Source organism: Cryobacterium sp. Y62, assembly GCF_002929785.1.
Taxonomy (GTDB): Bacteria; Actinomycetota; Actinomycetes; order Actinomycetales; family Microbacteriaceae; genus Cryobacterium.
Window position 1 is genome coordinate 1 of the sequence record NZ_PJJK01000116.1, and the last position, 112,932, is coordinate 112,932.

General features: G+C 62.4%; 118 protein-coding genes, 1 tRNA gene and 2 pseudogenes. 33 read left to right on the forward strand and 88 right to left on the reverse strand.

All coding sequences use genetic code 11. From position 1 onward, the window contains the following. The first annotated feature begins 96 nt into the window (after nt 1–96). Nucleotides 97–513, forward strand: a complete 417-nt coding sequence (locus CXY71_RS14910; protein ID WP_255412642.1) for an ABC transporter permease — start codon at nt 97–99, stop codon at nt 511–513. Beyond that, nucleotides 510–1,562, forward strand: a complete 1,053-nt coding sequence (locus CXY71_RS14915; protein WP_104136973.1) for an ABC transporter ATP-binding protein — start codon at nt 510–512, stop codon at nt 1,560–1,562. The genes CXY71_RS14910 and CXY71_RS14915 overlap by 4 nt, the downstream gene beginning before the upstream one ends. Nucleotides 1,563–1,598: 36 nt before the next feature. Here the strand turns inward: CXY71_RS14915 and CXY71_RS14920 are convergent, their stop codons facing one another. Beyond that, entirely contained in the window at nt 1,599–2,003 is a 405-nt protein-coding gene (locus CXY71_RS14920) for a MerR family transcriptional regulator (protein WP_104136976.1), read from the reverse strand. A 54-nt stretch (nt 2,004–2,057) separates the two neighbouring features. Here CXY71_RS14920 and CXY71_RS14925 point away from each other — a divergent pair, with 54 nt between their 5' ends. Both CXY71_RS14925 and CXY71_RS14930 read left to right on the forward strand, forming a co-directional pair. Next, nucleotides 2,058–2,357 (forward strand): thioredoxin family protein, encoded by a 300-nt coding sequence (locus CXY71_RS14925; protein ID WP_104136979.1) that lies wholly within the window; start codon nt 2,058–2,060, stop codon nt 2,355–2,357. Next, a complete protein-coding gene (locus CXY71_RS14930; protein WP_104136982.1) occupies nt 2,354–3,715 on the forward strand; it encodes an NAD(P)/FAD-dependent oxidoreductase in 1,362 nt (453 codons plus the stop codon). Before CXY71_RS14925 ends, CXY71_RS14930 begins: the two co-directional genes overlap by 4 nt. A 31-nt stretch (nt 3,716–3,746) precedes the next feature. Here the strand turns inward: CXY71_RS14930 and CXY71_RS14935 are convergent, their stop codons facing one another. After that, nucleotides 3,747–5,219 carry a hypothetical protein gene (locus CXY71_RS14935; protein WP_199184324.1) on the reverse strand — a complete coding sequence of 491 codons (1,473 nt, stop codon included), beginning with the start codon at nt 5,217–5,219 and terminating at the stop codon, nt 3,747–3,749. A 25-nt stretch (nt 5,220–5,244) separates the two neighbouring features. Next, the gene (locus tag CXY71_RS14940; RefSeq protein WP_104136985.1) at nt 5,245–5,805 is read right to left on the reverse strand and encodes a TetR/AcrR family transcriptional regulator; all 561 of its coding nucleotides are present in this window, start codon (nt 5,803–5,805) and stop codon (nt 5,245–5,247) included. A gap of 71 nt (nt 5,806–5,876) precedes the next feature. Here CXY71_RS14940 and CXY71_RS14945 point away from each other — a divergent pair, with 71 nt between their 5' ends. The 3 genes from CXY71_RS14945 (at nt 5,877) to CXY71_RS22140 (ending at nt 6,915) form a co-directional block, all read left to right on the forward strand. After that, complete coding sequence (locus CXY71_RS14945) at nt 5,877–6,233, forward strand: DsrE family protein (protein ID WP_104136987.1); 357 nt, start codon at nt 5,877–5,879, stop codon at nt 6,231–6,233. A gap of 34 nt (nt 6,234–6,267) precedes the next feature. After that, entirely contained in the window at nt 6,268–6,561 is a 294-nt protein-coding gene (locus CXY71_RS14950; RefSeq protein WP_104136990.1) for a putative quinol monooxygenase, read from the forward strand. A 144-nt stretch (nt 6,562–6,705) separates the two neighbouring features. After that, entirely contained in the window at nt 6,706–6,915 is a 210-nt protein-coding gene (locus tag CXY71_RS22140) for a DUF427 domain-containing protein (RefSeq protein WP_233204659.1), read from the forward strand. A 220-nt stretch (nt 6,916–7,135) separates the two neighbouring features. On the opposite strand, the gene CXY71_RS20745 is transcribed toward CXY71_RS22140, so the two are convergent. The 20 genes and pseudogenes from CXY71_RS20745 to CXY71_RS15055 form a co-directional block, all read right to left on the reverse strand. Continuing rightward, nucleotides 7,136–7,747: a DUF1684 domain-containing protein gene (locus tag CXY71_RS20745; protein WP_146072845.1), complete on the reverse strand. Its 612-nt coding sequence runs from the start codon at nt 7,745–7,747 to the stop codon at nt 7,136–7,138. Nucleotides 7,748–7,799: 52 nt separating this feature from the next. Next, nucleotides 7,800–8,465 (reverse strand): annotated as a pseudogene (locus tag CXY71_RS14965) (flavodoxin family protein). A gap of 50 nt (nt 8,466–8,515) precedes the next feature. After that, nucleotides 8,516–9,187 carry an isochorismatase family protein gene (locus CXY71_RS14970; RefSeq protein WP_104136993.1) on the reverse strand — a complete coding sequence of 224 codons (672 nt, stop codon included), beginning with the start codon at nt 9,185–9,187 and terminating at the stop codon, nt 8,516–8,518. A gap of 568 nt (nt 9,188–9,755) precedes the next feature. Further along, complete coding sequence (locus CXY71_RS14975) at nt 9,756–10,355, reverse strand: TetR/AcrR family transcriptional regulator (protein ID WP_158253114.1); 600 nt, start codon at nt 10,353–10,355, stop codon at nt 9,756–9,758. Nucleotides 10,356–10,473: 118 nt separating this feature from the next. Further along, complete coding sequence (locus CXY71_RS14980) at nt 10,474–11,250, reverse strand: enoyl-CoA hydratase-related protein (RefSeq protein WP_104136999.1); 777 nt, start codon at nt 11,248–11,250, stop codon at nt 10,474–10,476. Next, on the reverse strand, nt 11,247–12,125 hold the full coding sequence (locus CXY71_RS14985) for an acyl-CoA thioesterase II (protein ID WP_233204661.1): 879 nt from the start codon (nt 12,123–12,125) through the stop codon (nt 11,247–11,249). The genes CXY71_RS14980 and CXY71_RS14985 overlap by 4 nt, the downstream gene beginning before the upstream one ends. Before the next feature lie 8 nt (nt 12,126–12,133). Beyond that, nucleotides 12,134–12,877, reverse strand: a complete 744-nt coding sequence (gene fabG / locus CXY71_RS14990; RefSeq protein ID WP_104137004.1) for a 3-oxoacyl-ACP reductase FabG — start codon at nt 12,875–12,877, stop codon at nt 12,134–12,136. A 58-nt stretch (nt 12,878–12,935) separates the two neighbouring features. Next, complete coding sequence (locus CXY71_RS14995; RefSeq protein ID WP_104137007.1) at nt 12,936–13,388, reverse strand: MaoC family dehydratase; 453 nt, start codon at nt 13,386–13,388, stop codon at nt 12,936–12,938. Between the two features lies 1 nt (nt 13,389). Continuing rightward, on the reverse strand, nt 13,390–14,847 hold the full coding sequence (locus CXY71_RS15000) for a class I adenylate-forming enzyme family protein (RefSeq protein ID WP_158253116.1): 1,458 nt from the start codon (nt 14,845–14,847) through the stop codon (nt 13,390–13,392). Beyond that, entirely contained in the window at nt 14,844–15,773 is a 930-nt protein-coding gene (locus CXY71_RS15005; protein WP_158253117.1) for an enoyl-CoA hydratase-related protein, read from the reverse strand. The genes CXY71_RS15000 and CXY71_RS15005 overlap by 4 nt, the downstream gene beginning before the upstream one ends. After that, nucleotides 15,658–16,440, reverse strand: a complete 783-nt coding sequence (locus CXY71_RS15010) for an enoyl-CoA hydratase/isomerase family protein (protein WP_104137016.1) — start codon at nt 16,438–16,440, stop codon at nt 15,658–15,660. Before CXY71_RS15010 ends, CXY71_RS15005 begins: the two co-directional genes overlap by 116 nt. Further along, complete coding sequence (locus tag CXY71_RS15015) at nt 16,437–17,270, reverse strand: acyl-CoA dehydrogenase family protein (RefSeq protein WP_104137019.1); 834 nt, start codon at nt 17,268–17,270, stop codon at nt 16,437–16,439. Before CXY71_RS15015 ends, CXY71_RS15010 begins: the two co-directional genes overlap by 4 nt. A gap of 2 nt (nt 17,271–17,272) precedes the next feature. Further along, nucleotides 17,273–18,397 carry an acyl-CoA dehydrogenase family protein gene (locus tag CXY71_RS15020; RefSeq protein WP_104137022.1) on the reverse strand — a complete coding sequence of 375 codons (1,125 nt, stop codon included), beginning with the start codon at nt 18,395–18,397 and terminating at the stop codon, nt 17,273–17,275. A 56-nt stretch (nt 18,398–18,453) separates the two neighbouring features. Beyond that, nucleotides 18,454–19,044 (reverse strand): TetR/AcrR family transcriptional regulator, encoded by a 591-nt coding sequence (locus tag CXY71_RS15025; RefSeq protein WP_104137025.1) that lies wholly within the window; start codon nt 19,042–19,044, stop codon nt 18,454–18,456. Nucleotides 19,045–19,052: 8 nt separating this feature from the next. Next, nucleotides 19,053–19,769, reverse strand: coding sequence for an ABC transporter ATP-binding protein (locus CXY71_RS15030; protein WP_104137028.1), 717 nt, complete (start codon nt 19,767–19,769; stop codon nt 19,053–19,055). Beyond that, nucleotides 19,766–20,524: an ABC transporter ATP-binding protein gene (locus CXY71_RS15035; RefSeq protein ID WP_104137036.1), complete on the reverse strand. Its 759-nt coding sequence runs from the start codon at nt 20,522–20,524 to the stop codon at nt 19,766–19,768. The genes CXY71_RS15030 and CXY71_RS15035 overlap by 4 nt, the downstream gene beginning before the upstream one ends. After that, nucleotides 20,521–21,423: a branched-chain amino acid ABC transporter permease gene (locus CXY71_RS15040; RefSeq protein WP_233204662.1), complete on the reverse strand. Its 903-nt coding sequence runs from the start codon at nt 21,421–21,423 to the stop codon at nt 20,521–20,523. Before CXY71_RS15040 ends, CXY71_RS15035 begins: the two co-directional genes overlap by 4 nt. A gap of 119 nt (nt 21,424–21,542) precedes the next feature. Then, entirely contained in the window at nt 21,543–22,424 is an 882-nt protein-coding gene (locus CXY71_RS15045; RefSeq protein WP_158253119.1) for a branched-chain amino acid ABC transporter permease, read from the reverse strand. Between the two features lie 2 nt (nt 22,425–22,426). After that, nucleotides 22,427–23,653: an ABC transporter substrate-binding protein gene (locus tag CXY71_RS15050; RefSeq protein ID WP_104137045.1), complete on the reverse strand. Its 1,227-nt coding sequence runs from the start codon at nt 23,651–23,653 to the stop codon at nt 22,427–22,429. A 33-nt stretch (nt 23,654–23,686) separates the two neighbouring features. Next, nucleotides 23,687–24,619 carry a cyclase family protein gene (locus CXY71_RS15055; protein ID WP_104137048.1) on the reverse strand — a complete coding sequence of 311 codons (933 nt, stop codon included), beginning with the start codon at nt 24,617–24,619 and terminating at the stop codon, nt 23,687–23,689. Nucleotides 24,620–24,758: 139 nt separating this feature from the next. On the opposite strand from CXY71_RS15055, the gene CXY71_RS15060 reads away from it, so the two are divergent. The 4 genes from CXY71_RS15060 to CXY71_RS15075 are packed head-to-tail and all read left to right on the forward strand — an operon-like array spanning nt 24,759 to nt 28,473. Beyond that, nucleotides 24,759–25,730: a nitronate monooxygenase family protein gene (locus CXY71_RS15060; protein WP_104137052.1), complete on the forward strand. Its 972-nt coding sequence runs from the start codon at nt 24,759–24,761 to the stop codon at nt 25,728–25,730. 35 nt (nt 25,731–25,765) lie between these two features. Next, a complete protein-coding gene (locus CXY71_RS15065) occupies nt 25,766–26,530 on the forward strand; it encodes an electron transfer flavoprotein subunit beta/FixA family protein (protein ID WP_104137056.1) in 765 nt (254 codons plus the stop codon). Nucleotides 26,531–26,539: 9 nt separating this feature from the next. Beyond that, a complete protein-coding gene (locus CXY71_RS15070; RefSeq protein ID WP_104137059.1) occupies nt 26,540–27,517 on the forward strand; it encodes an electron transfer flavoprotein subunit alpha/FixB family protein in 978 nt (325 codons plus the stop codon). Further along, a complete protein-coding gene (locus CXY71_RS15075; RefSeq protein WP_104137062.1) occupies nt 27,514–28,473 on the forward strand; it encodes a cytochrome b/b6 domain-containing protein in 960 nt (319 codons plus the stop codon). The genes CXY71_RS15070 and CXY71_RS15075 overlap by 4 nt, the downstream gene beginning before the upstream one ends. A 125-nt stretch (nt 28,474–28,598) precedes the next feature. On the opposite strand, the gene CXY71_RS15080 is transcribed toward CXY71_RS15075, so the two are convergent. The 5 genes from CXY71_RS15080 to CXY71_RS15100 form a co-directional block, all read right to left on the reverse strand. After that, complete coding sequence (locus tag CXY71_RS15080) at nt 28,599–28,991, reverse strand: hypothetical protein (RefSeq protein WP_104137064.1); 393 nt, start codon at nt 28,989–28,991, stop codon at nt 28,599–28,601. A 114-nt stretch (nt 28,992–29,105) separates the two neighbouring features. Then, nucleotides 29,106–29,300, reverse strand: coding sequence for an AlpA family transcriptional regulator (locus CXY71_RS15085; RefSeq protein WP_104137068.1), 195 nt, complete (start codon nt 29,298–29,300; stop codon nt 29,106–29,108). A 196-nt stretch (nt 29,301–29,496) separates the two neighbouring features. Then, nucleotides 29,497–29,568: transfer RNA gene (locus CXY71_RS15090), tRNA-Gln, on the reverse strand. Between the two features lie 97 nt (nt 29,569–29,665). Beyond that, nucleotides 29,666–31,189 carry a glutamate--tRNA ligase gene (gltX, locus tag CXY71_RS15095; protein WP_104137071.1) on the reverse strand — a complete coding sequence of 508 codons (1,524 nt, stop codon included), beginning with the start codon at nt 31,187–31,189 and terminating at the stop codon, nt 29,666–29,668. Between the two features lie 122 nt (nt 31,190–31,311). Further along, nucleotides 31,312–32,301 carry a LysR family transcriptional regulator gene (locus tag CXY71_RS15100; protein ID WP_104137447.1) on the reverse strand — a complete coding sequence of 330 codons (990 nt, stop codon included), beginning with the start codon at nt 32,299–32,301 and terminating at the stop codon, nt 31,312–31,314. 82 nt (nt 32,302–32,383) lie between these two features. Here CXY71_RS15100 and CXY71_RS15105 point away from each other — a divergent pair, with 82 nt between their 5' ends. Then, nucleotides 32,384–33,493 (forward strand): aminotransferase class V-fold PLP-dependent enzyme, encoded by a 1,110-nt coding sequence (locus CXY71_RS15105; RefSeq protein ID WP_104137074.1) that lies wholly within the window; start codon nt 32,384–32,386, stop codon nt 33,491–33,493. Between the two features lie 45 nt (nt 33,494–33,538). On the opposite strand, the gene CXY71_RS15110 is transcribed toward CXY71_RS15105, so the two are convergent. Both CXY71_RS15110 and CXY71_RS15115 read right to left on the reverse strand, forming a co-directional pair. Beyond that, complete coding sequence (locus CXY71_RS15110) at nt 33,539–34,246, reverse strand: type 1 glutamine amidotransferase domain-containing protein (RefSeq protein ID WP_104137077.1); 708 nt, start codon at nt 34,244–34,246, stop codon at nt 33,539–33,541. A 52-nt stretch (nt 34,247–34,298) separates the two neighbouring features. Then, the gene (locus tag CXY71_RS15115; protein WP_104137080.1) at nt 34,299–35,333 is read right to left on the reverse strand and encodes an NADP-dependent oxidoreductase; all 1,035 of its coding nucleotides are present in this window, start codon (nt 35,331–35,333) and stop codon (nt 34,299–34,301) included. A 112-nt stretch (nt 35,334–35,445) separates the two neighbouring features. On the opposite strand from CXY71_RS15115, the gene CXY71_RS15120 reads away from it, so the two are divergent. After that, entirely contained in the window at nt 35,446–36,051 is a 606-nt protein-coding gene (locus tag CXY71_RS15120; RefSeq protein WP_104137083.1) for a TetR/AcrR family transcriptional regulator, read from the forward strand. A 15-nt stretch (nt 36,052–36,066) separates the two neighbouring features. On the opposite strand, the gene CXY71_RS15125 is transcribed toward CXY71_RS15120, so the two are convergent. Genes CXY71_RS15125 through CXY71_RS15135 form a run of 3 tightly spaced genes read right to left on the reverse strand, consistent with a single transcriptional unit; the run spans nt 36,067 to nt 38,993 of the window. Beyond that, on the reverse strand, nt 36,067–36,798 hold the full coding sequence (locus tag CXY71_RS15125; RefSeq protein ID WP_368665893.1) for a fumarylacetoacetate hydrolase family protein: 732 nt from the start codon (nt 36,796–36,798) through the stop codon (nt 36,067–36,069). 24 nt (nt 36,799–36,822) lie between these two features. Beyond that, entirely contained in the window at nt 36,823–37,926 is a 1,104-nt protein-coding gene (locus CXY71_RS15130) for a branched-chain amino acid aminotransferase (RefSeq protein WP_104137089.1), read from the reverse strand. Continuing rightward, nucleotides 37,923–38,993, reverse strand: coding sequence for a 3-isopropylmalate dehydrogenase (locus tag CXY71_RS15135; RefSeq protein WP_104137092.1), 1,071 nt, complete (start codon nt 38,991–38,993; stop codon nt 37,923–37,925). The genes CXY71_RS15130 and CXY71_RS15135 overlap by 4 nt, the downstream gene beginning before the upstream one ends. Nucleotides 38,994–39,103: 110 nt before the next feature. Between CXY71_RS15135 and CXY71_RS15140 the strand changes: the two genes are divergently transcribed. Beyond that, complete coding sequence (locus tag CXY71_RS15140; RefSeq protein ID WP_104137450.1) at nt 39,104–39,355, forward strand: DUF6458 family protein; 252 nt, start codon at nt 39,104–39,106, stop codon at nt 39,353–39,355. A 70-nt stretch (nt 39,356–39,425) separates the two neighbouring features. Here CXY71_RS15140 and CXY71_RS15145 read toward each other — a convergent pair whose 3' ends face one another. After that, nucleotides 39,426–40,931: an MFS transporter gene (locus tag CXY71_RS15145; protein ID WP_233198425.1), complete on the reverse strand. Its 1,506-nt coding sequence runs from the start codon at nt 40,929–40,931 to the stop codon at nt 39,426–39,428. A gap of 340 nt (nt 40,932–41,271) precedes the next feature. On the opposite strand from CXY71_RS15145, the gene CXY71_RS22395 reads away from it, so the two are divergent. Next, nucleotides 41,272–41,835: a TetR/AcrR family transcriptional regulator gene (locus tag CXY71_RS22395; protein ID WP_146072846.1), complete on the forward strand. Its 564-nt coding sequence runs from the start codon at nt 41,272–41,274 to the stop codon at nt 41,833–41,835. A 175-nt stretch (nt 41,836–42,010) separates the two neighbouring features. Here the strand turns inward: CXY71_RS22395 and serA are convergent, their stop codons facing one another. Continuing rightward, the gene (serA, locus tag CXY71_RS15155) at nt 42,011–43,603 is read right to left on the reverse strand and encodes a phosphoglycerate dehydrogenase (RefSeq protein ID WP_104137098.1); all 1,593 of its coding nucleotides are present in this window, start codon (nt 43,601–43,603) and stop codon (nt 42,011–42,013) included. A gap of 86 nt (nt 43,604–43,689) precedes the next feature. On the opposite strand from serA, the gene CXY71_RS15160 reads away from it, so the two are divergent. After that, entirely contained in the window at nt 43,690–44,085 is a 396-nt protein-coding gene (locus CXY71_RS15160) for a DoxX family membrane protein (RefSeq protein ID WP_104137101.1), read from the forward strand. Here the strand turns inward: CXY71_RS15160 and CXY71_RS15165 are convergent, their stop codons facing one another. The 12 genes and pseudogenes from CXY71_RS15165 to CXY71_RS15220 all read right to left on the reverse strand — a co-directional run bounded on the left by CXY71_RS15165 (nt 44,086) and on the right by CXY71_RS15220 (nt 60,435). Further along, entirely contained in the window at nt 44,086–44,460 is a 375-nt protein-coding gene (locus tag CXY71_RS15165) for a hypothetical protein (protein ID WP_104137104.1), read from the reverse strand. Next, nucleotides 44,457–45,020, reverse strand: a complete 564-nt coding sequence (locus tag CXY71_RS15170; RefSeq protein WP_104137107.1) for a DNA polymerase III subunit gamma/tau — start codon at nt 45,018–45,020, stop codon at nt 44,457–44,459. Before CXY71_RS15170 ends, CXY71_RS15165 begins: the two co-directional genes overlap by 4 nt. Before the next feature lie 29 nt (nt 45,021–45,049). Continuing rightward, the gene (locus CXY71_RS15175) at nt 45,050–46,345 is read right to left on the reverse strand and encodes an Nramp family divalent metal transporter (protein ID WP_104137456.1); all 1,296 of its coding nucleotides are present in this window, start codon (nt 46,343–46,345) and stop codon (nt 45,050–45,052) included. A 155-nt stretch (nt 46,346–46,500) separates the two neighbouring features. Continuing rightward, nucleotides 46,501–47,190 carry a DUF998 domain-containing protein gene (locus CXY71_RS15180; protein ID WP_104137110.1) on the reverse strand — a complete coding sequence of 230 codons (690 nt, stop codon included), beginning with the start codon at nt 47,188–47,190 and terminating at the stop codon, nt 46,501–46,503. 84 nt (nt 47,191–47,274) lie between these two features. Further along, nucleotides 47,275–48,303 (reverse strand): ketol-acid reductoisomerase, encoded by a 1,029-nt coding sequence (ilvC, locus tag CXY71_RS15185; protein ID WP_104137113.1) that lies wholly within the window; start codon nt 48,301–48,303, stop codon nt 47,275–47,277. Nucleotides 48,304–48,334: 31 nt separating this feature from the next. Continuing rightward, nucleotides 48,335–48,844, reverse strand: a complete 510-nt coding sequence (gene ilvN, locus CXY71_RS15190; RefSeq protein ID WP_104137116.1) for an acetolactate synthase small subunit — start codon at nt 48,842–48,844, stop codon at nt 48,335–48,337. 2 nt (nt 48,845–48,846) lie between these two features. After that, nucleotides 48,847–50,640, reverse strand: a complete 1,794-nt coding sequence (locus CXY71_RS15195; RefSeq protein ID WP_104137119.1) for an acetolactate synthase large subunit — start codon at nt 50,638–50,640, stop codon at nt 48,847–48,849. Nucleotides 50,641–50,707: 67 nt separating this feature from the next. Beyond that, nucleotides 50,708–52,402 (reverse strand): dihydroxy-acid dehydratase, encoded by a 1,695-nt coding sequence (gene ilvD / locus CXY71_RS15200; RefSeq protein ID WP_104137122.1) that lies wholly within the window; start codon nt 52,400–52,402, stop codon nt 50,708–50,710. A 47-nt stretch (nt 52,403–52,449) separates the two neighbouring features. Beyond that, a pseudogene (locus CXY71_RS15205) lies at nt 52,450–54,639 on the reverse strand (bifunctional alpha,alpha-trehalose-phosphate synthase (UDP-forming)/trehalose-phosphatase); the annotation flags it as partial. Between the two features lie 303 nt (nt 54,640–54,942). Then, nucleotides 54,943–56,871, reverse strand: coding sequence for a YhgE/Pip family protein (locus CXY71_RS15210; RefSeq protein ID WP_104137129.1), 1,929 nt, complete (start codon nt 56,869–56,871; stop codon nt 54,943–54,945). Beyond that, nucleotides 56,868–59,780, reverse strand: coding sequence for an MMPL family transporter (locus CXY71_RS15215; RefSeq protein ID WP_104178324.1), 2,913 nt, complete (start codon nt 59,778–59,780; stop codon nt 56,868–56,870). The genes CXY71_RS15210 and CXY71_RS15215 overlap by 4 nt, the downstream gene beginning before the upstream one ends. A gap of 28 nt (nt 59,781–59,808) precedes the next feature. Then, nucleotides 59,809–60,435, reverse strand: a complete 627-nt coding sequence (locus CXY71_RS15220; RefSeq protein WP_233198412.1) for a TetR/AcrR family transcriptional regulator — start codon at nt 60,433–60,435, stop codon at nt 59,809–59,811. Nucleotides 60,436–60,559: 124 nt separating this feature from the next. Here CXY71_RS15220 and CXY71_RS15225 point away from each other — a divergent pair, with 124 nt between their 5' ends. From CXY71_RS15225 to CXY71_RS15260, 8 genes are all read left to right on the forward strand, one after another. Then, nucleotides 60,560–60,748: a hypothetical protein gene (locus tag CXY71_RS15225; RefSeq protein WP_092449289.1), complete on the forward strand. Its 189-nt coding sequence runs from the start codon at nt 60,560–60,562 to the stop codon at nt 60,746–60,748. Nucleotides 60,749–60,847: 99 nt separating this feature from the next. Further along, nucleotides 60,848–61,336, forward strand: coding sequence for a hypothetical protein (locus CXY71_RS15230; protein ID WP_146072847.1), 489 nt, complete (start codon nt 60,848–60,850; stop codon nt 61,334–61,336). Between the two features lie 46 nt (nt 61,337–61,382). Beyond that, nucleotides 61,383–63,182, forward strand: a complete 1,800-nt coding sequence (locus CXY71_RS15235; protein WP_104137134.1) for a glycoside hydrolase family 15 protein — start codon at nt 61,383–61,385, stop codon at nt 63,180–63,182. A gap of 89 nt (nt 63,183–63,271) precedes the next feature. Next, on the forward strand, nt 63,272–63,880 hold the full coding sequence (locus CXY71_RS15240) for a biotin transporter BioY (RefSeq protein WP_104137137.1): 609 nt from the start codon (nt 63,272–63,274) through the stop codon (nt 63,878–63,880). Continuing rightward, nucleotides 63,877–64,557 carry an energy-coupling factor ABC transporter ATP-binding protein gene (locus CXY71_RS15245; protein WP_104137139.1) on the forward strand — a complete coding sequence of 227 codons (681 nt, stop codon included), beginning with the start codon at nt 63,877–63,879 and terminating at the stop codon, nt 64,555–64,557. Before CXY71_RS15240 ends, CXY71_RS15245 begins: the two co-directional genes overlap by 4 nt. Nucleotides 64,558–64,567: 10 nt before the next feature. Beyond that, nucleotides 64,568–65,161: an energy-coupling factor transporter transmembrane protein EcfT gene (locus CXY71_RS15250; protein WP_104137142.1), complete on the forward strand. Its 594-nt coding sequence runs from the start codon at nt 64,568–64,570 to the stop codon at nt 65,159–65,161. Between the two features lie 120 nt (nt 65,162–65,281). Continuing rightward, the gene (locus tag CXY71_RS15255; RefSeq protein ID WP_104137145.1) at nt 65,282–66,277 is read left to right on the forward strand and encodes an FKBP-type peptidyl-prolyl cis-trans isomerase; all 996 of its coding nucleotides are present in this window, start codon (nt 65,282–65,284) and stop codon (nt 66,275–66,277) included. A gap of 294 nt (nt 66,278–66,571) precedes the next feature. Then, a complete protein-coding gene (locus CXY71_RS15260) occupies nt 66,572–66,898 on the forward strand; it encodes a DUF1801 domain-containing protein (protein WP_104137148.1) in 327 nt (108 codons plus the stop codon). 22 nt (nt 66,899–66,920) lie between these two features. On the opposite strand, the gene CXY71_RS15265 is transcribed toward CXY71_RS15260, so the two are convergent. The 5 genes from CXY71_RS15265 to CXY71_RS15285 form a co-directional block, all read right to left on the reverse strand. Then, entirely contained in the window at nt 66,921–69,143 is a 2,223-nt protein-coding gene (locus tag CXY71_RS15265; protein ID WP_104137151.1) for an alpha-galactosidase, read from the reverse strand. Between the two features lie 13 nt (nt 69,144–69,156). Next, complete coding sequence (locus tag CXY71_RS15270) at nt 69,157–70,488, reverse strand: extracellular solute-binding protein (RefSeq protein WP_104137154.1); 1,332 nt, start codon at nt 70,486–70,488, stop codon at nt 69,157–69,159. A 76-nt stretch (nt 70,489–70,564) separates the two neighbouring features. After that, nucleotides 70,565–71,473, reverse strand: a complete 909-nt coding sequence (locus CXY71_RS15275; protein WP_199184326.1) for a carbohydrate ABC transporter permease — start codon at nt 71,471–71,473, stop codon at nt 70,565–70,567. After that, nucleotides 71,470–72,423: a carbohydrate ABC transporter permease gene (locus tag CXY71_RS15280; protein WP_104137157.1), complete on the reverse strand. Its 954-nt coding sequence runs from the start codon at nt 72,421–72,423 to the stop codon at nt 71,470–71,472. The genes CXY71_RS15275 and CXY71_RS15280 overlap by 4 nt, the downstream gene beginning before the upstream one ends. After that, nucleotides 72,420–74,450: a beta-galactosidase gene (locus tag CXY71_RS15285; protein WP_104137160.1), complete on the reverse strand. Its 2,031-nt coding sequence runs from the start codon at nt 74,448–74,450 to the stop codon at nt 72,420–72,422. Before CXY71_RS15285 ends, CXY71_RS15280 begins: the two co-directional genes overlap by 4 nt. Before the next feature lie 179 nt (nt 74,451–74,629). Between CXY71_RS15285 and CXY71_RS15290 the strand changes: the two genes are divergently transcribed. Both CXY71_RS15290 and CXY71_RS22155 read left to right on the forward strand, forming a co-directional pair. Further along, a complete protein-coding gene (locus tag CXY71_RS15290; RefSeq protein ID WP_104137465.1) occupies nt 74,630–75,652 on the forward strand; it encodes a LacI family DNA-binding transcriptional regulator in 1,023 nt (340 codons plus the stop codon). 30 nt (nt 75,653–75,682) lie between these two features. Then, nucleotides 75,683–75,868 (forward strand): hypothetical protein, encoded by a 186-nt coding sequence (locus tag CXY71_RS22155; protein ID WP_104137163.1) that lies wholly within the window; start codon nt 75,683–75,685, stop codon nt 75,866–75,868. On the opposite strand, the gene CXY71_RS15300 is transcribed toward CXY71_RS22155, so the two are convergent. The 4 genes from CXY71_RS15300 to CXY71_RS15315 form a co-directional block, all read right to left on the reverse strand. Beyond that, entirely contained in the window at nt 75,869–76,765 is an 897-nt protein-coding gene (locus CXY71_RS15300) for a glycine betaine ABC transporter substrate-binding protein (RefSeq protein WP_104137166.1), read from the reverse strand. A 136-nt stretch (nt 76,766–76,901) separates the two neighbouring features. Further along, nucleotides 76,902–77,825 carry a proline/glycine betaine ABC transporter permease gene (locus CXY71_RS15305; RefSeq protein WP_104137169.1) on the reverse strand — a complete coding sequence of 308 codons (924 nt, stop codon included), beginning with the start codon at nt 77,823–77,825 and terminating at the stop codon, nt 76,902–76,904. Further along, entirely contained in the window at nt 77,822–79,117 is a 1,296-nt protein-coding gene (locus CXY71_RS15310; protein ID WP_233204663.1) for a glycine betaine/L-proline ABC transporter ATP-binding protein, read from the reverse strand. Before CXY71_RS15310 ends, CXY71_RS15305 begins: the two co-directional genes overlap by 4 nt. Before the next feature lie 356 nt (nt 79,118–79,473). Continuing rightward, a complete protein-coding gene (locus CXY71_RS15315; RefSeq protein ID WP_104137172.1) occupies nt 79,474–80,871 on the reverse strand; it encodes a cation:dicarboxylase symporter family transporter in 1,398 nt (465 codons plus the stop codon). 136 nt (nt 80,872–81,007) lie between these two features. Between CXY71_RS15315 and CXY71_RS15320 the strand changes: the two genes are divergently transcribed. Both CXY71_RS15320 and CXY71_RS15325 read left to right on the forward strand, forming a co-directional pair. After that, entirely contained in the window at nt 81,008–82,720 is a 1,713-nt protein-coding gene (locus CXY71_RS15320; RefSeq protein ID WP_104137176.1) for a sensor histidine kinase, read from the forward strand. Beyond that, nucleotides 82,713–83,423, forward strand: a complete 711-nt coding sequence (locus CXY71_RS15325) for a response regulator (protein ID WP_104137179.1) — start codon at nt 82,713–82,715, stop codon at nt 83,421–83,423. The genes CXY71_RS15320 and CXY71_RS15325 overlap by 8 nt, the downstream gene beginning before the upstream one ends. On the opposite strand, the gene CXY71_RS15330 is transcribed toward CXY71_RS15325, so the two are convergent. Both CXY71_RS15330 and CXY71_RS15335 read right to left on the reverse strand, forming a co-directional pair. Further along, nucleotides 83,420–84,205: an enoyl-CoA hydratase gene (locus CXY71_RS15330; protein WP_104137470.1), complete on the reverse strand. Its 786-nt coding sequence runs from the start codon at nt 84,203–84,205 to the stop codon at nt 83,420–83,422. The genes CXY71_RS15325 and CXY71_RS15330 overlap by 4 nt on opposite strands. An 8-nt stretch (nt 84,206–84,213) precedes the next feature. Next, entirely contained in the window at nt 84,214–85,464 is a 1,251-nt protein-coding gene (locus tag CXY71_RS15335) for an enoyl-CoA hydratase/isomerase family protein (protein WP_233204664.1), read from the reverse strand. A 431-nt stretch (nt 85,465–85,895) separates the two neighbouring features. On the opposite strand from CXY71_RS15335, the gene CXY71_RS15340 reads away from it, so the two are divergent. Both CXY71_RS15340 and CXY71_RS15345 read left to right on the forward strand, forming a co-directional pair. Further along, complete coding sequence (locus tag CXY71_RS15340; RefSeq protein ID WP_104137185.1) at nt 85,896–86,225, forward strand: hypothetical protein; 330 nt, start codon at nt 85,896–85,898, stop codon at nt 86,223–86,225. Between the two features lie 132 nt (nt 86,226–86,357). Beyond that, complete coding sequence (locus CXY71_RS15345; RefSeq protein ID WP_104137188.1) at nt 86,358–86,546, forward strand: hypothetical protein; 189 nt, start codon at nt 86,358–86,360, stop codon at nt 86,544–86,546. A gap of 261 nt (nt 86,547–86,807) precedes the next feature. Here the strand turns inward: CXY71_RS15345 and CXY71_RS15350 are convergent, their stop codons facing one another. Beyond that, on the reverse strand, nt 86,808–86,999 hold the full coding sequence (locus CXY71_RS15350) for a hypothetical protein (protein ID WP_104137191.1): 192 nt from the start codon (nt 86,997–86,999) through the stop codon (nt 86,808–86,810). Nucleotides 87,000–87,463: 464 nt separating this feature from the next. On the opposite strand from CXY71_RS15350, the gene CXY71_RS15355 reads away from it, so the two are divergent. Continuing rightward, nucleotides 87,464–87,967 (forward strand): PH domain-containing protein, encoded by a 504-nt coding sequence (locus CXY71_RS15355; RefSeq protein ID WP_104137194.1) that lies wholly within the window; start codon nt 87,464–87,466, stop codon nt 87,965–87,967. 110 nt (nt 87,968–88,077) lie between these two features. On the opposite strand, the gene CXY71_RS21185 is transcribed toward CXY71_RS15355, so the two are convergent. The 10 genes from CXY71_RS21185 to CXY71_RS15400 form a co-directional block, all read right to left on the reverse strand. Next, complete coding sequence (locus CXY71_RS21185) at nt 88,078–88,227, reverse strand: hypothetical protein (protein WP_158253121.1); 150 nt, start codon at nt 88,225–88,227, stop codon at nt 88,078–88,080. Between the two features lie 58 nt (nt 88,228–88,285). Then, nucleotides 88,286–88,789, reverse strand: a complete 504-nt coding sequence (locus tag CXY71_RS15360) for a hypothetical protein (protein WP_104137197.1) — start codon at nt 88,787–88,789, stop codon at nt 88,286–88,288. Continuing rightward, entirely contained in the window at nt 88,789–89,382 is a 594-nt protein-coding gene (locus CXY71_RS15365; protein WP_158253122.1) for a Panacea domain-containing protein, read from the reverse strand. The genes CXY71_RS15360 and CXY71_RS15365 overlap by 1 nt, the downstream gene beginning before the upstream one ends. Nucleotides 89,383–89,621: 239 nt before the next feature. Next, complete coding sequence (locus tag CXY71_RS15370) at nt 89,622–89,921, reverse strand: hypothetical protein (RefSeq protein ID WP_104137204.1); 300 nt, start codon at nt 89,919–89,921, stop codon at nt 89,622–89,624. Nucleotides 89,922–89,930: 9 nt separating this feature from the next. Beyond that, on the reverse strand, nt 89,931–90,323 hold the full coding sequence (locus tag CXY71_RS15375) for a hypothetical protein (RefSeq protein WP_104137207.1): 393 nt from the start codon (nt 90,321–90,323) through the stop codon (nt 89,931–89,933). 32 nt (nt 90,324–90,355) lie between these two features. Next, nucleotides 90,356–91,303, reverse strand: coding sequence for an N-acetylmuramoyl-L-alanine amidase (locus CXY71_RS15380; protein WP_104137210.1), 948 nt, complete (start codon nt 91,301–91,303; stop codon nt 90,356–90,358). Nucleotides 91,304–91,391: 88 nt separating this feature from the next. After that, nucleotides 91,392–92,651 (reverse strand): tail fiber protein, encoded by a 1,260-nt coding sequence (locus tag CXY71_RS15385; RefSeq protein ID WP_104137213.1) that lies wholly within the window; start codon nt 92,649–92,651, stop codon nt 91,392–91,394. Then, on the reverse strand, nt 92,648–93,790 hold the full coding sequence (locus CXY71_RS15390) for a hypothetical protein (protein WP_146072848.1): 1,143 nt from the start codon (nt 93,788–93,790) through the stop codon (nt 92,648–92,650). The genes CXY71_RS15385 and CXY71_RS15390 overlap by 4 nt, the downstream gene beginning before the upstream one ends. A gap of 38 nt (nt 93,791–93,828) precedes the next feature. Continuing rightward, the gene (locus CXY71_RS15395; protein WP_146072849.1) at nt 93,829–96,084 is read right to left on the reverse strand and encodes a hypothetical protein; all 2,256 of its coding nucleotides are present in this window, start codon (nt 96,082–96,084) and stop codon (nt 93,829–93,831) included. Continuing rightward, nucleotides 96,084–98,084 (reverse strand): tape measure protein, encoded by a 2,001-nt coding sequence (locus CXY71_RS15400; protein ID WP_104137222.1) that lies wholly within the window; start codon nt 98,082–98,084, stop codon nt 96,084–96,086. Before CXY71_RS15400 ends, CXY71_RS15395 begins: the two co-directional genes overlap by 1 nt. A gap of 95 nt (nt 98,085–98,179) precedes the next feature. Here CXY71_RS15400 and CXY71_RS21190 point away from each other — a divergent pair, with 95 nt between their 5' ends. Further along, nucleotides 98,180–98,356, forward strand: a complete 177-nt coding sequence (locus CXY71_RS21190) for a hypothetical protein (protein ID WP_158253123.1) — start codon at nt 98,180–98,182, stop codon at nt 98,354–98,356. After that, nucleotides 98,353–98,820: a hypothetical protein gene (locus tag CXY71_RS15405; protein ID WP_104137226.1), complete on the forward strand. Its 468-nt coding sequence runs from the start codon at nt 98,353–98,355 to the stop codon at nt 98,818–98,820. Before CXY71_RS21190 ends, CXY71_RS15405 begins: the two co-directional genes overlap by 4 nt. Here the strand turns inward: CXY71_RS15405 and CXY71_RS15410 are convergent. From CXY71_RS15410 to CXY71_RS15505, 19 genes are all read right to left on the reverse strand, one after another. Next, nucleotides 98,817–99,176 (reverse strand): hypothetical protein, encoded by a 360-nt coding sequence (locus tag CXY71_RS15410; RefSeq protein WP_146072850.1) that lies wholly within the window; start codon nt 99,174–99,176, stop codon nt 98,817–98,819. The two genes, CXY71_RS15405 and CXY71_RS15410, sit on opposite strands and share 4 nt — an antisense overlap. A 17-nt stretch (nt 99,177–99,193) precedes the next feature. Further along, nucleotides 99,194–99,526, reverse strand: coding sequence for a hypothetical protein (locus CXY71_RS15415; protein ID WP_104137232.1), 333 nt, complete (start codon nt 99,524–99,526; stop codon nt 99,194–99,196). Between the two features lie 85 nt (nt 99,527–99,611). Next, nucleotides 99,612–100,442, reverse strand: coding sequence for a hypothetical protein (locus CXY71_RS15420; protein WP_104137235.1), 831 nt, complete (start codon nt 100,440–100,442; stop codon nt 99,612–99,614). 74 nt (nt 100,443–100,516) lie between these two features. After that, nucleotides 100,517–100,879: a hypothetical protein gene (locus CXY71_RS15425; RefSeq protein ID WP_104137238.1), complete on the reverse strand. Its 363-nt coding sequence runs from the start codon at nt 100,877–100,879 to the stop codon at nt 100,517–100,519. Nucleotides 100,880–101,120: 241 nt separating this feature from the next. Beyond that, nucleotides 101,121–101,435, reverse strand: coding sequence for a hypothetical protein (locus CXY71_RS15435; protein ID WP_104137244.1), 315 nt, complete (start codon nt 101,433–101,435; stop codon nt 101,121–101,123). 7 nt (nt 101,436–101,442) lie between these two features. Beyond that, nucleotides 101,443–101,910 (reverse strand): Gp19/Gp15/Gp42 family protein, encoded by a 468-nt coding sequence (locus CXY71_RS15440; RefSeq protein WP_104137473.1) that lies wholly within the window; start codon nt 101,908–101,910, stop codon nt 101,443–101,445. 65 nt (nt 101,911–101,975) lie between these two features. After that, nucleotides 101,976–103,193 carry a phage major capsid protein gene (locus CXY71_RS15445; protein ID WP_104137246.1) on the reverse strand — a complete coding sequence of 406 codons (1,218 nt, stop codon included), beginning with the start codon at nt 103,191–103,193 and terminating at the stop codon, nt 101,976–101,978. 12 nt (nt 103,194–103,205) lie between these two features. After that, nucleotides 103,206–103,733 (reverse strand): hypothetical protein, encoded by a 528-nt coding sequence (locus CXY71_RS15450; protein WP_104137248.1) that lies wholly within the window; start codon nt 103,731–103,733, stop codon nt 103,206–103,208. 95 nt (nt 103,734–103,828) lie between these two features. Continuing rightward, complete coding sequence (locus CXY71_RS15455) at nt 103,829–104,629, reverse strand: hypothetical protein (protein ID WP_104137250.1); 801 nt, start codon at nt 104,627–104,629, stop codon at nt 103,829–103,831. Continuing rightward, on the reverse strand, nt 104,562–105,986 hold the full coding sequence (locus CXY71_RS15460; RefSeq protein WP_104137252.1) for a phage portal protein: 1,425 nt from the start codon (nt 105,984–105,986) through the stop codon (nt 104,562–104,564). The genes CXY71_RS15455 and CXY71_RS15460 overlap by 68 nt, the downstream gene beginning before the upstream one ends. Next, complete coding sequence (locus CXY71_RS15465; RefSeq protein ID WP_158253124.1) at nt 105,983–107,524, reverse strand: terminase; 1,542 nt, start codon at nt 107,522–107,524, stop codon at nt 105,983–105,985. The genes CXY71_RS15460 and CXY71_RS15465 overlap by 4 nt, the downstream gene beginning before the upstream one ends. Beyond that, the gene (locus CXY71_RS21510; protein WP_199184327.1) at nt 107,478–107,774 is read right to left on the reverse strand and encodes a hypothetical protein; all 297 of its coding nucleotides are present in this window, start codon (nt 107,772–107,774) and stop codon (nt 107,478–107,480) included. Before CXY71_RS21510 ends, CXY71_RS15465 begins: the two co-directional genes overlap by 47 nt. A 762-nt stretch (nt 107,775–108,536) precedes the next feature. Further along, a complete protein-coding gene (locus CXY71_RS21195; protein WP_233204665.1) occupies nt 108,537–108,692 on the reverse strand; it encodes a hypothetical protein in 156 nt (51 codons plus the stop codon). A gap of 5 nt (nt 108,693–108,697) precedes the next feature. Next, nucleotides 108,698–108,931, reverse strand: coding sequence for a hypothetical protein (locus CXY71_RS15480; RefSeq protein WP_104137258.1), 234 nt, complete (start codon nt 108,929–108,931; stop codon nt 108,698–108,700). A gap of 235 nt (nt 108,932–109,166) precedes the next feature. Beyond that, on the reverse strand, nt 109,167–109,427 hold the full coding sequence (locus tag CXY71_RS15485; protein ID WP_104137260.1) for a hypothetical protein: 261 nt from the start codon (nt 109,425–109,427) through the stop codon (nt 109,167–109,169). A gap of 419 nt (nt 109,428–109,846) precedes the next feature. Continuing rightward, nucleotides 109,847–110,491 carry a hypothetical protein gene (locus CXY71_RS15490; protein WP_158253126.1) on the reverse strand — a complete coding sequence of 215 codons (645 nt, stop codon included), beginning with the start codon at nt 110,489–110,491 and terminating at the stop codon, nt 109,847–109,849. A 53-nt stretch (nt 110,492–110,544) separates the two neighbouring features. After that, on the reverse strand, nt 110,545–110,751 hold the full coding sequence (locus tag CXY71_RS20750; RefSeq protein WP_146072851.1) for a hypothetical protein: 207 nt from the start codon (nt 110,749–110,751) through the stop codon (nt 110,545–110,547). A 431-nt stretch (nt 110,752–111,182) separates the two neighbouring features. After that, a complete protein-coding gene (locus CXY71_RS15495) occupies nt 111,183–111,485 on the reverse strand; it encodes a hypothetical protein (RefSeq protein ID WP_104137266.1) in 303 nt (100 codons plus the stop codon). Nucleotides 111,486–112,063: 578 nt separating this feature from the next. Then, on the reverse strand, nt 112,064–112,921 hold the full coding sequence (locus tag CXY71_RS15505) for a DNA adenine methylase (protein WP_104137272.1): 858 nt from the start codon (nt 112,919–112,921) through the stop codon (nt 112,064–112,066). Nucleotides 112,922–112,932 lie beyond the last annotated feature (11 nt).

Below are 112,932 nucleotides of genomic sequence, written 5' to 3' on the forward strand. Positions count from 1 at the left end.
ATTCGCCATGCTGCGAGACGGCACCCTCTACGAAACTGAACACCAACTCGCTGCTTGACAAAAACATAGGGGCACCCCCCCCCGAAGGCCGGCCTGGTGCTGGTCGTGATGGCGATCCCGTACACGACCTTCACGATGCGGGTCGCGTATGCCGCCCACGACATCCGTTACGAGGAAGAGGCCCGTACGCTGGGGGCCTCCCGCTGGAGCGTTCTTTGGCGGGTGCACGTGCCTCTGGTCGCACCGGCCCTGGCCCGCGCGGCGTTCCTCGCCTTCCTCGTCGGCTGGAGCGACTACGTGGTCACGGTCGTGGTCGGCGGGGGCGAGATCGTGACGTTGCCGCTCGTGACCGAGGCGCTGGCCGCGGGCCTCGACAACGATGCGGCGGTCGCGATCCTGTCGCTGTCGGCCATCGTCCCGCCCCTGCCCCTGCTCACCCTGGTCGGATTCGCGGGCCCCCGGCCCCACGGCACGACCAACCTGCCCACCCCCGATGTTGGAGAACCAGAATGAGTGCCGATGTGTCCCTCCGCGAGGTGTCCAAGTCCTTCGGAGCCGCCCAGACCCCGGCTCTGATCGGGGTCACCCTCGACGTCCCTGCCGGCTCGTGCACGGCGATCCTCGGTCCGAGTGGGTCCGGCAAGAGCACCATCCTGCGGTTGATCGCCGGGCTGGAGCAGGTCAGCGCCGGCAGTGTGCTCGTCAACGGGGCCGATGTCGCCGGGGTCCCCGCGGAGAAACGTGGAATCGGCCTGGTCTTCCAACGCCCGCTGCTGTTCCCGCACCTGAACGTGCTCGACAATGTCGCCTTCTCCCGGAGGGTGAAGGGTGCAACCCGCGCCGAATCCCGGCGCCACGCCGGGCACTACCTCGACCTGGTGCAGCTGGGCGACTTCGGCGCCCGGTCGGTGCAGGCGCTGTCGGGCGGACAGGAGCAGCGCGTGGCCATTGCCCGCGCCCTCGCCGCGGCACCCGGCGTGCTGCCGCTGGATGAGCCGTTCAGCACCCTCGATCCGGCGCTGCGGGAGGACATGCACCAGCTGCTCGAGGACATCCGTCGCGCGCTATCCCCCACGATCATCCTGGTCACCCACGACCGTGACGAGGCCGCTGCGGTCGCCGACCGGATCGCCGTCGTCCAGGGCGGCGAGCTGCTCCAGCACGACTCCGTGGACCGCCTCTACAACCGCCCGGCCTCTATTCGCGTGTCCCGGTTGATGGGCGGACTCGACGAAATCACGGGCACCGTGCAGGGAAGCGTCCATGTGTCGCCGCTCGGTCGCGTCCCTATCTCGCCGGGCACGCCCGACGGTCCCGGAGTGCTCGTGATCTGCCATGAGGCGATCAAGGTCTCCCCGTGCACCGAGGAGACGGCGCCATCGACCGGGGTGATCGGGCGCGTCACTCGGGTGCGCCGATTCGGGCCCCGGAGGATGGTCAGCGTTACATTCGACGACGCACTCGTGCTGCAGGCCGCGCTGCCGCCGGGTGACGCGGTGCGCGACGGATGCCGCGTAGCGCTCGCTTTACCTCTCTCCGCGGTCTCTGTCGTGCCCGTGTGAAGTAAGGGGCCCGAGTGAATCCGCTGCCTGGGCTGCCTAGGACTGACCGTGGGCGATGATGTGGCAGACACTGCCGACATCGCAGTCGGCCGGGTTGAGGTCCTTGCTGGCGCTGAGGAGGTGGTGCAGCTCCGTCTCAAGGAGCACGAGTTCTTCTTGCCGCCGGTGCACGTCTTCAAGCTTGGTGGCGAGGAGAGTTGAGACGTGGTCACAAGGCACATGACCCGCATGCCGGACGGTGATGATGCTGCCAATTTCGGCCAGCGTCAGGGCGGCCGTCTGGGCGGAACGGATGAACTTCAGGCGAGAAAGCGCCGCTTCGTCGTACTGGCGGTAGCCGTTCCGATCACGCGCGGCGCGGGACAACAGGCCGCGGCGTTCGTAGAACCGAATGGTTTGGGCGGTCACGCCGCTCGCAATAGCGAGGTCCCTAATTTGCATACTTCCATTTCACCACTTGACCTTGCAGCGCGGTGCAATGCTTACCGTGAAGGCATGGATATTTCATTGCAGTACTTCGACGGTTGCCCGAACTGGACGATCGCGGCCGAGCGGCTCGCGGTGATCGCAGCAGAACGCCCCGGCGTCATCGTGAGCCGGCAGCTGGTCGAGAGCCCGGAGGACGCGGAGGCGATCGGATTCCGGGGGTCGCCGAGCATCCTGGTCGACGGACGGGACCTCTTTCCGGACCCATCGGCCGCGGTGGGACTCGCCTGCCGCATTTATGCCACCCCCTCCGGGTTCGCCGGCGCCCCGACGCTGGCACAACTGCGCGAAGCGATCAGCGCAGCATGAGCGGCACGAGCGAGGAATACGACCTGTTCGTCATCGGCGCCGGAATGGCCGGCACCACGGCTGCCAACCGGTGCGCCGCACAGGGGTGGCGTACGGGCATCGTCGATGCCCTGCCCTACGGGGGCACGTGTGCGCTACGCGGGTGCGATCCGAAGAAGATCCTCCGCCGTGGCGCGGAAGTAATCGATGATGCTCACCTGATGCAGGGCAAGGGCATCAGCAAGAACGAGCTCACGCTGGACTGGCCGGCACTCATGCGCCACAAGCGGGGCTTCACCGATGGTGTGCCCCGCGGCATGGAAGACGAACTCGTGCGAAACGGCGTGACAACCTTTCACGGCACCGCCCGATTCACGGGACCCCATCAGCTCGAGCTCGACGGGGTACAGCACCAGGCGAAGCGGTTCCTGATCGCCACCGGCGCTCGGCCGCGCCCGCTCACATTCCCCGGCCACGAACACCTGATCGACAGCACCGACTTTCTCAACCTCGATGCGCTGCCCGGACGGATCGTGTTCGTCGGCGGCGGGTTCGTCTCTTTCGAGTTCGCGCACATCGCGGCCCGAGCGGGTGTGGACTGCGTCATCATCGATCACGGCGACCGCCCGCTGCGCGCGTTCGACCCCGACCTCGTCGACCTGGTCGTGCGCCGGAGTGAGCAAGCAGGGATCCGTGTACGCCGCACCAGCTCGGTCATCGGCGTAACACGCACGGCAGCGGGGCTCCAGGTGGCGGTGGAGCAGTCCGGCGTCACGATGATGATCGATACCGACCTGGTGGTGCACGGTGCCGGCCGGGTCCCCGACCTCGACGGCCTGAATCTTGCTGCTGCGGACATTGCCTGGGGCCCGCGAGGTATCGACGTTTTTGGGCACCTGCAAAGCCGGAGTAATCCGTCGGTCTTCGCCGCCGGCGACGCGGCCGACACCCGCGGAGCGCGCCTCACCCCCGTGGCAGTGTTCGAGGGCAAGGTGGCAGCATCCAACATGCTTAAGGGCACCACAACCGTGCCCGACTACACCGGCGTGCCCACTACCGTCTTCACGATCCCGGAGCTGAACCGCGTCGGCATGCTCGAGCACGAAGCGCACCGCGACGGCCGCGACGTGACAGTCCGCTACAACGACACCAGCGGTTGGTACGCCAATTACCGAGTCGGCGAGAGAACCGCGGCAACGAAGGTCATCATCGATACGGCTACCGATCAGATCCTCGGAGCACACCTGCTCGGCCCAGGCTACGCGGAACTGATCAACACCTTCGGCCTCGCCATCAAGCTCGGCCTGACCACTCGACAGTTGAAATCGGTGACCGCAACCTACCCCTCGGTCGGATCCGACCTCGGCTCCATGCTCTGACCCAAAGTGCCCGTGAACACCGGCGACGCGGTCACGCCTGTGTTGTTGTGCGAGCCCGCGTCTGCCGCACCTTGGTGAGGCCGCTCGGCCGGGCCACGACGCTCCGTGCCGCGCCGATCAGGGGTAGCAGCTTCCGCAGGCCGATGTTCTCGATCGGGTCGAGCACCGAGTGCTGCACGCAGGCCGGCACCAGCCGGTCATCGCCCGGGTGGCTCATCGCGTACATGCAGGCGCCGAGGCGTTCCTGCGTTTCGATGGTTTTCGCATCCGTTCCGGTGATGCCGCTCTGCATCAGCTCCCAGGCCGGCGCCACGTCGGACGCGTCCATGAAGCTGTGCACCACGAAGGTCTTGAAGCCGAGCCTCTTGGCCCGGGCAGCCCGCAGAATGCCGCGGACACCGCCGGCCCGGCCGATTACCCGCCACAGCAGCCCCACCAACGGAGGAACGTCGCCGGGGTGGACGGCGAGGGCGCGGATGATCTTGACGGTGAGGATGCGCACGGGTACGTCGCCGAAGATCATGCCGCCGAAGTGGTCGAGGAAACGGTCCCGGGCGGCGAGGTCCTTGGGCTCAGCGGGGTCGAGCAGCGGCGCGAACACGCCCCCGGCCCGCAGGCCGACCGTGGTTCGATTGCAGCGCGGGTCACCGAATTGAGTGGCCTGCCAAGGCAACTTCTGCCCGGCCCCCTCCTCGATGCGCTCCCAGACCGTGTCGACGGTGACGTCGTCAAAGTCTTCCTTCCAGCGACGGTCATCCCCAATGAACGCCGCTGGCTGGAACGACATCATGTCGTAGGGCATCTCCAGCACATCGCGGGTGACCGAGCTAACCTGGTCCACGTTGGACGGTGTGACCGTCATGTTGTGCGCAAGGTAGGAGCTCACCCCGTGGTCTCGTTTGAGATCGATGAACATCCGGGCGAATTTTTCGCGGAATGGATTCAGCTCCACCTCCGTACGCGGCCGCACCGCGTCGCGTCGGCCACGCATCAGAGAATCGAAGTGCGCGGCGAACGAGACCTTCGTGAATCGGGCATTGCCTTGCTCGTCCAGCACGACGTCGAGCAGGTACTGGTAGTCGAAATCTCCGTGGGTCATCGACATCGGTTCCCGGCCGTTCCCGCGCATGGCCAGCAGTGCCGCCGCATGGTCGGCCGCGGGCAGCAGGCTGACCTCGCCGCCGATGAGCTGTGCGTGCGCGCGGGGGCCGCGGATACGACGGAGGTACTCCATCTGCTCGGTGACCCGGGCGACGGTGTGGTTGCCGTCGATGCGCACCTTGTTGGCATCCGCTGCGTGGTAACACGGCGAGCAGGTCAGGTCGCATTTGAGGAAGACTCCGTGGGTACCCTCACAGCCGATCGCTGATCGGCCAAGGAGTTGGTTGGGCGTCTTCGCGTGCTCGGGCAGTTCCTTCCAGCGTTTGTCGAGCGCTACCCGGGAGAGAGGGTAAACCGGGCGGGTATCCAGTTCGAACGCCCGCAGCGCAGTTGTAATCTTCATTGATTCTCTTCCTCGTGTGCGTCTTCTATACGAATTCTTGTGCCATGGTGCTGGCTTGGCGCACCAGGCCAGCGTCGCGGCCCACCTTCGCCGCCGTAATGGCCGCGTCGTAGAGCAAAAAGAGGCGAGATGCCAGGGTGGAGGTCGGGTCCTTCCCGGCAAAGGCAGCGAGGTGGCCGCGAACGACCTCACGGTAGCGTTCCGCTACCCGGCGCACATTGACGCATTCAGGAAGCTCGATCACCGCGTTGGTGAACAGGCAGCCGTGAAAGGTGTGAGCTTCGACCGAGAGCGCCAGCGCTGTCAACAGGGCAGCTACCCGCTCCTGGCGCGCGCTGAACGGATCATCGAGGGAGCGCGAGTGCTGCACCCAGCCATCGAGTTCCTGTTCCAGATAAGCCACGACGAGCGCTTCCTTGCTCGCGAAATTGTTGTACAGGCTGGCCTTCGCTACACCCGCATCGCGAACGACGAGGTCGATTCCCGTCGCGTTGATGCCGCGTTCGTGGAACAGGCGACTCGCGGACGCCAGCAGACGCTCCCTGGCACTGGGCTCCGGCGCCAGGGTTTGGGTCGTGGATTCCATGATTGGACAATACCAGACAGATCGGTATAGTAAGCAGTGGTCAGATCGGTCTACCTAGGAGGTACATGTTTATGTCTGAACTCAAAATTGCCGTCGTCATCTACGAGCCCATCGGCTCCGACACCTCACGCGTCTACCGCGGTCTCAAGACCGCCCTCGAATTCAAGCAGGCCGGCGACGAAGTCGTCGTGGTCTTCGACGGCTCCGGCGTCGAATCCCTGGCCGCCATCTCGGACCCCAAACACAAGATGAACCCCCTCGCCGTCGCGCTTCAGGACAACATCCTGGGTGCCTGCGGTTTCTGCGTCACCTCCCACGGCGTCTCCGACTCGATCAAGACCGGTGGATGGCCGCTGCTCACGGACTACAAGGGCGAAGCGAGCACACGCAGCCTGGTCGTTCAGGGCTACCAGATCCTGAGCTTCTAAACGGCACACCAAACCCCACCTGATCGGAGCACCCATGGCACTCACCGTCCTTCTCGACCTTCACCTGAAAGCAGAGGCCCCCACCAATGCACCGGATATGCTGAGAGACATCCTCACCGGCACCCGAGCATTTGACGGATGCCTGGGTGTCGACGTCCTGGTCGATGCCGAAGATCCCTCTCACCTGATTCTGCTGGAACGGTGGGCCTCTGCCGAAGCCGACGCGGCATACCGTGCCTGGCGCGCCGGCGCGGGTGCGACCGAACTCGGCTCACTCCTCGCCAGCGCCCCCCAGGTCTCGCAGTTCGAGATCGCCAGCGACATCTAAATCAGACCATACGGCGCAGAGCTGAGGGCAGAACCTCGGTTCTGCGCCGTTGTGTGTCCCAGATTACGTTACCGGCGCCTGCAGCTCGCCTACGGTTGGTGCAGGTGCGGGTCCAGCCCGCACCCTACGAGCAGGGAGCAGCCCATGTACCAAGCAGTCTGGAATAACGTCGTGCTGGCGGAGTCGGAGGAGACCGTCCGGGTTGAGGGCAATCACTACTTCCCGCCGGAATCGTTGAACTCCGCGTACTTCGCCGATGCATCCCTGACATCCCAGTGCCCGTGGAAAGGTACCGCGAAGTATTACACGCTGTCGGTCGACGGGCCGAAGAACGCCAATGCCGCCTGGTACTAACCCCACCCGACGCCGGCGGCCGAGAACATTCGCGGCCACGTCGCGTTCGGGAACGGCGTGCGGGTCGTGCAGGTGCAAGCAGACGGCGCTCCCCGGGAGAATCCGTTGGTAGCTCTGTGACACCGGATCATGAACCGAACATGACGCAGCGACCGACCCAGCAAGCGGATGCTCCGCAACCGGGAGCACTGGGCGCCGCAGGCGGAACCCGTGCTCACTCTCACACCACCCGACGCGCGTCGCTCGAGGCGGTCGCGGTATCGGCGAAGACGATCAATATGCTCGGGCCGTCCTCGAACGCCACGAGACGATGCTCCTCACCGTGGCGGGTGAAGCTGACCTCTCCCGGCACGGTCTTCTCCCGAGTCTTCCCGCGCTCCTCGAGGTGAGCGATGCTGACCTCTTCCATGCCGACGCGCGGAGTGAAGTTCGCCTCCACGACCCAGGTCGGGTCATAAGGGAAGACCTCGATGGCGCCGAAGTCACGGATACCCTCCGAGTCGGCATCCCAGACCCGCAGGGCATATTCGCCCTCCTCGCTCGCGATGACGGTTCCCGTCACGGTGTCGCTGAAACGGAGGCGGGACGGGCTCACGGAGTCCATGCCGGTCACGACCGCGTCGCCGTCGACGAGTTCACCATCGACGACGATCCCGTCTGCGGCGGACGCCGTGACCCGCAACCCTGACAACCCGGCCGCGTTCTCCATCATCTGGTAGAGGTTGGGCCCTACCTCGTTGATCGCGACGCGGTCGACCTCCCGCATCTGCTCGGTCGTGATTGCGGGGACCAGGAGTCCTGTAGTGGTGCGGAATTCAGTCACAGCCGACATCCGTCCCTTCATTGCACCATCCGTCAGTGAGGCGTCAAGTGTGTGATCAGCGCTATTCCGGGTTGGCGTCGAAGCCGAAACGTTCTCCGTCGTTCCAGGCCTGCCGGAGATTTCCGTTGGCGGGGATGCCTCCCGCGTCCTTGAGCATTCGGGCCGTGTGCAGCAGGTTCCAGGTCATAAACGTGGTATCGCGGTTGGTGAAGTCGTTTTCGGGTCCGCCTGATCCGGGATCGAGGTAGCTCGGCCCCGGTCAAACCCCACCGATCCAGCCATCGTCAGCGGCCAGGGGGGATGCTGTAGCCAATGTGCTGGAGGCTGTAGAGGATGGACATGGCCGCGTGCTTGACGCCATCCTCATTGTCCGTGAGGAGTGCGCCGGCGGCCATCCCGTAATAGACACGTATTGACCCTTCTCGTTGAAGAGCCCGCTCATGGCGTAGAGGCGCTCGATGAGCTGCCGAGTGATCGACGAATTATCGCCGAGCCAGAGCGGTCCGTCGATGACGAGAATGTCAGCGGCATCAACGAGTGGCCACACCTCGTCGGGCCAGGTGTCGTCGGTCTACCCGTGTTCACGCATGTCCGGGTACACGCCGGTGACGATGTCGTGGTCGATGAATCGGACGGTGTCCACGGCCACGCCCTGGGACCGCATGAGCGCGATGCTCTTGTCCATCAGCCCCTGGGTGTGGCTGAGGTCCGGGCTCCTCTTCAGCATGCAGTTAATGAAGAGCGCTCTCAGATCGCCGTAGGCGGAGATTTCACCACTCACAGTTCTCCCAAGGACGCGGAGGACCCGAGCATGCTCACGGCCTCTTCGGTCGAAAGCACCATCCCAGCGATGTAGTTGAAGTTCGTCAGGGCCGCCGCATACCCGTCGCCGAGTTCAGGGTGCTGCGCAGCGGCGGTCGCGTCGGCAACGACGGCCACGTCAAATCCCTGTTCCAGAAGTTCACGCAGGTGGCTCTCGACGCACAAGTTCGCCGACATACCGGCGAGCAAAACCTTGCTGATTCCGCGTTTTCGCAGTTGGAGCACCAAGTCGTTCTGCTCCGGCCCGTAGACCTTGTGCGGGCTGCACACGACCGTCTTGCCGTCATCAAGGAAAGGCTTGAAGCGTTCCAGCCAGTCAGCACCCGAGCCCACGAACCCGTCCAGGTCCAAAGGACCGGGCCGATCGAACATGCCGATTTCGTGCATCATCTTTTCTAAGGTTCCACCGAATTCCCATAAATGATCGTGAGGGAAATAGTAGTGGGGCGAGACGAACACTTGATAGCCGGACGTTTTGGCGCTCACGAGCAACTGCTCTATGTGCTCAACGGTCTTGTTTTTCTTGACGCTCTCCCCTACCAGTTCCCAAGTGACACCATCGGGGCTGAGAAAATCGTTCTGCGGATCCGTCAGCACGAGTGCTGTGGTGGACGTAGCGAAAAGCATGGTGCCTCCTAATTACGGTTCACCGGTGTGCGGCCACACACCGGTAGCCTCAAAGCGTACGCGCAGCGATTTGGCGAAGTCAGTAATTCAGAACACACAACGTCGAAGTCAGGGCCCCGCAACCGTTCGATGAGGCCCGCATCACCGACGTCTTGACTTTGTGCAGACAGTCGTCGACTCGAAAGGTCACGGGATCGACTACGGACGGGGCCACCGCCGCCACTCCCTAGGAAAGTCGTTCGTGAGGAACTGGGGAGATGTAGTGCGAGATCACAAACCATCAAGCGCTACTCGCCAGGTATCTCACATGACGACCCATGCGTCGATACGGTGGTCCGGTTCGAGTCTGGCGCCACTCTTCGAGGGGCAGAATCCCGCGGAATTCCGCGGATGCCATGCACGATAGTGCACGCGCTGTACGAAGATATACCGGTAGATTCTGGTCACATTGCGGGGTTTCTGGTTACGGGAAAAATCCCCACGGTGCATGCTTAGGCGGTCTAACGCGATACGTGCATTTGCAGGGGATCAAACGCCGATTGCGGACGTGCTGGACGATGTAACTCGATCAGGCGCTGATGGCGCTCCGAGTCAGGGCCACCAGCGTCTCTGAAATTTGTACGGCGTCCGGGCCTGGTGATGATCGATTGGGCCAGAAACGAACGTTATTGACCGTGCCCATCACGAACCGAGCGATTAGTCGCACGTCTTGATCCGCGCGGATCTGACCATCGTCCTGTCCCTTTTGAATGAGATTTTGGATGTGAATTTCGAACTCTCGGCCCAGTTGGTTAGCCCGCTCGAGTCGTTTGCCCGTCAGGTGGCGTCGGTCCGTGAAGAATATATTGGCCCGTTGGACGTTTGCGAGGTACCACAGGCTGGATTCGCGCAGATATTCCAGTAGCTCGTCGAGAGGCGATAGCCCTTGCTGTGAAATACGTTTGTCGATGGCCAAGACTTGCTCATGCGATTCGTTCAGGATGCGCATGAGGAGTTCTTCTTTAGAGCTGAAGTAGTGATACAGGCTGCCCTTCAGAATGCCCAAACGGGTGGCGATCTCTTGCATCGACGTTCCTGCATATCCACGTTCGGACATGACCTCAATCACGATCGCCATGATTTCTGCGTCGCGGGCGTATCGCTCACCTTTATGGTCAAACTTTGTCACTTCAGCACTCATCTGTTTTTTTGGCGTAGCGGGTTCGCGATAACGTCGCGGTCCACCGAGACTAGACGCTGCACGCTGCGCAGAACAAGTTGCTGATGACGCTTGCCCGCAGACCTCCTCAGCGCCCTCTAAATACGGGAGGCCTGCCTTGGACGAATGCATTTATCCCCTCCTGAGCATCCCAAGTTTCAAATACGACGGCTGCTTCTGCATCGGCTAGAGCAATGGCATTTGCATGAGTCGGTGTCAAGATCCGTGCCGCCCTCGCCAAACGCTTTGTCGCCCGAACGGCGAGCGGCCCGTTGCCGGCAATACGCTCCGCCATCGCGAATGCAGCGGTCAGTACATTGCCGGCTGTGACAACGGAGTGCACCAGTCCTCGGGAGTGCATCTCGCTGGCATCGGCCAGGCGACCGGTGAGGAGTAGCTCCATTGCAACCTTTTCCGGCAGTTGTTGCGCCAATCGGTACACTCCACCGCCAGCTGCGAAGAGCCCCCGCGATACCTCAGGCAGCCCGAACCGAGCAGTGGAGGAGGCGAGGACGACATCGCACGCGAGTGCAATCTCGAATCCTCCCCCGACGGCATCACCGTTGACGGCCGCGACGAGCGGCTTCTCCATAGTGCGCGATGTCAGACCCGCAAATCCCCATTCCGGATGGCGCGTAGCCGCAATGGATTCGCCCGCACCGACCGCCTTCATGTCGAGCCCCGCGCAGAATGCACGCCCGGCACCTGTGATGATGCCCACACGCAGGTCACTTGATTCCTCGAGATACTGCAGCGCGCCACCCAATTCTCGGGCTACGTCCGAGTTGACGGCGTTCAGAACCTGTGGGCGATTGAGCGTCATGACGAGTAGGCTGCCGCGGCGTTCAGTGAGGACTACAGTCATTTTGCTGCCCGCGTCGTCTCGAGTCGAATCAGACCCTCCTGTGCGACGGATGCAAGCAATTTCCCGCCGCGATCGTAGATTCTTCCCGTGACGAGACCGCGCTCTCCGCCTGCCCACGGACTTGACTGGATGTAGAGCAGCCAGTCTTCCATGTTCCCGTGCGCATGCCACCACACGGCATGGTCGAGACTGGCAATAGACAGGCCCGGGGTCGCGAAGGTAAGTCCATGACCGTAGACGATGGACTCCAGGACCGTGAAATCGGTGGACAGCGCGAGTACTGCCGGAACGAGGCTGTGCGAATGCGCACCCATTTGCGTTCGCGATCGGATCCAGACGGCTTGCCCGGGCGGGCTCCCCTGTGCTGTGGGGTACAACGCCGGAGGGATTCGCCGGATTTCTACCGCGGATCGATGCCCGGGATGCGGAGAGTCGGTCGGCACGTCAAGAAGTCGCTTATCCGGTGGCAGCGAGTCCGGGTCGGGGTAGCCGCCGCGGTCGACTTGATGGGTGAGTCCGGCGTGGGCCTCGTGAAACGACATGGTCGCGGTTAGGAGCACTCGATCATCCTGAAACGCACGAACCGACCGCACTGAGAACGACCGCCCGTCCCTGACGCTGTCAACCTCATAGGTCACTGGGCGGGAGGCATCGCCCTTGCGGAGAAAGTAGGCGTGAAGCGAATGAGCGTGCCGCTCGGAATACAGTGTTGTCGTTGCCGTCGCTGCAGTTACAGCCTGCCCGATGAGTTGGCCGCCGAAGATGCGCCCAAACGGACCGGAGACAAGATCTCCAACGAACCGATCTCCCCCCTCCACCCTGGCAACTCGAACCATCTCATACAGATTCACGACGGCCGCAGTGTCAGTCACCATTGACCCCATCAGATGTTACGCCCACCAGCGATTTCGATCGAGATCCCGGTCAGGTAACTCGACATGTCGCTGGCGAGAAACAGGGCGACCTGCGCAACTTCTTCAGGGGTGCCGAATCGTCCCAAAGGGACGTCCGCCAGGCGTGCGCTCCTCACCTCGTCAGTCAGCTTCTGCGTCATCGCGGTCTCGATGATGCCGGGCTGCAGAGCATTGACACGCACGCCGGCGAAACCCACCTCTTTCGCGGCAGCCTTGGTCAGCCCAATAATCCCCGCCTTCGCCGCACTGTAATTCGTTTGACCGGGGTTGCCGACTTTTCCCGAGATCGACGACATGTTGATGATCGACCCACCGGTTCCCTGCTCTCGCATAACGGATGCTGCCGCCCGCGTGCCGAGCCACGTCCCCTTCAAGTGCACATCGATCACGAGAGAAAAGTCGTCCAGGCTCATCTTGCGCATCGTCAGGTCACGGGTGATGCCCGCGTTGTTCACCATGATGTCGACGCTTCCAAAAGCTGACGTCGCTGCGGCAAGCAGCCGGTCCATGTGTACTCCGGATACGACGTTGCATTCCACACCCAGGGTTCGCTCATCGCCGCCGAGTCGCGCGGCGGCGGCGGCAGCAGCGGCACCGTCGATGTCGCCGAGCACGACGTTGGCCCCCTCGGCGAGGAAAGCGTGTGCGATCGCATATCCGAGCCCTTGCGCTGCCCCTGTGATTACCGCGGTTCGACCATCAAGAAGTGGCATCCTTGTACTTCCTTTCATTTCTGCCTGTGCGTGCGACGGGTACGAGCAAATTCGGGGCTCAGCTGATCAGGAGTGACACCGTGTCGGCGACGCATCCCGGTGCCGAAGAGCCTTCGATCTCGACGGTATTGCGCACAATGACGCGGAGTCCTTCGGGCGTGAGTTCCACCGAAGTGAGTGCAGCGCGCGCGCGAATACGAGATCCTGCGCGGACCGGTGCGGGGAACCGCACGCGCTCTAGTCCGTAGTTCACCTTCATCGTAAAACCCGCGAACACGTAGGCATCGCTGACCAACAGCGGAATCAGCGACAGAGTCAAATATCCATGGGCGATTGTGCTGCCGTAGGGTCCTGTAAGTGCCCGTGCAGCATCGACATGGATCCACTGGTGGTCATGGGTCACTGCCGCGAAGGCATCGATCTCCGATTGGTAGATGTCGTGCCATGACCCCAGGCCCAATTCTTCTCCGAGAGCGGCTTCGATTTCAGAGACTCCCGTAAGCTGCCGCACGCTAGTTGTGTATTCCTGCTGCGACTATCTCACGTAGGTCGAGCTTGCGAATCTTGCCCGTGGGTGTCTTCGGCATCACTTCCACGATGTGGAGGGCGGCCGGGATTTTGAACGCGGCCGTTTGGGGGCGCATCCACTCGATGAGGTCCTGCGAGTGTGGAGAGTGGCCGTTGCGCAGCACAACAAATGCCACCGGGACTTCGCCGAGGTCCGCCTCTGGGGCACCGACCACAGCGACCTCCAGGACGGCCTCGTGAGACGACAGAAGACGCTCGATTTCTCCCGGATAGATGTTCTGCCCGCCGCGAATGATCAGTTCGCGCTTGCGATCGACGATTCTCAGGCGGTCGCCATCGAACGCTCCGATGTCACCGGTGTGTAGCCATCCGTCCACGACAGGACGTTCTTCCGTGGTTCCGACGTAGGCGGAGAACACGGATTCACCACCAATCAAAATCTCACCTCGCCCGTCCAGTTGGTCGGAAGGGGCGAGTCTCACCGAAACACCCGGCACTATCCGCCCAGCCGAGAGGAAGTCTCCATTGTTGGAGTGTTTTGTGCCGACCCGATTCTGCGAGGCGATGGCCGTGCCCTCGGTAAGGCCGTAACCGAAGAAGACGAATGCCTGGGGAAAAACTTCCCACGCATCGAAGGCGATCTGCGCGGGACTGGCCGCAGCACCGATTCCAACCGTGATCGGGCGGTCATACACGACACCCTCTTTGTAGAGACGCGTGAGCATTGTCGGTACTAGTGGCAGAAAGGTGGGCTGTGAGTCAGCGAAGGCGCGGCGCATATTTTCCGGAGAGAAGCGTCGTAAGAGGCGCACCGTCGCCCCGGTCATGGCCATCATGTTGACCCCTTGGTTGAGGGCGTACGTGTTGAAGATTGGAAGGGTCAGAAGTATGACGTCGTGGTTGCCGACTCCGACCCACCGGTACGTTGGGTCGTAGTTGGCGATCAGGTTTCGAATGGTCAGTTGCACGCCCTTGGGCCGTCCGGTTGATCCCGACGTCTGTAGTAGCAGTGCCGGTTCGTCAATGTCGAGCGTTGCCATGTCCGGAACGTTCGCGCTGAGATGAAGATTGTGGAATTCTCCGTCAATAACGTAACTGCTTGCCGCGGCGGCGCTCACCTCAATGGGCGTGTCACTGACCAGCACCGTTATTCCGAGATGGGTGATCGAGTCGAGGACTTCGTTCTGGTGCAGAGCTCGATTCAGGGGAACGACCACTCCTCCCAAATAAAACGTTGCGTACTGGTAGATGACAAAATTGGGGGTGCTGTCGATGTACAGGCCGACACGCGTTCCCGTGGAAATCTGGTTGACGAGCGCCGCCGCGGCGCTCAGTATGGCATCACGGAGTTCGGCGAAAGTGTAGGAGTTGTCATCCGTGATGATGGCTGGCTTGTCGCCCTGGGAAAATGCCCAGTCGAAGAGGGGAATGGCCCGATTCATGATGGGTCCTGGTTGAACCAGCCAATGGCACCTTTCAGACCAAGTTCTTTCACTTTGTCGGTCATCACGTGCGTCGCCGGGGAGGTGTGAGCGATTGCATCCCATTCAGCGCCCATCAGAACTGATTCTCGAAATCCTTGCTGGTCGAGAAAGCGGTTCAATGCGAGTTTTTTGAGGCGCAACAAGTCGAGCGGCATCTTTGCAATCTTTGCCGCCAGTGCGTCGGCCTTTTCGAGTGCAGTGCCGGCTGGCACGGCGTGATTGGCCCAGCCCAGGGCTGCAGCTTCTGATCCCGTCAGGCTGCTACCGGCAATGAACGAGAGCTCTTTGGCCTTTTTCGGGCCGATGAGCCACGCTGTGGTCGGGCTCAACAGTCCCCCTCCGAGTGGGATGGCCGGCCAACCGAGCGTGGCATCCTCGCTGACCACCGTGATGTCTGTGCACACGGCGAGCATCGTGGCTCCGCCCATGCAATATCCCTCGATAGCTGAGATAACCGGTTTCGGAATATCCCATACCGCCAGCCACCGTTCGATGTTACGACGTAGCGATGCCCAGTCGGCGTAAGGGCTGAGCCCAGCTGCGGCTTCGGAGTACCCGTTACCCGGGTCAACATCAAAGCCAACACTGAAGTTGTTTCCAGCGCCGGAGACCACGATCACCGACACTGCATTGTCTGCCCCGAGAGCTGCGATCGTTGCCGAAAATTCTTCAAGCAGCTGATCATTCATGGCGTTCAGCTTTTTCGGCCGATCGAGCATCACGTGTGCGATACGTCCGTCGACTGTTGTTGTCACTAGTTGTGTCACGTCATTCGCCTTTGAATTCGATTGTGTCGAGGTCGCCTTTGTTGAGAAAGACGTCCACGGCGCTTTTGTGGTCGGTAGTGGCCGCGAGCACGGCTTGTGCCAGCGACTCTCGGTCAAGGGCATCGGCGAGCGTGCCCTCGTGCGCACGATTTGCAAGCAGCTTGGTGAGCCCCAGCGCAATCGGGGCCTTGCGTGCCAATGCGCTGCAGTAACTGACGGCTTCGTCGTCGAAGTTGCCGCTGAGCACCTCGGCCACGAAGCCGAGTTCAACGCCATCACTGGCCGAGAACCGGAGACCGGTCATCAGGGCCGCCTTGGCGCGATGCGGCCCAATTGCCTGGCCGAGCAGATATGTTCCGCCCATATCGGGGGCGAGACCCATCCGCACAAATGATTGCTGGAACCAAGTCGTGGGAGCCGCCAGGATAATGTCTGAGACGAGCGCAAGGTTGAATCCTGCTCCGGATGCGAGTCCGTTTACTGCGGCCACAACGGGCTTTTGGAGATGAGCAATTCCCTCGGTGATTTGTCTGCCGAATGTGAGCACATCGTTTGTCTCGGTAGGGCTTCGCGTGCCCATTCCGCGCACGTCACCGCCAGCGCAGAAGGCGCGTCCTGTTCCAGTAATCAGCACGACGCGTGTTGTGCGATCCACGGCCGCTGCACGGAGGGCATCTACCATTTGGCCCTTCACCTCATCATCGAGGGCGTTAAGCGTGTCGGCTCCATTCAGCCGGAGACGGAGGACGCCCGCGGCAGGGCGATCGACGTCGAGTGTCGTCACTGGTCTTCACCGAGAACGGACCGCAACTCGATGATCTGATTGAGGTAGTGATGCAGTCCCACTTCCCAGGTGAAGCCCACACCACCGTGCACCTGAATTCCGAGTTCGATGGAAGTTCGGGCGAGGGCGAATCCTTGGCGCGCCCAAGCTGCCGAACGCTCGGGTTCGTGGGCCGCGGCGATGGCTGCAGTCCAGGCCTGCTCGCGGGCGATGTGTGCGTTGGCGAGGTGGTGCCTCACAGCTTGGAATCCCTTAATCGGTTGCCCAAACTGTTCCCGAGTGGTGGACCAGGCGATGGATGCGTCGAGGACGGCGTCGGCGCATCCCACCGCGACGGCCAGAAAAGCGGCGCGGAGCTCGCTGAGGTGTTCATCAGACAATGCCATCGTGCCGACCGGCAGTAGGGCGATGGGCGAGACGAGGGAGAAGGCTTCGACAGCGGTTGGCGATGACGCGATAATGCCACCGTTTCCGTCTACGACAATGACACCTTCGGAATAGTACGGGGCGACGACCTGAGCGCCGCGGCGCAATGCGAGGACGATGCCAGACTCAAGCTGGCCCTCGTCGAGTTTAAACCATCGGCCAGCCAACAGGGTTGAAACGATCGGGGTCGAATATGGGAACCGACCCGACACGCGAGCAACTTCGAGAATGTCGCGCAATTCCACTTTATTCTCGGGATCGCTAGAGATGGATCCCCAGCCGCCATCAGAGAGAATCGACCAGAGGTGTGCATTGGGTTCGGCGGGTGATCCTCGCCCACTGTCCAGGATTTCACGGACGCTTGAAGCGGCCATGGTGCCAATTTCTTGAACTATTGTCGACATGGTTACCTCGATACTTTCAGAACACGGTCGGTGATGATGTTGCGTTGAATCTCGTTGGTTCCGGAGTAGATCGACATTGCCTTTGAGGCGAGATAGTGGTGGCGCCAGTAGTCTCGGTGTTCCGGGCATCCGCTGTCCACGCCCAATCGCGTCGAGTCTTGGATGAGTTCGCTCCATTGCACTTTAAGAATCGATCCCGCGGTGAACCAATCGAGCTCTGCGGCCTTCTCCTCAGTAGTCCGGAGAATTTGCCATCGCAGCAACTCGCACCGGTCACGAAGCCGGGGGGCGTCAAGTCCCTCATGACGAGCGCAGCAGCGGTTCAGCAGGTCAATTTGGGCCGTCGACTCTACGAGCCGCGTCGCGGCCTCCGTTGTACCCCGTTCATTGCTCAGCACGGTCATGGCTATGCCCCACCCCTCGTGTTCGGGGCCAACGAGATCTTCATCGGCCACGAACACGTCGGTAAAGAACACCTCACTGAATTCTTCCTCCCCGCTGATCTGGCGGATTGGGCGCACATCAACGCCATCCTGCTCCATGTCTAGGAGGAGAAAGCTGAGGTTGTGGTGGCGTCCTAGCTCGGTCGAGCTCCTGGCGAGCATCAGACAGCGCTTCGCGTATTGGGCAAAGCTGGTCCAAGTCTTCTGACCATTAACCAGGTAGCCGCCGTCGACTTTTCGAGCCGTTGTGCGCACCGAAGCCAGGTCAGATCCTGCACCAGGTTCGGAAAAGCCTTGGCACCAGATTTCGCTGGCGTCGAGAATGCGCGGTAAATATTTGACTTTTTGTGCTTCGGTACCGGCAACGATAATCGTGGGGCCCGCGAGCACCCGCCCGATCCTCCCGAATCCATCGGGGGCATTCGCTCGAGAGGATTCTTCGTAGTAGATGAGCTCTTCAATTGGACCGAAGCCGCGTCCGCCGTATTCGGCGGGCCAGGCCAGTCCGGCATATCCCCCCTCGTGGAGGGCCGCGTCCCACTCACGCTGAGCTTGCTGCACTTCATCCGGGGTGAGAGCGGCCCGGTCGGTGCGCCATTTCGTTGGCAGGGCTTCGTGAACCCAAGTACTGACGTCCTCTCGAAATTTCGCTGCGGCCGGGTCGTCGAATCGTGTGATGGTCATGCGCTGTCGTGCTCCTTAGATTCTGGATACAAGGCTGGGATAGGTGACTGGCTGCGCTAGGCGGTCAGCACCGGCGGGGTGCGCGACACCATCTGTACGGCAAGTGCGCCATAGAGTTCGCCGACCTCAGTGGCACCGAGGCGGCCGTCTGCGCGCCACCAGTTGGTCACGGAGTCGCCCATGCCGAGGATCGCATAGGTGGTTGGAGTGACATCCAATTCACGAAACTCCCCAGAGGCAATTCCTTCTCGGAGGATGTCTTTGAAGACGTGTTCGTATGCTTTGAGCATCAGGAGCAGGGAGGTGCGCGTATCACTGTCGAAATGAACGAGGCTGTCGCGAAAGAAGACAACGACACTCCTTGAGCTCAGGTAATGCAGGACGTGTGCCTGCATTGCCGCTTTCAGCCGTGCAGGTGGTGTTGGTGCCGCCGAAGCAACCGCGGCGACAACTGAACTGTGCAGTTCCGCAGTTCCGGCTCGCACGAGCTTTTCAACGAGTGCCTGCTTCGACGATGTGTAGTTGTAGATGCTTTGCACCTCGATCCCGACGTTTTTTGCAATCTGTCGTAGGGTCATCGCCGTGTAGCCCCACTCATTGAAAAGGACTCGGGCCGATTCGAAGATGCGGCTTTCTGTGTCGTTCATAGGAGTACTCACAACTTTTCTCCAACGGAAAGGTGTCTGTCGATAAGGTCGGGTCTACCGATGAGTTCATCAGACGTTCCGTTCCAAACCGCCTGGCCGGTTTCCAGTATGTAAACGCGGTCGGCGAGTTCAGTTACAAAGCAAAAGTTTTGCTCAGTAATCAGAACGCCCAAGTCGAACAAGTCGGGCAGCCGGGCTATCGACGCTTGCAATTGTTCGACGATCAGCGGGGCGAGCCCTTCTGTGGGTTCATCGAGCAGGAGAAAATCGGGTGCACCCATCAGTGCCCGGGCAATAGTGACGGCCTGTTGTTCACCACCGCTGAGTTCAAACCCGCGGCGTTTAAGCAACGTCTCGACGAGTGGAATATTTGCCAGAACACGGTCGAGCTGATCCTTCGACGCCCGTTTGGATTTGGCCAGATCGAGGTTTTCGGCCACGCTGAGCGCCGCGAAGATTCGGCGGTTGTCCGGGACCCACGCGACCCCACTTCGCGCGACCTTAAAGGTCGATGCTTTGCGGATGGATTTTCCTCCCGCCGTTACCTCGCCGGTCGAACTCAGCTCGGTGCTGTTGATGATCGCCTTCAATAGAGTGGTCTTACCTGCTCCATTTCTGCCGAGAAGACCAACAGTCTCGCCCTTTCGAAGGGTGATCGATACGTCTGTCAGTGCCACGGCGAGTCCGTACGACGCTGAAAGAGAGGTCACGACCAGCTCAGTCATTGTTTGTCCCCTTCGTAGGAATTGCCTAGGTAGATTTCGCGCGTCAGAGGGTCATCTCGAATAGCCGATGGGTTCCCTTCGAGAGCGATGCGCCCGTTAGCCATGAGCACGACCCGATCGGCCAAGGCAAAGACAACCTCCATATCGTGCGCGGTGATGATAATCGTCAGGTCGGGTCGAGACTCCCGGAGTCCTTTGAGTAGGCGGATGGTTCGTGGAATATCTTCTGCCCCCATACCTGCTGTTGGTTCGTCAAGCAGTAGAACGGCCGGATTTTGTGTGAGCGCCATGGCAATTTCAAGGCTCTTGCGGTCCCCGTGCGAGAGCGTGTTGGACGGCTGGTGCCGAAGCTCGTCCAGGCCGACCGCCCTTAGAGCTGTGCGAATACCCTCGTCGGAGCGAGGCGTGCGCGACACCGGATTTCGATATTTGGATTGATGGGCATCACGGGCGATCACCAAGTTTTGCTCTACGGTCTTTGCGAGAAAGTATCGCGCAACTTGAAATGTCCGTGCGACGCCAAGGTGGGATAGTCTTTGCGCTCCCGCCCGGGTGGCGTCTTTCCCGAAGAGCGATATTGACCCCTTGGTTGCTCGGTGTTCTCCCGCCATCACACCAAAGAGCGTGGTCTTACCCGCACCGTTGGGACCGATAATGGCCACGGTTTGACCTGCAGCGATCGACAGCGACACGTCTTGCACGACGGGAGGACCGCCGTAGTTCTTATGAACGTTATGCAACTCAAGAACGTTCATTGTCTACTCCGTGATCTCATCAGGAGGTCGCGCAGTCGCGCGAAGACTCCAAGCACGCCACTGGGAAACAGCATCACAACAGCGAGCAAAATGATGCCGAGTACGAGGGTTCCGTGTGTGGAATTGCCGAATACTAGCGCGTTTATGAATTGAAAAAGGATGGCACCCAACGCCGGTCCCCAGAAACCCATCATTCCCCCGAGCAACGCCATGATGATGATCTGGCCGCTGAAAGTGAACGACAGGGTGCTGGGTGTGACGATGGATCCCTGTTGGGCGAATAGCCCGCCGGCTAGTCCTGCCACTCCGCCAGCCAGTGCGAAGGCCGCGAGCCGGAGCGACTTCACGGGGATTCCGATGGCTGCGGCTTTGACCGCGTCGTCACGAATGGCGTTGAGGCTTTCCCCGAATGGTGACAGGTGAACGCGGCGAAGTACACCCATGACGATCGCGACGACGATGATTGAATACCACCAGAACGAGACGGGAGGCGTGAGGTCGATGCCGAAGACGTCACCGCGTGGGATACTGTAAATTCCGTTGTCGCCTTGCAAAACCGGTACACGGAAGGTGAGAAGATAGGCGATCTGGCCAACGATCATCGTAAGCATGGCGAATTCCACCTTGGCGAGGCGCTGCCCGATCAAGCCGATCAGCACAGCCGCGATCACCGCGATCAAGGCAGACATCCCGAGGAATGCGAGTGGTCCCCAAGCCTGTTCCTTTAGGAGTGCCGTGGCGTAGGCTCCGATCCCGAAAAAGGCCGCGTGACCGAAGGTATATATGCCGGTCCAGCCAAACAACACGCCGAGGCTTGTAGCGAGCAGTGCGTAGATCACGGCGATACCCAGCACGTACTGCATGTTTGGTGGCATCACGAAATATGCCGCAGTTGTCACTAATAGGAAGATGAGCGGCTCGTAGATAGGCCGAAGATCGAACCGCGAACGCGACGACGCCGTTACGAAAGGCGGACCTGCGTTGATGGGGGGCGCTGGATTGCGCACGGATACACTCATCAGGCCCTCCCCAACTTGGCGCTGCCGAGAAGTCCACGAGGCCGCACCAGCAGAATGACGGCCACCAGGATGTAGAACGTGAATCCGGTTAGGTAGGTAGCGTAGGCGACCGCGAAAGCCTCGGAGACACCAACTAGGAGTGCCGCCACGAGGGAACCGGTCACCGATCCAAGACCGCCAATTATGACGATGGCGAAGCTTTGCAAAATAAACGCATGCCCGAGACTGGGCGAAACGGAGACATTCGGCGCGATCAACGCGCCGGCGAGCCCGGCCAGGGCGGAACCCAGGCCAAACACGAGCAGCATGACTCGTTTGGTGTTGAGCCCCACAGCCTCACCCATCACCTGGTCCTGAGCGATCGCCCGAACTGACCGCCCGAAGGTGCTCTTATTGATGAGTAGGAAAAGCCCGATCGCGACTACCGCACCGACAAAGACCAGCAAGATGTCGTAAAGCGGAATTGTCGTGCCCAGGATCTGTGTACTGCCCGACAAAATTTCGGGCTTGTTGATCGCGCGAGATGAATTGCCCCAGATCCCCTCTGCCGCCCCCTCCACAATCAATAGGATCGCGAAGGTGGCGAGCAACATAGTGATGTGATCTCGTCGATACAGATGGCGCACCACTGTGGTTTCCGTCAACATTCCCACTGCAGCGACGACGGCCGCTCCCGCGAGGACGGCAATGATGAACGTGGGTACCGTAGGTACCGTGGACCCGATGATTGTGGTTGCCAACAGTGCACCGACGACGAAAAAAGAGCCGTGAGCGAAGTTGAGTACTCCAATAACTCCATAGATCAGAGTTAGCCCACTCGCCACAAGAAAGAGCGGTACTCCATAGGCGACGCCGCTGATTAGCGTCGATAACAGAGTCAAGTTCAGTCCTCGTCTCGAGGGACGACAACCGTTTCCAGCACCTTGACGCCTTCCTCCGCGGAGGTGTCACCAACGGTGTTGGTTATGACAACGGGAGGGTTCGCCTGGTGGGTCGTTGCGTCCATGGTCAGCTCTCCGCCGGGAGTATTGAACTTCAGCCCGGCGAGGGCTTCGAGAATTGCGGCGGTGTCAGTTGTTCCAGCCTTTTCAATCGCTGCTTTCATCGCAAGAACGCCGACGTATGCGTCGTAGCTCCAGTCAACAGGCATTTTGCCGGTCTTCGCCTTGAAATCGTCGACAAACTGAGTGTTCTCGTCATTATCAAAGGCTGCGTAGTTGTAGTCGTAGGAGTTCCACACATTCGGCGCCAGGCCGTTTAGCGTGCGTGCAATTGGGTAATAGCCCCCGGGGTTCACGATGACGGCGAACTTCGAGGAGAGGTCGTAGGAGGCTGCCTGTTGCAGGAAGCTGCCCGTGCCCGAGCTGAATGTGCCGAGGTAGAGCGCGCTTTTCTCCGGGTCAGTTGCGCCATTAACAAGTTGCTGTACCTGCAGTCCGAAGTTTTGCTCGCCGATGGGAACGAATGTCTCGCTCTGCACATTTAGGTCCACGCCGTCGTCCTGAAGGTCACCCTGGAACAGCGACCACTGAGTTGTGCCGGTGACGTAGTCATATCCGAAGGCCGAGTAGTCAGTCGCTTCAGGAAATTTCTCGGCAATGGTTTGCGCGAGTGGACCGATCAGCGCTGAGTCATTGTTCGACGTGCGAAAAAAGTTTGGATATGGCGCGGCTTCTCCGTTTTGCCCGGTGAGCCCATCGTTCGTGCACCCCGTCCCGACGAGTGCGACATCCATGCTGGTGAGCTGCGGTGCCAGCGCGAGACAACCAGCGCTGGAGAGCATGCCGACGATGAGGTTCACGCCGCTGTTGGAGAGATTGCGAACCGCTGCCGTCGATGTCTCCGGGGTCGTCTGCTCGTCCGCGTTGGCAAGCTTCACCTGTCGACCGAGGATTCCGCCAGCGGCATTTATCTGTTCGATGGCCACCTCGGCGCCGGCGACCTGGTTTTCACCGATTTCGGCGAGCGGACCGGTTTGCGGCCCGACCACGCCGATCGAGATCGGCTCGGTACTTTCGCTTCCGGCGGGGGTCTGAGAGCAAGCCGCCAGAACGCCAACCGTGCTGAAGACAAGTGCCAGTGCAGCCGTACGTTGTGCAAAATTCTTCATTGAATTTTCCTTCGCTTGGTGATGGTGAACCGGTTAGAAAATCGCGAGCGCGTTTCCAGGTGAACCGGCGGCACCGTGGAGGTTGAGTGGTGCTGCCGTGAAAAGAAAATTGAACCGTTGCGCCTGTGCGCACTCGACGGAGAGTGCTTCGAGATCGAACAACTCCGCAATTGGGATTCCGAGTAGCGGCAGAAGTCTCCGGTGAAGTGATCCGATCGCGGGATCGCCGGGAACCGGCTCTACGGCGGGCAGATCCGTCACGACGGCCGCAACATGCCAGTTCCAGAGAAGTCGCGCCGTAGCTTCGCCGGCGTGAAGCCCGGGAATCTGCGTTACAGGAACTGCACCCGGTCCCCGGCGCGAGTACTTTGCGGGCCAGCCTGTTCGGATGACCAAGATGTCACCCTGCTTAATCCGAACGCCTTGCGCAGCAACGACCTCTTGCAGCAGGGACGCATCGATAATGAATTGCTCGTCGACCGGAATCTCCGACGCACCCGCGGCAATCAGATAGGCCTCAACGTCGAGGAGAACGCCACGGCCAACGATGCCGCGTTCCGCCCAGGTATCTATGCCGAGCCATGTTTCGGCTGGGTCCTCCTGCGCTTCGACTCCCCCGAAATATCCAAATTCGCGAGCACGTACGTGATAAAAGCCGTCCCACTGACTGGATCCTTGTGGGAAATAGTTGTCGACGCGGTCGTCTCGGGTGTTGCGATCGGCGTCGAACTGCACGTGGTTCATCGGCTCTCGTCCGAAGAGAGGGGGGTTCGGTTGATCTGCCGGCAGACTGAGCGGCACCACAACGCCCGAGACTACCGCGTGCGCGGCATTCGCAACGATTTCTGGGGTGAGAAAGTTCAGGGTACCGAACTGATCACCGGGCCCAAAAAACGCCCACGAATGCGGCAAACCCAATTTTGGGATGAGCGGCAGCTCGTCATATTGAGGAACGACTTTATTCATGTTCACGATCCACAGTATTGACTGACAACCGTTCGTTAGTCAATACTGGGGACAGAAATAGTTGGTTGTTCAAAGTGGACGGGACTCCATCACCTCTCGTCAGTCACGTCTTACCCCCCCGGTCGAAGGAGACTTCCCTGTGCTGAACACACGATTTACCACCGAATTCGGCATAACCGCGCCGATCATGCAGGGCGGGATGCAATGGATCGGCAATGCCGAACTTGCCGCTGCAGTCTCAAATGCCGGAGGGCTCGGCACGATAACGGCGCTCACTTTCCCTACCCCAGACGCCCTCGCCGAGCAGATCTTGCGGTGCAAGGAGCTCACAGACAAGCCGTTCGCTGTGAATCTCACGACCCTTCCGTCAATTTCCCCACCCCCTTACGAGCAATATCAAGCAGTTATCATCGACCTCGGTGTGCCGGTAGTCGAGACGTCCGGCTCAAACCCCGACGGGTTCGTGGACACGTATCACGCAGCAGGAATCAAAATCGTACATAAAGCCACCAGCATCCGCCACGCAGTGAAGGCCCAATCTGCTGGCGTCGATGCGATTGCCATGATCGGCTTCGAAGCCGCCGGGCATCCGGGCGAACTGGACATTCCGCTATTTGTACTCCTCGCAGCGGCCGCTCGCGCCATCACCATTCCACTTCTGGCGGCTGGCGGGATTGGAAATGGTGCGGGCCTCGCCGCTGCACTGGCTCTTGGCGCAGATGGTGTGCTTATGGCCACCCGCTTCATGGCCACCGCGGAAGCACCGATTCATCAACGGGTCAAAGACGAACTGGTGGCGCGCGACGAGCTTCAAACCAAACTCATTTTCCGCCAGCTTCGCAACACTGCGCGGGTGTCGGCGAACGCTGTCTCTGACGAAGTAGTCGCCATCCTTGACGCCGGAGGTGAATTCGGTGATGTTCGGGAACTTGTCGCTGGGCGACGCGGGAGAACCGTGTACGAAACCGGCGATCTTGAGGCCGGAATTTGGTGGGCCGGTCTCTCCCAAACTCTTATCGACAACGTGCCGACGTGTTCCGAGCTCATTGCCCGCATGGTAAACGAGGCCGAAGACATCATCATGACAAAACTTGTGCCAAGTATCGCGTAAGTACGTCGAATCCGAACCCAAATACAGGAGGATCAATGAAGATTATCGTTCTTGTCAAGCAGGTACCTGATACCTACGGTGACCGCCAACTCGATGAAACCACGCGACGGATCGAACGCACGGGCGTCGACCTTGTCATTGACGAAATTACAGAGCGCGCCATCGAAGTTGCGCTGACTGAGAAGGATGCTCACGATGCCGAGGTCGTGCTGATGTCGATGGGTCCGGCATCCGCTGCTGAGATGTTGCGCAAAGGTTTAACAATCGGTGCCGACTCGGCCATTCACATCGTCGACGACGCCTTGGTGGGGTCGGACATGTTGCGGACCTCAGCCGTGCTCGCAGCCGCGCTGCGGCGGGAGGGATTCGATCTGATCATTTGCGGGAACGAATCGACCGATGGCCGCGGCGGATCGATGGCGGCGATGCTTGCAGAACAACTCGATGTTCCCCACGCCACTTACCTCAATACTGTTGAAATCAGCATCTCTGCGGTCGCTGGGGAACGCGCAGGAGAGCATGGGACGCGATTTGTGCGCGCCCTGCTCCCGGCGGTTATCTCTGTCACGGAACACAATGCGGAGGCGCGCTTCGCGTCGTTCAAAGGACTGATGCGTGCCAAGAAGAAGCCGATACACAGTGTGCATTTGAGCGATCTCGCGATGAATGAGCCCTTTTCTCGCTCGGTGGTGCGGTCGATAACACAGCGTCCCGCTCGTGCAGCGGGTCGAAAGATTGTCGATGACGGCGCGGCTGCAACCGAACTCGTCGAATTCCTTACGTCGTCCCACCTCATTTAGGAGAATCTCATGACAACCTCTCTTGCACTCGTTGTCCTTGTTGATGAGCAACGCGTGGAAGCGTCCGCTGCCGCTCTTCTCACCGCCGCTGCCCGTCTGGGCACTCCCGTCGCCGTTGTTGTGACTCCCGGCTCATTGAGCGAGACGGCCATCACGGCGCTCTGCGAGGCCGGCGCCGCCCGGGTATTGCATTTCTCGACGCTTGATGCCACGACTCACTTGATCACGCCCCTGGTCGATGCGCTAGCCGCGGCGGTCTCTGCCACCGACCCGATCGCCATTGTGATGGAGCACACCATCGACGGTCGCGAGGTCGCTGGCAGGCTAGCCGTGCGACTCGGCGTAGGACTTGTAACGGATGCCGTAGACGTGCGAAATGAAGAACGCCAGCCGGTCGCGACTACCTCCGTATTGGGTGGTTCGTATTTGGTGGACTCCGTTATCGAGAACGGTCCCCTGATCGTCACCGTTCGGCCCGGGGCGATCGAACCCTCCAAGCAGTCGGCTTCAACCGCCGCGGACGTCAGCTCCCAGTCACTTGAATCGTCTGCCGTGCCCGGCACCATCATCGAATCGGTCTCGGTAACCCGTGTGACATCGAATCGGCCGGAACTTCGGGGAGCGACCCGGATCGTCTCGGGTGGACGCGGCCTGCAATCGCAGGACAAATTCGTCCTCGTCGAGCAACTCGCGGACGCCCTCGGCGCGGCGGTCGGCGCGTCACGCGCGGCCGTCGATGCGGGCTATGTTCTGCAAGTCTCTCAGGTCGGCCAAACGGGCGTCACGGTCTCGCCTCAGCTGTATGTGGCGCTCGGCATCTCCGGTGCCATTCAGCATCGAGCCGGCATGCAAACCGCTTCGACAATCGTGGCTATTAACACGGATACCGACGCCCCCATCTTCGACATCGCCGACTTCGGCATCGTCGGTGACGTGTTCACCGTCGTGCCACAGCTAATCAAACAGCTCGAAACGCGTCACCAATGAGCCAGAAGGCAACGGCGACTGCCACGCCCGCAAAACAACCCGCCGCCTTCCGCGGCAGTGCTTGGTTTAAACTCGTCTGGATCGTGCCAGTTGCCATCCTGCTTGTACTTGTCATTGTTGTCGGAGCACAATTATTCCGTGCGACGGAATCAGGCCTGAATTTTCTGACCACCTATCCCGGTGAAGCACACCTGCCGGAATGGGCACCGGTGGGTTTTCCCGCATGGCTCGCTTGGCAGCACGGGATCAACGCGCTTCTCATGGTCTTCGTCATCAAATCGGGTTGGCAAATTCGCACGACTCAGCGGCCGGCGTTGTATTTCACCCGAAATAACAAGGGGATTGTCCGCACCAAACGAGCGCCCAAAAAGATCAGCATAAATCTGTGGCTGCACATCGCCACGGACACATTGTGGGTGCTTAACGGCATCGTGTTTTATGTGCTCATCTTCGTCACTGCACAATGGACCCGTATCGTCCCAATCTCGTGGGACGTCATGCCCAACGCTATTTCGGCGGGTATCCAATATGCCTCACTTAATTGGCCGACTGAAGATGGCTGGGTGAACTACAATTCCCTGCAGCTGCTTACATATTTTGCAATCGTCTTTATCGTGGCGCCCTTATCAATCATTACGGGACTTCGCATGTCCCCGTCGTGGCCATCGAACACGACCAGGCTGAACAAGGCCTTCCCAATTGAAGCAGCCCGGGCCATGCACTTTCCCCTTATGTTGGCATTCACAGGCTTCATCGTCTTACATATCGCACTCGTCCTAGCGACGGGGGCCCTGAGAAACCTCAACCACATGTACGCCGCGAACGATGCGACAAACTGGCTGGGATTCTGGATCTTCGTAGCATCTGTCGTGGTAATGGCGGGCGCTTGGTTGGCGCTCAGGCCCATGACCCTGCGCGTGATCGCATCAACAATGGGGAATGTTACACGAAATTAACGCAAGTGTTCCTTGGTGAAGTCAGATCAATCGAACTGGATCGTGATCGTTCAGGTAGACGCCCGCGCCTTCCCCGAACTCGGCACAGCAGCTGGGGCTTGGACCCGGACAAGTCTCTGCACCAGCTATCTGACCGGCCCCCGTTGAATCTGTACATCCACCATGCCCAGATGATCGGGCGTGAATATCGCAATCCGTAGCCGTGCGATACGTGCCACCGTCCGCACATCCTCGACCGTCAGATTTCTCGTAGGCATGTACTCGATGACCTCCTGTACGGCGAGCTGCACGACCAATGACTCGACAAGCTCGTCCGGCTTTCCCCGGCGCCCCCGAGCCCGGTTCTCCATCTCCACGTGGACGCTAAACCGCGCACGATTGCGGTGCACGTGCGCCACGAAGCCCTTCAACAGTCCCTCGAAATGTTGAAGACGTTCTATGCGCCGGACCTCGGCCTTCGTACTTCGCACGGCCGCGGCGGCGATAGCGATAGCGTCGTCACGGGTGTTGGCCGTCACAAGGAGACGGTGCAGGCCCCGCTGTCGTCACGGCTGGTGCCGCGGCCGCGGTATCGGCCGCTCGCCAACTGTTGCACGTCGATTGAGCCCACTTCACCGGCTGCGATCTGCGGCCTAACCATGGCGGTGTTCGTGAACCCAGATGAGCACGTCCTGCACGTCGTAACGCACGAGTCGGCCGAGCTTGATATAGGGCGGCCCGGTCTGCATCAGGCGCCAGTCCTCGAGCGTGCGCTCAGGCATCCTGAGAAGTTCCGCGAGTTCACGCTGGGTGAGAAACGTGGGAGTGATTTGCGTCGTCGCGTCCATACGCAATAGGTGCGCCAGGGAGCTCGTGAGCGGCCCGACCGAGCCGGGACAAGCCCGTATCGGGCCGGGCACAACAACGCCCAAACAATCCCCGAGGGGGTTTTTGGTGTAGTTTACGGTAATTCGGCCTGTTTCGGGCCTGTCGGTCAGGGTGGGCTATAAGTGATTTCGCCGCGGAATCCTGCGCCTGCTAGTGCTGGGGTACCTGGACTCGAACCAAGAACAAATGAACCAGAATCATCCGTGTTGCCAATTACACCATACCCCAATGCCTAATCCGAAGATCGGGCCGAGTAGTAGCCTAGCCCACTCGGGCCGGAGAGGCCAAACCGAGGTGTACCCCGGCGAGTCTCTCCGGCGCGGGACTACTTGGAAGCGGTGACCACGAGTGCCCGATCGAGGCGATCCAGCGTTTCGGTCTGTCCAAGGATCTCCATCGATTCAAACAGCGGTGGCGAGATCTTGCGGCCCGACAGCGCTACGCGCAGCGGTCCGAAGGCCACGCGCGGCTTGAGTCCCAATCCTTCGACGAGCGTCTCGGCGAGCAGCGTGTGCACGCGGTCGGTGTTCCATTCCGCTGCGGGAATACTTTCCAGCGCGGTGCGAGCCGCGCCGAGGATGTCGGCGGCGTTCTGCGGGAGCGAGGCGAGGGCATCCGCTTCGAGAATCAGGTCGGCACTGGTCAGGAAGAGAAAGCCGAGCATTGTGGGCGCTTCGCCGAGCAGAGCGATACGCTCCTGGATCAGCGGCGCGCCCTGGGCGAGTAGGGCCAGGTCGGCCGCGCTCGGGGTCTCGCCGAGCACACCGGTGGTCACCAAGTAGGGAACCAAGCGGGCGGCGAAGTCATCCGCTTCGAGCCGGCGAATCTGGTCGCCGTTAATCGACTCGGCCTTCTTCAGATCGAATCGGGCCGGATTCGGGTTGACGTTGACGACGTCGAACGCGGCCGTGAACTCGTCGATCGAGAACACGTCGCGGTCGTGGGAAAGCGACCAACCGAGCAGGGCCAGGTAGTTGAGCAGGCCCTCCCGAATGAATCCGCGGTCGCGGTGCAGGAACAGGTTCGCATCGGCGTCGCGTTTGGAGAGCTTCTTGTTCTTGTCGCCCATAACGTAGGGCAGGTGGCCGAAGCGCGGCACGAAGGTGGTCACGCCGATGTCGATGAGTGCGTGGTATAACGCGATTTGGCGCGGGGTCGACGAGAGCAGGTCCTCGCCGCGCAGCACGTGGGTGACGCCCATGAGCGCGTCATCGACCGGGTTAACGAAGGGGTAGAGCGGATGCCCGTTGGGGCGCACGACCACAAAGTCGCTGAACGAACCGGCCGGGAAGGTGATCTCGCCGCGCACGAGGTCGTCGAAGGAGAGTTCAGTGTCTGGCACCCGCAGGCGCAGGGCCGGGGACCGGCCCTCGGCTCGGTAGGCGGCATTCTGCTCCGCGGTGAGGTCGCGTTCGAAGTTGTCGTAGCCCATTTTCGGATCGCGGCCGAGGCTCACGTTGCGGGCCTCGATCTCTTCCCCGGTGACGAAGCTCTCGTAGATGTGGCCGCTGGTCTTGAGCTGCTCGATCACGCCGCGGTAGATGTCGTAGCGCTCGGACTGGCGGTACGGCGCCTGGGGTCCGCCGACGTCGACGCCTTCGTCCCAGTCGAGTCCCAGCCAGCGCATGGCTTCGACGAGCTGCAGAAAGCTTTCTTCACTGTCGCGGGCGGCGTCGGTGTCTTCGATGCGGAAGATCATCTTGCCGCCGGTGTGCCGGGCATAGGCCCAGTTGAACATGGCGGTGCGGACGAGGCCGACGTGCGGCGTTCCGGTCGGCGACGGGCAGAACCGAACGCGAACGTCGGTTCCGGTGGCGGTAGAAAACGGGTGCGCAGTGGTATCAGACATTACTCATGATTCTAGTTGCGCAAGCCCCCCGGCCGTCTTTCCGGGCCCGGGCCCGGAAAATGGGCCATAATCCATCGTGGGCCCGGTTCCGTAAGGTGGGCCCGTGATCGGGTAGGCGCGGCCTATCGGACCCGAGCGATGGCAGCGAGCGCGCGCAGCGCGGCGGCCAGCGCCGGCACCCGCTCAGCACCGGCGCTCGTCACGGCGTGCAGGGTGCGATGGTCCCGCCCGGTCGTGGCACGAATGACAACACCCGCGCGGTTGCCGACCGACTCGATCGCGAGCGCCGGCAGCAACGCTACGCCGATGCCAGCCTCGACCAGTCCGAACACCGCGGCGACATTGTCGGTCCCGTAGGAGAGGCGCGGGGCGAATCCACGACGATCACAGAGATCAAGCAGGTGGCCGCGGCAGCGCGGGCAGCCGGCCACCCAATTCTCGTCGTCGAGATCGCCCAGGTCCACTGCGCCGGGTGCAATGGCACTGCGATCAGTGGCACTGCGGTCGACGTCCCCGCGCGCAGCGCCGGCCAGCGGATGCCCGACCGGTAGCACCAGCATCATCTCGTCTCGCCGCAGGGTCGCCACCCGCAACCCCTGCGCACTCTTCCGGTGCGGATCCACCCGGTCCCCCGGGTAACTGAACGTGATGGCCAGGTCGGCGCTATTCTGGCGCACGGCGGCGACGGCCTCGGGCGGTTCGGCCTCGAGATAGGTAATGCTGATCTGGCCATGCTGGTCTTTCATGCGCGCCAAGAGACTGGGCACGAGGGTAGCGGATGCCGACGGGAACGCCACGAGACGCACCAGCCCGGAGCGCAGCCCCTGCAGCTCGGCGATCTCCCCCGCTGCAGCGTCGAGCGCGGTGGCAACGGTGACGGCGTGCCTGGCCAGCACGAGGCCGGCTTCGGTGAGGCGAACGCCTCGGCCGACCCGCTCGATCACGGCGAGGCCGAGCCGCTGCTCGAGCCGTTTGAGCTGCTGACTGACGGCCGGCTGGCTAAAGCCGAGGGCCACCGCGGCCGCCGTGATCGACCCCGTTTCGTGCACCGCCCGCACGATGCGCAGGGCCTGCGCGTCGAGATCGGGGCCCTGCGGAGGAAGCCGAATCATGATATCGATCATAACCAGGGCTTATGCGTTGCATCGAATACTAGTTATTGTCCTATGCATAACCCGTGGCCATACTGAAATTATGATCCCCGCACCGGTTTGCACCAGCACCAGCACCAACACAGCTGTCGCACGCACGAACACCGTCACCATCACCGAAGCGCGCGCACGCTTTACCGCCGGGCGCGGCTATCTCGCCGCCTGCACGCTCGGGCTGCCGACGATCGACACGATCGTCGCGGTGCGGGACGATATCGAGGTCTGGGCCCGCGGTGAGGCCTGTGCCGCCCGCTACGGCGAGGTGGTCGAGCGCGTGCGCACGGGCTACGCCGACCTGGTCGGGGTCACACCCGACCGCGTCGCAATCGGCTCGCAGACCTCGGTCATGGCGGGTATGGTCGCTGCGAGCATCCCCGATGGCGCCGAAGTTGTGCTCCCCCGCGGTGACTTCAGCTCGATGGTGTTTCCGTTTCTGGCTCAGGCGCATCGCGGCGTGACCGTGCGGCAGGTGGAACTGGCCGATCTGGCTGCAAGTCTGACAGTGAACACCTGGCTCGTGGCCTTCTCCCTCGTGCAGTCCGCCACCGGCACGCTCGCCGACAGCGCCGCCATCCAGGCTGCCGCGCAACGCACGGGCACCTTCACCCTGTGCGACACAACTCAGGCCACCGGGTGGATGCCGGTCGATGCGTCAGTGTTCGACGCCACAATCTGCCACAGCTACAAGTGGCTCGGCGCCCCGCGCGGCGTCACCTTCTTCACGGTCACCGACGCTTTCGCGGTGGAACTGTACCCGGTGAATGCCGGCTGGTATGCGGGGGAAGACCTGTGGGAATCCTGTTACGGTCCGGCTATGCTGCTCGCCCAAGACGCCCGCCGGTTCGACGTGTCGCCGGCCTGGCCAGCCTGGGTCGGTGCCGAACCGGCGATCGGCCTGTTCCGCAGCCTCGACCTGGCCGAGGTGGCCGCCCACAATACTGGCCTTGGCGATGCCCTGTGCGATGGACTCGACCTGCCCCGCCTCGGTCAGGCGATCATCAGTTGGCCGGACGCCGCTGGCCGCGACCTCGCACGACTCACCGCCGCCGGCCTCACCGCCTCAGGCCGGGCCGGCCGCGCACGCGTGGCCTTCCACCTCTACAACGACGAGGAGGACGTGGCGCTGGCCCTCGCCGCCCTGCGCCACCATTAAACCGCCTGCTGAGATCCCGGCGCCAACCCCATCCGATGACCGCCGTTAGTCTTGGTCGTTGACTGCCGCAATGATCGCCTCAGCCAGCGCGGTGGACGAGGCCGGATTCTGCCCGGTGTAGAGGTTGCGATCGATCTCCATGTGCGGGGAGAACGATTCGCCGGCGACGAAGTCGGCGCCCAACTCAACCAGCCGACTCTGCACCAGCCACGGCGCCTTCGGTGCCAAGCCCCCCAATACTTCCTCGGCGTCGGTGAAGCCGGTCATGCGATAGCCGGCGAAGGGCCAACTCTGGTCGGAGCGCCGGGCGGCGAACAGTGCAGCCGGGGCGTGGCAGAGCACGCCGAGGATGCGACCGCTGTCGAGGGCCTCGGTGAGGATGCGGCCAGAGACGGCATCGACGGCGAGGTCTTCCATCGGGCCATGACCGCCCGGATAGAACACCACATCGTAGTCAGCGACATCGATATCATCGAGGCTGAGCGGCTCGTCGAGCTGACCGGAAATGGTCGTGATGTACTCGATGATCTCAGCCGCGCGGTCCTCTCCCCCGGCAGCGTCCGCGCGCAGGCTCACCGCATCAATAGTCGGGGCGACGCCGCCGGGCGTAACGATGCTGATCTGCCAGCCCGCCGCGGTGAACAGTCGATGCGGCTGGGCGAGTTCTTCAGCCCAATACCCGGTCGGGTGCAGGGTGCCGTCGGTGAGAGTCCAGTGGTTAGCGGCACTGACGACGAAAAGTACGTGGGTCATTTTTCTCCCTTATCGGTGAAGGCGATCGCAGAAGACTGTGGAATTGTTCGGCTCAGGGTGTCGGGGCGAAACCACCCGTACGCACAACCATCTTGCCGGTGTTCTCGCCGCGCATGAGGCCAAGGAATGCGTCGACACTGTTTTCGACGCCGTCAATGACGGTCTCGTCGAAAACGATCGCCCCTGACGCCAGCCAGTCGGCCATCTCAGCGGAGAACGCCGGCAGATTGCTCCAGAAGTTGCCCACCGTGAAGCCGGTGAGGGTGAGGCCACGAGTGACGATATTGGACAGGTTGTTTGGGCCAGTCGGGACGTCCGTGCTGTTGTAGAGGGAGATCGCACCGCACATGGCCGCACGGCCGCCGTCGTTGAAGCGTGCCAATGCGGCCTCGAGATGCTCGCCTCCCACGTTGTCGAAATACACGTCGATGCCGTCGGGGGCGGCGGCGGCGAGTTGATCCGTGATGGAACCGTCCTTGTAATTGAACGCGGCGTCGAAGCCATATTTTCCCGTGAGCAAGGCCACCTTTTCCGCCGATCCAGCCGAGCCGATGACGCGCGTGGCCCCCTTGAGCCGAGCGATTTGCCCAACCATGCTGCCGACCGCGCCGGCGGCTCCGGAGACGAATACCGTGTCGCCCTCTTTGAGCTTGGCGACTTCGAGCAGGCCGACGTACGCCGTGAAGGCGGTCATGCCGAGAACGCCGAGGTAAGCCGAGAATGGAACATCCGAAAGAGCGGCGACAACACGAAACCCGCTAGCATCCTCCTGTACCAGGTCGCGCCAGCCGTACTGATGGGTCACCATATCACCGACGGCGAATGCGTCGCTGGCGGACGCGACGACCCTTCCCACAGCCCCACCCGTCATGGTCTCGCCGAGCACGAACGGCGGTATGTAGCTTTTCACGTCGTTCATCCGGCCACGCATGTACGGGTCAACGGAGATGAATTCATTGGCGACGCGCACCTGCCCGGGCGCGACATCGGGCAGGTCGACGGTCACGATGCGAAAGTCCGCCGCTGTGGGCCACCCGACGGGATGGCTCACCAACTGAATCTGGGTACTGACGGTGGACGCGGCCATAACGGACCCCTCTGTAAGTTTTAGAACGATTGTTTCACTATATAATGGACAGATCGGTCCACAAAATTGACAGACCATCACAGCACGGCCGACAGAGCATCAAGGAGCGGACATGGGGCGCCTGCAGACCTTCGACGAGAGTGTCGTCGTGCAGTCTGCACGCGACTTATTCTGGGCCAAGGGTTACGAGGGCGCCTCCCTGGCCGACCTCGAGACGGCGACCGGTCTGGGCCGATCCAGCCTGTACCACGCCTTTGGGAGCAAACGCGGGCTCTTCGACGCCGCGGTCTCCGATTATATGCAGACGGTCATCCGGCCCCGATTGGCCGGGTTGCGCGTTGGAGCAACGGATGCTTCGGCCCTACTCGCCTACTATGACGGCCTCACCGTAGCGACGGCCGGACTGCCGAACGGGTCGCCCCGCACCGGCTGCCTGCTGGTCAATTGCGCGGCCGGCCTTGCCGCGCATGATGACGCCGCTCGTGCTGTCGTGGACGGCTACCGTGCCGAGCTGTCCGATGCCCTACGAGACGCCCTCGTCCACGCGTCGTCGGGCGCAGGCACCGACCCCAATCAATTTGATGACCGCGTGCGCACGCTGGCGTCCCTGTCGATGAGCGCGATGCTCGTAGCACGGGTCAATCGAATCGAGGCCATCGCGCTGCTCAATGCGGCGTCGAACCTGATCAGAGTCTGGTTGCCCGACCGCTGCGGCTGATCCGGAGCCCGCGACTCAGGCCAAGCGCACCACCGGGTTCACAAGCGTGCCGATGCCGGCGATCGACATCGTGACCGAGTCCCCGTCGACGATGGCCGCTGGCGTGTCCAGGAGGCCGGCCAGGATCACGTCGCCGGGCAGCAGGGTGAACACGCTCGAGGCAAAGGCCACGAGCGCGGCAACGTCGTCTTCGGTAGTGCGGTCGTCGTCGCCGAGGTCGAGCGACTGAAATTCCTCACCGTTGATGAGTCCGAGCAGTGGCGTGGCCGCCTCGTCGAACTCGGTCTCGATGATCGGGCCGAGCGGCAGGAACGTGTCGAAGGCACCGGCGTGGGTTGCCGAACCGAGGTCGGCCGCGGTGACGACCGTCGCGACGGTGTAGCCGAAGACGCGACCCGCGGCATCCGCTGGGGAAACGTTCTTGGCGATTTTGCCGATGATGATGGCGAGCTGGCCGTCAACCGCGACCCGCTTTGACGCGGTCGGCAGCACGATGGCGTCGCCAGGGCCGACGACGGCGGTGTTCGGCCGCAGCACGAACACCTCGTCCGACACCATAGCGACGATCTTCGAGCGCGGAATCACCGGAGCGAGCAGCTTCACGTCGGCCAGGGCGATCCGGTCGCCGGTCGTGTCGAATCCGGCGAACATCGGGTCGCTGCTGAGCACGACCAGTTCGTCGTCGTCAACGATGCCGAACGCGATAGCGCCCTGGTAGCTGTAGCGTGCGATCTTCACGTGTCTCATTCCCGCCCACAAAGGGCAAAAGGCTCAGCTTAGCCGGGTGAGCCAGCCGTGACGGTCGGGCAGGCGCCCATACTGAATGTCGGTCAGTTCCTGGCGCAGCGACAGGGTGACCTCGCCAGCCAGGGCATCCGCTTCGCCGATCGTGAAGTCGCGCGCTTTGAGCTGGCCAATCGGGGTGACCACGGCGGCGGTTCCGCAGGCGAAGACCTCGGTGATGGCACCGGATGCGACGCCATCACGCCACTCCGCCAACGTCACCTCGCGCTCTTCCACGGTCATACCGCGGTCGCGAGCAAGCTGCAGGATGCTGTCGCGGGTGACGCCCTCCAGGATGGATCCAGTCAGGCGCGGTGTGACGAGCGTGTCGGTGCCGTACACGAAGAACACGTTCATGCCACCGAGCTCGTCGATGTGGCTGCCGGTCTCGCCGTCGAGGAACAGTACCTGAGCACAGCCATTTTCGTGGGCTTCCATCTGGGGCAGCAGCGACGCGGCGTAGTTTCCACCACACTTGGCGGCGCCGGTGCCGCCGCGGCCCGCACGGGAGTACTCGGTCGACAGCCAGATCTTCACCGGGGCGACACCGTCGGCGAAGTACGCGCCAGCCGGGCTGGCGATGACGTAGAAGCTCACCTGGTGGGCGGCGCGCACCCCGAGAAAACTCTCGTTGGCGATCATGAACGGGCGCAGGTACAGACTGGTCTCCGGAGCGGACGGTACCCAGTCACCATCGATCGCAATCATCTGCCTGATCGACTCGATGAAGTCATCGACCGGCAGCTCGGGCAAGGCCAGGCGGTGCGCGGAGCGCTGCAGACGCTGGGCGTTCTTCTCGGGCCGGAAGGTCCAGATCGAGTTGTCGGCGTGCCGGTAGGCCTTGAGGCCCTCGAAGATCTCTTGGCCGTAGTGCAGCACCGATGAGGCGGGGTCGAGCAACAGCGGTCCGTAGGACGTGACGCGCGCATCGTGCCAGCCGGCGTCGACCGACCAGTCGATGGTGACCATGTGGTCGGTGAAGTGTTTGCCGAAGCCTGGGTCGGCCAGAATTTCGGAGCGTTCGGCTTCGGCTCGGGCCTCGGTCGACGCGGTGACGGCGAAGTTCAGGGGAAACGTTGTGGTCTTGCTCATTTGAGTACCTTCTCTGTTAAAAGCGTCACGATGGCGTCTCCCACCTCAACCGTGCTGCGTCGCACCGTTGCGGTGCGACGCGCCAGGTCGTCGGCGACCGCTTCGTTGACGCGAGCTGCGGCATCCGCCAGCCCGAGATGATCAAGCAGCAGTGCGACCGAGAGGATAGCCGCGGTCGGGTCAGCGAGTTGCTGGCCGGCGATATCGGGGGCCGAGCCGTGCACCGGCTCGAACATGCTGGGAAAGCGGCCCGTCGGGTTGATATTGCCGGAGGCTGCCAGGCCGATGCCGCCGCTGATCGCCGCTGCCAGGTCAGTGAGAATATCGCCAAAAAGGTTGTCGGTGACGAGTACATCGAATCTACTCGGATTCGTGACGAAGAAAATGGTCGCCGCGTCGACGTGCAGGTAATCCACCGCGACCTGGGGGTACTCAGCGGCCACCTCGTTCACGATGCGCTGCCACAGACTGCCGGCGAAGACGAGCACGTTGGTCTTGTGCACCAGGGTGAGGCGTTTGCGCTCACGCCCCTGGGCCACCTCAAAGGCGTAACGCACGACCCGTTCCACGCCGTAGGCGGTGTTGACCGAGACCTCGTTGGCGACCTCCTGCGCGGTGCCACGACGGATAGTACCGCCGTTGCCGACATATGGGCCCTCGGTTCCTTCGCGCACGACGACGAAGTCGACCACGCCGGGGGCGGCTAGCGGGCTCTTCACACCGGGGTAGATCGTGCAGGGCCGCAGGTTCACATAGTGGTCGAGGGCGAAGCGCAGACCGAGCAACAGCCCGCGCTCAATGTTGGCGTCTTTCAGCCGAGGGTCGCCGGGAACGCCGCCAACGGCACCGAGCAAAATGGCATCGTGCTGCTGAATTGATGCGAGGTCGGCGTCGGTGAGCACGTCGCCGGTTTCAAGGAATCGGGCGGCGCCGAGCTGAAACATGTTCGTCTCGATCGTGACGTCGTCACGGGCGGTGACGACGCCGAGCACCTTCACCGCCTCAGCGACGACTTCCGGTCCAATCCCGTCTCCGGGAATGACAGCGAGTTTGATAATACGAGACATGCGGCTCCGAACAGTCAACGAACACCTGTATTGCGTATAGTCAAACCTTACCTTTCTCACCGAAGTGCCTAGGCTGGGTGCACGGCACTACCAACGGAGAGCGGGAAATGATGAGTATCGGACTAGGAATTTTTCTGTTGGTCGTCGGCGCCATTCTGGTGTGGGCTCTCGACATCACCATCACCGGAGTTGACCTGCAGCTCGTGGGCTACATTCTGCTCGCGGCCGGAGCGCTCGTGACGATCCTCGGCATCGTGCTGATGACGCGGCGTCGCAACAGCGTGAGCACAACCCGCACGATCGCCGACCCGGCGAACGGCGAGCAGGTCACCCGCCGCGAGAACTCGATCGACGACCTGTAGCCGCCTAACAGCTCGCGAGAGCGGGCAGGCGGTTGCTTCAGGTAACCGTTTACCCGTCCTCGCGGAGTTTTTAGCGGGCTCGGCGCAGCGCGACCAGGGCCACAACGGCTGAGGCCAGCACGAGGGCGACGCCGATCCACGCACTCAGTCCCACGCCGCTGTCGAAGGCGTGCCTGGCCGACTCGAGCAGTTGTGCGGCCGTGTCGGCCGGCAGCTGACCGGCTACCGCGACCGCGCCGCCGAGGGTCTCCCCCGCAGCCAGCCGCTCGGTCGCTGACAATCCGTCGGGCAGTAGCACCGCCGCGCGGTACGAGACGGTAAGAATGGTGCCGAGTACCGCCGTTCCCAGTACCGCTCCCAGTTCGTAGGCCGTTTCGGACACAGCGGATGCCGCCCCTGCCTTATCGGCCGGCGCAGTCGCCACGATCAGCTCGTTGGACACGGTCTCGGCCGCGCCGATACCGATTCCAAGCAACACGAACGCCACCATGATGTCCGCCGCATTGATCTCGCCTCCGCGCAGGGCGATCGCCGCAAAACCCGCCGCCGAGAACAGCAGTGCTATCGGCACGACGCGGGACGGGCGAACCCGGCGGGCAATCGGTACAATGACCAGTCCGGCCACGATCATCGCGGCAAGGCCGGGCACGAGCACGAGTCCGGCCAGCAGCGGCGAGAGTCCGAGCACAAGCTGCAGGTGCTGCGAGACGAAGAACAGGCAGCCGACGAGCGCGGTGACGCTCAGCAGGTTGACGCCGACGGCTCCGCTGAACGAGCCGCGCCGAAACAGGCTCATATCGAGCATGGGGTTCGGCAGCCTCAACTGCCGCCGCACGAACAGCACGCCGAGGGCGAGGCCGAGCACGACCGGCGCAAGGGTGACGACGCTCGGCCCGTTCTGGGCAATGGTTTTGATGCCGTAGACGATCGGCAGCATGGTGGCGAGCGAGAGCACGATGCTCGGCAGGTCGATCCGCCCCGGATTCGGGTCGCGGGATTCGGTCACGAGCAACGGTGCCAGCAAAAGTAGTGGCAGCAGCAGCGGAACGGCAAGCAGAAACACCGAGCCCCAGGCGAAATGCTCAAGCAGAATACCGCCAACGACCGGGCCGAGCGCGCTGCCGGCCGCGAATCCGGTGGCCCAGATCGCGATGGCCAGGCGCCGCTGGTCACGATCGACGAAGGTCGAACGCAGCAGCGACAGGGTCGAGGGCATGAGCATGGCGCCGAAAAAGCCGAGCACAGCCCGGGACGCGATCAGCCATTCAATGGTCGGTGAGAAAGCCGCCACCACCGAGACCGCGCCGAAGCCGGCCGACCCGATCAGCAGCAGGCGCCGACGCCCGATGCGGTCGCCGAGGCTGCCCATGGCCACGAGCAGGCCGGCGAGCACGAGCGGGTAGATGTCGACCATCCAGAGCAGCTGCACACCGGTCGGCCGGGTTGCCTCCGAGATGGCGGGCAGCGCAAAGTTGAGTACGGTGTTGTCGATCGACACCAGCAGTACCGGAAGCATCAGCACCGCGAGCGCCCACCAGCGTCGGCGGTCGTGCACGATTGTCAGAGCGGATGCCACGCCGCCCGCCTTCGGGGTCGGCCGCGGCTCATCGGCGCGGGCGCGCCGGGCCAGTGTGCCAATGGAACTAGCGGTGGCGGGGGAAGTGAAACGGGCAGACACGATCTCAATCGCTTTCTCAAGAATTTTTCCGGCCACGCGCCCTGTGCTGACAGAGTGGTGGAAACCTAGATTAACTATACCGGCTGGACGGTACAGTTGACCAGTGGCCAGGCCGATGCCCCGACCCGGCCGCCCACCCACGATGCATCGACGGCACTGGCCCGTGCGGCCGCTCTACATCGCCTTGCCAAGCGGCGCGGTCCACGACGGTCGCAGGCATTTGGGTACCATGGCCCCTATGCTGAGAAATCCCGCCGCGCCATCCGGTTCTACCCGGGATCGACTGCTCGACTCCTTCGAGGAGTTGCTGGTCGAGGGCGGAGAGCGCTCCGCGACGCTGGACGCCGTCGCGGCCGCCGCTGCGGTCTCCAAGGGCGGACTGCTCTATCACTTCAGCTCGAAAGGCGCCCTGATCGAGGGCATGCTGGCCCGTCTTGATGCGCTCGCGAATGAGGATGCCGATAATATTCGCGCGGCCCCGGCTGGCCCGGTCGACTATCTCATTCGCACCTCGGTGCACACCGGCAGCCCGCTCGACCGCGCCTACATCGCCGGCTCCCGCCTCGCGCAGGGACGCGATCCGCGGGCCATGCAGGTGCTCGGCGATATTCGGTGTCGCTGGCTCTCGGTCATCGAAGACGCTGTCCACGACCCGGATACCGCCGAGGCGATCATGCTCATCAGCGACGGACTTTACGTCAACAGTTCTCTGGCCGAACACGAACTTGCCCCGCAGGAGCACACCGACGAGTCGATGAGCCGGCTGATCACTCTGATCGGCCGGCTCCTGCCGCACACCTGAAACCGATACCCGGCTGCCCACGCCGCATGGGGTCGCAAATCGTACTAAAACCGTCTTCATACGGGCCATTTGTGACCCCTCAGGCGCACTACTCATGGATTCGCCGTCTTTAAAGAACGGATGCGAGTAGGCGCCAGCTCTGGCAGGCACCCACTCGCATCCGTTCTGAAGAAACCTAGTCGGTGAGGACGATCTCCACCATGATCTCGGCTTCGATGGTAGCGCGCACCGAGGCCAGCAGCCCTGCCGGAACCTCGGAATCGACGGTCAGAACGCTGAGAGCCTTGCCGCCAGCCTCGTGGCGGGCGATCTGCATGCCGGCGATGTTGATGTTGGCGTCACCGAATTCGCGGCCGTAGACGGCGACGATTCCGGGTCGGTCGGTGTAGAGCATGACAATGAGGTTTTTGGCGAACGGAACCTCAACGTCGTAGCCGTTGATCTGCACGATCTTCTCGATCTGCTTGGTCCCCGTGAGGGTCCCGGCTACTGTGACCTGTGAGCCGTCGGCGAGGGCGCCGCGCAGGGTGATCACGTTGCGATACTCGGGCGACTCGGCGTCGCTGAGCATGCGCACGGTGACACCGCGCTGCTCGGCGAGCAGCGGTGCGTTGACGTAGGAGACGGTTTCGCTGACCACGTTGGTGAAGATGCCCTTGAGCGCGGCGAGCTTGAGAACGCTGACGTCGTACGCGACCAGTTCCCCGCGCACCTCGATGTCGACGTTCGTGAGCGGGCTGTGGGCGGCGAGGCCGGAGAAGACCTGACCGAGCTTTTCGACCAGCGGAATTCCGGGGCGCACGTAGGGGTCGATGACTCCACCGGCGACGTTGACCGCGTCGGGCACGAGCTCGCCCGACAGAGCGAGGCGCACGGACTTGGCGACGGAGACGCCGGCTTTTTCCTGCGCCTCGTCGGTCGACGCACCGAGGTGCGGCGTGGTGATGATGTTGTCCAGGCCGAGCAGCGGCGAGCCGGTCGGCGGTTCGCTGACGAACACATCGAGGCCGGCGCCGGCAATGGTGCCGGCGACGAGGGCTTCGTGCAGTGCGTCTTCGTCGATGAGTCCGCCGCGGGCGACATTGACGACGAACGCGGTCGGCTTCATCAGCTTGAGCTGGGCTGCACCGATCATTCCGGTGGTCTCGGGCGTCTTCGGCATGTGGATTGTGACGAAATCAGACTGTGCGAGCAGTTCATCGAGGGTGACCGGGGTCACGCCGAGCTGCTGGGCGCGCGCCGAGGTGACGTAGGGGTCGTAGGCGATGACATTGGTGCCGAAGGCCTGCATGCGAGCGGTGATGAGGGCGCCGATGCGGCCGAGACCGATGATGCCGATGGTCTTTTCGTACAGCTCGGTGCCGGTGTACTTGGAACGCTTCCACGCTCCATCGGCGAGAGCGCCGGAGGCTGCTGGGATGTGACGGGCGAGGCTCAGGATGTGCCCGACGGTCAGCTCAGCGGCCGAGATGATATTGGAGGTGGGAGCGTTGACGACCATGACGCCGGCGGCGGTGGCGGCCTTGATGTCAACGTTGTCGAGACCGACACCCGCACGGGCGATGACCTTCAGGAACGGAGCGGCCTGAATCGCTTCGGCATCCATTTTGGTGGCGGAGCGTACCAGAACGGCATGTGCTGTGGCAAGCTCGGCGAACAGCGCGGAACGATTCGTGCCGTCTACCTGGCGAATGTCAAAGTCGGGCCCGAGAGCCTCGACGGTGGCGGGGGAGAGTTCTTCGGCGATCAGGACGACGGGCTTCGACAATAAAATCGGATCCTTAGATTGCAGGTCTTGGCGGCGCGACAAGGGGCGCCACTCTTTTTCCACCCTACCGGCTGCACAATAGAGCCATGAGCAGCGACGTAATAGACGGACTCCAGCTGGCCCTTCGGGTGATTCTCGCGGTGGTCTTCATCGGCGCCGGGATCACCCATTTTCTGCCCACGGTCCAGCGCACGATGGCGGCAATGATTCCACCGCGACTGCGCACGGCGGGCTGGGCCAACCCGACCAACCTCGTGCTGCTTACCGGGGTGTGCGAGTTGGCTGGCGGCTTCGGGTTGCTGTATCCCCCGACCATGCTGCTGGCCGCTGGGGCCCTCGTGCTGTTTCTGGCGGCGGTGTTTCCGGCTAACGCCTATGCCGCGCGGCACAAGAACCGGTTCGGGCGGATCGCGATTCCGTTCGTTCCCCGGCTCATCGCCCAACTGGTGCTGATGGCTCTGATCGTGGTCGCGGTGATCTAGTCAGATGATTAGCCGGCCGAGGCCGAACATCGTGGCGATATCGAGCGACAGGGCGGCAACCGTACAAAGCCCGACGAGCAGGGTCAGCGCCTGCGCTCCGAAGGCTCGGTTTCGGCCGAGCCAATAGGCCAGGGTATAAACCAGCACCGGCAGGAGTACCGCAAAGATCAGCACGGCCCAGCCGAAGCCGCTCAGCTGGGTGTCGAGGGACTGCGCCTGCAGGTTCAGACCGACCAGGTTGCCGATGGCTTCCCAGACGTCGTAGGCGTAGAACAGCCCGATGAACAGCGCGATGGTCAGCAGAGTCCAGCGCGGCGAGCGGCGACCGTGCACGGTGTTCGTACCATCGGTGCCGGTGAATTCGATGTCGCTCATGAGGGGACCCCCGATCCGAGCAGGAAGGGCACGGGAATCAACACGACCGCGCCGATCAGCAACCAGACCCAGCGTGCGCGCGGCCGGCTCAGGGTGAGCCAGAAGGTCGCCCCAAACCAGATCACGGGTGCCGCCACGGCCAGCCAGCCGCCGAGGGAGGTCATGAAATCAGCGACGGGATCACTCGAAGTGAGAACCGTCGAACGTGCGAGGCGGGACACGCCAATGAACCAGCCGATCGAGTAGAGCAGGTACATTCCGGCGAGGATGCCCAAGCCGACCAGGGCGGCCGAGCTCGCGACCGCGCCGGCCGGTTCGGTACTGGCGGCGTCCGTCGCGTCGGCATCCGCTGCAGTGTCGATATCCGTGTCGCTGTCGGTGCCGCTGTCGCTGTCGCTGGCGCTGGCGCTGGCGCTGGGGGTAGCATCCGCTATCGGGGTGGTCCACCCCTCCGGCAAACTGGCCGCCTCGGGCGCGGCCTGACCGGTTCCCCCGGGAGCCAACGTCGGGTCGTCGTCACCGGCCCAATTCAGAGCATCGTCGTCGCGTGTGGCATTCATTTTTCCAGAGTATCCGGTTGCCACCGAAGCTACCCGAACAGCGGCTTCACGGCGGTGACCAATTGTTGCACACCCAAAACGATGAAGAGCAGCGCGCAGACCCCCAGGGCTCCGTTGGTGAACCATTTGTTGCGCCATTCCCGTGGGATGCCCTTGCCGTTCAACAAGCCAAGCAGGGTGACGGCGAGAAACGGCATGAACAGGGAACCGAGCACGCCGTAGGCCAGAATCAGCCCGATCGGCGAGCCGAGCAGGAACAGGATCATCGGCGGGAATGTGAGCCACAACAGGTAGAACTTGAAGTACTTGCCACCGACCATCGTGTCGGGGTGGCCAGACTTCTTGCCGCGCATGTTGCCCCAGAAATCGGCGAACATGAGACTCACGCCGTTCCAGACGCCGATTATCGACGAGAAGGATGCTGCCCAGAAGCCCACCAGAAACCCGGTACCGACGACGACGCCGTACTTCTCGTTGAGCACCGTCGAGAGATCGAGTAGGCCCTTGTCGCCCGCGCTCAGGGTGACGCCGGCAGCGGCGACCACCTCGGCACCGACGATGAGCATCGCGACGACGAAAATTCCGGTCATGACGTAGGCCATGCGGTTGTCGATGCGCATGACTTTCATCCACTGCGGGGTGGACCAGCCCTTTTCGCGCAGCCAGTAGCCGTAGGCGGCGAGGGTGATTGTTCCGCCGACGCCGCCGGCCAAAGCGAGCGTGTAGAGCACTCCGCCCTCGGGGATGATCGGCACGAGGCCGGCGAGCATGGCTGGAAAGTCGGGTACGGCGATGACGGCGAGACCGACGACGGTGATGAACATGATGCCCACGAGCACGGCGGTGACCTTCTCGAAAAAGGCGTATCGGCCGAACCAGACCATGGTGAACCCGGCGAGTCCCATCAGGACGGCCCAGACCGGCAACGGGAAGACCGGAAACAACGCGGCCAGCGGTAGGGCGGCCGATGACATGGCTGTTGCGCCGTAGACGAAACCCCAGAGCATGATGTACGGCCCGAAGTACCAGGTGGTCCACTTGCCGAGGGACCGCCAGCCCTCGAAGATGGTCTTGCCAGTGGAGAGGGTGTACCGGCCGGCGCCCTCGACCAGCACGATCTTGAGGATCACGCCGAGAATGACCGCCCAAAGCAGGGCGTAGCCGTAGCGCGATCCGGCCACTAGGGTAGCGACCATATCGGCCGCTCCCACCCCGGTGGCCGCCACGACGAGGCCGGGGCCAACGATCTTCCACTTGGGCAGGGGCCCGTCGATGGGGGCCGGCACGACCAGCCTGTTGTCGTCAGTGTTCTTACCTGAGGTCATGGTGGTGTCGGCCTTACGCGAGTGCAACGGGCGGCCCCACGGGCATCCGTTCTACGAATGTCCAGCGGCAAGCTGTGCGTCGGTGCACAGGACCAGATACGCCGGGCTGAAACCGGTGCATTGCTCGACTCTATCGGTCTGGGCAGACTCGCGGTCTACTCCAGACGACGGATTCCCGCGCTCACCGAAAAGGTCCAGCCCAATATTCCCACCAGGGCCATGCGTTCGGCGAGGCCGACGACGCCGGGCATCCACTCACTCGCTGCAACGACTACGAGCAACCCGGCCAGGGTGAGCACGGCGAAAACGACCGCCCATGGCAGCACCCGCGGTAGCACGCGGCGAACCCGCAGCCAGACGGTCAGCAGGATGATCGCGACGAGCGCCGCAACGAATCCCGTCGCTGCGACCGCAAGGTGGATGACACCGGCCGTGCTGGAGGTCTGCAGGGTGCTCGCGTGTTCGGCATCGACATCGGTCGCAAAGAACGCGAGAGTCGCCGAGCTGGCTCCGCCAACGAGAAAGAGCCCGAGGCCCGTGCCGAGCAGGCGATCTCGGCGCCGGGGCGAATGCGTCCGTGCAGACAAATCCTGCGCGGTCAGGGCGATCGCGATGGCCGCGGCGACGCAGAACACCGCGCGGCCCAGAAAATTGAGGTTCATCACCCAGCCGTACGGGCCGACGGCTAGATTGCTCTCGGCCTCGCTGATCGGGCTGTAGTGCGGCGGCAACAGCTGCAGCACCACGTCGACCAGAACGTACAGAAGCACCCCGGCCATGGCCACCGCTGCCGTGCGGCTCCGCCAGCGGGTGCTATTTCGGTTACTCGTGGCATCCGTTGTCATTCGCCTGCCCTTTCGACGCTCGTGCCGAGGAACGAAGAAGGGGCCCTCGCGAACGAGAACCCCTCCATTAAAATTGGCGGATGCTTAGCGCGAGACCGAACCGTCGGTGTAGTCGTCGTCGTTCGACGCGTTCCACGCGAAGAGCTTGCGCAGGCTGCGGCCGGTGGCCTCGATCGGGTGCTCTTCGCCCTTCTTGCGCAGGGCGAGGAACTCGACTCCGCCGTTGTCCTGGTCGGCGATGAAACGCTTCGCGAACGCGCCGCTCTGGATGTCGGCGAGAACGGCCTTCATGTTCTCCTTGACGCTGGGGTCGATGACGCGCGGGCCAGAAACGTAGTCGCCGTACTCGGCTGTGTCAGAGACGCTCCAACGCTGCTTGGCGATGCCACCCTCCCACATCAGGTCAACGATGAGCTTGAGCTCGTGCAGTACCTCGAAGTAGGCGACCTGCGGCTGGTAGCCGGCTTCAGTGAGAACCTCGAAGCCGTATTGGATCAGCTGTGAGGTGCCACCGCAGAGCACGGCCTGCTCGCCGAACAGGTCGGTTTCGGTTTCTTCGGTGAAGGTGGTCTTGATGCCGGCGGCACGCAGTCCACCGATCGCCTTGGCGTAGCTGAGGGTGAGCGGCCAGGCGTTACCCGAGGCGTCCTTCTCGACGGCAACGATCACGGGAACGCCGCGGCCGGCTTCGAATTCGCGGCGCACGGTGTGGCCCGGTCCCTTCGGGGCGACCATGACGACGTCAACGCCGTCGGGTGCTTCGATATACCCGAAACGGATGTTGAATCCGTGTCCGAAGACCAGTGCCTTACCGGCAGCCAGGTTCGGCAGCACGTCGTCCTTGTACAGGTGACGCTGCACCTGGTCGGGCGCGAGGATGACAATGACGTCGGCCCAGGCCGCGGCATCCGCTGTAGACAGCACTGTGAAGCCAGCTTCTTCGGCCTTGACCTTGCTCTTGGAGCCGTCCTGCAGACCGATCTTCACCTCGACGCCGGAGTCGCGCAGGTTCTGCGCGTGGGCGTGACCCTGCGAGCCGTAGCCGATGACGGCCACCTTCTTGCCCGCAATGATCGACAGGTCGGCGTCTTTGTCGTAGAAAATCTCAGACAATGTGTTTCTCTCCTTATGAATGACGTGCTGATTAGTTTTTGAAAACTCGTTCGGTGATGGATTTGGAGCCGCGGCCGATGGCGAGCAGGCCGGACTGGGCGAGTTCCCGAATGCCGAACGGCTCGAGTACCCGCAGCAGCGCCTGGGTCTTGCCGCTGTCGCCGGTGACCTCGATCACGACGGCGTCCGTGGCCACGTCGACGACGCGGGCGCGAAACAAGTTGACCGCTTCGAGCACCTGCGACCGGGTCGTGTTGTCAACCTTGACCTTGATCAGCAGATGTTCGCGCTGCACCGACTGGGCCGGGTCGAGCTCGACGATCTTGATGACGTTGATCAGCTTGTTCAGCTGTTTGGTCACCTGCTCGAGCGGTACATCGTCGACGTCGACCAGAATCGTGATGCGGGACAGACCCGTGATCTCGCTGTGGCCGACGGCCAGGCTTTCAATGTTGAAGCCGCGACGCGCGAACAAGCCAGCGACGCGTGTGAGCAGGCCGGGCTTATCCTCGACGAGCAGACTCAGAACGTGGCTCGTCACGGTTACTCTTCTCCCCAGGTCGGTGCGTGGTCCTTGGCGTACTGAACAAAACTATTGCTGACTCCCTGCGGAACCATCGGCCAGACCATGGCGCCGGGGCTCACGATGAAGTCAATGACGACCGGGCGATCGTTGGTAGCGAGGGCAAGCTTGATGGCGTCATCCACCTGGTCCTTGCTGGTGACCCGAATTCCCAGCGCCCCATAGGCATCCGCCATCTTGACGAAGTCCGGCACCATCGCGGTGCCGTGACCGGTGTTGAGGTCGGTGAAGGAGTGCCGTCCGTCGTAGAACAACGACTGCCACTGACGTACCATGCCGAGCGAGGAGTTGTTGATGATCGCGACCTTGATCGGGATATTGTTGATCGTGCAGGTGGCGAGTTCCTGGTTGGTCATCTGGAAGCAGCCGTCACCGTCGATCGACCAGACGACGCGGTCGGGTTCGGCCACCTTGGCGCCCATGGCAGCCGGAACGGAGTAGCCCATGGTGCCGGCGCCGCCGGAGTTGAGCCAGGAGTTGGGGCGTTCGTACTTGATGTACTGCGCCGCCCACATCTGGTGCTGTCCGACTCCGGCCGCATAGACCGCTTCGGGGCCGGTGAGTTCGCCAATGCGCTGGATCACGTATTGCGGGGCGAGCAGGCCGTCGGTCGGCTCGGTGAAGCCGAGGGGGAACTCCTCCTTCAGGCCGTGCAGGTAGGTCCACCACTCGGCCGTGTCTGTTGCGGCGCCCTGGGCAACATCGGCCCAGGCAAGGATCAAGTCGGCAATGACGTCCCTGGCATCACCGACGATCGGTACATCGGCCAGGCGGATCTTGGAGATCTCCGCCGGGTCGACGTCAACGTGCACGATCTTCGCGTTGGGAGCGAATTCGCTGATCTTTCCGGTCACCCGGTCGTCGAAGCGCGCTCCAAGGGAGATGATGAGGTCGCTCTCCTGCAACGCGAGCACGGCGGGAACCGTACCGTGCATACCCGGCATGCCGAGATGCTGCGGGTGCGAGTCTGGGAAGGCACCGCGAGCCATGAGCGTCGTGACGACTGGTGCACCGGTCGCTTCGGCGAGTTCGAGCAGTTCGGGTGAGGCGTGGGCGCGGATGACGCCGCCACCGACATAAAGCACCGGCTTCTTCGCCGCCAACAGCAGCTGGGCTGCAGCCTGCACCTGCTTGCCGTGGGCCTTGACGATCGGCCGATAACCGGGCAGGTCGAGCTTGGGCGGCCAGATAAAGGGTGCGAGGTTCTGCTGCGCGTCCTTGGTGATGTCCACGAGTACCGGTCCAGGGCGGCCGGTCGAGGCGATGTGATAAGCCGACGCGATCGCGGCCGGAATCTCTGCCGCGGTGCGGGCGAGAAAGGAGTGCTTCGTGATCGGCATGGTGATGCCGATGATGTCGGCTTCCTGAAAAGCGTCCGTTCCCATCGAGGTGGAAAACACCTGGCCGGTGATCGCGAGCAGCGGAACCGAATCCATGTAGGCATCCGCTATGGCGGTGACGAGGTTGGTCGCGCCCGGACCGCTCGTGGCGATCGCGACGCCGACGCGGCCGGTCGCAGAAGCGTAGCCCTCGGCTGCGTGGCCGGCACCCTGTTCGTGGCGCACCAGAATGTGGCGAATCTTGGTTTGCGTCATGAGCTCGTCGTAGAGCGGAATGACGGCGCCGCCGGGGATGCCGAAGACGTCGGTGACGCCGAGCAGTTCGAGGGTGCGAATGATCGCCCCAGAGCCGGTGAGCATCTCAGGCTCCGCAGAGGCGGGAGCCGAGGGCACGGGAGTGGATTCCGTGGTCATGGTCAATGAATCCCTACTTCGAAATCGGTCATTTCGATCATCTTCGCGTGCCACGTGAGCACACTGGCTAGCCCGTGATAGCGCCTTCAGCGGCGGAATGCACGAGCTTCGAGTACTTTGCGAGTACGCCCCGGGTGTAACGAGGGGGAAGGGGCGCCCAGCCATCTCGGCGGGCGGCCAGCTCAGCAGGTGCGACCAGTAGGTCAAGCGTGCGAGCTGCGATATCGACCCGTATCAGATCCCCATCGCGCACGAAGGCGATTGGACCTGCGTCCACCGCTTCGGGTGCTATATGGCCGATACACAGTCCGGTTGTGCCGCCTGAGAATCGACCGTCTGTTAATAGTAGTACATCGGAGCCGAGCCCTGCGCCCTTGATGGCGGCCGTGATCGAGAGCATCTCGCGCATGCCAGGACCGCCCTTCGGGCCTTCATAACGGATGATGACCACGTCACCCTTGTAAATCTTGCCTTCGGTCAGGGCGTCCATCGCCGCGCGTTCCCGCTCGAATACCCGGGCGGGGCCTTCAAAGACGGCTGCGTCGAATCCGGCAGTCTTCACCACGGCGCCCTCTGGGGCGAAGGTGCCCTTGAGGATGGTGATGCCGCCGCTCTTGTGAATGGGGTTGTCGAGGGTGCGCAGCACCTCACCATCGAGGTCGGGCGGGTCGATCTCGGCGAGGTTCTCAGCGACGGTCTTGCCGGTCACTGTGAGGGCGTCGCCGTGGATCAGGCCGGCTTCGAGCAGGGCGCGCATGACGGTGGGAACGCCGCCCTGGCGGTCGACGTCGTTCATGACGTACTTGCCGAAGGGTTTGAGGTCGCCGATGTGCGGAACCTTGTCGCCGATGCGGTTGAAGTCGTCGAGGGTCAGCTCGACCTCTGCCTCACGGGCGATCGCGAGCAGGTGCAGCACAACGTTGGTCGAGCCGCCGAACGCCATCGCTACGGCGATCGCGTTCTCGAATGCTTTGCGGGTGAGAATGTCACGCGCGGTGATACCGAGACGCAGCAGGTTGACCGCGGCCTCGCCTGAGCGGTGTGCAAAGTAGTCACGACGGCGGTCAGCGGATGCCGGGCTCGCCGAGCCGGGCAGGCTCATTCCGAGGGCTTCCGCGACGCTGGCCATGGTGTTCGCGGTGTACATGCCACCGCAGGCACCCTCCCCGGGAGCGAACGCGCACTCGATGCGCTTGGCATCCGCTTCGCTCATGCGGCCGGCTTTGACCGCGCCGACGGCTTCGAACGAGTCGATGATGGTGATGTCTTTTTCGGTTCCGTCACTGAGCTTGACCCAGCCAGGGGCAATGGAACCGGCGTACAGAAAGACGCTCGCGAGATCGAGGCGGGCGGCGGCCATGAGCATGCCGGGCAGCGACTTGTCGCAGCCCGCCAGCAGCACCGAGCCGTCGAGGCGTTCAGCCTGCATGACGACCTCGACCGAGTCGGCGATGACCTCACGCGAAACGAGGGAGAAATGCATGCCCTCGTGGCCCATCGAAATGCCGTCGGAAACGGAGATGGTGCCGAACTGCAGCGGGTAACCGCCGCCGGAGTGCACGCCTTCCTTGGAGGCCTGGGCGAGGCGGTCCAGCGACAGATTGCACGGTGTGATCTCATTCCACGAGCTCGCAATACCGATCTGGGGCTTGTCCCAGTCGGCGTCGCCCATGCCGACAGCACGGAGCATGCCACGTGATGTGGTCGCCTCGATCCCATCGGTGACGTCGCGGCTACGGGGTTTTACATCGATCTCAGACATGCCCCGAGTCTAGAACCTCGGGGCGCCCTCTATTTTCAATGGGCCGGTCAGAGCGCAAGGCCCGCACGGAGTTCGGCGATGCGCACCAGAACCTGGGTGACTTCTTTGGGGCTGCGCACGCGGTAGCCGGCGAGGGTCGCGCCCTGGCCGATCTTGAGGCCGAGGTCGTCGTCGCGCAATGCTGCGAAAGCGTCTTCATCGGTCACATCGTCGCCGGCGTAAAACACCCGGTCGGCCCCGGTATAGTCGCGCAGCTTCTCCAGGGCATCGCCCTTGGTACTGGAGCGCACCGAAAATTCCAGCACGTTCTTACCTTCGCGAACGGTGAGTCCGGGCAGCTGGTCAGTGAGTTGTTCCCTCGCCTCGCGCTGGGCCGTTTGCCCGTCTTTTTGGGTCGCGAGTCGGGTGTGCAGGGCCAGACCGGCGGGCTTGCGCTCGATGGTGGTCCCGGCGATCGAACCGGAGATGCTCGTGAGCACCCGGGCGAGGGTGTCGAGCTGTTCGAGCTCGGAGGAGACCAGGTTCAGCTCAATCTCGGGGGTGTCCAGTTGAACCTCGATACCGTGCGAGCCAGTGAGCAACACCGAACTCTGCGGCTGGGCGACGTGTTGCAGGCTCACCAGAGCGCGCCCAGAGACAAGGGCTACGCGCACCCCGGGTAGGTCGAGCAGGGCTTGAACGGCTTCCCGGGTGCCGGTGATTGCGCGGGCGTCTTCGGGGTGGTCAACGTGCGGGGCTAGGGTCCCGTCGAAGTCGAGGGCGATGAGCACGTTCTCGGCACCGGCAAGGCTCTGCAGGGCCAGGTCGAGATCCTCGGAGATGCCGGCCGCCACGGCGGCGCCGCCGGTGAGGGCTCGCAGGAACGAGGCCGACCAAGCAGCAACATCGTTCTCCGCGACCTTGCGGCGCAGCGACCGCATACGTCTGGCACGTTCCCGCCGGGGCATCTCGACCGCGCGCACGATGGCGTCCTTGGTGCCGTCGATGTCGTGCGGATTGATCAGGATGGCCTGTTTGAGTTCATCGGCGGCGCCGGCGAACTCGCTCAGCACGAGCACCCCGTCGGCATCGAAGCGCACGGCGACGTATTCCTTGGCCACGAGGTTCATGCCGTCGCGCAGCGCGGTGACGAGCATGACGTCAGCGGCGAGATACATCGCGACCATTTCTTCACGCGGGTAGCTGTGGTGGTGATAGCTGATGGCGGTGTGGCTAATCGTGGAGAAGTCGCCGTTGAGTCGACCGACGGCGAGTTCGATCTCGTCGCGCAGGGCCATATAGGTACTCACCCGTTCGCGGGACGGACTCGCGACCTGCACCAGAGTGACGTCTTCGACACTCAGGCGTCCGTCGGCGAGCAGCTCCCCGAAGGCCTTGAGACGGTGGCCGATGCCCTTGGTGTAGTCGAGCCGGTCGACGCCTAGCATAAGCGTTTTCGGGTTGCCGAGGTCCTCCCGAATCTGCCGAGCGCGGGCCTGAATCTCGGGGCTCCTGGCCAGCTCTTCGAAGGCAGCCGCGTCGATCGAGATGGGAAAGTGTTTCGCGATGACGCGACGGGACTCTGCGCTGTTTTGACCGTTCTCGCCGGTCGGCACGTCGATGACGACGCCGCGGGTCGGATAGCCGTAGAGGCGACGCACCGCGCGCGAAAAGTTGCCGGCGTCCTCCAGTCGCTGAAAGCCGATGACGTCGGCGCCTAGCAGACCGTGCAGAATTTGCTTGCGCCAGGGCAGCTGCGCGTAGATGCCGTAGGACGGAAACGGAATGTGGTTGAAGAAGCCGATGACGAGGTCGGGTCGGGCGTCGCGCAGCAGGCGCGGCACGAGCTGTAGCTGGTAGTCATGCACCCACACTGTGGCGCCCGGGGCGGCCACGGCAGCGGCGGCCTCCGCGAATCGGCGGTTGACGGTGACGTAGGCGTCCCAGGTCTCGCGGTGAAAGCTCGGCGGTGCGATGACGTCGTGATAGAGCGGCCAGAGCGTGTCGTTGGAAAAACCCTCGTAGTAGTCCTCGACGTCCACTTCATTCAGCCGCACCGGAACGAGCGAGATCCCGTCGTTCTCAAAGGGCGCGAAATCGCGGTCGGCGACGCCGGGCCAGCCGACCCAAGCACCGTTTGACGCACGCATGAGCGGTTCGAGTGCGGTGACCAGCCCGCCGGGTGACGTGCGCCAGGTCACGGCACCGTCGTCGCCTTCCTCGTAGTCGACCGGCAGCCGGTTGGAGACGACGACGAGCGTGTAGGTACCGGGCGAAGTTTCATCGAGTGCTGCGTCACCCCGTGAATCGTCGCGAGCGGTCTGGTCGCGAGCGGTCTGGTCGCGAGCGGTCTGGTCGCGAGCGGTCTGGTCGCGAGCGGTCTGGTCGCGAGCGGTCTGGTCGCGAGCGGTCTGGTCACGGTCGAACCGCGTGGAGTCGGCTGAATAAGTAATGGATCATCCGTTCCGGGCACACCCGCGGTGCACGCCTGTGTCGCCGTCCCAAGGCTACCAGTAGCCCCCAGTCTCAACGGGGGCTACTGAAGCGGGGCTACTCGCTCGCTACGCCCGGGCTAGCCCCAGCCCGAACGAGCGAGCTCCGCGTGCTCGGGCCACACTCCAGAACGAGAGCAGCACGCTACCGATCGCGAACAGGAGCAGTACTGCGGCGGCGGCGGCAACATCCGCTCCCCCACTTTCACTGACGATCGCCTGCAGGCCGGTCACCGCCCAGGTCAGCGGAAGCAAGGGGCTCAAAGTTTGGAACGGGGCGGCGACGAGTTCGATCGGGTACAGCCCGCTCGCCGAGGCGAGTTGTAGGGCGAGCAGCACGAGCGAGATGATGATGCCGACCCGCCCGAACGCGACGCTCAGCCAGTGATGCACGGCCACAAACACGAAGGCCAGCAGCAGGGTGAAGCCGAGGGTGGCCGGCAGCAGCGTCCACGCCACATCGAGAGCGGTATGCAGCAGCACGGTGACCAGCACGGCTTGGCCGGCGACGATGGCGAAGGAACGGCCGAGGCCGCGACGCAGCAACCGGCCGGTGCTTGTGGTCGAAGCCAGGGCGGCTGCTGTGAGCGGTCTGAACAGCAGAAAGACAACGAGGGCGCCGATCCACAGGCCGACCGGCACGAAAATCATGCCGATGATCGGGCCGACCGAGTCGATCGCATGGTCGCGCGCGGTCGTGACACTGACCGGTTCGGAGACGACCGCGGCGGTGGTGACGGCATCGGTATCGGTGAAAACGGATGCCCCCGCCGCGCCGTCCGCCAGCCCGGTCGCGAGTTCGCCGGCCCCGGCTTCCAGTGCGTGCACCCCGGTCTGGGCCGACTGGGTGCCAGAAGCTAGGGTACCGAGCCCGGCGGAAATTCCCTGCACACCGGTCGCGAGATCGCTGGCGCCGCTCGACAGGGCCGGGCCGCCGGCAGCGAGCGTGCCCGCACCGGTCGCACTCGACGAGATGCCCTCAAGCACCGACCCGATTCCCGTACCGGCCGCGCCGATGCCCGAGCTCTGGGCGCCGAGCGCGGTCAGACCACCCTGAATTTGTGCGAGCGCGCCGGCGTAGGCTGCGACGTTCGGGTCGGCCTGCATCTGCGCGTTGAGGGCCGTGAACGCTGCCGCCGTTCCCTGCACTCCGGAGGCGTAGGCTGGGAGCCCGGTTTCGAGTGGAGCCAGCGCTATGGCGCCGGAGTTCAGCTGGGTCAGCCCCGCGCTCAACCCGGTGACGCCATCGCTATAGGAGGCGACGCCCGAGGCGTAACTCGTCGCTCCGCTGGCAGCGGATGCCGCGCCGGTAGCAGCCGTCGCGGTGCCCGCCGCAAGGGAATCGAGGCCGGTCGCGAGCCCGCTCACTCCGGTGGAGAGCGCGGCCGCGCCGTCGGCGGCATCCGTGAGTGATGAGCCCAGCAGGGCGAGATTGGTGTACAGGCCTTCGAGATACTGCGCGGTGATCGCCTGACCGAAGGCACCCGTCATGGCGGAGCCGACCGATTGGGCCAGCGACCCAGCGAGGTAGGAATGGGCATCATCGGTGCGAATATCGAGGTCTGCCTGCACCGGACTGCTGCCCGAGAGCGAGGTGATCGAGGCGGAGAAATCCCTGGGGATAGTCAGAATCGCGTAGGCGTCTCCGGCGGCGAGCGCCGCTTGCGCGTCGGCCGTGTTCGAGATGGTCCAGTCGAATCCGGCCGTGCTGTCAGCGCCGGCTTCGCTGGGGCTGGGCGCGGTCAGCTCGGTCACGAGCAACCGGCCGGCCAGCACCTGCTGTTCTGTGCCGTCCGGCAGTATGGTCGTGACGGATTCGTCGTTGTTCACCACGATCGCGGGGATGGTGTCGACCCGGTCATCGGCCGAGGCAAGAGCCGCGGTGAACAGGCCGGCCACGGCAAGCGGCACGGCGACCACGACGGTCATGAGAGCGGCGACGGTCAGCCGCCGCCGCCGCGGGCCGCGGCTGAACAGTTTGTCGAGTGCGGTGCTCATCGTTGCAGGGCCTTTCCATCGAGAGAATCCATCATCCGGTCGTCGTCAAACGGCGCGTCGAGATCGATCTGCTGCCACGGTCGATCGTGCGCCGATTCCGGGCCCTCGATGTCGAAGCGTGCAGCGCCGAGCACCAGGGTGGTTGTCGCCGGTGCCAGCACGGCCAGTACCGTCGCCAGGTCCCGGCCCAGGAGGGGCTCTGGGAGGCCTTCACCGAGGTCGACGAAGACCACGCCTGGGCGTTCAGTGAGCGCCGCCGCGACCAGCACGGTCGCCCGACCGTGGGCCGGCAGCGCCGAAATCGTAGTGGCGGCCGTCACTGGCAGTCCGGCGCCCAGGGCCCGGTTGATGCTGCTGATCCAGTCGGCTCGACGGCTGGCGACCGAGGCAGTCCGGTACCAGGGCAGGGTGAGCCTCAGCCGTTCGGCGAGCAGTTCTCCGACGGTGATCTCGGTGTCTCGATGCTCACCGATATCGGCAAGAGCAACCCGGCGCAGGGCCTGCTGCCGGTCGGATGGCAGCGGGTAGCCGAGCACCTGCAGACGTCCACTGACCGGATCGAGTCGTCCGGCGATGCTGGCCGCGACGACTCGGCGGTGGCCGGCCGTTCCGGTGAGCCGTACGAGCGAACCGGCCGGAATACTGAGGCTGAGCGGACCGATCGGCGCGGTCTCGAGGCCGAATACGACGTCGTCGGCCGTGATCGCATCGGTCTGCTCCGCCGCCCATGCGCTGTCGTGCAGGTGCTGGCGCAGTCCCTCCCCCTCAATATCGACGTTCGGCAGCAGCCGCCCGAGCCAGCGTGGCAGCCACCAGGCGGCGTTGCCGGCGAGCGCCATCGCGGCCGGAACGAGCGTCATACGCACCAGGAAAGCATCCAGCAAGACGCCGATGGCGAGCGCGAAGGCGATGCCCTTAATGGCGCCGGTGCCGTCGGGGACGAACGCGAAGAAGACGAAGAACATGATCAGGGCCGCGGCGGTGACGACCCGGCCGGCATGGGCGAAGCCGTGGATGATCGATTGCCGGGCGTTGCCGGTGCGCACGAATTCCTCGCGCATCCCCGAGACGAGGAACACCTCGTAGTCCATCGCGAGCCCGAACAAGACCGCCATGAGCAGAATCGGCAAAAAGCTGAGGATCGGGCCGGGGTTGTCCACGCCGAACAGGTCGGGAAACCAGCCCCACTGAAAGATCGCCACGGTAGCGCCGAGGGCGGCGAACACCGACAGCAAAAAGCCGAGTGCGGCCTTGATCGGCACGAAGACGGAGCGAAACACCATCATGAGCAGAATGATCGAGAGCCCCACCACGATGAGCGCGAATGGAATGAGCGCGTCGGTCAGCCGATTGGAGATGTCGATGCCGACGGCGGTCGCGCCGGTGACGGCGATCGGGGTGCCGAGGCTCGCGGTGATGCCGGGGCCGAGGTCTCGAATCATTTGCACGAGGTCTTTCGTGGCCGCTGCATCCGGTGCACTGTCGGGCATCACCTGAATGATGGCGGTGTCGACGGTGGGGTTCGGGGTGCCCGTGCCCACGTAGGCGACGTCGGGCAGGTCTCGAATCTGGGCGGCGATGGTGTCGAGGTCGCCGAAGATGTCGGTGGTCTGGGTGATGTCGACGACGACGATGAGCGGGCCGTTGTAGCCGGGGCCGAAGCCGTCGTTGATGAGCTGGTAGGCCTCACGCTGGGTGGAACCGACCGGTTCGGAGGCGCCGTCCGGCAGGTTGAGGTCGAGGCTGAGCGCGGGAATGGCGAGTGTTCCCAGCACGCCGACCACAACGATAACGGCGACGATCGGGGCTTTGAGTACCAGTGCGACCCAGCGCCGGCCCAGCGTGGGTCTTCCATCGTCGGGGGTGGTCGCCCGGCGGTGTGCCCGCCCGCCGACCTTGGGAATGAGCTTGTCCTTGACCAGGCCGAGCACGGCGGGCAGCAGTGTAACGGCCACGCCGATCGACACCAGCACGGCAAACGCCGCGCCGAGTCCCATCACGCTCAAGAAGGGGATGCCGACCACGAGCAGTCCGAGCAGGGCGATGATCACGGTTATGCCGGCGAAGACCACTGCACCGCCGGCGGTGGCGACGGCCGTCGCGGCCGATTCGTGCGGTTTCATGCCGGTGGCCAGCTGAGATCGATGCCGCGACAAAATGAACAGGGAGTAGTCGATGCCGACCGCGAGCCCGAGCATGAGCGCGAGCATGGGAGCTGTGCTTGAGACCGAGACGAAAGCGCTCACCGCCGTGATGCCGCCGATCGCGACGCCGACGCCGATCATGGCCATGAGTAGCGGCATCCCGGCGGCGAGCAGAGAACCGAAGGTGATGAGCAGCACGACGCCGGCAAAGAGCACACCAAGCACCTCGGTCACGGTGATGCCGAAAGTGTTGTCCTGAAAGACCTGGCCGCCGAACGCGACCTGCAGGCCGGCGTCCTCCCCGATCGACCGAGTGGCCACAAGGGCATCGAGGGTGTCGGTGGACACGTCGGTGGATTGTCCCCGGAGCGCCACCTGGCTGAAGGCGGTCTCGGAGTCGCTCGAAACGGCATCCGCCGCGAATTCGCTGAACGGAGTGATCACGGTGTCGATGCCGTCGATGGCGCCGATCTCTGTGGCCATGCTTTCGATGGCGGCCCGGTACGGCGCATCATCAACGGATGCCCCGCTCGGCACGTGATAGACCACCTGCACCTGCGCGCCGGCCGCCGCGGGGAACACCGCGGCGAGCGAATCGATGGCATCCTGCGACTCGGTGCCGGGGATCGCGTAGGACTCCTGCGTCTGGCCGTTGAGGGCCACGCCGCCGCCGAAGATCCCGGCGAGCAGCAGCACCCAGATGCCGATGACGAGCCAGGCCCGCCGGTAGGCGAAGTGTCCGAGGCGATAAAGGACGGTTGCCATGAAAACTACTTTCGGACGGCGCAGAAATTCAGGAGTGAGCGGGGCGCGGGTGTACGGAGACGGGGGCGAGCAGTTCGGTCATCACGGTGCGCAGCGCCGGACGCAGGTCGTCGTCGGGCAGAGTGGCCTCACCCAGAAAGGTCATGCCAGCCACGAGCGAGTAGGCGGCACCGCCGAGGGCGAAGCCGAACCGCAAGCGGTCTTCATTGCTCGCATCGTCGTGGCAGATGCTCGCGGCCAGACGAACGATGAGCAGTCCGGCCCGGTCGATGATGGCGATGCCGCGCAGCGACTGAGCCTGGTTGATGAAGGTGTGCAGTTCCAGCCGAAACTCGAGCAGAAAGTCGATGAAGTCGTCGACGAACCGCTCACGGGTGGCAATGGTCTCGGGCTCGGTAACGAAACGATCGAGAACGACCTCGAGCTGATCGATGGCCGGCGTGAGCACCTGCTCGAGCAGCGCCTCTTTGGAGGCGAAGTGGTAGAGCACGCTGGACTTGGAGAAGCCCGCGATGTCGGCAATATTCTGCAGCGAGGTCGCCGCGAATCCCACCGAGGCGAACTGGGTCAGCGCGATCGCGCGCAGGTCGGCGCCGGTTTGTGAGCGGATGCCGCCGGCCGGCGGTGTAACAGGGGACGCGGGAAAAATGGGCACGACCACAGGCTAGTTGACCGATCGGTCAGATCCTGTCCGATCGGTCAGTTCAAGGGTTTTTCTCAGCCTATCCGGATTCGCCCCGACCGGGGAGGCTCCGGGTAACCTTATGCCGGAGGTTCACATGCGAAAGTTCATATTCAGCAGTGCCATGATCGGCGTCATCGCCGGCGGGTGGAACACCGTGCAGGCCACCAGGCACGGACCGCGCGACTGGCGTCTGGTGATGTTGTGGCTTGGGTGGGCGCTGAGCGCCGCCGTGGCCATCGGCACGGTCATCGAAGACGCCAATAAACGCGAAATCGACAGCTGAGTTCGATTGCTGGTCGGCGCGCCGTCCGGCGAGTCGCGGTTTGGTGACCGAAACTGGAAGCAGTAGTTGATTGTCGGCTGCATCTGAAAGGGGCTCGTCATGTTTGGTCGTCGACGCCGACGTTTGGCCGCGAGCGCGGCGATGAGTGTAGCCGAAGCCCCGGTCCTGCGCGACGAGCAGATTTTTGAGTTGCTGCACGACAAACTTGCTGACCTCATCGGTGAAAACGGCGCCTGGACGCTCTCGCCCCGGAGCCCCGGCGACACCGACGTCATTTTTCACGGGCTCAAGGCCCGGCAGGTCGCGGTCGAACTGACCGAGACCATCCTCACCGAGCAGGCGACGCTGCGAGGCGAAAGCAGCGGCGAACCGACGGCGTTGTCCTGGACTCCGGCCGCGATTGTCGTCTGGAACGAACCCGTCCCGAACCCCACGCAGCCAGTCGACGCTGCCCCGATCCACACCAAGCTGATCAACACGGCTCCGATCGCGACCGTGGCCAGCGCGGACGACGACCTCGCCGCGGCATCCGCTGCCTGGATCGATAAGGCCTCGGCAACCCTCGCCTCTGCCCGCTTCGTAGCCTGAGCAGATCGTCAGCGCACTCTCACCCTCCTGCTGACAGGATGGCCTGATGGCACTCCCAATCGAGGACTACGCACTGATCAGCGACTGCCACTCGGCGGCACTGGTCGGACTCAACGGCAGCATCGACTGGCTCTGCCTGCCCCGCTACGACTCCGCCTCGATGTTCGGCGCGCTGCTCGGTGATGAAAACCATGGCCGTTGGCTGCTCGCGCCCGCCGATCCCGATGCCATCGCCACCCGCCGCTACGACGGCGATACCTTCGTGCTGTCCACTCTCTGGACCACCAGCACCGGCCAGGTCGAGGTGCTCGACTTCATGCCGCACGGTGACGGTCGGGCCGACCTGGTGCGCCGGGTGCGCGGCATTACCGGCACGGTGACGATGACGCAAGATCTGCGTATCCGTTTCGGCTATGCGACGACGATTCCGTGGGTGCGCCAGCTGAAGGGAGAATCGGTGCACGGGCTGGTCGCGATCGCCGGACCCGACGCCATCGTCGTGCGCGGCCCGGCCCTGCGCGCCTCCGACCACCGGCACGAGTCGCACTTCGATGTCCCCGCCGGCGAAATCGTCGATGCCCAAATGACCTGGTATCGCTCGCACCGGGAGATTCCACCAGCCATTGATATCGATGAGGCCTACCGCTCGACCCTCTCCTGGTGGCAGAGCTGGGCATCTCGTTGCAGCCACGACGGGCCTCTGCACGCCCAGGTGGTGCGTTCGATGCTCGTGCTGCGCGCCCTGACGCACGAACGAACCGGCGGCATAGTGGCTGCAGCGACCACGTCGCTGCCGGAGCAGTTCGGCGGTACCCGCAACTGGGACTACCGCTACGTCTGGCTGCGCGATGCCTCGCTCACCCTCGAGGTGCTGCTCAGCCACGGCTACGAGATGGAGGCCGACGCTTGGCGGGCCTGGCTGCTGCGCGCCATCGCCGGCGACCCGGGCGACGTGCAAATCATGTACGGGCTCTCCGGCGAGCGCTATCTGCCCGAACGTGAGCTGACCAGCTTGCCCGGCTACAACGGCGCCGCACCGGTTCGGGTCGGCAATGGCGCGGTCGATCAGTTTCAGTCCGACGTGATCGGCGAAGTCATGGTGGCGCTGCACGCCGCCCGCGCCGCCGGGGTGCACGAAACCGAGTTCTCCTGGCCCCTGCAACGCGCTCTCATGAGCTTTCTCGAGAAGAACTGGCACCGGGCCGATCAGGGCATCTGGGAGGTGCGCGGTGCGGCTCGCGAATTCACCCACTCCCGCGTCATGGTCTGGGCCGCCTTCGACCGCGCCGTGCGCGGCATCGAGGAGTGCGGCCTCGACGGCCCCCTCGAACGCTGGAAGGCCCTGCGCGCCGAGGTGCGCGCCGACATCGAAACCCACGGTTTCAACGAAAACCTCGGCAGCTACGTGCAGTACTACGGCAGCACCGAAGTGGATGCCTCCCTCCTCGTCCTCCCGCAGGTCGGCTTCTGCGCATCCACCGATCCACGCATGCTCGGCACCGTGGCCGCGATCGAGGCGAACCTCATGCACGATGGCCTGCTCCTGCGCTACCGCACGGCTGCCAGGGTGGACGGGTTGCCGCCGGGCGAGCATCCATTTCTGGCCTGCTCGTTCTGGCTGGTCGAGCAGTACGCCAGCTCTGGTCGCATCGATGACGCCAACACACTGATGAACCGCCTGCTCGGCTTCGTCAACGATGTCGGCCTGCTCTCTGAGGAGTACGACGTGGCCAACGGGCACCAAGCCGGCAATACCCCGCAGGCACTCTCCCACCTGGCCCTGGTGCGAGCAGCAGATGCGATCGTCGCCAGCCTGGCCTCTCCCACCCGCGTATTGGCGAGCTAGCCCTAGAAAAATACGACCTCTACAGTTCGCGTCATTTTGTTGTAGGTATTCTTCAGCGGAGGGTGCCTACCGAAATCTAAATTGAAAACATGACCGATACCATTCACTCAAGCGCACCGACCCGGCGCACTTTGCCCGCCCGTGATCTCGCCCAGATCGCTATTTTCGCCGCCCTCATCGCTGCGCTCGGCCTTCCGGGGCCGCTCAATATCGGTCCGGTACCGATCACCCTGCAGACCCTGGGCGTGATGCTGGCCGGGGCCGTTCTCGGCCCGCGCAAGGGAACCCTCGCCGTGCTCTTGTTCCTGGTGCTGACCGCGGTCGGCCTCCCCCTGTTGGCCGGTGCCCGCGGCGGAATCGGCGTGTTCACCGTGAGCCCGGCGGCCGGCTACCTGTACGGCTGGCTGCTCGGTGCATTCGTGACCGGCTATCTCACCGCCCGCTTGCTGCCGAAGTACCCGTTCTGGCCGGCTCTCGGCGCCACCATTCTCGGCGGCATCGTCGCCGTTTATCTCCTGGGCATTCCGGTCATGGCGCTCAACCTCGGCCTGCCGCTGTGGACTACGATCGGCCTCAACGTCGCGTTTATCCCCGGCGACCTGATCAAAGTCATCGTAACTGTGCTCGCCGCCAGCCAGGTACACCGCGCCTATCCCGCCTTGATCGCGCTTCCGAAGGGCCGGCGCGCACACCTGTGAGCAGCATCCGCTTCGAGCAGGTCTCGCAGTCTTTCGGTGACCGCTCAGTGCTGCGCGACGTGAACCTGACCCTGGACGAACATCGGATCGGTATCGTCGGCGCAAACGGCTCGGGCAAATCCACCCTCGTGCGCATGATCAACGGACTCGTGACGCCGACCAGCGGCACGGTCACGGTCGACGGGCAGAACGTGGCGCGGCATGCCCGCGAGGTGCGCCGCAAAGTCGGCTTCATCTTCACCAACCCCGACAGCCAGATCGTGATGCCCACCGTGCAGGAAGACGTCGCGTTCACCCTGCGCCGACGCGGCCTGAACGCCGAGCAGATCGCCGAGCGCACCGCGGCCGCCCTAAAACAGTTCGGGCTGAGCGAGCACGCCGAACAGGCGGCGCACCGGCTTTCCGGCGGGCAGAAACAGCTGCTCGCCCTCGCGGCGGTGTTCGTGGCTCAACCGGCGACGATCGTCGCCGACGAACCGACCACTCTGCTCGACGCCCGCAACGCCCGGCGCATCAGCGAACAGTGGCAGGCGCTCCCCCAACAACTCATCGTGGTCACCCACCACCTGCACCTGGTCGAAGAGTTCGACCGAGTCATCGTGATCGAGGAGGGCGAGGTCGTCGCCGACGGCATGCCGGCGCATTCTCTGGCGGCGTACCGCGCGCTGCTGGCGTGATCGGCCACGCATGATCGGCCTCTATAGCCCTGGCACCTCCTTCGTGCACCGGGCGCCGACGCTGCTCAAGCTGTTTCTGCTCTCGCTCTGCGTGCTCGTGATCGGCATCTCGCCCGACCCCCGACTGATCGGCGGCGCTTTCCTCGCCGTCGTCGTGCTGTTCGTGGTTGCGCGGGTCCCAGTGCAGGCGGCCGTCGCCCAGATCGCCCCGATTTTGCTGGTTTTGCTGGTCGCCGTTCCGATCCAGGGGCTGCTCTCCGGCTGGACCGTCGCCGCCCTCACGGCAAGCCGGCTGCTCGTGGCCGTGGCCCTCGCCGCCCTGTTCACAATGACCACGACGGTCACCGCGGTGCTCGAAGCGTTCCAGATCCTGCTGCGACCGTTTCACCGATTCATCGACGCCGACCGGGTGGGGCTGCTCGTCGCCCTGACCATCCGCTGCATCCCGTTGGTCTCCGACATCGTGCGAGAGGTGTTCGAAGCCCGCACGGCACGTGGCACGCGCGGTTCGCTGCAATCCATCGCGGTTCCGGTGGTCGTGCGTTCCCTCTACGCAGCAGATGCCCTCGGTGAGGCTCTGATCGCGCGCGGTCTCGACGACTGATCCATCCGGGCGCGTGCCATTCAGCCCTCTCAAAGGCGAACCGTGGCAGAGTAGGCACTTGGCCGTTCGTGCCACCCGATCAGTTGCCTGCCAGCTTGCAACGTTCTCGAAAGAGGCCCCGTGTCGAAAATCCCCACCCTGCTCACTATTGTGGGCCTGACGCTCGCGCTCACCGCCTGCGGAAGCAGCGATTCCCCCGATGCAACGGATGCCGCCGCCGCCAGTTCACCCGCTGCCGAGTGCACCGCGTCGGGTTCGCTGTCGGACAGCGTCAAGGTGACGGGTGACTTCGGCGCTCCGCTCGAGATCTCGATCGACGCACCGCTCGAACCGACGACGAGCCAGCGCACCGTCGCGATCGAGGGCGAAGGCACCGACACCGCGAAAGAGGGTTCGATCGTGGAGATGGCGATCACCGTTTACAACGCCAAGACCGATGAGTTGGTGCAGCCGACGACGTATTCCACCGACGGCGCCAGCCTCGTGATTGGAATAAACGACACGAGCACTTTGCTACCGGGCATCGTGCGCGCGGCGAATTGCGCCGTCGAGGGCGACCGTATCGTCACCGTGAGTCCGGCAGCGGATGCCTTCACCGACCAGGGCACCACTGGCGTCGCTGCCGGCGAGCCGGTCATCTTCGTGATGGACGTCATCACCGTGATCGAGAATGTACCGACGCAGGCCTCCGGCGCCGACCAGCCCGCTGAAGGCGGCTTCCCCACCGTGGCCCTCGCCGATGATGGCGCACCGACCATCACCATCCCCGCCACCGACGCTCCCACCGACCTGAAGATCTCGACCCTGAAGAAGGGTAACGGAGGCGTGGTGACCGATGGCGCGAGCGTGGCCGTCGCCTACACCGGTGCCCTCTGGGCCACCGGCGAAACCTTCGATTCATCCTGGGGCCGGGCCGACTACAGTCTCTTCCCGACCAACGGCGTGATCGCGGGCTTCACCGAAGCCCTAGTCGGTCAGACCGTCGGTTCCCAGGTCCTGGCCGTCATTCCGCCGGAATTTGGTTATGGCGAGGAGGGCACCCAGGGAATTTCCGGCACCGATACCCTGGTGTTCGTCATTGATATCCTCGCGGTCGCTGGTGGACCGGAGGCCTAAACCCGCACGTTTCACCGGGCGCCGCCCGTCGACCGTCCGGTCGGCGGGCGGCGCTTTTTCCGGTGCCCGAAAGCGCTGTTCCTGAGTGTCTGCCCAGCCTCAAACGTAAACTTCGTGAGAGTGTGGAAGTAGTAACACATCTGTCCGGCACCCCGCCGGACCTAGACTCCAGCATCGAAAGAGGCTATTCACCTGACATCCACGCTCACTTCCGCCACTACCGAATTTCACGTCGACGCTCCGGCTGTTGCCCTCGTTGCAACGGCTGCCAAGCCGACGACCATCGCCGAGTACGTGGCCGTGCCGGCCGAGCCGCTCGCGACCGTCGTCGGTTTACTTCGCAACAAGTTCGACCTGGCCCTGCCGGAGACCTCGACGGAACTGTGGCACGGACATCCGGTCTGGCTCGACGATGGCATTCCGGTCGCCGGATTCAAGGTGTACCCCGCCTTCGTCACCGTGTTGTTTTGGCGCGGACAGGCCATCACCGATGACTCAGGCAAGCTCAACGCGAGCGGGTCGGCCGAGATGAGTGAGTACAAGCTGAAGAGCGTCGACGATTTCGACAGCGATCTGTTCGACGGCTGGCTGCAGCAGGTGCGCGAGCTCGAAGCCGCGTAGCACCCAGAGAGGTGAGACTCGCTCAGTCAACCGCGTCGACGGCGAAGAGTGCGGCCTGCTCCGGGGCAAGAAGCGGCGCGGGCAGCCCGACGAGAGTGAGCACCGCTCCGGCTAGCGTCACGGAACCACGACCACTCGCAGCATCGGCGGGGGTGGTCGGAGTTTCGGCCGAGCCCGACAACGTGGCGTACCACGCTGGCGGTGTGTCCTGGATTGTGCGCGGAGAGCCGCCGAGTAGCAGGGGCGCCACTCGATAACGCCGCTCGGGCGCGAGCCCGGGAAATCGCATCCGCTCCGGAACGGCATCACGCGGGGCTGCGAGGGCCACCTGGGCGAAGAGGGCCGAATTCTGGTCACGAGAGACGACGCCGTGCAGCACAAGGGCGGGGTCGCTCGGGTCGGCCCGCACGACAACACCGAAGTGCAGCAGGGGGCGCAGCCGTTTGTAGTGCGTGATCCACTCGGTAATCTGCCCGAGCTCCTCGGCACTCGCACTGATGAGATTCCACTCAATGCCGGCCGCACCGAACAGGGCGGTCGCCAGCCGAAAACTGAGCTCAGAGGTGCGTCCGGTGGTGTGCGCCGTGGCCGCACCGAGATGCCCGCCGAGGTATTCCGGCGGTATGAGCACGCCCGTGTATCGCTGGATCTCCTGTCGCTCGAGCGGGTCGTTGGTATCGCTGGTCCAGACCCGGTCGACGCGTTCAAGAATGCCCAAGTCGATCCGGGCTCCCCCCGACGCGCAGGACTCGATCTCGACGCCCGGGTGCGCCGCGCGTACCGCATCGATCAGCCGGTACAGCGCTGCCGTCTGCCGGTGCGTGGAGCCAGCCAGCAGGTCGCGATTGTGGTCCCACTTCAGATAGGCGATCGGGTACTCCGTGAGCAAGGCGGTCAGCCGGGCAAAGACCCACGCGAAGGCATCCGGATGGCCGAGGTCAAGCACGCGCTGGAACCGCCAGGTCAGTGCCGGTGTTTCGGTGGCCGAGGGTTCCGGGACGCCGCCGAGCACCCAATCCGGGTGCGCACGGGCCATCTCCGAGTCAAGACTCACCATCTCTGGTTCGACCCAGAGACCGAAGTCCAGGCCTGCAGCGTGCACGTGTTCGATCAGAGGATGCAGGCCACTGGGCCAGGTCACGGGATCGACGAACCAGTCGCCGAGGGCACGGCGATCATCCCGACGGCCGGTGAACCAGCCGTCATCGAGGACGAAGCGTTCCACGCCGGCGTGCGCCCCGGCATCCGCAAGTCGAGCCAAGGTAGGCAGGTCATGCTCGAAGTAGACGGCCTCCCACGTGTTCAGCACGACCGGGCGCGGCGTCCTAATAGTCGACCACGACCGGATCCACGGATGCAGCCGCGACGACAGACCGTCGAGCCCGGCATCAGAGTACACGGCTACTGTCCACGGGGTGCTGTAGCTCTCACCGGCGGCCACACCCAGCTCGCCGGGAGCCAGCAGTTCACCGCTTCCGAGCACCGAAAAACCCAGGGCGCTGTTCTCAGCCCAGGCGCGCTTGTCACCGCTCCAGGCGAGGTGCGTGCACCACACTTCACCGGAACGAAAACCGAATCCGGGTGTTCCGGCCACCATGAGATAGGAGTCGTCGTGCCCGGGGCGGCCGTGTCGGGACTCACGGCTCCACACGCCGTGGCCGAGCGTGCTGCGCTGTGGCCGGCGCTCGTGAGTCCACAGCCCAGTGAAGTCAAGTAGTTCTCGTGCCCGACCGGGGACTGGCAGGATGACGTCAAGCGAACCGAGTTCGAATGCTGCGGCGCCGGCGGCGGTGGTATTCCTATTGCGCACTGTGTGACGTAGCCGAAGCACCCCTTGAACAGACAGTTCAAGCTCTGTGCGCACGGATAGCTGGGCGGCGGCATCCTCCAGCAGGAGCGTAAGGGTCTGGGTTCCTGGCAATGCAAAGCGCCCCATGGGGCGCTCGCCCGACCGAACGTTTACCAGGCGCAAATCAATGGCCAAGCTGCCCCGGCCGGGCCGGAAACCGCTAATTCCCGGGCGTCCACTCCACCCCTGCGCGAGGGTAGGCAACAGGGTGAGCCGCAGGGGCACGTCAATCGAGCTTGGCGCGATCGCCGGCACGGATGTGTCGGCCAACGTGGTCAGCATGGCGCCGTTCAAATCGCCCAGGTCGGCACCCCAATGCACGATGACAGGAACTCCCGTGCCGCGGGCGTCCAGCACCAGGCTGGTGCCCGCGGCACGGAGGTAGGGAATCGACATAAAAGAACTGACGCTACTTGTTGACCGGGATCGACTGTGCTTGGAGAGCGTCGATCGTGCTCTGCTGGGCACTCGTGAGAGCATCCGCCAGCGTGCCGTTGCCGGTTACAGCACCCTTGAAGCCGTCGGAGGTATCGTTGTATACCTGCGTCATGGTCGGACCCCAGATGAAATCGGGCGATACCTGAGCAGACGCCTCGGCGAACACATCATAGATGGCTTGGCCACCGTAGAATTCGACGCCGTCCTTCAGCGCCGACAGTTCCAGGCCGCTTTTGGCGGCCGGGTAGAGGTTGGCCGACTCGTTCAGCATCGTCAGAGCCTCGTCAGAGGTGTTCAGCCACAGCGCGAACTGGGCGGCCTCGAAAGGGTGTGCGGAGCCCTTGAATACCGCGGTGGACGAGCCACCCCAGTTGCCGGCGGCATTGTCGCCATCAGCCCACTGCGGGGAGAGTGCGACGGACCAATTGCCGGCGGTGTCTGGAGCACCGCTGGCGATGGAGTTCGCACCCCAGGCCGCGGAGTTCCAGGTCCAGTTGGATCCGGTATTGTAGGCGTTATTCCACTCATCGGTCCACGGCGGGTTAGTTGAAACGAGATCGCGGTCGATCAGGTCCTGCCAGTAGTCGGCAACCTTGATGGACTCCGGGCTGGTCAGGTCGATAGTCCAGTTATCGCCATCATTCTCGAACCAGGTACCGCCGGCCTGCCAGACGAATCCGGCAAACTGGTTGATGTCGCTCTGCGAGAAGTTGGTGATGTACCCGCCGGTAGCGCGCACAGCTTCCGCTGCAACCGCGAACTCTTCCCAAGTGGTGGGGATCTCGATGTTGTTGGCCGCGAAGAGGTCGGCGCGGTAGAACATGGCCATGGGGCCGGCATCCTGCGGCACCGCGTAGACGGCGTCTTCTTCACCGAAGTTGACCTGACCCCAGGTCCAATCCACGAAGTCGTCCTGAGCGTCGAGTATACCGTCGCAGGAAGCGAGGTTGGTCAGGCCGTCCTGCACACGAAAGTTGGGAAGGGCGTCATATTCGATCTGGCCAAGATCGGGCGCGTTGCCGGCCTTGAGCTGGTTGAAGAAGTTCTGATAGGTGCCACCATTTCCGTTCGGGCCGGTCTGCACCTTCACCTGAACGTCGGGGTTGTCCTCGTTCCAGATCTTGACGACTTCCTCGATCCCAGGAATCCAGGTCGTAAAGGTTAGATCAACCTTGCCGTCCGAGGGTACGCAGGCTGCGGCGTCGCCACCGTTTTGCGTGGTCGAGCCGGACGCGCAGCCGGCCAGGGCGACCGTGGCTGCGGTGAGCAAAGCGACGGTGGTTGCTCTCTTCTTGATACGCATTGTCCTTCTTTTCTTTGGGAGGGGGGGAAACGGGCCGACTGGGATTTCCAGCCGAGGTGGTGCGATTTGGGGGCGGTTATTTCACTGAACCGGCGCTGAGGCCGTTGCGCCAGAAGCGCTGGAGCAGCAGGAAGATGATGATCAGCGGGATGATCGACAGCAGCGCGCCGATCAGCACGTAGTCGCGCAGCATAGGGATCTGGTTGACCTGCGAGTTCCAGGCGTAGAGGCCGAGCGTAACCGGGAACAGGGTTTCGTCGCGCAGCATGATCAGCGGCAGGAAGAAATTGTTCCAAATGGCGACGAACTGGAAAAGGAAGACCGTGACCAGGGCGGGCACCATCATCCGCACCGAGACAGTGAAGAAGGTGCGTAATTCGCCGGCGCCGTCGAGGCGGGCAGCCTCGAGCAGTTCGTCGGGCACGCTGGCCGAGGCGTAGATGCGGGCGAGGTAGACCCCGAACGGGCTGACCAGGCTCGGTAGGAACACCGACCAGAACGTGTTCGTCAGGCTGATCTGGCTGAAGATCAGGAACAGGGGCAGCGCCAGGGCAGTCGCGGGTACGAGCACCCCGCCGAGCACGACGTTGAAGATCAGTTCGCGGCCCGGAAAGTTGTATTTGGCCAGCGCATAGCCGCACATCCCAGCGATGAGCGTGCCCACGAGGGCACCGCCACCGGCGTAAAGCGCGCTGTTGAGCATCCACTTGAGGTAGACCCCGTCGCGGTAGGCCACCAGGTTTGCCATGTTCTCGAACAGGGAAAAATCAGCGAACCAGAGCGGGTTCGTGCTATTGAATTGGGAGCGGTTCTTCGAGGCCGCGACCAACAGCCACCAGATCGGCACCAGGAAGTAGAGCGTGAACACGCCCATGACAATCATGGCGCTGACGCGGGCGAACGGGCTCTCTCGCTGAGCGCGAGGTGCCTTCGCCTCAGCGAAACGGATGCCGCGAGCCAGCTTGGTAGGGGTCAGTGTGCTCATTTTCCTTCCTTCCGCTGCGTGAACTTCAGGAATGTGAAGGAGAGGATGAACGTGGCCAGGGCCAGCACCACGGAGAACGCGGCGGCCAGGTTGAAGTTCGGGATCGATGAGGTGGAGTACACCGTCAGGTTGGGGGTGAACGTGCTGGTCACGGCCGAGCTGAAACTGCGGAACACCTGCGGTTCGGCCAGCAGCTGCAGGGTGCCGATGATCGAGAAGATCGCGGTCAGGACGATCGCCGGCATGATCAGCGGGATCTTGACCGACCACGCGATGCGCAGCTGCCCGGCCCCGTCGAGGCGGGCGGCCTCGTAGAGCTCGGCCGGGATCGCCAACAGCGCCGAGTAGATGATGAGCATGTTGTACCCCACGAACACCCAGGTGACGACGTTGGCGATCGCCCAGAGCACGAGGTCCGCCGAGAGGAAGTTGATATTCTCGGTGACGGCACTGAATGGTGACAGGTTGGGTGAGTAGAGGTAGCCCCACATGATCGCGGCGATGACGCCGGGCACCGCGTAGGGAACAAAGAACGCCAGCCGAAAGAACTTCTTTCCGCGCACAAGCGGCGAGTCCAGCAGCAGGGCGAATAGCAGCGCGAGGCCGAGCATGATCGGCACTTGCACGAGGCCGAAGGCGAGCACCCGGCCGATCGATTGCCAAAAGGGCCCGTTCTGGAAGACCAGGACGTACTGGGTGAGTCCGCCGAAGACCTGAGTCGCTTGACCGAAAGTGCCCTCGCGCTCGATCACGAGCAGCGATTGGTAGATCGCATAGCCGATCGGCACGAGATAGAACAGGGCGAACAGCGCACCGAACGGGAGTACGAACGCGAGGATCGCTCCCTTATGCTGCACGCGGGACTTTGCTCCGGACGGCTTAGCGGCGCTGGGCCTCTTCCGGGCGGCGGTGCCCGGGGCATCCGCTATAGGAACGGTAGGTGCGCTCATGATGCGGGGTCCTCTCTAATCACGCGGACGGCGCCGGCCGGAACGCGCACGATTCGAGCGATCGGCTCTCCGACGACAAGTTCATGGCCAGAAACCGGAAGCTCAACGTCGTCGTGGCCGTGGTTGATGATGAACAGGTAGCTGCGGGTGGAGTTCACTCGGCGAACGACCTCGATGGTTCCCGCGCTCTCCGGGCCAACCGCGGTAACGCGTGCTTCCTCAGCAATCGTGCGCATGAGGTTCCTCAATGCTCCGGCCTCCAGTACGGTCGCAACGTACCAGGCGGTGCCGCTTCCGTGACCGTTGCGAGTGATGGCGGGGATTCCGGGTAGTGGCCCGTCAAGGTAGTTCGCCACCACCTCGGCGGTGTCCACCCGCAGGCGTTCGCTCCATAGGCTCGCGGCGTCGCCAGAGTCGAGGGTGAGAACGTGTCCGGGCAGCAGCGGGAAAAATTCTTCCACAGTGATGCCGAGGATCTCACGGAACGCGCCGGGGTAGCCACCGGTGCGCACCCGGTCGTCTTCGTCGACGATGCCGCTGAAAAAAGTGATCAGGGCGTGGCCACCGGCCTTGACATAGGAATCCAGGTTCCGGGCCTGCTCGTCAGAGACCAGATAGAGGCACGGTGCGACGACGAGGCGGTAGGCGGAGAGGTCAGCGTCGGGCGAGACGATGTCCACCGTGACGCCTAGTTGGTGCAGGGCTGTGTAAGCGGCGTGCACCTGGTCGAGATAGCGCACCGCATGGGAGGGACGGGACTCTCCGTCGCCGGCCCACCAGGCCTCCCAGCTGAAGATGATCGCGGCATCCGCGACGACCCGGCTGCCGGCGACCTCGGCGAGGCGATCAAGGGTCGCGCCCAGGGCCACGACCTCGCGCCAGAGCACCGTGTCGGTGCCAGCGTGTGGTACCAGGGCGGAGTGGAACTTCTCTGACCCCTGCAGGGATGCGCGCCACTGAAAAAAGCAGATGCCATCGGCACCGCGGGCGACGTGGGCGAGGGAATTGCGAGTCATCTCACCGGGCACCTTGGCCAGGTTATGCGTCTGCCAGTTAACGGCACCGGTGGACTGTTCCATTAGCAGCCAAGGCTCCCCCTGGGCGAGCCCACGGGTGAGGTCGGCGGCGAAGGCGAGTTCGATGGCTGGGTCGGCAAGGCGATGATCGAGGTAGTGGTCGTTGGCGACGATGTCCATGTCGCCGGCCCAAGACCAGTAGTCGAGGTTGCGGATGTGCGCGGTGACCATGAAATTAGTGGTCACGGCCACGTTCGAGTGGCGGCGCAGCACCGCGGCTTCGCGGCGGTAGTAGTCGAGCAGTTCGGCCGAGCTGAACCGGTGAAAGTCAAGCACCTGGCCGGGGTTCCGGCTGGACAGCGTGAGCCGCGGAGTGAGGATCTCGGCCCACTGGCCGTAGCGCTGGCTCCAGAACGAAGTACCCCAGGCAACGTTGAGGGCGTCAATCGTGCCGTAGCGCGCCTGCAGCCAGAGGCGAAACGCAGCCGCGGTGTCATCGCAGTAGCAAAGCGCGTTATGGCAGCCTAGTTCGTTGGACACGTGCCAGAGGGCGATGGCCGGGTGGTGGCCATACCGCTCCGCGACCTTTTCCACCAGGGCGAGCGCGTGCTGACGGAACACGGCCGAACTCGGGCACCAGGCCTGCCGCCCACCAGGGAATCGTGTCGTGCCGTCATCACTCACAGGGAGGATCTCAGGGTGCAGCGTGGTCAACCACGGCGGCGGGGACGATGTACCAGTGCCGAGGTTGACCCGAATGCCGTTAGCGTGCAGGAGCTCGATGATTGTGTCGAGGGTAGCGAAGTCGTATTCGCCCGCCCGCGGTTCGAGGTGGGACCAGCCGAAGATATTAATGGCAACGAGGTCGACGCCGGCCTCGCGCATCAGGCGAACGTCGTCGGTCCAGGTCTCTGGACCCCATTGCTCGGGGTTGTAGTCGCAGCCGTAGGCGATGCCCTCGTGCACGAACGGGGTGGCCGTCTCGTTCGAAGTAGCTGCTCGCGAGTTCATGCGCTCCCTGACTGTGGTGTGCACGCCGTGTTGACGACACACTGTTGACAACTCTGTGAACGTGCACAGAATTGGACGTGAGACCTCACCGTTGGGTTTTCTGTGAACGTACACAGACTAGGTAGATGCCGGCGATGCTGTCAAGCGCGGAGTTCGCTCGGGAACGTTATGGTTATCAAATGGTGACAATCCCGTCTCGACACAAACGCGCGACGATTCACGATGTCGCCGTGGAGGCCGGCGTGTCCCGCGGCACGGTCAGTCGGGTCGTGAACGACGAACCCTACGTCTCGGCGTCAGCCAGGACCGCCATCGAAGCAGCCATCGAGAAGGTTGGTTATGTACCGAACAACGCAGCACGCAGCTTGGTCATGCAGCGCTCAGAAGCAGTCGGCTTCATCGTGCACGAGCCACACTCGCTATTTCTGGATGACCCGAACATCGGCGGCATCCTGCTCGGGGCCAATACCGTGCTCTCCCACTCGGACTACCAGATGGTCAGCCTCGTCATCGACTCCCAGCGCGACACCGACCGCGTCGCCCGCTACCTCAGCGGCGGTTTCGTCGACGGCGTCATCATCGTTTCCGCCCGCCGGGAAGACCCAATAACCCAAGTCATCGAGAAGCTGCGCCTTCCGGCCGCTTTCGTTGGACATCCGCCAGAGCAGAGCCCTCTGCCATTCGTAGGAATCGATAACCGGGCTTCAGCGCGCGCGATCACGAAACGCCTGATGCAGACCGGACGCAAGCGCATCGGCATGGTCGCCGCTGCACTCGATCGCGATTCCGGTGCCGACCGACTCGCTGGCTTCACGGATGCCCTTGGCGACCGCTTCGACCCGGCTCTCGTCGCTCGAGTACCGCTCTACACCTTCACCGACGGGGTCAGAGGTATGTGCGCGCTGCTTGAACACGATCCACTGATTGACGGCGTGTTCGCAGCATCTGACGCTGTGGCGGCCGGAGCCCTTGAAGCACTCCGCCATGCCGGGCGCAGCGTGCCCGGTGACGTCGGCATCGTCGGATTTGACGACAGTTCCTGGGCGCTACGCACCCAGCCACACCTGTCGACCGTGCACCAGCCCGCCTTTGGCCTGGGTGAGCGCGCAGCCGAGTGCGTGCTCGGCCAGCTGCGCGGCGAGGAGCAACCCGCCGACGGCATCCTTCTCGAGACACCTATCATCTGGCGCGACTCCGCTTGAGCGAAGAACTCCAAGGATTCCGCACCCGGCATGGCATACACCACCTCTGGTGTACCGATAGTCGCCAATGAACTCGATGAAAACCTGGGGGCTGAACACGGCGACGATAAAACACAATCATGCATCTGTCGCCAACTTCTCTTCTATTCCGCCGCGACCGTAAACAGAACGGCCCGCGTCCGAGGACGCGAGCCGTTCTTCGTGCAGAATCCGTGACTAGCTGGTGAGGCCGTCCACGTACTCCTGGTTGTCTTCGATCCACTGGGCGACGATCGGGGCATAGTCCGAGCCCTCGTAGTCGACGAACATGACCTCTTCGAGGGTGTAAAGAGTCTCGAGGTCCATCTCGAAGCTTTCGATCCAGCCGCTGGCTTCAGGGAACTTTTCCGAGAAGTCGGCGCTGCCGAAGGCGTGCAGGCTCTCGACGGACTCAAGGGTGCCTTCGGGGTCTTCGAGGTTCTTGATCGGGAACGAGCCGTAAGCCCAGTGCGGCTCCCAGAGGGTCACGACGACGTTCTCGCCGGCATCCGTGGCTGCTTTGAGCTCGGTCAGCATGGCTGCCGTCGACGATGTGGTGAATTCCATGCCCTCGAGGCCGTAGGTGGGAATGACGCGATCTTCGGTCGCGGCGGTCAGACCGGCACCGGCTTCGATACCCACGATCTGGTTACCGAACAGGTCAGCGTTCTCGGCCAGCTCGGCGAGCGAATCAATCGGGGCGTTCGCGTTCACCGCGATGGTGAGCTTGGACTCGTTGTTCCAGGCGCCGAGGTCGGTGATCTCGTCGCCGTAGGTCTCGAGGTACTCGCCGTGGGTGTCGGGCAGCCAGATGTCCATGGTGAGGTCGTAGTCGCCAGTGGAGAGGCCCTCGTAAACGGGAGCGACGTCGGCGTACTCGAGTTCGACGTTGTAACCCTTCTCGTCGAGAATGGCTTTCCAAAGCTCGGAGACAGCGACGCCTTCATCCCAGCCGTTGAACACGGCGAGGGTGACGTTTTTCTGGTCGTCGTTGCCGTTTCCGACCGTCGCGACCTCGGTTTCGGCAGCACAGCCCGCTAGGGCGAGGAGCGAAACTGCTCCAAGGGCAATAAGGGGTGTTGAACGAATCTTCATGCGTCTTCCTTTCGTGCCACCCGCTGCGGGTGACTGGGGATTGACTCGTGGTGCGTGCGCCGGCTCCAGCGGAGCCTGCGCACATGGAACGGATGCGGGGGGCATCCGTTGGGAGGAGGGGATCAGAATGAGCAGATCAGACGAGAGCCGGTGCTGGCACAGCTGTCGGCGGGGCTTTCGAATCCGCGGTGTGACGAACAGCCTTACGGGCAGCGAGCCTACGTCCAAGCGGGGTGCTTCCATTGCCGAGCCCGGCGGTGACACGGTCGAGGAAGATCGCCAGGATGACCACGGCGAAACCGGCCTCGAAACCGAGGGCGACGTCGAGGCGCGACAGGGCCGCCACAATCTCACCGCCGAGAGCACCGGCGCCGACCATGCCGGCGATGACGACCATCGAGAGTGACAGCATGATGACCTGGTTGATGCCGGCCATAATCGTCGGCGTTGCCAGCGGCAGCTGAATTTGCCTCAGGATACGCCATGGGCTCGCGCCGAAGGCCTGTCCGGCCTCGACTACCTCTTTGTCGACTCCGCGGATGCCGAGTTCGGTGAGCCGCACACCGGGTGCCAAGGCAAAGATGATGGTCGCCACGATGCCGGGAACCTCGCCGACCCGAAACAAAATGAGGGCCGGAACCAGGTAGACGAAGGCCGGCATAGTCTGCAAAAAGTCCAGCATCGGCCGAATGGCACTCGAGGCGACCGAAGATTTGGCCGCGAGAATACCGAGCGGAACACTCAGCCCGATGGCGATGACGCTCGCCACGAGAACCAGGGCGAGGGTCAACATCGCGTTTTCCCACTGATTGACGCCGAGAATGAGCCCGAGGCCGATCACGGTTCCCACGGCGAACTTCCAGCCGCGGACGGCGAAGCCGATGGCCGCCGCGATCGCGATGATGGCGTAAAACGGCGGCGTTACGAGCGCGAAGGCTACGCCTTCGAAGGCACCGTCAACAATCAGGCGAATGAAATCAAAAACAAACCCGAAGGTAACCGTGATCCATCCGATAAAAGACTCGATCAAGGTGCCCAGGGGAATACGGAAGTCGTTCACGCTTCGGCTCCGTCCAGCGCTGTATCGCGCAGAATATCGGTAATAACGTTGACCGGAATCGTCGCTGGCGGGTGAATCAGCGGCAATTCACCCGTGCTCGTGGTGACGTTGCCAATTGCAGCGAGCAGGGTGACGCGCGGAATGACGCCGAGCAAGCGATTCTTCGAGTCGACGACTGCGATGGGCAGGTCGCTGCCGACGGAAGGCTCGACCAGATCGACCAGGGCAGTGTCGGGCGCGACGGTGGTGGCATCGTCTCGAATGATTGTTCGCAGGTCAGCGTCCCCGGTCTTGACCATTTTGAGAACGTCACGGTCGCGCACGATTCCGGCGAAGGTGCGGTCCCGGTTGAGTACGAAGGTGACGGATGTCTGCAAATCACGCATCGTACGCAGCGCTGCCCGGGGGCCGGCCGTTTTGGTGACGACGGCACGCACAGGTTCCATCACGCTCGTGGCGGTGAGCACGCGGGCCCGGTCGACGTCCTGCACGAACTGGGCGACGTAGTCGTTGGCCGGGTCGGTGAGGATCTCTTCCGGGGTGCCGATCTGAACGATGCGGCCGTCACGCATGACGGCGATGCGGTCGCCCAGGAACATGGCCTCGTTGAGGTCGTGGGTGATGAAGATGATGGTTTTGCCTAGCGCGGCCTGCAGCTCGATGAGCTGCTCCTGCATCTCGCGGCGAATGAGCGGGTCGAGGGCCGAGAAGGCTTCGTCCATGAGCAGCACGTCGGTGTCGGCGGCGAGGGCACGGCCGAGGCCCACTCGCTGCTGCATTCCGCCCGACAACTCGGACGGCAGGCTGTCGGCCCAGCCAGCGAGGCCGACGAGGTCGATGATTGTCTGAGCCTTGGCGAGGCGTTCCTCTCGCCCCATGCCCTGAATCTCCAGGCCATAGGCCACGTTGTCGATCACGCTGCGGTGCGGCAGCAAAGCGAAGTGCTGGAATACCATGGAGATGCTTTTGCGGCGAACGTCGCGCAATTCCTTGGCTGACACGTCGGTGATGTCGGTGCCGCCGACGGTCACTGTGCCGGAGGTGGTCTCCCACAGGCCGTTGAGCATGCGGATGAGAGTCGACTTGCCCGAGCCGGACAGGCCCATGACGACGAAGATCTCGCCCCTCTTGACATCGAAGGAAGCATCGATGACGGCGGCCACTCCGAGGGAGGAGATTTCGGCGCGGCTCTTGCCGGCCTTGAGCTTCTTGACGATTTCATGCGGACGACGTCCGAATGCTTTGTAGAGGTGATCCGCCTTGACGGCGATGGTTTCTGGACTCTCGATCACGCGTTCTCCGGTGCACGTCGAAGACAGCCGATTTCACAGCTGACACCGGGGCGTGCTCTCTTGTCGGACGGGTTGGCGCCAAGCGGCCCGAACACGGTAATCGGTGTGAAATGAATCCGTGCGGGCTGGAGCAATCATGGGATCGCAGCCATTGGTACCACACCATACGAAGGCGGCCGTTCCATCTCAAATGGTGGCTACGTCTGCGCGTCCTGGTGAAGGGTTATAAGACCGTCAATAATCATAACACACCCCGATTTCGGCTACCCGAAAGACGTAGGCAAAAAAGGGGTGCCGTCCGGTAGGATTCCTCCGGACGACACCCTTAGCGCGAGTCTAATGCTCGACTTTTCGGCTCAAACGCGTTCCAATACCCGGGACTGTGCGGCCTTCTCTTCGGTGCGCCGGGTGTCTGCGACGCTCACGTGGCTGTGGGTGAGCATGGTGCGTTCGTCAAACGGTTCAAGCTTGTCGAGCACGCGGTCAACCTGCACCCGGTCTATTTCCTTGGTCCAAGAACCGATCATGACGGTCGCGACCGCATTGCCGGTGAAGTTGGTCAGGGCGCGGGCCTCGGACATGAACCGGTCGATGCCGACGATGAAACCGACGCCGCCGACCAGCTGCGGGGCGTGAGCCTGCAGTCCGGCGGCGAGGGTGGCAAGGCCCGCGCCGGAGACTCCGGCGGCACCCTTGCTCGCGATGATCATGAACACGAGCAGGCCGAGCTGCTCACCGAACGCGAGCGGCTGGCCGAGCGCATTGGCGATGAACAGCGACGCCATCGTCAGGTAGATCGCGGTGCCGTCCAGGTTGAAGGAGTAACCGGTCGGTACCGTGACACCGACGACGGGCTTGGAGACGCCGAGGTGTTCCATCTTGGCGATCAGGCGCGGCAGGGCCGCTTCGGAGGAGGAGGTGGAGACGATCAGCAGGTATTCCCGGCCGAGATAGCGCATGAGCTTAAAGATGTTCACGCCGGTGACGAGCTTGAGCAGGCTCCCGAGAATGACCACGATGAAGATAATACAGGTGATGTAGAACGCCGCCATGAGGGTGAACAGGCTGATCACGGCCTGAATGCCGGTGGCGCCGACGACCGCCGCGATCGCGCCGAATGCACCGATCGGGGCGAGCCACATAACCATGATGAGAATGCGAAAGACCAGGGCTTGCACGTGCGCGATACCTTCGAGAATCGGCTTGCCAGCCGGGCCCATTCGCTGCAGCGCAAAACCGGCGATGAGTGCGACGAGCAGTGTCTGCAGAATATTGCCGCTGGTCAGCGACGACACCAGGGTTTCGGGCACAATGCCGAGCAGAAAGGAGTGGGTGTCGGCTGATTCGGTGACCGTGAAGTTGCCACCCGACAAGTCCATGCCGTCGCCCGGGTGGATCAGGTTACCGACGACCAGGCCGATGCCGAGCGCGAAGGTCGACATGATCGTGAAGTAGCCGAGGGCCAGGCCACCGATCTTGCCGACGGTCGCAGCCTTGGCGATCGAGCCGATGCCGAGAATGATCGTGCAGAAGATGATCGGCGCGATCATCATCTTAATCAGGGCGATGAACAGGTCACCGAGCGGCTCAAGCGAGACAGCAAAACCCTTCTCGCCGCCCCAGACCAGGCCAACGACGATACCGAGAATGACCGCGATAATAACGGCCATATAGAGGTAGTGCGATGAGTCGAGCTTCTTCCTGGACTTGGCGGGTTTCTTCGACTTGGTACGGGGTGATGGCGTCGATGCCATGGCAGACTCCTTTGTCTAGGCTTATCGGGACCACGGCGGGCTCCGGCTGCTGCAATGTGTTCCACACTGGTCGACACGGCTCACGCGGTCACTGTTGCGGTCATATTGTTCATGAGTGACAGAAAGGTACCTACGCATGCGCAGGGAATGGAGCATAGCCAGGCGGCTTTTTGTCGCGCACGCGCTGTTCGTCGTCGTGGTGTCGGGCTTGGTCGCGACCATTCTGTTCGTCGATGCACGCGATCGTGGCTACAACGAGACCAGCAACCGGATGCTCGCCGTCGCCACCGCCATCGCTGACAGTCCCCTTGTGCTCGCGGCCAGCGAAGCCACCAACCCGAGCACGACGCTGCAGCCCTACGCCCTCGAGCTGACTAAGGACGCCGAGCTCGACTTCATCACGATCATGGCCCCGGACCGCACTCGCTGGACCCATCCGAACGCGGCCGAAATCGGTCAGGACTACATCGGCGCGATCGAGCCGGCTGTATCCGGAACGGCCTTCACCGAAATCAGCACTGGGACGCTCGGGCCATCCGTTCGTGCCGTCGTGCCGGTAACGGATGCTGGCGGCACCATACGCGCGCTCGTCGCGGTCGGCACCACAACGACGAACATCTCGATCGCCCTGAACGCTCGGCTGCCCTCCGTGCTGGGCCTGGCGCTGGCGCTCCTGGCGTCCGGGTCGGTCGGCACCTGGCTGCTCGGGCGTTATCTGCGTCGGGTCACCCTGGGCTGGGGACCGGAGCATCTGGCGCAACTGTTCGTCTACTACGACTCCGTGCTGCACTCGGTGCGGGAGGGTCTGGTGCTGGTCGATCTGCACGGTGACCTCGTGCTCTACAACGATCAGGCGGCCACCTTGTTGGGTATTCCACCACGCCCGACCGCGGGGAGTTTTGGGCGACCGCAAGCTCTGACGGCCCTGAGCCTGCCGCCGAGTCTCGGCGAATTACTGCGGAGCGGTCGCAGCGCGCACGACGAGATTCATGTGACAGGCACGCGGGTACTCGTGGTGGATCAAGAGCCGGCGACCGCCTCGGGGAACGCGGGTGCCAGGGCGGAACCGATGGGGTTCGTGGCGACGATTCGTGACCACACCGATCTGCAGAACCTCGGCAGTGAGCTGCAGTCGATGCAGACCCTGTCCGATGCATTGCGAGCGCAGACCCACGAGCATTCCAACCGGCTACACACGATCGTGTCGCTGATGGAACTCGGCCGCACCGATCAGGCGCTCAAATTTGCCACGAAAGACCTCGAATTGAGCCAGCAACTCGCCGACGAGATGGTCGGTTCGGTTGACGAACCGGTGATCAGCGCCCTGATCATGGGCAAATCGGCGCAGGCCAATGAACTGGGTATCGCCTTGACCGTCACGGCGTCCGGCACGCTCGCGCAGTCCGGACTGTCGATCCAGGACCTCGTGACGGTGCTCGGCAATCTGGTCGACAACGCGCTCGATGCGGCGGTGGCCGGCGAGGACCCCCGCCGGGTATCGGTCACGGTGTCGTCGACCGAGCAGGCTGTCGTGATCGAGGTAGCCGACAGCGGTGCCGGTGTGGCGCCCGATGTCATCGACAACGTGTTACGGCTCGGTTTCAGCACCAAGGGTATTGGCGCGACCGGGACGAACCTGACCGGCACCGGCAGCACCGGCGCGGGCGTTGCCGAGCCGGGCCGCTCGATCGGCGGACGCGGTCTTGGTTTGGCTTTGGTTCGACAGGCCGTCACCCGCCTTGGCGGCACGCTCGACATCGGACGCCGCTCGGGGGCGGTGTTCACTGTGACGATTCCGGCGGTGCATCCAGTGCCAGTGAAGAATCCAGCGGCGGTCGGTCATGACTGAGTCTGCGCCGATTCGCGTGCTCGTCGTCGAGGACGAACCACTCGCCGCCGAGGCGCACGCCGTCTACGTCGGTCGCCTGGCCGGGTTTGAGCTCGTCGCCACGGTCAGCACCGGGCAGGAGGCCTTTCGCCGGGTCGCGGCGGCCGCCTCGGCTGGCACCCCGATCGACCTCGTGCTGATGGACATGAACCTGCCAGACGCCCACGGGCTCGACGTGAGCCGGCGCATCCGTTCGGCCGGTCTGTCCACGGATATCATCGCCATTACCGCGGTGCGCGACCTTGACAATGTGCGCGGCGCGATTGCGGCCGGCGTCGTGCAATACCTGATCAAGCCGTTTACCTACTCGACCTTCGCCACGAAATTATCCAGTTACCGGGACTTTCGTGCGAAACTGAACGCGCAGGCATCCGTTGTGACGCAGTCGGGGGTCGATCACGCGTTCGCGAGCCTGCGCGCGCCGACCGACATTCCGCTACCGAAGGGCCTGGCCGATTCGACGCTGAATCCGTTGGTCACCTATTTGCAGGCCCAGACCGCACCGGTCTCGGCGAGCGAACTGATGGAGCCGCTGGGGCTCTCCCGGGTGACCGCGCGCCGCTACCTGGAATATCTCGCCAACAGCGGTCTCGTACTGCGCGCGCCGCGCTACGGCACGCCAGGGCGGCCCGAGAATGAGTACAGCTGGAAGCGCGGTCTTTAGCGATTCGTGAAGACCGACGGGCGCTTCTCGATGAAGGCGGCCATACCCTCGCTTTGATCTTCAGTGGCGAATACCGAGTGAAACAGGCGACGTTCCAAGTGGATGCCGCTGCTCAGCATCGATTCGTACGCCGCATTCACGACCTCCTTGGCGAGCATCGCGATCGGTGCCGATTTGGCCGCGATCTCCGTCGCGGTCGCGAGGGCATCGGCAAGCAGCTCGGCGGCAGGCACGATGCGGGCGACGAGACCGGCACGTTCGGCTTCGACGGCGTCGATGGTGCGGCCGGTGAGGATCATCTCCATCGCCTTGGCCTTGCCGATGGCACGGGTGAGGCGCTGGGATCCGCCCATGCCAGGAATGACACCGAGCTTGATCTCGGGCTGGCCGAACGTCGCCGTGTCGGAAGCGATTATGAAATCGCAGATCAGGGCCAGTTCGCAGCCGCCGCCAAGGGCGTGGCCGGAAACAGCGGCGACGACCGGGGTGCGCACGGCGGCGAGCTTGTCCCAGCCGGCGAACCAGTCCTGGAGGTACATGTCCATGTAGCTCATCGACGCCATCTCCTTGATATCGGCGCCGGCCGCGAAGGCCCGCTCCGAACCGGTGATGACGATCGCACCGATTTCGGGGTCGACGTCGAGCCCAGTGGCGGCACCGACGACGTCCTGCATGGTGGCGAAGTTGAGCGCGTTCAGCGCCTTCGGACGATTGAGCGTGATCACGCCAACCCGGCCGTGGCGCGCGAGCAGGATGTTCTCATAGGTGTCGGTGGTGTGCATCGTGTCGCTCACGCTGTTGCCTCTCGTTCGGTGTTCTGGCGAAGTTCGCCGGTCGTCTGGATTTCGCCGGTCAGGCGTGGATCGACGCTCGTTCCAGATTCGGCGGGAGCAAGCGTTCGCGATAAGCGCAGCTCCCGCTCCCGCAGGGGCGCGAAGTACGCCTGCACGTCGGTTTTGGACACGGCATTGAGGCTGCTCGGCTGCCAGTGCGGGTTGCGGTCCTTATCGATGACCTGGGCGCGAATACCCTCGACCACATCGTGGCCGGCCACCATGCGCAGCGACACCCGATACTCCTGCTCGAGTACGTCTTCGAGGTCGGCCAGGTCACGGGCGCGGCGGAGGGATTCGAGGGTGACCGTGACGGCGGTCGGCGACTTGGCCAGAATGGCGGTGGCGGCGACGCGGGCCGCAGCAGCGGATGAATTCTGTAGCCGTTCGATGATCGAGGACAGGTCATTGCCGGCGTAGCACTCGTCGATCCAGGCGCGCTCGGCCAGCAGCGGCGCCCCGGGCACCCTCGACTCGGCGAACTCGGCGATGGCCGCGGCAGCGGGCATCCGTTTGAGGGCATCGATCAGGGAATCAAGCCGTGAGGAGTGAACGAAGCTGTCGGCGAGGCCGAGCACGATGGCGTCGGCCCCGGTGATAGTGCCTGCGGTGAGGGCAAGATGGGTGCCGATTTCGCCAGGGATGCGCGAGTACAGGTAGGTGCCGCCGACATCGGGCACGAAACCGATGGTGGTTTCGGGCATGCCGAGTCGGGTGCGTTCGGTCACGACGCGGTGTGAAGCGTGGCCGGAGATGCCGACTCCCCCGCCGAGCACGATGCGGTCCATCAGGGCGACGAACGGTTTGGGGTAGCGCTTGATCTGGGCGTTGAGTATGTACTCGTCGGCCCAGAACCGGGCGTTTTCATCGGGATCGGTGCGGGCGTCGCGGTAAACCGAGACGATGTCGCCGCCGGCGCAAAGGGCACGGTCGCCGCTGCCGGTGAGCAGTACGGTCCGCACCGAGGGCTCGTTGGCCCACTCGGTGAGCGCCGCAGCGATACTGCGAATCATGCCGTGGGTGAGCGCGTTAAGCGCCCTCGGCCGGTTTAAGATGATGCGGGCCAGCGATCCGTCCCGTTGCAGCAGCACCTCGCTGCCCGATTCGGTGCTGGAGTCGGTATTTGACGAGGAGCTGGACTCAGCTCTGGATGACTTGGTGTGGGACAAACCTGACCTCTCCGCGATGATGCGGCCGTACTCCCGCACGAACCCTACTCTTGGCCACAGTCTAACGAGGTGCGCCGAAGCACCCCAGTCGTGCGCCGGCAGCAACTCGCGGTAATGCTCACCGCTTCCTCTGGCGCGCGATACCCCGAACGGGCAAAAAAACCCCGCCGCACTGAGAAACAGTGACGACGGGTAACGGTGGTGCACCCCCCGGGACTTGAACCCGGAACCCACTGATATGGAGTGCCGATAGTAGGGGGTGGGACGTATGAGTAACGAGCGGGAGAATACCGGCATCCAAGGCAATCGCTTATGTATTGGCAGGTACGCATATGGAGTGATTCGTATCTCAAAGTAGCGAGTAAGTGGCGGATCCTGGGGACTGCACACACACAAAATAGATCAACGAATTTCTCGAATGGAATCCAATCCACCGCCCGCGCTAGGCTCGTGGCAAGACAGGGGGAACCATGACAGACCAGACACCATTCTTTGAGACAGCCGCGGCCGGCACAACGTCACCGAAACGAAACCCGTTCGAGATCAGCCTCGGCGCCGGTGGAGCGGGTGCGCTCATTGGCGGGATCGTCTTGTCTGCTGTCGGCGAGAACATCTACGCGCATGACACCGAAGTAGCCGAATTCGGGAACACCCTGTCCGGTGCTTTCTACACGTCCCCGGACCAGTGGGGCGTGCAGCTCGCGACCTTCGGGAACCAGCTGTCGACGGTTGGCGTTGCTGTCCTGATCGGGCTGGCGTTCTACGCCATGGGGCGATGGAATAAGCGTCACCAGGCGTAGAGGCTCGCGTGCCGTTCGAGGCAGGTCGATGAGGCTGCGGATCACAGTGAGGGCGCTGAGAGCCGGCCGCGGCAAGTAGGGCAACTCATCGCTTTCGTAAAACGTCCCATCCTGATTGGATGGGGTCTGGCCGTGGCTGAGTTTTCAACTACGGAACGCTCAATCGAGGGGGTATTGCAAATGAGTTGGTCTGGCAAGATAGCGGGCATCCTGGCTAAGGGTCTCAATCAAAATGTAGTCGATGGCAAACTACTTGACGCTGGAAAAGACCTTGAGAAGGTCATAAACGAAATGATCGACGCGAGGCTCAAGGATAAGTAGGAACGACGAAAAAGTCCCGTCACCCAATCCCTGAGGAGCGAGCAGCGGGGAAAGGTCATGCAGGCAGTGCGTCTAACTGGAGTGGTTGGTATCTCAGAGTAGCGAGTAAGTGGCGGATCCTGGGGACTGTACGACCCCTAACCCGCTACCGTCTCGCATGATCAACCCTTTCGATCCCGCGGCGTTAACGACGAAAAAACCCAGCCTCCGAAGAGGCTGGGTTTCGTTAAGCAGCAGCAGTTTGTGCAGCTATCAGGGGAATCAGAAGGTTTTTTTGAACGGCGCAATCGCGGCGTCTATTTGGGCTTGGTCGCCGCCAACTTCGCGGTAGTGTTTGGCTAACCTGGCGACTTCCGCGGGGATGGCGACCAGTTTCGCCCGGCGTTCCTGCTCAGTGATGATGGTGATACGGTCGGCGTCGAGGTCGGCGTCGGTGGCGGTTGTGAAGTCCATGTGTGTTGCCTTTCCTTATGCGGCGGTTCCAGGTGGTGAGGTCGGCCGTGCATGATCGGTCGTCCATGTTCCTGTGCCTTGAACCCGTTCGCCGGCTACCCCGTAGAAGCCGGTACTGGAATCAAGAATTTTTAATTTGCCGGTGTTTAAACCGTAAGGCTTCACGAACATAACGTACAGAGATGTCGAGATTCCTGATGCAATACGCAGAAAAGTACGAACGCTGCCCGGGGCTATCCCTGATGCTGCACAAGACCTCGCCCGGTGCCCACGGTTTCAGAAGCTTTCCGCTCTAGCACCCATCGTGCCGTTCAGATAAGTGAATAAGGTGCCCCGGCCGGCCATCGCTCACTGGGTACCGGCACAACGAGAAAAAGCCCCGCCACCTCGTGAGAGGGGCGCGGGGTTGTGCGTCTTTAGGACGGCCTTGAACCGGGCCAGCAAGCGACCGATAGGCTCGTCTCATGACTGATACACCAACGAACGCCGACATCTGGACCGCCACGGGGAAGCCACTGACCGGGATTGGAGCAGGGCGCTACCGGTTGACAAGCGAGTTCTTGTACTTCGAAAAAGGCTTGCTCTCGCTCAAAGCCGAACAAATCCACTGCCACGAGATCCACGATGTCGACGCCCGCCAGACCCTCACCCAAAAAGCACGCAGCGTCGGGACCATCACGCTGAAGGCCCAGCGAGTGTCTGGCGCGGAAATCGTGACAATCGAGGACATCCCCAATTTCCGCGAGGGAGTGTCGGCGATCAATGAAGCCGCGAACCGCTCGCGTGAGGCGCTCCGCGTTCGAGAGCAGACTCAGAATGTGAACTACGCCGGTGCTCGGCCTGATGCTGCCCCCGCATCTGGCGTCGATGTGAACGTGGAATTGGGGAAGCTTGCGGCGTTCCGTGACCAGGGCGTGCTCTCTGAGGAAGAGTTCGTCGCTGGCAAGAAAAAGCTGCTCGGGCTGTAGGCCGACGGAAGGTCGCCCTGACCCTGACTGCAGACACATAGTTCCCATTGATTCACTGGGGCTACGACGAAAAAGCCCCGCCACCTCCTGAGAGGGGCGGGGCTTTCGTATTACGCGGCGACGGCGCTGCCCGCGATATACGCGCTCACCAGGTACGCCGCGTTACGGTCGAGGTTCTGCCGGCCCCAGTCGTAGCGCGTCGTGATGCGCGGGTCGGAGTGGGTGGCGAAGTCCTGGGCGTCGCGGTAGGCAGCGTGCATGCGTTCATGAAGCTAGTGGGCGCAGTCTCGCACCTCGATGCAGGCTCGCGGCAGGGCTTTACGCAGGGCGGAGTGCCTTCACGACTGCAGCCATAGGCATCACGAGTCGTCGAGTACCGGGGACGAGAGCGAACCCAGCCTTGGCGTACCAATCCACCAGACTTTCGTCGGCCGCGTCAATGACCAATAGCTGATGAGGACTGCGGTTATGAACTTCCGCGGCCATCTGCATGGCAGCTCTTAGGAGCGCTTTGCCGTGACCATGGCCGTGGTGGTCAACTCCAACGCCCATCTGGCAGAGGAGGATCCCCGCCGCGTACCCCTCTTCATTGGACCCCCTCCTGAGTCGATTGGAGAACCCGTCGACAGACACGATGATGGTCTTCAAAGCGAAGAACGCATTGACTAGCTGTCCGTCGAGACACACGTGCGTGGTGACGCTGTGTGAGTTTGCTCGCGATTTTTCGTGGAGCCAATCATCCACTGTCGTTCTACCACAGCTGAAGTCCTCGATGTTGTGGGTGTCGTTTAGTGTCTCGACGCGCTCCCAGGCGCGCGGCATCAGGCGTCGAGGAAACGGACTAGTTGAGCTGCGATGTCGTCATCGTTAAGGCTGTCAAAAAACGTAGCAGGTATGGCGAGAACGCCCTCATGAAAGATTCTCTCGGCGAGGGGCACGGTCTCGCGAAAATAGGATTGCATGTCCTCGTCCGGAATGACTTTCCGGTACGAGTTCAGAACATAGTGATTCTTCCAAGGGTCTTGCTTGTGAGTCAGCGTCCAGAGTTGGGACGCCGAGACATCCCTGTACATCTCCCATACCGCGTCAAGGAAGATGGCGGTATCCGCGGGAACGTGCTCGTCATCATTCGATGAGAACTCATTTTGCGGAGTCACGGCGATAATGTTCCGGCCCGGGTACTTCCCCCAGGTTTTGTAGACGACTGGGCCGTTTTCGAATGCCTCAACATTCTCATCGAAGAGGCGCTGCCCTGTCGAAGCTAGAAAATTTGATTGAGCTAAATACATCAGCTTCTGGAGCTTGAGTGGAGTCACGTCCGGTTCGGCGCGCAACGAATCGCGCTGGATGAAGTACTTCGCCACAGCGTTGGCCTCAAGATGGTGGCTGAAGGCCACCGGGCTGTCTTTCGGCACAACGTCTCCAATCATCTCGGATGTAACTATTCACAGGTTTATCCACAGGTTTATCCACAGGTTATTCACAACCTTATGCACAGGCTATTCCAGAGCCTAGCAAAAGTGCGCGCTATTTCACGAAATGACTTGCAACATGGTACAGCCGAATCGGGGCGTGTGGGCAGTTGACGACGAAAAACCCCGCTGCCCAATCCGGTGAAGGATCAAGCAGCGGGGCATTGGTGTGCGGGTGGTGCCTATGGGGCGGTGTACGTCGGCGTCTTGGAGCTGCCGAGCATGAGCGTCTCGATCTTCGGCCAGCGGTTGCCGAGCCACCGGGCGAGGGCGTAGTAAGCAAGGATCACGAGCGCCGTCACGAGCGAGTACAGCAGCGTGCGCCATTCGGGATCGACAGCGGCGAGGAAGTCGAAGACGGCGGGGATGCGGCTGGCGAGCCATGTGAGCAGTGCACCGATCAGTGCGGGCACTCCGGTTCGGACGTACGCCAGGGCACGGATGCGGATGGTATCGCCGAGGGCGAGTTCAGTGGTGGTCATTGTTTCTCCTTATTTTCGTTGCGCAGTCGTTCGATCTGCGCTTTGGGTCTGCTCAAGTTCATATCTGAGCTGCTTGTCCTCTTTGTCGGCTGCGTCAGCCCGGTCGTAGAGGCCTTTCACCCCGAGCTCGATCCGTTCGACCGCTTCCTCAGTGCGCACTTGGGCGTCTTTCAGCGTCGAACCGCCATTGCGTGTCGTCTCCTTCTTGATGCCGATGATCGACTCATCAGTGCGGGTGATGAACGCGGGTAGCTGTCCGAGCGCATCGAAAAGGGCAATGGTCTTCTTTAGCGTCGGCCAGAATCGAAGCAGGAGGCGAAAGATCACCCAGATGGCGACGATGACAATGGCGACTTGCAGCAGGTTGATACCGGCCAACCAGGTCCAATCGAGGTCAGGCATTAGGCTCCTTGGTTGTGCCGTGTAGGGTCGTTTCACGGTCGCGTAACTCCAAGGCCAAAGCATCTCCAAGAGATACCTTCCGGTCGGCCATCTCGAATGCCCCCATCCTGCGTATAATCACCGAACCTGATTGCGTAATCCTGGATGCCGTAGGCTCCGCCGCGTTCAAGCCTTCCGTCTTCAAGACCGTGAAAGACATTTGAGAAGTTCAAGGTCTTTTGAACAGCGGCCTCGAATACGCGCTGAGGATCACCATCATTTGGATAGTTAGCTGAAAGGCGGCCTTTGCTCTGAAGTCCACGAACAACATACTTAGCCAAGTCTCCGGTTGGAAGGCGGATTGCCCAGTCGCCACCGGATCGGAGAATCGGTCCGACGGTGCTACTCGACGGCGGACTCGAAGCGGCAGATGCAGCGGGTGCGGGCGCAGGTACGGATGAGGCGGGCGGCGTGTAGTCACCAGCCTTGCGCCGATTGAGTTCGGCCACGATCCAGTCGAGACGGGACGTGATGTACGGGCCGGGGCACGCCGTGGAAACATACTGCGAATGCCAAGCGATGAAAAACTCGCTCTGATTATAACCAGGAGTGTTCTTCGCGAAGCCCTTGCGAGCGGACTGCGACTCGTGATAGAGGATCGTTTGTAAGAGAGTCTCCATCGTCGCATCACTAATGGGCCAGGCGTCGTCGCCAACACCGCCGACAGAACTATTATCAAGCTCGACGGTCACCGCCTCCTGATCTACAGAGTGGCCAGTGGAGGCGGGTCGGCGATCAGGGTGCACGATGCCGGTTAGATTCCCGAATGCGTCGACATGGTAAGTCGGGTGCGAGTTGCGGTCGTTATATCCGGCAACGTAGCGCAGAACTTTGAGCCCTGCGCCGTGGTGAATGACGAAGCCGTTGATGGGTGATCCGTTTCGACTACCTCCATATCCGTTGTCGATCACTTGCGTTGTGTTGGGTGCCCAGGTTGCCATTGGTGCTCCTTAAATGCGGAACGGGAGCCCGTAGGGGACTCCCGTTGGATGGGTTAGTGAAGGCCGGGTTTACGCTGGCGGGGTTCTCCTACGTCTTGATGATGAAGTTGACGACGCGGGAAGGCTGGACGTTATTGTGAGCGCCACCGCCACCGGTGCTGCGCGTGCTGCGGTCATTCGCTCCGCCACTAGTTAGATAAGCTCGGTTGCCTCCACTGGTCTGATCGGCCCCAGTGTCGTGTGCGTTTATGCTGTGCGCATGCGTCGGCATCTCAGCAACTGTCAGCGTGTGCGTCTTAGCACCGTATGCTTCACCCAGCGCGTCGAACTCGGTCTGTGAAGAATCCAAACCAACAGGCACGCGACCACGGAAATCTGGCACGTTGAACGTGGTCGAACCATCACCAGTTCCGTAAGCGGTACTGATGTCCGCGAACAGGGAGGCGTAGGTCGTGCGGGAGATTGCTTGCCCTTGGCAGAGGAGCCAACCTCCGGGAGCAGTGGCGCGTGCCGTCATTTCGATGTTGCCGGACGGGATAGAGACGCCTTGCGACCTCCCCACGATGATCACACGCCGGTTCGATAACTCGCACCGCACACGATCATCGACAGCGAGACTCAGCGGGTCAACGAGAGAGTCCGGAGTGAAGGGGAGTGCGATGGTGTCACCGTCAAGTTTGATCCGCAATGGGATAGCCCCGTACGTGACCGAGAACCATCCGTTCGCTTCCGCCGCAGACCTCGAAGTCCACGAAACACCATCAGGCGAAGTCATCACCTGGTTCGTACCATCGCCAGCGACCGCCACAAACAAACCAGCCCCGTACGTGACCGAGAACCACTGATTCGCTTCCGCCGCAGACCTCGAAGTCCACGAAACACCATCAGGCGAAGTCATCACACGATTCGTACCGGTGTAGGCCACCGCCACAAACAGACCGGCACCATAGGTGATCGAGTGCCACTGATTCGCTTCCGCCGCAGACCTCGAAGTCCACGAAACACCATCAGGCGAAGTCATCACACGATTACCGCTGCCGGTGACGGCAACCGCCACAAACAAACCAGCCCCGTACGTGACTGCTCGCCATCCGTTCGTTTCCGCCGCAGACCTCGAAGTCCACGAAACACCATCAGGCGAAGTCATCACCTGGTTCGTACCATCGCCAGCGACCGCCACAAACAAACCAGCCCCATAGGTGACCGAGAACCACTGATTCGCTTCCGCCGCAGACCTCGAAGTCCACGAAACACCATCAGGCGAAGTCATCACACGATTCGTACCGGTGTAGGCCACCGCCACAAACAGACCGGCACCGGTAACGGTGCCCCATTTGAAATCACTCATAGCGACAAAACTTCCTGTAGTGAGGTCGTCATTAGACCTAGCGGGTTCGCATCCAACTTGATCGACGTGATCGTGTGCCGTGCGTCGATCCCAGCCGAGACGTTCGCAAACCGCATCACATCAGACACCCTGATTGGTACCGGCAGATGTGTCACCGACACTGCCGCCTGAACAGCTGACGACGCAATCAACGACTGCTGTGCCTTCGCTTCGAGGAACGCAATCACGACCGCATCACTACCCTCCGGTGTTTCAACGCTGTCCAAAACTTTTGTGATCCACCGACCACGGGACGGGTAAGAGAACGGCGAATCCTGGTCAACGTTCGTGTACTCGCCCACCAACGCCGCAACATCCCCCGACGCGGATTGAACGGCAATAACTTTGTTCGGCACATCGAACAAATCTTTGTCGCGTGACCACTCCTGCGAATAAATCGACTGCTCACCATCCACCAACTCACGGGCCACATTCAACAACTCGTAAGACAGGGAACGTTTCGCAGGGACAAGGTACGGGGTTGCCTGAAAATTTCCCACCCCATCCACCCACAGAGAGTTGTAGTTCAGCGCTCCCAACAGGTCATTGACGATCTGCAACTTTGTTGTACCGGCAGGCCACACCATTGCAGAATGGAGTGTGTCTGTGACCGACCCGTCAACGTTGATCGACTCACCAGCCGACGCAACCACAGTGGCGACCGCAGACAGGATCGGCGTAGTGGCATCCACCACGTACGATTCGTCCACAGAATCTTGATCCAGCGCTGTCGCCCGGTCCAGTAGTTCCATATTCAGCACCCTGCCGGTGTCCGACCAGTCCTCCGGTGCAGCACTGACCAGGAACACGCCGAACGGAATTTCCGGCAACCCCTCAATAACCAAAACTGGGCGCAACCGCACCGACTGGATAGCAACCTGCCCGATTGTCATAAACCCGGCCTGCGCAACATCCAGATCAGCCACCCGCAAATTGCCGGAGCCTTTAACCGCCGCATATAAACCCCACGACAAGGATGCCGACCCGTCCACCACACCATCCAGAAACCCGGCCAGACGATCAACCCCGGCAGAATGGGTGAGGATCTCCCACCGGTATGACGTCGTTCTAGAGCCATAAAGAATCTCATTAGTCGTCAACGAACGGACCGGGATTACACCGCTAGGGACCGCGACCACTAGCTAGCCTCCGAAATCGCGTAAGTGAACCCCGTAGACAGGGAATTCGGAAAGTCGAGAGCCCCAGTCAGGGTGCCGAACATTCGACGTCCGGACGGATCCCGATAGCAGACCCGGCCAGCTGTGAGAATAAGATTCTCAACTTCTCTCCAGGTCGATCCTTTATCAGGGACCAACACTGCGGACCCGGATATTTCCAGTGTGCCTGACTCACCGAACAGGGCGATCGGACGTGTTCGCCCCGCCGTTGCCACCAACGCATTCGACCGCGCCGGAGTAGAAGCGAATCTCAGGTTGCCAATGAAGTTGACGATCGTGTCAAACCCCTCACCGGAACTCAAAAACGCCCACTGCCCCTCTGTCGTGGTCGATGTTGCTGCCGTGTCGGCAGTCGCACCATCAGCAGAAAAGGTCGTCACCGTGTACTCGTTAGTACCGTGAATTGTCGGCGTCATGTCCAAAATTGTGAGCTCCGCTGTGGTCGGGTACTCCTCAACCACGGTCTCCGTTTTCCCATCGATCGTCCGCATGATGGTAACCGTGACAGCCGCAGCCTCCCCAGTCCCCGGTGAAGGAATCGCGAGATCCAATTGCGCGATGGCCGAATCCTCCAAATAGACGACCGTCACACCAGCCATCACCGGCAGCGTGTACGCCACCGAGAAAGTCGAGGACACCTGTGAGGAGTTCAGCCCGTTCGAATCCAACACCGTCGCCTTGACCGTGTAGGTGGCATCGTCGCGGACCTTCGTGACCAAACGGGTCCCGCCGAGCGTTGTAGAAACAACCTCCTCCAGCAGTTCCCCACCCCGATACAAACCAATGGTGGCCCGCACAAACGATGCCGATTCTGCCTGCGTAAACCCCAACACCACCGTGAGTCTCGCCCTTGTAGCTGTAGAAGAGTCAGCCGGGGAAGTGATCGACGCGACAGGAAGTGTCTTGAACGTCACCGTTTCCGTCGTGGACCACGGCGAAACCCCAGTATCATCCGGCCCGCCCGACGTAGCTGAACCCCACGTTCGCACCCTGACAGTCACCGTCTCGTTACCGGCATACGTTGAGGCGGAGATCGTGTACGAACTCGTCCCAGACGTCACCTTCCCGGTGCTCTCCCAGGTAGAACCACCATCGGTGGAGTAACCGAACTCGTAAGCGGTCTGTCCGGTCGTATCAACCGGGTTGTGCTCCCACCCGACCACCAGATCAGCAGCCTTATCCGCGTCCCTCGGAACGGTACCGAACGTTGGTGCATTCGGGGATGCGAGGAGCTGCACACTATTGGACTGCACAAACGCGGAAGTCAACGCCCCAGTGTCAAGATTCTTCGCTTGCACCCGGTACGCGTGCACCTGCGAGTTGTCCGGGTCCTCATGCGTGTACGAGGTCCCACCGGTACCGACAGTTGTCAGCGCCGACCCATCCCACGTGGTAGTACCATCGGACACCACACCATGCCAAACCACAGTCTCATATTCGGAGAACGCGACATTGTTAGCCCACGAGACAATGATGTCCGAACCGGACTTCGCCGCCGACACCGACGAGGGAGCAGCCGGAGTCGTGTAGATCGGGATTGAGGATGCCGAATACGCAGACGAACCCGCGCTGTTGCTAGCTACGACCCCGTAGATGATCTTCTGGTTCGCCGCCGCAGTGAGGGCCACCGACGAGGCAGGAGAAATGTTGGCGGCATTCGCCCACGCGCCACCGTTGATCATACGGCGGACCGTGTTCGTTGTTGGCTGACCGTTCGACGGCGACGACTGCGCCCACGAAACCGTCACCTGACTATCCGAATTACGGACTCCAGCCACAGACGTAGGAGTACCCGGCAGGGATGTGAGCTTCGTCAGCGGGAAACCGCTACTACCAATATTCGCGGTCCCCAGAGTTGTCCCGGACGCATGCGACGCCGACACCGTAACAGAACCGGAACCATCCGGGTTGTGCCCAACCCAGCCCCCACCAGATGCGATCAGTACCCGACCACCCACAGGTGTACCCGAATAATCCGTGCCCGAACCGGAACCGCCAAACCGGAACCCACCAAACGTCCCCGACACCCCGCCCGGCGCAGACACCGAATACCCCGAACCGTCGTTATTCCACGGCGTATCCCCGTTGCCACGATAAATGTGCAACGCCCACGAAACATACGACCGGTTGTTAGCCGGCTGAGGAGAACTCTCAGAAACATCCAACTGCAACTGCCATGCAGTCTTCGACGAATATACGGCCGCAAACGTTGCCATCAGATAATCCCCTGCCTTGACTGAACACGCACATACCCGGACAGGGTACGAGCCAGTTTTTCGATAGTGATATCGGACAACTCCATCGGCCCCGGATCGGCAGGCGGGTTATCCTCACCGAACGCATCCCGGATCTTCGCCAACTGCGGCCCACCCAACGGCACCACCGCCTCGTCGTACCGGCCTTCTCCAATGTTTGCGATGATCCCGCCAGGACGCTTCGAAACAATGGCACCATCAGCCAGACGTGGAATCTTGCCAATGTTAATGTCGATACCGACCGCATCCCCGATAGCCCCAGCGACACCGTTGATACCACCAATAACACCGTTCACCGCATCGATGATCGAGTTGATGACACCCTTCACCACCGACACGACACCATCGAACGCACCACGGATGATGTCCCCGATCGCATTGAACACTGTCCCGAACACAGCCTGCACGGTTCTGATGGCACTGAGGATGCCTTCCCAAATCCCGGTAAAGAATGAAGAGATCCCATTCCAGATGTTTTCCCACACTGCGCGGATCACATTCACAACAGTGGTGATGATCGTCCGCACCGTATTGATATACAGCGTGATGAACGCGACAATGCCCTCCCAGATCCCTGTTATGAAGTCGGAGATGCCCTGCCACAGCCCGGTGAAGAAATCACCAAGCGCGGTGAACACAGTCGTCGCGACGTTGACGATATTGGTCCACGCCTCGGTGAGGAATTGGGTGAAGTTCGCCCAAATCTGCTGCCCGAGTTCCGTCTGGGTGAAGAACCAGATGAGGCCAGCGACGAGGGCCACGATCGCGAGGATGATCAGGCTAATGGGATTCGCGTTCAATGCCGCGTTGAAAAGCCACTGAGCTGCCGTAGCGACCCCTGTAGCCGCGACGCCTGCCAGTAATGCGACCTTCACCGCAAGGCTCGAACCCGCTTGCGCATAGCTCGCTGCGGTCAATCCATAGGTACCCGCAGTGTAGGCAAGCTGTACTGCCTTCACCGTCCCCATAACGGCAATAACCCCGGCCTGCACGACGGAAACCGTCTTCGACACCACATTCCATGCCACGATCGCAGCGACCAGGACTCCGACCGAGGCCGCAAGTGGTTTCAGCCAACTAATGTTGTCCTGAAAAAACTTCGTAGTGTTCTTGATCGCGTCACTGATCCCCTCGATCGCACCAATCGCGACATCAGCCGCGCGGCTGACCATCGGGGCAAGCTCGCTCACAAGAGGCAGGAGCTTCGTCCCGATCGCGACCGTAATGTTGTCGATGGCGATCTTCCACTGGTTGCCGAACGACTGTGCCCCCTTCTCGCCGCCGCCCAGTGCCTTCTCGAAGTTCTCGCCAGTCGCTTCAGCCATGACCGACAGGACGTCATCGAGCTCCACCGCCCCTTCGGACACCATCTTGTTGATGTCGTCCATTGAGACACCGAAATGCGCAGCCAGGCCCGAAATGATTGGCACACCGGCTGTGGAGATTCGGTTCAGGGAATCCATCCCGACCCTGCCCATGTTCACGATGTCTGTCAGTCCACCCGTGACACCACCGAGCGCTTCCGAGCTGCCGCCCGCCGCGGTGATCGCCAGGCCAACATTCTTGAGAATGCCAGTGGCGTCCTTCCCCTGCACTCCCGCATAAGCGAGCGACTCCCCTGCTTTCAGGTATGCCTGATAGTCGATCGGTGAATCCTTCGCCACGTCACGCAGGCCCGCCATAACATCCGTAGCGCCCTTCGCCGACCCATACAGGCCCGTCAGCGTCCTCTGCGCCGTCTCGATACCCACTGCCGCCCTGAACCCGGCAGCACCAGCCACGGCAAGAGAGGCTCCTACCGCGACAGCACCGATCTTCGCGGCGGTCTTCACCCCAGCCATGATCGAACTGCCAGCCTTGCGGCCCGTCGCCTCGCCACCGATCGCACGCTCGATATCCTTTTTTACACCGGGCATTTTGGTGGTGAGCGTTATGTACGCGTTTGCGATCTCTGTTGCCATGAAATCACCCCCCTTTCCTCTCGAAACCGAATATTTGGTTAGGCATCCACGCGGTCGCTCTTGCGCTAAGTTCGTCCACTTAGTAGATTGTCGACATGTTGGAAACACTCGCGAAACTTCGTCAGATCGCGGACGACATCGCCACACGCCCCGGCCTCATCGAGCAGGCAAGGGAACATGGCGCGACATGGGAGCAGATCGCCGAAGCGGCTCGAATGAGCAGAGCCGGAGTGATCAAGCTCCACAACACACACAAGGAGGACCAGTCATGACACACACATGGACACGCACTCAGCAGAGGTTTAGAAAGCTATTCACCGTCGGCGCAGTCGCCGCCGTAGCCCTGCTCGGGGTGACCGCGTGCAGTTCGCCAGAACCGTCGACCGATACCGTCGAAGAGGAGCCGACAGACGCCGCCCTAAGCCAGGAAGTCGCTGCCGGATACATCGAGACGCTCAGCCTCGGATTCCCTGACTGCGACTGGACGCCTGCCGATAGCAGCAGCTCCGAAACGGCGATTGTCTACATGACCTCGTGCACGTCAGACGAACTCATACTCGCGACAAGCGACCAATCCGCCGTCAAAGTATGGGCAGAAGACATGGCCACCAACACCGACCTCAACGGATACGTGATCCGAGGCGACGACTACGCACTCTTCGCGCTGGACAAAGGCAACCTGGCACTCGCGCGTGATCTACTCGGCGGAGACGGTGAAGTAGTAGACCTCAGCTAGTCCTTCGCCATACGTGATTGACGCCGCAGGTATGCGGCAGCCTTCCGGTCCTGCGCGTCCTCCCGCGCCTCACGCTCATGCGCATACTCAGGCGGTTTCGGCGGCTCAGGCTTCTTACCCTTACTGCCACTGTTCTGGTACACCAGCGCCCGCAACAAGTACTCGACAGCCTGCAATCGTTGCACCTCACGCGGCACCGCAGACGGCCCACCCATCGACACCCACAAAGCAGTCCCGGCAGGAAGCCACACCACCAGATCGGCCAAGTCTGTTGCCCGCATCGTGTCGCGGACGTGACGTAAATCGATTCCGTACGATGCCCTGAGCGAAGCCCGCAAAGCATCCTCATGCTTCACGATCGCGACACTCAGGGTTAGGAGTTTGGGTCGATAGCCTTAAACAAATCCCGGATGAACTCCACAACAGGCTCCACGCGGATACGCCCGGTCTCGCCCCGGAAATGATCCAGAGCCTTCTGCGTGTCATCGCCGAGCAGGCGGCGGAACAGAGACGGAATCCGGCCAGCATCACCATCCTCGGCGCGCCCAAGATCATCGAGCAGCTCCCAGTCATCCAAAGCCTCGTCGAGGACGCTCACGGTGATCCCATGCAGGGTGACCTTCTTGCCCCAGTCGAACTTCTCCACCTTCGGTTTCGGTGGCTTGTGATCCTGTGGTTTCTTCGGTACAGACTTGATTTCACTCATGGTGGCTCTCCTAAATGTGTGGTGGCACTCGTGTGTTGAGGTGGGCGGGGCGAGTGCCACCAGCAGTTCCCCGGCCACCAGTCAGTTACGGCAGCGCGACAGTCGCGTCCGAATCGGTTCCACCCGTCAGCGCTGACCCGTTCGCGGACAGCGACACGGCGGTCGGGAACGTGATCACAATCGGACCAGAACCGGTAGCGGTGATGCCGGTGATACCCGTAACGCCCGACAGAGCGTTCAGGGCGGAGGCAATAGTGTTCGTGCTCGCGCCGTAGGCGATCGGCGCAGTAGCAGAACCGTTCAGGGTGAGAGTGTACGTGCCACCAGTTGGCGTACCCGAAATGGTGAGATCCCAGACCTCCCCCAGCAGGGATTCCGACGTCGACTCGATTGAGATGTAATCGCCGACTATCTCACCCATGAACGGAAACCCCGAAATGTCCGAGCTCACGAACACCCGGTCGCCGTCAGGGACGATCTCGAACCGTTCAATGACGAGCCGTTCCTTCACCGTCACATCGTCAGCATCAAAAATGTCGATCACCGCTGCGCGAGCAGAAACCTTCTGACCGGCCCCACGTGTGGCCGTCCGCACGCCACCATCAACGGTGGCGTTCTTCTCGTCATAGCGGAGACTTTTCGTCTGCGCCTTCGACTCCAAGGCGGTGAACCCGACAGTCGTGCCAGACTCCTCCATAATCGAGCGAACCACATTGCCGCCCTGATGCCCACGAATAGCAGTCTTCGAACCCGTCGCGGTCTCGGTAATACCGTCCTCATTCAACCACCCCACATCCTCGAATGCTGAGTCGAGCGCCCCGTCTAGCGTGGTCGGCGGGGTAGTGCCGAGCGGGGCCAAGTTGATACTGTCACTGTCGGAGCCGAAGATCCGGGCGTTTGAGCTATTTACGGTCATGATGATTCCTTTCAATAGCCGGACATGACCGGCATGAGAAAACCCCCACCGGTTTGGCAGGGGTCGAATAGTGGTTAGCGGGCGGCGCGCACCATCAGTGCGATCGTGAACCGGTAGCGATCCACGTCACCGTCAGGATTGAAGTATGGGCGTGTGACTTCCTCGACCCCGCGCACGAGCGGCATCTGCGTGTACCTATTGAGAAACGCATACCGAATGTCGCCGATTATCTCGGACGCCTCAACAGTCGAAGCTGCCCACACATCCACCGTTATCTGAACCCGCTCAAGAACACGGTTCACAGCAGACCCACCGTTCGCCCACGCCCGCACATACCTGGTAGGGCGCGGATTGGGAACCTTCGTGCCGACTCCCGTCGAGCCAACACGCGCCTTGATGAACGGCAAGATCATTGCCTCGACGTCAGCGAACTTCATCGGCCCGCGTCCAATGACCGCTCGAGCACAGCATCTTCCGCCTGCCGTCTCCGCCCGGCCGCGTCAGCAGTACGCACGAACGCACGCGCCGTCCACCTGTGGGGATTCACAACCGCCTCGAAGCCTCCGCCCGCTGCGTTCGCTATCCGCCGTGCTCGACGGGCAACATCAGCGGTCACACCAGGGGATGTCATGACGATGTTTATGCCTTTGAGCTTCAACTTCACTTTTACATCCGCCACTAGCCATCCACCGCCTTCAGGTTGATCGAGTTGCCGTTCATGCTGGAATTATGAGGGTTGCGAAAGTCGGATGTAACCCCGTCGACTTCGAACACCTTCCCGCGCACCGTCACACGATCGCGGGAGCTCAGAACAGACTCGGACGGGACATAAATCGTCGGCGTGGTAATCACCCGGTCATAACCGGGGATCATGGGCTCAGACGTGCCGCCCGGGTTGAATGCGTAGATCCCCAGCTGAACCGCAGCCGCCCACGTCTCAATCGGGTTACCGTGCGCATCCTCAGCGCCCGCGGCGAAAACCTCGTGCGCCACAAACTCACTAATACGACGCATTGTCAAACCACTGGTAGGGCGGCTGCGGCACATAGCTCGACGAGAATGGTGAGGTGGACGGGATTATCGACACAGTGAACGCACCAGACAACTTCACGCCCTGCAACTTCGCCAGTTCATCATCAGTGATCCCGAGCCCACCAGGCTGATCCCCGCCATACGTTTTCGACGCCGTGTACGGGCCGGTCGTCACATTCGTCTGCCGGATACCTTCAGGGTTGCGGAAAACGCGGGTGACCATCGCCGCCACAACATCCTTAGCTGTCTCTAGCAGATCGGTACGTGGCACCGTCTCGGCGGCCTCAGTGTCGATACGAGCTTGGATGTCCGGCACCCGGTATTTGATCTCGCGTTCGGCGCGGTTCACCCAAGACTGGATCTTCGTCTCGTCAGTCGGTGCGCCTTCACCAATCCACGCGCCAGTCACATCATCGGGGTTAGTCCATGAGGTCATGATGTCTCCTTCGTGTAGATAGGTCAGGGTGAGGGGCGGCACCCGAAGATGTCGCCCCTCGACGGTCAGCTTGCGTCGGTGTAAGCCACCCATGCTGCTGATGCGTCCGACTTCACAAAGCCGTAGTGCGCCTCAACTAGCAGAAGAACGAGGTTCTCCTGGAACGCCGAGTGTGTGACACCAGCCTCATCGACATACGACGCCGAGTCGGATACCTTGATGGTGATGTCCATGCCCGAACCCCATGCCGCCTGAGACCAGTCGCCACCGATCGCACGAAGGTTCGTGTCGGTCGGTGCGGATTGTGTGACGGCGATTGCCGGCGAGGTGCCACCGGTAAGCGCACCAGCCGCGGTCAGCGGCGCGGGCGCTGCGGCACCAGCACTGAGGGTGATCGTGTACGGACCACCTGCGGAACCCGCAACGGTCACCTGAGCGAACGAACCACCGAGCAGACGAAGTGCCGTCTGCACGGTTGCGCCAGTCGCGTTGTACGCGATCGCGGTTGTGGTCGCACCGTTGCCCGAGAGGGTGAACGTGCCACCCGTGGGGGACCCGGTGATCGTTGCGACCTGGACGCGGTTGCCGCTGTTGCGGTACACGCCAGACACGCCACGGTTATAGGTGGCCGGGTATCCGATCAAGCTTGCGCCCGTGAGGCCGTCCGCAGGGCTGTCCACCCACAGGGGGCGTCCGGTCGTGTCCACGTTCAGCTTCAGTACCGGCTTCAGTCGCGGGTCCGCAGCGAACCCGGTGAAGTCAAATCCAGCATCGGTGACGGCCTTCTCGCCATTCACCAAGTCGGCGTACATTCCACCAGCCGAGGCAGCGGCGGTGCCGAGCTCGATCGACGTTGCGCCCTTCTTGAGGTAGTCCGCGAACGGACCAGCGCCACCAGTACGCAGGTCGAGGCCATGAATGGCCGCGTAGTCGAATGAACGCGCGATCGCAATAGGAAGATCCTGCTGCAACTGGTCATACAGACCCGCCGGGTTGGTGCGTGCGATCTCCTCCGACACCGGCACAAGGAGGGCAACCTTCTTGCCCTGCATCTGCTTGATGCCGACAGATGCGGCACCGGTCGGTTTCACACCGCCCTCAGACACCCAGCCAGCGGCCGGAATGTCCATCGAGACGGGGACGGACGTGTTTGCAGAAAGCGCCAGCGGAACACGCCTTGCAAGCTGCTGCACGCCGGAAAGTTCCCGCGCCTTGTCGAAGATAGGTGCGGCGATCGTTGTCGGCAGAAGCCCTGCCGGGACGTTGGAAAGAGTGGTAGCCATGATGCTCCTTGGTTATGCGGACTGTTGCCCGAGTTGGGTGTTGAGGAACTCCGCGAAATCGTCCGAGGGGTTACTCGTATTGGTTGGTGAATTTCCTTCATTTGGGATGTGCAGACGGGGTGCCTGCTGCTTTCCCTTGAACTTGATGAGCGCGTCAGCCGATGCCTCAAGCTCTTCCTTTGTGGTGCCCGTGAGCATCGACGCTGGAATGACGATCCCCTTGGTGGGGTCTGACTTGGCTTCGGCAACATCGGCGCGCAGCTTGCCCGACTTGAGTTCGGCGTTCTCACGCTCGATCTCCGCTAGCCGATCTGACTGCTTCTGCGCTTCCGTCTTGTTCTCGTCCTCGATTACCGTGAGCTTGTCGGCTTTCGCCTTCACGTCGTCGTAGTCCGCGAACTTTGCGCGCTCCCGAGCAATACGGGTTTGGATGGCCTTGTCGAAATCTTCCTGAGACGTTATCGCTTCAAATTCCGACTTGGTTTCCTGGCTCTGCTCGTCGTTCTGCTCTCCCGCTGTTGCGGTTGTTTCTGTAGACACCGTGGTGCCTCCTTTTCCGTTTAGGCCCCGTGTGGGCATGACCGAGCAACGGGCTCGTACCGAACCGCGAGAGAACGCGGAAACTCAGATGCCGACTAAGCGGCGATGGGAACTAGAACGCGTTCCATGCGCTCGAACCCGCGAACAACAAGGGGACGAGATTCGATCGAATAGAAGGTCGGCTTAGTGACGCACCTGCAAAAATCGTGGAATTCCGACGCAAGCGCCTGACGGCCCCTAGCGTGCGCACCCCCGCCGATGCCGCCCGAAAGCCGGTTGCCGTCCGCATCGAAACCACTACGGTCAGAACCGGACCCGACGACCATCCCGGCGGCTTCTTCCGACCGGTACACGGCGCCACGCCCCGCCAGGTCGGTACAAAAGTCACACGCACCCGGACGCGCCACGCGCGACCACGACGTCGTAGCAACGTCCCTCCGGGCATTCACGTCGATCGTGGTCCGGCCCGCCCCGGCGATCATGCGCTGGACGCCGCCACCGATGAGTGAGAGTGTCGTCGCGTCCGACCGCCCGAACAGAGGGCGCACACCCCAACGCACCAACGCGTTCACCTGCGCTGGAATAAGGTCCGTCGCCGCAGTCGCATACATGGTGCCGCCCAACGCGGCCCGTCGCAAATCTTCATACCAGGTCGCCGTCAACTCACCTGACGCCACAACATACGGCCCGATCAGTTCAGGAAACGCCGCAATCAGCGTGTTCCGTACCACCACCGGCGACGACCCTCGCAGCGATGTCAACGCATTATTCAGGTCGTTGATCGCGAGCGTGGACAGATCATCGAGCACCGAACGGTAGTCGGCGACTTCACTCGCCGTCGCCACGCTGACCAGCCACCACAGCAACAGCAGGATCAGTCTGCCCCGCAGCACCACGCAGTGACTCCACAAGTGAAGTCACACCGGAGCGCCGCTTCTCAGCCTGGAACCTGACGATCTGCTCTCGTGTGAGTCCCGCAAATTCAAGCCCCACCTCGGACTCACCAAATCCAGTGATGCTCGAGGCGAGCTGCACGAACGCATTCGACCTAGCCGACGGTGACACAATGGCCGGGTCAGTGAACTGTCCCGACAGCGACCGCAACTCATCAGGAACCGTGTCCAGACCATCACGCAGGCGGACGGCCAACTGCATCGCCTTCACCCCGCCGCGACCCCACACACGGTTCTGATCCCGCGTCTTCATGATGAGGTCCTCCTTGGCCGCATAGATCGCATCCGCACTCGACGGGTTTGATGCATCAGCCCACTTCACGTCGAGATCCTGATCATCCGCGAACTGTGATGCGAGCATCCGCAACTGATCAATATGCGGCTGAGGCGACGCACCAGAGAACCGTTGGACCTTGATCTCTTCACCGACCTCTTGGTCGATGGCGTTCATCCGCCCCATCACAGCCGACCACTTGTCATCACCGACGAACTTGGTTACATCCGCACCGAACAACCAATACTTGTCTGCCGCATAAAACTCTGCCGACACTTCCGACCGGAGAATTGTACGCACCGCCGCATCCGTCATCCCCATCGCAGTGCGGGAGATACGCGAATGACCAAACGGGCGCGACAAATCAGGAGCATGTGGGAGCCGAGCAACCGGCACCTCACCCAAGCTGTGCTCAACAAAAGTTGTGCGCCACCCCGATGAAGACTTCACCATCAGATAGACACGCTCCCACGTGTACATCACCATCTCGGACGGCCCCTGATGATCCATATCGATGACCGACAAGAACCCACCAAGAACACGCCGACGCTTGTCCCACGTGGCACCAGATGCATCCGCCGCACGCGGCAAAATCAGCACATCCGGCTCCCCCGCCTGCACATCACCCGACGACACCGTGAGAAACGAACACGCATGCACCGCAGACGAGCGCTTCGCCATCTGAAACTCAGAAACAAAATCGTTCTCGTCCAAAACCTGCGCCAAACCAAAAGGATCATCAGCGCCGCTCGAGGACACAAAGCCCTCAAACTGGGAGCGACCCGTCAGCGCATTCACACCGCGCGAAATCCACTGCAACGGTGTAAACGCCCTCTGCATCTGTGGGGGAACAGCGATGCCGAAATCTTTCAGCGCCGCCTTGCCATCGTCATAGACAGTGCGCATCAGATTACGACGGCGCTTCTGCTGCCATGTCGTAAACAGGTCCACGAACAGATCATGGTCAGAACCGTCAAGCTTCACGTTTGGCATCGAGACGCCCGCCATCACCGGAATGCTGCTCATAAGAAAACCGCCTTCCGTTCACGATCGCCTCGCGGCTTCCGTTTCGTTGTCTTCGCTGCCCAATAGGCCAAACTCATGGATTCAATCGGTGTCTCATCGCCGTCAGGGGTTGTTGCGGACCACGCCCACGCACCGGACATACCACGGTTCTTCTTGTCGGAAACGCTTACTGATTCGTCTAGCTGGGATTGCCCTTCGAGAGCCAAATGTGTGAACTGCGCACGCTCATCGCGCTTCACCGCGGCCGCCGACTCACGCACCGCATCCAGAGTCATCGAACACGACTGCGTATACTCCGGGGTGGTCACGATCTTCACCACCACATCAGGCACCTTGCGATCCTTCAGCAGTTGAGCCAGAACAGGAGCACCAGCAGCACCAGAAAGAACAATGACCGCAACGTTTCGCCACCGATCAGCCAACCAATCAGCGAGCGCCGACAGACCGGAAGCGATATCACCATCAGCAGCATCAATCAACTCCACATGAATACCGTCGTCGTGCTTCAAGCCACCCGACAAAGCCAGTCGGGTGCCGTCGAACGAGAACGCCACCGCAAACGAACGGACACCCTCAGTCAGCGCAACCTCAACACCAGTAGACGACCATTCGACCGGAGAGATCGCACGCGACCCCTCTTGATCGTCGTCCCAAATACCCATACCCTCGCGTCGAAACGATGAGTCGTCGCCGAGCTGCTCCCGCAAACGCATGATCGACTCGGCAGGGGTGCGCAGCGGAAACGATGGGTTTCCTTTCGCCCACTGTTTACGGTCGTCAAGATCCGCATCAGCGTCAGCGCCGATCTCCACATATAGGGTGTCGGAACTAGCGGCCTCGCCGGCAGCGCGGGCCTTCTCGATCGCGAGCATCTTCCGCCGCCGGCCCTTGAACACCTCGCTTGGATCCTTCGGGTCAGGCGGTGTCCCCATATAAAGAATCAGCGGGTTCTTGACCGTGTTGGCCGCGGGAACCATGTCATTCAACGCGGACTGTTTGAGAATCTGACCCTCATCAAATACGACTATGGTCACGCCAGGGATACCGCGCCCGAAACCATGCTCGCGAGCTCCAAACAGAATCCGCGAACCGTTTGTGAAGTGGATCGACTGTTTACCGTTCCCCGTCATCACCTTCTTCACATACGGGGCAATCTGAGACCGCATCGTCATGCCTGCGAGGGCCTCGAACGTCTCATCGCTCGTCTTGGAATGGTGCGCTGTCCAGAGGACGGTGGTTTTTTGAGTGAGGATGCACAGGGCAAAAATTAGGGTGCCGAAGGTAAACGTCTTACCGACTTGACGGCAGGTCGAAAGGATGACACCACCGATGCCTGCAGCGTAAAGACCCGTATCCCTTTTGGCTAAGATCGCCTTGCCGAGTCCCTGCTGCCAGTCATCGTGAACGACGCCCATCTTTCGACACTGAGCGGCAACAGCCGGATACCCAGTCGAGACAATTCCCGAGGGAATAACCAAGTGCTTGGTGACTTCAGATAGCTTCCGCGTCCCAGGCTTCGTCAGGCGAATCTGCGGCATCAGCAATCTCCTCACGCTCGCGCGCAAGCAGCGCCTCAATGTCCTTGACGATCTCCCGCAAGCGCCGTGTCAACGCGGCAAGATCACGTGCTGGACAATTCGGGTCAGCAACCGCGGTAGCCACACGGTCACGCATTGCCATCATTAGTTCGAGCTCGGAACCGTCGGTCGCCGCAGCATCAACCGTCAACGTACGAGGCTTCGACGCCTTCTCATCCTTACCGACAGCCCTCAACTTGGGAGCAGCCATTGGGCACCTCCTTGTGGAAAAAATGTCGGGGAGAGATTGGACCTATGCCGAGGGTGGGCCGTGGCAGGGGGTGGGGAGGGGTATGTACCCCCTACCTCGCGGTCGATTGCGTTGCCGCTTTGAACATGTGAGGGCGTTAGGTCGCATCCTGTGGCTTCACCAGATTGGTGAGGCGCTGACCCCTTGTTTGGGTGGTGCCTTGACTGACTGCCCGTTGAGTTTATTGCGTGCTTCAGAGAGCGTCATCTTGGACTTCCACTGGTTGCATTCCCGGTGGAGAAGGTGGCAGTTGGCTCTCTCATATGGCGAGCCACCTCGTGAACGTGGGAGGTCTTCGTCTACTTCGCCGCGCATGGGGTGAGGTTGGCATCCGATGCATGGGGCTCCGGGGCATCGTTTGCTGTGACCTCCGGGGGTCATCGTGAGGGTTTTATCTACGGGCTGACCGCAGAGGGCACATGAACTTTCTTCGGCCTTGACTCTCTTGACGAGCTCTCTACGGCGGTGCCCGTTTCCGTTATGGAGAATGGTCGCCATGTCCACCCCTCCAGTCGTTCCATCACCCCTCCTGGGGATTACTTCTGCGGGTGGGCTACCGGTCGTCGCGTTTTCCGCTGAACACGGGGTGGTTGCCAGGTTTTTGTTTGCGCGCCAACGCCTTCCATGCTGTGACGATGACGGAGACCGCGATCAGTGACATGAGCAGCACGAGCACGACGATCAGGGACCATGCGGCGAGATTGCCGAGGATGTGTCACGGGTTCACTCTGCCGCCTGCCCTGCCATGAGGGTCACCGGAAAGCTGTACGGGTGAGCGAGGATCTCGGCCACTCGGACGGCGATTGCTTCGACTATTGCGGCGTCCAGGTCAGCGGGGTCGATCTCGGGGATGATCTTGACGTGTGCGGTACCGATCACGGTCATTAGGCGAGGTCCAGCGTGCCAGCGGAGAGGATCGCAGAAACGGCGCCCATGTCTCGGGCGATCTGGTCGGCCTGCGCCTGAGTCGGACCGCTGGTGACTGTGCGGAACACTACGCCGGTGGACGTGCACATCTCTTCAGAATCGAGATGGTCGATGATGATCGAGAACGGCGAGTTGTAGACGCCGGGCGAGATTTCGGTACTCGGCAACTCGAGAATCTGAATGCGGGCCATGGGAGAGTCCTAACGTAGGGAACCCCTCACTACAACGGCAAGGGCTTCGGGTGGTGCTGGGTTATCTGTGTCAATGCTCTTTTACGACCCACCCGCCGTCATCCTGCGCGGCGTACGCTTCCTCAAGCTCGGCGTCAGCAGCGGCGTTCACAATTGCGGTTCTGGCCGGTGTGAGCAGTATGTGGCGAGGCTGATCACTGGATAGCGGCGTAGGCAGGTCGGGCATTGGCGCGGATCAGTCTTCATCGTCAGGGTCGAGCAGATCGGCGATCTGGTTGGATGTCCACTGCGCGAGGTGTACCTGAGCGTTGGGGTTCGTGTCGCACGAGTCATAGCCGTTGGTGTATCCGACCGTGCCGTCGACGATGTTGGAGATTGTGTAGCCGACTACCCAGTCAATGACCACGGCATTCTCACGCAGGTCGTTGCCTTCGGTCTCAGATCGGTGGTGGGCGGCGATTGCTGCCTCAAGGTCGCGCTTCGTCTGTGCACTCATAGCCACCCCTCGTAGAAGTTGGTCGGCGGTGACTGGCAACCCTGCCGGGTCTTCGCGCCAGTTGACACCCAGCACCGAGTGCACCGGTGAAGGGCCGCGTGCCGTCGGAGGCCACGCTAGATGGGGGTGCGTTCGCGGGGCCGGTGGATATACCGGCCGGCCCCGCTCTGCGCTGTGACTCGCTCTCTTGCCGCCCCTGAGCCTCGGGGTGATCGAGCGGCGCAACCGCTGGCAAGATGATTCGGTCGCGACTCGCCGAAAATGCCTATGACTGGGCCTGTTTGTGTCGGGGTGCGACCGAAAGTTAACGACGAAAAGGGCCAACACCGGGGGAAGTGTTGGCCCTTTCTCGAAGAGTTGAGGCGGGCGGTTTTGATGCCTCCGGCCAGCACTCAATTATCACACGGTTTCAGGGTGAATTACAACCATGTAGTTTCCGGCATGTCGTCCATCGGCGGATACCCCAGGATCGCCGCCAAACGCAGGAACTCATCGGGCTGCCAGACCGTTTTACACTCCGAACATTTCGCCCCGATTGGCTTACCTGTCGCCCGGTCGATGGTGATATTCAGCGCGGCCGATCGCCGTTCTTCACCGTCGACCATGCGCAGCACATAGCGGGTCTCGCATTCCGGGCAACGGTTCGGGATGGGCCGCGACTTCGGCGGGTTGAAGAAGTCCTCGATGCGCCGCACCCATTCGGCGGCGAGTTGCACGGCTGAGTATTCGCGGCGCTCGAGGTAGACAGGCGGCACCCGGTCAAGGTTCGTCGCCTTCACCTCGAGCACGTAGGCGGTCAGGTCATCGGTCTGCCCGGCCCACAGCCTCACGTAATGCTCAGCGGTGCCGTACGGGGTCGGTGTGTGCGTTCTGGCAGCGAGGACGGCGGTTGCCTGCTCCGTGATTTCTTCGAGCAGATCCACCGCAGCAGCATCCATTGGCAACTTCGGCCCGCCACCGATCGCGCCGCCACCTTCACCACCGGCAAAGATCGCCGCACGCAGTTGCTCGAGCAGTCCGGGCACCATGCACACTGACTGGCCGGCGTCACGGTCCACCATCACCGGGTGATCCTGGGTGAGCTCGCTGATTAGGGCGTTGAAGGTTTTCGGTTCGGTCATCCTCGGTACTCCTTGAGTTCGTGTCCAGCAATTACCATGTGGCGCAGGACCTCCACTCGAATGAGCGCGTCCTGAATGATCGGGGCGAATGCTCCGGTGTTGTCGTAGAGCACCGTCTTTCCATCGGCGCGCATCACCTTGTAGTGCCATGTGCGCCGTTTGCCCTCCCCTGTCGACCAGACGCGCGCCCTGACTTCACTCACTGCGCCCTCCGCATCTCAGCGAGTAGCCGCGTGAGGTCCATCGAGCGTCTGCGACGTGCGGCGCTCATGACTGCACCACTTCCCACGGGCCTACATTGCGCTTGATCAAGACGGTTTTCATCTTGCGCTTGCGCTGAATAGCAATGGTCCGCTCAGCCGCCTCTCGTGAATGCTGGGCCGTATCCTCATCTCGTCGCACACCCCACTCAACAGTGGTCGGCCCATCACTCGCTTCGTGGATGCGGTCATCTCGCCAGGCAGGGGCTCGCGGGCACCGGAAGCAAGCAACGGGGCTCTGACGCTGCCACACTCGCATGGGTCGGGCGGCGGCGGCGGGCAGATGAACATACCGCCCGATGATTCGAATTTTTCCCACTGGACGCGCTGCCCATCCCATGTAGGCGGCAGTCGGTGCTTCACGAGTACGAGGCTCACGACTTGCCCCGCTTCATCTCTGCCCGCAAGTCGAGCCATGCTGGGGCCATGCGCCTCAGCAGCTTCGCACCGGGCTTTCCTGCCACCATCGTTTCGGCCAGCATGATGTTCGTCGTCACATATTTCAGACCGGGCATCGGCTCGTGGTCGACGCTGAACTCTTCGGTCAAATCGCCCAGCGCCTTCGCTTTCGCAGCCGCCACTACAGCAGCTAGTCCGGCATCGTGCGCGGATCGCAGATTCTGGCCCGGTTGGCGATATGCCTCGTAGTAGGTGTCACGGTTCTCTTGGTCGGTCATTTCGTCTCTTTCGTTGTGGGGGTTAAGCCCCGGTGCTCGTACTCAAGAGCGGCGGCTACGTAGTCGTAGACACCGCCCACGGTGCGGAGTGAATCGCTGGCGGCTGCGATAGCCGGCCAGGTCGGGCCGGTCACACCTGCGCCGATAGAGTGCGGAGCATGGTTATTCGATCGATATTGAGCTTGCTTTTCGTTGTCGCTGCCGTGCTGCCTGTTCTGGCGTTCGCTCGGTTGCTGTGTCGCTCGAACCGCGCGCTCGCGAAAACACTCCTCCTAGTGGAAGATCGGGGGTCACCGGTCGGAACAATTGCCGACCACGACAAGGTCTGGTCGGACATCACAGTGAGGCCGCGGGAGAATCGCACTGCCGTCCTTTGGGATATTCGGCTGGTCGGTCTTGGCCTACTGGCGGGCGCAGTAGCAAGCGTCTGGTCTCTGTTCATCCCAGGGCTATAAGTCGCCCCGGGACTCTTGAAACCGCTGAAATCCAATGCGAGCTGCGTCATTTTTCGCCTTTCCTGGGCATAAAAAATGGCCCCTACCGATTGGTGGGTGCCTAGGTGGTGCGGAAGGTGCGGACTACTGCACAGCGAAATCGAAAGCCTGCTGCATATCCAGTGAAGGATCTTTTAGCTCCCGGTTCGACCAGAGCACTTCTGTTCTGGCCGAATCCTCCGCGTTCGTGTTGCCTTGCCCGGTGTACGCGGAAATCTTCACCTGGCACCAGTCCGGGAAAAGCTCGTCGTACAGCGGTGAGGGGTAGCCCGACAGGATCACGGCCGCGCTGCACGCCTTGAGCGCGTCGGCCATGTCGCGATGCTCGGTTTCCTTTTTCATCTCGTGGCGGTAGCAGTTTGCGGTGCCGCGAACTGCCGCGGGATAGGGTGGGTCGACGTAGAGCAGAGCACCCGCGAATTTGCCGTAAGCCTCGATGACATCCAGCGCGGGGCGACTCTCGAGCGTCACGTTTCGGAGTCGCTGCACGGCTGGTGCGATCCGCTTCACGTAGCCGTCGAGGTACTTGACCAACGACATCGAGGTACCTTTCGGGTCGATGTTGTAGCGGAACCCCGTTGGCATGAGTTGACCGCCACGGCGCTGAGTGAGCGCCACCCAGACGCGGCGGGCCCGTTCAATGTCGTCCAAGCCTTCACGATCCTTCGACAGTAACGACTCAGCACGCGAGTGCGGAGTGAGCGCGCACGCACGCTCCATCTCTTCGGGTCGATCCCGCAACACCCGCCAGAACGTCATTATGTCGCCGTCGATGTCGTTAACCGTTTCCAACATTGAGGCGGGCTTGGCCATGAGCACGGACAGCCCGCCGCAATACGGTTCGATATAGTGCCCATGCTCCGGGAACAGCGCGACGATCTTCTCAGCAATGCGTTGCTTGCCTCCGAAATACGGGAACGGTGGTCGCGGAGCGTCGATCATCGTTTAGCCCT

Bases quoted from the DNA above. Each gene is read 5' to 3' on its own strand.
- CXY71_RS14915 (WP_104136973.1), top strand. From the start codon at position 510: ATGAGTGCCGATGTGTCCCTCCGCGAGGTGTCCAAGTCCTTCGGAGCC.
- CXY71_RS14920 (WP_104136976.1), bottom strand. From the start codon at position 2,003: ATGCAAATTAGGGACCTCGCTATTGCGAGCGGCGTGACCGCCCAAACC.
- CXY71_RS14925 (WP_104136979.1), top strand. From the start codon at position 2,058: ATGGATATTTCATTGCAGTACTTCGACGGTTGCCCGAACTGGACGATC.
- CXY71_RS14930 (WP_104136982.1), top strand. From the start codon at position 2,354: ATGAGCGGCACGAGCGAGGAATACGACCTGTTCGTCATCGGCGCCGGA.
- CXY71_RS14935 (WP_199184324.1), bottom strand. From the start codon at position 5,219: ATGAAGATTACAACTGCGCTGCGGGCGTTCGAACTGGATACCCGCCCG.
- CXY71_RS14940 (WP_104136985.1), bottom strand. From the start codon at position 5,805: ATGGAATCCACGACCCAAACCCTGGCGCCGGAGCCCAGTGCCAGGGAG.
- CXY71_RS14945 (WP_104136987.1), top strand. From the start codon at position 5,877: ATGTCTGAACTCAAAATTGCCGTCGTCATCTACGAGCCCATCGGCTCC.
- CXY71_RS14950 (WP_104136990.1), top strand. From the start codon at position 6,268: ATGGCACTCACCGTCCTTCTCGACCTTCACCTGAAAGCAGAGGCCCCC.
- CXY71_RS22140 (WP_233204659.1), top strand. From the start codon at position 6,706: ATGTACCAAGCAGTCTGGAATAACGTCGTGCTGGCGGAGTCGGAGGAG.
- CXY71_RS20745 (WP_146072845.1), bottom strand. From the start codon at position 7,747: ATGTCGGCTGTGACTGAATTCCGCACCACTACAGGACTCCTGGTCCCC.
- CXY71_RS14970 (WP_104136993.1), bottom strand. From the start codon at position 9,187: ATGCTTTTCGCTACGTCCACCACAGCACTCGTGCTGACGGATCCGCAG.
- CXY71_RS14980 (WP_104136999.1), bottom strand. From the start codon at position 11,250: ATGACTGTAGTCCTCACTGAACGCCGCGGCAGCCTACTCGTCATGACG.
- CXY71_RS14985 (WP_233204661.1), bottom strand. From the start codon at position 12,125: ATGGTGACTGACACTGCGGCCGTCGTGAATCTGTATGAGATGGTTCGA.
- fabG (WP_104137004.1), bottom strand. From the start codon at position 12,877: ATGCCACTTCTTGATGGTCGAACCGCGGTAATCACAGGGGCAGCGCAA.
- CXY71_RS15000 (WP_158253116.1), bottom strand. From the start codon at position 14,847: ATGAATCGGGCCATTCCCCTCTTCGACTGGGCATTTTCCCAGGGCGAC.
- CXY71_RS15015 (WP_104137019.1), bottom strand. From the start codon at position 17,270: ATGTCGACAATAGTTCAAGAAATTGGCACCATGGCCGCTTCAAGCGTC.
- CXY71_RS15020 (WP_104137022.1), bottom strand. From the start codon at position 18,397: ATGACCATCACACGATTCGACGACCCGGCCGCAGCGAAATTTCGAGAG.
- CXY71_RS15025 (WP_104137025.1), bottom strand. From the start codon at position 19,044: ATGAACGACACAGAAAGCCGCATCTTCGAATCGGCCCGAGTCCTTTTC.
- CXY71_RS15030 (WP_104137028.1), bottom strand. From the start codon at position 19,769: ATGACTGAGCTGGTCGTGACCTCTCTTTCAGCGTCGTACGGACTCGCC.
- CXY71_RS15035 (WP_104137036.1), bottom strand. From the start codon at position 20,524: ATGAACGTTCTTGAGTTGCATAACGTTCATAAGAACTACGGCGGTCCT.
- CXY71_RS15050 (WP_104137045.1), bottom strand. From the start codon at position 23,653: ATGAAGAATTTTGCACAACGTACGGCTGCACTGGCACTTGTCTTCAGC.
- CXY71_RS15055 (WP_104137048.1), bottom strand. From the start codon at position 24,619: ATGAATAAAGTCGTTCCTCAATATGACGAGCTGCCGCTCATCCCAAAA.
- CXY71_RS15065 (WP_104137056.1), top strand. From the start codon at position 25,766: ATGAAGATTATCGTTCTTGTCAAGCAGGTACCTGATACCTACGGTGAC.
- CXY71_RS15070 (WP_104137059.1), top strand. From the start codon at position 26,540: ATGACAACCTCTCTTGCACTCGTTGTCCTTGTTGATGAGCAACGCGTG.
- CXY71_RS15075 (WP_104137062.1), top strand. From the start codon at position 27,514: ATGAGCCAGAAGGCAACGGCGACTGCCACGCCCGCAAAACAACCCGCC.
- CXY71_RS15085 (WP_104137068.1), bottom strand. From the start codon at position 29,300: ATGGACGCGACGACGCAAATCACTCCCACGTTTCTCACCCAGCGTGAA.
- gltX (WP_104137071.1), bottom strand. From the start codon at position 31,189: ATGTCTGATACCACTGCGCACCCGTTTTCTACCGCCACCGGAACCGAC.
- CXY71_RS15100 (WP_104137447.1), bottom strand. From the start codon at position 32,301: ATGATTCGGCTTCCTCCGCAGGGCCCCGATCTCGACGCGCAGGCCCTG.
- CXY71_RS15105 (WP_104137074.1), top strand. From the start codon at position 32,384: ATGATCCCCGCACCGGTTTGCACCAGCACCAGCACCAACACAGCTGTC.
- CXY71_RS15110 (WP_104137077.1), bottom strand. From the start codon at position 34,246: ATGACCCACGTACTTTTCGTCGTCAGTGCCGCTAACCACTGGACTCTC.
- CXY71_RS15115 (WP_104137080.1), bottom strand. From the start codon at position 35,333: ATGGCCGCGTCCACCGTCAGTACCCAGATTCAGTTGGTGAGCCATCCC.
- CXY71_RS15120 (WP_104137083.1), top strand. From the start codon at position 35,446: ATGGGGCGCCTGCAGACCTTCGACGAGAGTGTCGTCGTGCAGTCTGCA.
- CXY71_RS15125 (WP_368665893.1), bottom strand. From the start codon at position 36,798: ATGAGACACGTGAAGATCGCACGCTACAGCTACCAGGGCGCTATCGCG.
- CXY71_RS15130 (WP_104137089.1), bottom strand. From the start codon at position 37,926: ATGAGCAAGACCACAACGTTTCCCCTGAACTTCGCCGTCACCGCGTCG.
- CXY71_RS15135 (WP_104137092.1), bottom strand. From the start codon at position 38,993: ATGTCTCGTATTATCAAACTCGCTGTCATTCCCGGAGACGGGATTGGA.
- CXY71_RS15140 (WP_104137450.1), top strand. From the start codon at position 39,104: ATGAGTATCGGACTAGGAATTTTTCTGTTGGTCGTCGGCGCCATTCTG.
- CXY71_RS22395 (WP_146072846.1), top strand. From the start codon at position 41,272: ATGCTGAGAAATCCCGCCGCGCCATCCGGTTCTACCCGGGATCGACTG.
- CXY71_RS15160 (WP_104137101.1), top strand. From the start codon at position 43,690: ATGAGCAGCGACGTAATAGACGGACTCCAGCTGGCCCTTCGGGTGATT.
- CXY71_RS15165 (WP_104137104.1), bottom strand. From the start codon at position 44,460: ATGAGCGACATCGAATTCACCGGCACCGATGGTACGAACACCGTGCAC.
- CXY71_RS15170 (WP_104137107.1), bottom strand. From the start codon at position 45,020: ATGAATGCCACACGCGACGACGATGCTCTGAATTGGGCCGGTGACGAC.
- CXY71_RS15175 (WP_104137456.1), bottom strand. From the start codon at position 46,345: ATGACCTCAGGTAAGAACACTGACGACAACAGGCTGGTCGTGCCGGCC.
- CXY71_RS15180 (WP_104137110.1), bottom strand. From the start codon at position 47,190: ATGACAACGGATGCCACGAGTAACCGAAATAGCACCCGCTGGCGGAGC.
- CXY71_RS15195 (WP_104137119.1), bottom strand. From the start codon at position 50,640: ATGACCACGGAATCCACTCCCGTGCCCTCGGCTCCCGCCTCTGCGGAG.
- ilvD (WP_104137122.1), bottom strand. From the start codon at position 52,402: ATGTCTGAGATCGATGTAAAACCCCGTAGCCGCGACGTCACCGATGGG.
- CXY71_RS15210 (WP_104137129.1), bottom strand. From the start codon at position 56,871: ATGAGCACCGCACTCGACAAACTGTTCAGCCGCGGCCCGCGGCGGCGG.
- CXY71_RS15215 (WP_104178324.1), bottom strand. From the start codon at position 59,780: ATGGCAACCGTCCTTTATCGCCTCGGACACTTCGCCTACCGGCGGGCC.
- CXY71_RS15225 (WP_092449289.1), top strand. From the start codon at position 60,560: ATGCGAAAGTTCATATTCAGCAGTGCCATGATCGGCGTCATCGCCGGC.
- CXY71_RS15230 (WP_146072847.1), top strand. From the start codon at position 60,848: ATGTTTGGTCGTCGACGCCGACGTTTGGCCGCGAGCGCGGCGATGAGT.
- CXY71_RS15235 (WP_104137134.1), top strand. From the start codon at position 61,383: ATGGCACTCCCAATCGAGGACTACGCACTGATCAGCGACTGCCACTCG.
- CXY71_RS15240 (WP_104137137.1), top strand. From the start codon at position 63,272: ATGACCGATACCATTCACTCAAGCGCACCGACCCGGCGCACTTTGCCC.
- CXY71_RS15250 (WP_104137142.1), top strand. From the start codon at position 64,568: ATGATCGGCCTCTATAGCCCTGGCACCTCCTTCGTGCACCGGGCGCCG.
- CXY71_RS15265 (WP_104137151.1), bottom strand. From the start codon at position 69,143: ATGTCGATTCCCTACCTCCGTGCCGCGGGCACCAGCCTGGTGCTGGAC.
- CXY71_RS15270 (WP_104137154.1), bottom strand. From the start codon at position 70,488: ATGCGTATCAAGAAGAGAGCAACCACCGTCGCTTTGCTCACCGCAGCC.
- CXY71_RS15275 (WP_199184326.1), bottom strand. From the start codon at position 71,473: ATGAGCACACTGACCCCTACCAAGCTGGCTCGCGGCATCCGTTTCGCT.
- CXY71_RS15280 (WP_104137157.1), bottom strand. From the start codon at position 72,423: ATGAGCGCACCTACCGTTCCTATAGCGGATGCCCCGGGCACCGCCGCC.
- CXY71_RS15285 (WP_104137160.1), bottom strand. From the start codon at position 74,450: ATGAACTCGCGAGCAGCTACTTCGAACGAGACGGCCACCCCGTTCGTG.
- CXY71_RS15290 (WP_104137465.1), top strand. From the start codon at position 74,630: ATGGTGACAATCCCGTCTCGACACAAACGCGCGACGATTCACGATGTC.
- CXY71_RS22155 (WP_104137163.1), top strand. From the start codon at position 75,683: ATGGCATACACCACCTCTGGTGTACCGATAGTCGCCAATGAACTCGAT.
- CXY71_RS15300 (WP_104137166.1), bottom strand. From the start codon at position 76,765: ATGAAGATTCGTTCAACACCCCTTATTGCCCTTGGAGCAGTTTCGCTC.
- CXY71_RS15315 (WP_104137172.1), bottom strand. From the start codon at position 80,871: ATGGCATCGACGCCATCACCCCGTACCAAGTCGAAGAAACCCGCCAAG.
- CXY71_RS15320 (WP_104137176.1), top strand. From the start codon at position 81,008: ATGCGCAGGGAATGGAGCATAGCCAGGCGGCTTTTTGTCGCGCACGCG.
- CXY71_RS15325 (WP_104137179.1), top strand. From the start codon at position 82,713: ATGACTGAGTCTGCGCCGATTCGCGTGCTCGTCGTCGAGGACGAACCA.
- CXY71_RS15330 (WP_104137470.1), bottom strand. From the start codon at position 84,205: ATGCACACCACCGACACCTATGAGAACATCCTGCTCGCGCGCCACGGC.
- CXY71_RS15340 (WP_104137185.1), top strand. From the start codon at position 85,896: ATGACAGACCAGACACCATTCTTTGAGACAGCCGCGGCCGGCACAACG.
- CXY71_RS15350 (WP_104137191.1), bottom strand. From the start codon at position 86,999: ATGGACTTCACAACCGCCACCGACGCCGACCTCGACGCCGACCGTATC.
- CXY71_RS15355 (WP_104137194.1), top strand. From the start codon at position 87,464: ATGACTGATACACCAACGAACGCCGACATCTGGACCGCCACGGGGAAG.
- CXY71_RS21185 (WP_158253121.1), bottom strand. From the start codon at position 88,227: ATGCACGCTGCCTACCGCGACGCCCAGGACTTCGCCACCCACTCCGAC.
- CXY71_RS15360 (WP_104137197.1), bottom strand. From the start codon at position 88,789: ATGCCGCGCGCCTGGGAGCGCGTCGAGACACTAAACGACACCCACAAC.
- CXY71_RS15370 (WP_104137204.1), bottom strand. From the start codon at position 89,921: ATGACCACCACTGAACTCGCCCTCGGCGATACCATCCGCATCCGTGCC.
- CXY71_RS15375 (WP_104137207.1), bottom strand. From the start codon at position 90,323: ATGCCTGACCTCGATTGGACCTGGTTGGCCGGTATCAACCTGCTGCAA.
- CXY71_RS15380 (WP_104137210.1), bottom strand. From the start codon at position 91,303: ATGGCAACCTGGGCACCCAACACAACGCAAGTGATCGACAACGGATAT.
- CXY71_RS15385 (WP_104137213.1), bottom strand. From the start codon at position 92,651: ATGAGTGATTTCAAATGGGGCACCGTTACCGGTGCCGGTCTGTTTGTG.
- CXY71_RS15395 (WP_146072849.1), bottom strand. From the start codon at position 96,084: ATGGCAACGTTTGCGGCCGTATATTCGTCGAAGACTGCATGGCAGTTG.
- CXY71_RS15400 (WP_104137222.1), bottom strand. From the start codon at position 98,084: ATGGCAACAGAGATCGCAAACGCGTACATAACGCTCACCACCAAAATG.
- CXY71_RS21190 (WP_158253123.1), top strand. From the start codon at position 98,180: ATGTTGGAAACACTCGCGAAACTTCGTCAGATCGCGGACGACATCGCC.
- CXY71_RS15405 (WP_104137226.1), top strand. From the start codon at position 98,353: ATGACACACACATGGACACGCACTCAGCAGAGGTTTAGAAAGCTATTC.
- CXY71_RS15415 (WP_104137232.1), bottom strand. From the start codon at position 99,526: ATGAGTGAAATCAAGTCTGTACCGAAGAAACCACAGGATCACAAGCCA.
- CXY71_RS15420 (WP_104137235.1), bottom strand. From the start codon at position 100,442: ATGACCGTAAATAGCTCAAACGCCCGGATCTTCGGCTCCGACAGTGAC.
- CXY71_RS15425 (WP_104137238.1), bottom strand. From the start codon at position 100,879: ATGAAGTTCGCTGACGTCGAGGCAATGATCTTGCCGTTCATCAAGGCG.
- CXY71_RS15440 (WP_104137473.1), bottom strand. From the start codon at position 101,910: ATGACCTCATGGACTAACCCCGATGATGTGACTGGCGCGTGGATTGGT.
- CXY71_RS15445 (WP_104137246.1), bottom strand. From the start codon at position 103,193: ATGGCTACCACTCTTTCCAACGTCCCGGCAGGGCTTCTGCCGACAACG.
- CXY71_RS15460 (WP_104137252.1), bottom strand. From the start codon at position 105,986: ATGAGCAGCATTCCGGTGATGGCGGGCGTCTCGATGCCAAACGTGAAG.
- CXY71_RS15465 (WP_158253124.1), bottom strand. From the start codon at position 107,524: ATGCCGCAGATTCGCCTGACGAAGCCTGGGACGCGGAAGCTATCTGAA.
- CXY71_RS21510 (WP_199184327.1), bottom strand. From the start codon at position 107,774: ATGGCTGCTCCCAAGTTGAGGGCTGTCGGTAAGGATGAGAAGGCGTCG.
- CXY71_RS15480 (WP_104137258.1), bottom strand. From the start codon at position 108,931: ATGGCCCGCATTCAGATTCTCGAGTTGCCGAGTACCGAAATCTCGCCC.
- CXY71_RS15485 (WP_104137260.1), bottom strand. From the start codon at position 109,427: ATGAGTGCACAGACGAAGCGCGACCTTGAGGCAGCAATCGCCGCCCAC.
- CXY71_RS15495 (WP_104137266.1), bottom strand. From the start codon at position 111,485: ATGACCGACCAAGAGAACCGTGACACCTACTACGAGGCATATCGCCAA.
- CXY71_RS15505 (WP_104137272.1), bottom strand. From the start codon at position 112,921: ATGATCGACGCTCCGCGACCACCGTTCCCGTATTTCGGAGGCAAGCAA.